This is a genomic window from Granulicoccus phenolivorans DSM 17626 = NBRC 107789 = JCM 15570 (genome assembly GCF_000423085.1).
Taxonomy (GTDB): Bacteria; Actinomycetota; Actinomycetes; order Propionibacteriales; family Propionibacteriaceae; genus Granulicoccus; species Granulicoccus phenolivorans.
Genome location: NZ_AUHH01000002.1, coordinates 1 through 115,343, shown reverse-complemented (window position 1 = coordinate 115,343; position 115,343 = coordinate 1). Strand labels below are relative to the sequence as shown.

Below are 115,343 nucleotides of genomic sequence, written 5' to 3'. Positions count from 1 at the left end.
TCAAGACTAGCGTGTTTGACGCGATGAACGAACTCGACCGCCCCGTGCACATGCTGGTGCTCGACGATGAGGCTGACGATGGCTCGATCCTTGACGCCCGCGTCGAGGCTGGCCAGCACCCGGTCTTCGGTAACCTGAAGCAGGTCCCGCGTGCTATTGCTAACTTATGGGACCCTCCGCAGCCTGCGCCGTCCAACCTGTTCACGACCTACATCGGCTACACCGCCACGCCGCAGGCGAACCTGCTGCAGGAAGACCATAACCCGCTCGCTCCGCGCGACTTCATCATTTCCCTGCGCACGCCTCTCGACGTGGGCCACCCGGTCGATCCGACCAACCCCGGCGACCTCGATGCGCCGCGCTCCTCGACATACCCCGAGCCAGCGGGCTCCCACGCCTTCTACACCGGGGGCGAGGTGTTCTACCGCAGGGGAGCTCAAGCCGCGCTCTGCCAGCCGATCACAGGCATTCAGGATCAAGACCTTGCTGAAGCCGTGCGCGCGTTCCTCGTAGCCGGCGCTATCCGGCTGCACCGGTCAGGAAAATCCGGACCGTGCGCTGCGGCAGGTCTCTCCTTCGACAGTGAGCAGGAAGCGGTGAGCGGCGTCGCCCCCCCGCACTCAATGCTCTTCCACCCGTCGGCAACGATCACCGACCACTTCCAGGGAGCCGAGGATGTCCTACTCTGGGCCGGGGTTCCTGACCGGTCGACAGCCCGAGCCATGCTGGAGACTGGTGACGCGCGGCTCCCGGACTCGTTGATCGCGTCGCTGATCGCTGACCCCGGAAAGTGGGCACTGTGGTTGGATCACTATCGTCACTCGGCGCGGGAGATCGAGACCGAGTTCAACCTGTTGAACCCGACGCCATTCCCCGACTGGGCGACGATCGAGGCACTGCTTGTCGATGAGGTCATCCCCGGCACCCGAGTTTCGGTCGTCAACAGCGACCCTGCAGCCGACGACCGCCCGCTCTATAAGCCGACCCTGGACCCAGAGACTGGTAAGTGGCGTCCCGCCCGAGACCTGTCGACGATCTTCGTATCCGGCAACGTCATGGCGCGTGGCCTGACATTGGAGGGCATGACCACTGCATTGTTCCAGAGGTCCTCGGCCAACCCTCTCGCCGACACCCAGATGCAGATGCAGCGCTGGTTCGGCTACCGAGGTGCCTACATCGAACTGTGCCGGGTCTTCGCCGATCCCGACCAACTCGACCTCTTCCGTGCCTACCATGACATGGACGAGGCCGTCCGTGTCGCCATCACCGAGAAGATGGTTGGGGACGCCCCCGACCCGGTGGTGCTCCAAGGCATGAGCTTCCTGGCCACTGGCAAGATTGCCAACCTCGGTCAGCGGCCACTGAGCCCCGGATCCCGGCCGTTCGTTCGGCTGATCAACAACGGTGCTCAGCCCGACCCGAACGTGCAGAAGCTGGCCGAACTCTTCCACCAGCAGCCGTCGTCTGACCTCGTCGTCGGCCACACCCGAGGGCGCATTCGTAGCACCCCGTTGAACCTCGTCGAGGCAGCCCAACTCCTCGACTCGCTCGACTTCGCAGGCTACAGGCCTGGCCGCGACCACCAGCTCGCAGAGCAGTGGGCACAAGTGGAGGCGAGGTTGGCTGCGATCCAGCCGTTGGCTTCGCCTGGCCTCTATCGCGCGCCCCTCCCTCCAAGCACTCCGTCCGATGTTCGCCCGGTCTGCCCTTACTCGATCGCGGCGTACCTCCGCCTTTGGGATGCCTGTCTTACCAGGCCCGTTCGTGGCCTCTTCGTGACCGGTCGTCCGGCTGACTTGTGGTCCATGTCGGACCTCGCTCTGAAGCAGCAGGACCAGCCCCGTTTCTGGATTGGCATTCGGTACGGCGGCGGGGCAGCGGTGAGTACTGGAGTTCTGTCCGGACTTCCGTTCACTGTCCTGGCCACCACCAAGAGTGTGGAGGCTGGTGAAATCACCACTGCCTGGGGCTCCAATGACCCCAGTGCAGGTCCGGGCCAGTACCGTGGCGACGAGTTCTTCGACTACTACCACCGCGGCGCAACAGTGCCCACCCGGGCCGGCGACTCCGGATGGCGTCCCATCGGCTCCGATGGACTGATCCTATTCTACGTGAACCAGAGGCCTGGCCAGGTCCACCCGGCTGTCGCCGTAGGTGTCTCCCTGCCAGCCGGCGGCCCGGAGCAGTTCGCTGCAACCCGGGCCGGCGCCGTGAGGATATGAGGAAGGCGAACAAGTGCCGAGTTACGAGGACATCCTCAAAGACATCGCTATAGTTCCCAGTTCAGTTGCAGGCGGGGTCCGCGACATCAAGTGGACGACACTCGCCGAGGTGGTCGGCGTCGCCCGAGACCATGCTGGTCGCCTTGAAGTATTTCTCGCCGGTGTGGAGTTGGAAGCTGCCTCCGCCACGGTCCGTGAGTCGCTGGAGTATCACACGTGGCACCGCAAGGCCGGTGGCCCGCTCCTGGCGAACCGCTTGTTGATGCCAGCCCTGGGGCACTTCGACCCGGTCGCCGCATTCATCTGCACTGAACTGCTGCGCAACGGCGCTGACCAGGACCTTGAGGAGGCGTTCCGCGTTACCGAACCGATCGTAGAACTCGCTATCGAGCGACTCATCCTCTCCGAGTCGGCGTTGGTGGGGCTCGCGGGAGAACTCCTGCTGCTCAATTCCCTGTGTAGCCAGGCAGATACCAGTCAGGTCGGGCCGGTCGTCCAGTGTTGGGATGGCTGGCGCCGCTCAGCACGCGACTTCCACTGGGACGGGACTGGCGTCGAACTGAAGACCACCATGCGCTCTACGTCGAGCCACATGGTCCAGGGCGTCCACCAGATCGAGCCCTCAGAGGGCGAAAACGGCACCTTGACCGAGGATCGCCTCCTACTGGTCAGCGTCGGGCTCCAGCGCGCTGATGCCGGGGTGAACACAATCTCGATCCCGACCTTGGTGCAGCGAATCGTTGACAGGCTCGACGCCACGGGCAATGTTAGCCAGGTCCCAGAGTTCCTCACTCGCGTGGGGCGCTACGGGTCCGAGTCCGGGTTCGGCTACGACCACGCCTCAATGCGGCACGACGCCCCGTTCACGTTCAACTTGACGGTTGCGTTCTTCAGGGGGTACGACATGACCGATCCTGCGATCGAGGTGCTCCGACGCGACGACGTCGCCACCCACCACCATGTCGAGACGCAGTCGGTCACGTTCCGGATCAGCCTGCCCGCGAACATCAGCGCCACCAACCCGATCTCAGGAGCGAACCAGGTCGCTCGCTCCATTCTGGGAAGCTGACGTGGTCGGGGCGGTGGTCGAGGTGAGACTGCCTCCCCCCACTTTCAGGATGGTGCCATGGCCGCGATCGTCACCTCGATCAACGCTCTTCGGCGGCCGATCGCCACGATTCACGGCGTCGACCGGACGGGACGCCCAGTTCGCAGCCCACACGGCACCCCTACTACGTGCTGAACCGGCCTGGCGCTACCGACGGCCGTCCGCTGTACGGGCTGGCTCTCACGGGAGAAGTGTCAGTCACCCGGCGCCACGGGTCGAACTGGATGGGAGTGTTCCTAGCCCGCTGCTAGGCAAGGCCTTTACGTTTTCTGCGCGCCTCAGGTTTTGGGCCCTCACCCGGAGAAGTGCACCCCCTGGGCCAACTGCACCGCACCGGAGTGGTTGATGGTCGCCGTCGAGCGCCGCAGGTACGCCCGCCAGGCGTCCGAGCCGGCCTCCCGACCCCCGCCGGTGTCCTTCTCACCACCGAAGGCGCCGCCGATCTCCGCCCCGGAGGTCGCCACATTGACATTCGCGATCCCGGTATCGGCGCCGTCGGGGCCGAGGAAGCGTTCTGCCTCGGCCAGATCGCGGGTGAAAATCCCGGCCGACAGGCCCTGAGTGACCCCATTGTGCAGCGCCAGCGCCTGCTCGAAGTCGCGATAGCTGAGGACATAGAGGATCGGGGCGAACGTCTCCTCGAGCACGATCCCGGTCTGCTCGGGGACCCGGACCAGCGCGGGGCGTACCCACACCCCGGGCATCCCGGTCTCGATCCGGTCGCCGCCGCAGAGCACCTGCCCACCCTGCGCCCGGGCTGCGCTCAGCGCCGCCTGCATGGCGGTGTGCGCCCGCTCGTGGATCAGTGGGCCCAGCAGGGTTGCCCGGTCGAACGGGTCGCCGGCCGGCAGCCGGTCGAACGCCGCGGACACCCGGGCCACCACCTCCTCGACGATCGATTCGTGCACGATCAGCCGGCGCAGCGACGTGCACCGCTGGCCTGCGGTTCCGGCGGCGGCGAAGACGATCGCGTCGATCGCCTGCCCCAGATCGGCCGACGGGGTGAGGACCACCGCATTGTTCCCGCCGAGTTCCAGCAGCGAGCGGCCCAGCCGGGCGGCGACCCGGGGGCCGACGCGCCGGCCCATCCGGGTGGACCCGGTCGCGCTGATCAGCGGCACCATCGGCGAGTCGACCAGTTGCTCGCCGACCTCGGGGCCGCCGAGCAGGACCCGATGCACCCCGGCCGGCGCCCCGGTCTCGACCACGGCCCGCTCCAGCAGGGCAGTACAGCCCAGCGCGCACAGCGGCGTCAGCTCCGAGGGCTTCCACACCACGGCGTCCCCGCACACCAGCGCGATCGCGGTGTTCCAGGACCACACCGCCACCGGGAAGTTGAACGCCGAGATCACCCCCACCACCCCGAGCGGGTGCCACACCTCCTGCAGCCGGTGCCCCACCCGCTCCGAGGGCATGGTGCGGCCGAACAACTGCCGAGAGAGCCCAACGGCGAGATCGCAGACGTCGCTCATCTCCTGCACCTCCCCGAGCGCCTCGGAGGTGATCTTGCCGACCTCGATGGTGATCAGGTCGGCCAGGTGCTGCTTGTGTTCGGCGATCAGTTCGCCCAGACGTTTCACCAGCCGGCCGCGAACCGGGGCCGGCGTCATCCGCCACTGTCGGAAGGCCTCCTGCGCCTGCGCGATCTCCGCCTCCACCTGTTCGCGAGGGTGCCCGCGTACGCCGAACAGCGCGGCGCCGGTCAGCGGTGACCGGGCGTCCAGCGTGCCGGCACCGGGCGGGGTGAACCGATCCGGGGACACCCCCAGGGCCGCCAGCGCGCCCCGGGCCCGGGCAATCAGATCGGCCTGCGTCTTCATCATTGCCTCGCTTCCAGCCAGCTCAGCGCCCGGTCCAGGGCGTCCACCGCGGCGGCGATGTCGTCGCTGCCGACCGTCAGCGGCGGGCGCAGCCGCAGCGTGCGCCGCCCACACCCCAGCACGATGACACGCTCGGACTCGTACAGCCGCCGGATCAGGGCGTCCCGGGTGGCGCCGTCGGGCAGGGACACCGCGGCCAGCAGCCCGCGTCCGCGCGGATTGTCCACCAGCCGGTGCCGCTCCCGCAGTCGCCGCAGCCCGGTGAGCAGTTCCGCGCCACGGGCGGCGGCGTTGGCGAACAGGTCCTCGGCCTCGATCACTTCGAGGATGCGGCGGGCCCGGACCATGTCGGTGAGGTTGCCGCCCCAGGTGGAGTTGATCCGGGAGCCGACCCGAAAGACGTTGTCGGCGACCTCGTCCACCCGCCCGCCGGCCATCACCCCGCACACCTGTAGCTTCTTGCCGAAGGCCACCACGTCCGGCGTCACGCCCAGTTGCTGGTACGCCCAGGGCGTACCGGTGCTGCCGCCGCCGGTCTGCACCTCGTCCAGCACGAACAGAGCATCGTGGGCGTGACACAGGTCCCGCATCGCGGAGAGGAACCGGGGCCGGAAATGATGGTCGCCACCCTCGCCCTGGATCGGTTCCATCAGGAAGCAGGCGATGTCGTGCGGGTGGGCCGCGAACGCCGCCCGGGCCCGGTCGAGCGTGTCGCGTTCCAGCGCCGCGACGTCGCGGCCCTCGGCCAGATAGGGGGCGGGGATCCGGGGCCAGTCGAACTTCGGGAAGCGCGCCACCTTGATCGGGTCGGTGTTGGTCAGCGACAGGGTGTACCCGGAGCGCCCGTGGAAGGCATCGGTCAGGTGCAGCACCCGGGTCCCCAGGTCGGGGGGGATGCCGTGCGCCTGGTTCCAGCGGGATTTCCAGTCGAAGGCCACCTTGAGCGCGTTCTCCACCGCCAGGGCACCGCCCTCGATGAAGAAGTAGTGGGGGAGCGCGGGGTCACCCACCACCCGTTCGAAGGTCGCCACGAACCGGGCGTACGCCACGGTGGCGACATCGGGATTGCTCGGCTTGGTGCGGGCGGCGGCCAGCAGGTCGGCGGTGAACTCCGGCTCGGACAGGCCCGGATGATTCATCCCCAGGGCGTTCGAGGCGTAGAAGGTGAACATGTCCAGGTACCGGGTGCCGGTGACCTGGTCCACCAGGCAGGTGCCGCGGGACCGCTCGAGATCCAGCACCAGGGGGAGCCCATCGACGAGCACGTGCTCCCGCAGGGTGTCCAGCACCCGACCGGGCGGCACCGGCTGGTCGACCTCGGAATCGACGTCCGCCATCTGCTGAGTCTACCCCGAGCCCGCCCGGCGGTCCGCGGGCCCGGGGCCGGGCTCAGGCGAACTGCCAGGACCGCTTGCTCAGGCCGACCCAGAAGCCGTCGATCACCGAGGTGTTCGCCAGGGAGTCCTTCCCGGCGGCCGCACCCAGGGCCACGTACAGCGGGGCCCAGTGCTCGGTCCGCGGGTGGGCCAGCTTCGCCGCGGGCGCCACGGTGTCGAAGTTGAGCAGGGCATCGAGATCCTGGGCGGCCATCGCCTCCGCGGCCCACTGGTCGAACTCGGCCGACCAGGTCGGCGCCGGCGCGGTGAAGTCCCACATCGGGGCCATCCGCAGGTTGTGCGTGGTGAACCCCGATCCGATGATCAGCGTGCCCTCATCGCGCAGCGCACTCAGCTTCTTGCCGAGCTCGAACAGCGTCCGGGGATCCAGCGTCGGCATCGACAGTTGCAGTACCGGCACGTCGGCGTCGGGGTACATCTCCACCAGCGGGACGTACGCCCCGTGGTCCAGCCCGCGCTCCTCGTCCCGGCGTACGCCGTGGCCCGCCTCGGCGACCAGCGCGTCGACGGAGGCAGCCAGCTCCGGAGCCAGGGGCGCGTCGTAGGTCACGGTGTAGTACTTGTCCGGGAAGCCCCAGAAGTCGTAGGTCAGCGGAACCTTGTGCTGGCTGGGGGAGACGGTCAGCGGGCGGGCCTCCCAGTGGGCCGAGATCATCAGAATGTTCGTCGGTTTCGGCAGCGTGGCCGACCAATCCGCCAGTTGCCGGGTCCACAGGGCATCGTCGGCCAACGGCGGGGCGCCGTGGCTGAGGAACAGCACAGGTTGGGTGGTCATCGAGAGTCCTCCATCAGTCACATGTTGACGGTTCAACAAAGAGGGTAAATGGTTGAATGTTCAAAGACAAGTGTTGTGGCGTCGGACGATGCTCCACAGGTGCAAGACTGGGCGGGTACGCCAAGCCTAGGCGGCTGACCCCCGCCGGCGGAAGGAGGACGGCGTGGAGCGGCAAACGGGACACCTGACCCCCGCTGCGGGCCGCCTGCTGGTGGCCGCCACCTCCATCGCCGACGGAATCTTCGACCGCAGCGTGGTCTGGCTCCTCGAACACGATCCGGCCGGGACCGCCGGGGTGATCCTGAACAAGTACGCCGAGTACACCCTGGTCGAGGTGCTGCCGGAGTGGGCGGATCTGGTCTCGCAGCCGAATCGGGTTTTCAACGGCGGCCCAGTGTCCACCGATGGGGCGATCTGTCTGGCCGGGACGACCGCCGCCGAGGCCCCGCCCGGCTGGAACCGCGTGGTCGGGCCGATCGGACTGCTGCACCTGGACACGCCGACCGGACTGGTCGAGGGCGCCTTCGACGACATCCGGATCTTCGCCGGGTATGCCGGCTGGGCGCCGGGGCAGTTGGAGTCCGAGATCGCCCGCGGGGACTGGTTCGTCGTCGACGGGGAATATGCCGATGTGTTCGGGGAGCATCCGCTCGACCTGTGGCGTCGGGTGCTGCACCGGCTGGCGCCGCCGGCTGCCCACTACGCGACCTGGACGCCGACGCCGGAACAGAACTGAACCGGAGCGCTGCAAAACTGCCGCCGTTGAGGGGAGCAGTGCGATGAGCGACTACTGGAGCGAACTCGCCGCCGAGGACCCCGGCGACGAGCCGTTCGGCCGGCCCGCCCGAATCGGGGCCGGCTCCGTCGAGTCGGACGACGGCGCCGGCGCGGGCGAGCCGGAGGTGTCCGCCGAGGGCGGCACCAGCGATCCGACCGGGACGGTCGTGGTCTGGACCGATGCCGACCTGCGGGTGGTCCGGGTCCGCGTCCGGGGGGCCTGGCGCGACGCCGCGTTGCCACCGATCGGGGCGCGGGTGGCGTACGCCTGTCGGCAGGCCACCGCGACGCTGGCCTTCGCCGCCGGTGCGGGCGGGTCGTTCGCGTCGCCCGGGGCCCCCACCGCCCGGCGCGATCTGGCCGACCTGCTGGCCCACCCGATCCGTCCCGAGACCGTGGCCGAGCTGGCCGAGCGGACCGGGGAGATCCGGGAGGCCGCGCAGGCACTGAACCGGCGTACCGATGTCGTCGCCACCCGGATCGAGCATGAGCCGGCTCGCGGCCAGAGCTCGAACCGGAAGGTTTCGGTTTCTCTGAACGCCCGGATGCGGCCCGCACAGGTCAGCATTGATCCGGAGTGGGCACGCGGCGTCCAGGCCCAACGGCTGGTCTCCTCGATCGAGGAGGCGCTGGCCCGGGCGTACGCCGGGTGGCAGCCGCCGCGGGTGATCCCGGGGGAACGCGACCAACTGGCCGCCGAACTCGGTGACCTGCATCGGCAGACACTCGCGGTGGTCCTCGGTCCACCGGGTGAGATCGCGACCGACAGGTAGGACCCGCCGACCGGCGGGCACCGCCCCAGGCAGGACAAGGAGCAGGCATGAGCCCCGACAGCCCCACCCCGGGCCCCGACACCTTCAACGCCACGCGCGCGGGATTCACCTCCATCAGCGACCGGTTCTACGACCTGGACGAGGACCTCGACATCTACGAGGCGATGATCGACCCGAACGGGGCCGCCGGCTCGAAGAACAACAAGGGCGGCGGCAGCCCGATGATGATGCCGCCGATGATGGGCGGCATGGGCAGTGGCAACGGCGGCGCCGGGGCGGCCTCCGCCGGTGGGCTGGGGGCCGGTCGGGTGGCGCCCGGCGCGATCAACGGATCGGGTGTCGGGGCCGTGGGCACCGCCGGCGGTGGTCCCGGGACCGCACTGGGCACCAGCCCCAGCGGGGCCGGCCTCGGGAGCGGGCCGGGTGCCGCCGGAGCCGGACCGGGCAGCGGATTCGGGAACGGTCTGCGACCAGGCTCGGTCGGAGGGCCGGGCACCTCGGCCGCCGGAGTGGGCGACGGTCCCGGCTCCGGGCTCGGCCCGGGTGGCGCCGGACTCGAGGGCCTGTCCGGTTCGGGGTACGCCGGCCGGGGGCCGTCCGGACCGAACGGCGGCCGACCGGACTGGTCGGCCAGCTCCGCCAGCGGCCCCGGTGCGCCGAACCTCCCCGGTTCGAACCCGGGCCTGCACGGCGCTGACCCGTACGCGAGCGGGTCGAATCCGAACCTGAACGGCTCGAATCCGAACCTCAACGGCTCGAACCCGAACCTCAACGGCTCGAACCCGAACCTGAACGGGACGAACCCGAACCTCAACGGGACGGATCCGAACCTCAACGGCTCGAATCCGAACCTGAACGGCAGCGGACCGGCGCTGCCGTCGCCCGGCGGCGCACCCTCGATGCCTACCGGCACCGGGCCCGGGGGCATGCCCGGTGGGACCGGCCAGATCGACGCCAAAGTCAGCGTGGGGGCGCTGCGGGAGGATGCCCGCCGCTGGGACGAGTTGGCCGACGCGTACCGGCAGGCCGGCAGCGACCTGGCGGGGCTGAGGCTGACCCGGACCCAGTTCGGTAAGGCCGCCGGCATCCACGACGGCTACAGCAACCTCCAGACCCGGATCAGCACCTGGGTCGGCCAGGGGGAGACCGAGTTCCGCAGCATCGCCGACCGACTGCGCAAGACCGCCGCCAAGTACGCCGACACCGAATCCGACAACACCGCGATGGCCACGGGAACCGGCCCCGGCATTCAGGCCTGAGACGGCCGGAAGGAGAACCGCACGATGGCGCGCGACCTGCACACCCAGCTCACCACCGCGATCGGCAACGTCACCACCGCGTTGCAGAATGCCTACAACCTCGACCTGTCCGACTTCACCAACTCGAGCTGGAAGAAGGATCAGGAGGGATTCTGGGACGGGGTGTCCGACCAGATCAGTGGTGACTTCGGGCACACCGTCGAGGTGCCGGTGGTGATCGCCGACGAGCCCTGGTTCGCGATGATGGGCGGTGTCGACACCGACCAGCATGTGGCGGGCTACCAGGCGTACCTGGAGAACCTCAAGGTGCTGATGTACGCCAAGTGGGAGACCAATCCGGCCGCCGCGATCCAGATCGGCACCCAGTCGCTGGACGGTGGCGGGTTCGGCGACGGCGTCCGCGACCTCTTCCTCGGCAGCTACGGCACCGCCGATGTGGGCCGGGACCAACTGACGATCTCCGGGCCGGGGCTGAAGACCTGGGCGAGCACGGAGTACCTCGACGACGATCGCGCCCGGGCCCCGCAGACCCTTGGCGACGCCGCCGAGGACTGGGGCACGATCAACTCCGTCGAACTCCAGCCGCTGCACGATCATGTCAGCCAGATGCAGGTCCCCACGCTGTGGTCGGGGCCGGGGGCCGAGGCGTACAGCAAGGGGATCCAGCCCCAGGGGGAGGCGATCGGGCAGATCGTCACGCTGGTGGGCCAGGTGAACAGCATCCTGGCCACCGGCGGGAACGGGCTGGAGTCGCTGTATCTGGCGGTGATCCAGACCTTCGACAAGATCGAGCTGGACATCCAGAACTGCGCCGCCGGCCGGGAGGACATCGGTCCCCGGATGCGGACCGCGCTGACCTCGGTGAAGTACGCCCTGCGCTATCTGCAGCAGGACCTGTCCCAGAGCGTGGCCGAGTGGGGTGGCACCATCGAGGACGCCCAGGGGCAGGCCACCGACGCACTGGAGCAGGACACGCCGTTCCGCAGTCACGGCGGCGCCTGGCCCACGATCGCCGACATCTCCGACATGGAGCCCAGCGCCGCGATGCCGGGCGGGATGAACCCGACCCTGACCGCGCCGCAGAACCCCGCCACCACGACCCCGCCCGCGGCCACCCCGCCGCCCACGGCCCCCGGTACGACCTACTCCGCCCCGTCGATCGGCACGATCAAGGATTGACCCGCCCCGAGACCCGCGGCACCACGGTGCGACCCGGGATCCGGGTTAGACTGCGCGAAGTTCGTCCGGAGAGGTGTGAGGGTGTCCGAAGGCAAGCAACCGCGGGTCCTGGTTGTCGATGACGATTCAAGTTTGGCCGAGATGCTGCAGTTGGTGTTGCAGCAGGAGGGCTACGCGACCGACTGGTGCGGTCACGGGGATGAAGCCGTCGATGCCTTCCACCGGACCCGGCCGGATCTGGTCCTGCTGGACCTGATGCTCCCGGGCAAGGACGGCGTCCAGATCTGTCGGGAGATCCGGGCCGAGTCCGGCGTACCGATCGTCATGCTCACCGCGAAGTCGGACACCAGTGACGTGGTGGCCGGGCTGGAGGCCGGCGCCGACGACTACGTGGCCAAGCCGTTCAAGCCGAAGGAACTCGTCGCCCGGATCCGTACCCGGCTGCGCCGGCTGCCGGTCGAGGAGGATCAGGATGTGCTGCGGATCGGGGACCTGGAGATCTCGGTCTCCGGGCATTCGGTACGCCGCGGCAGCCAGCAGATCTCGCTCACTCCGCTCGAGTTCGATCTGCTGCTGGCCCTGGCCAAGCAGCCGAAGCAGGTCTTCAGCCGGGAGAAGCTGCTGCAGGAGGTCTGGGGCTACCGGCATGCGGCCGACACCCGGCTGGTCAATGTCCATGTGCAGCGCCTGCGGTCCAAGATCGAGGAGGACCCGGAGCATCCGCGGATCGTGGTGACCGTCCGCGGCATCGGCTACAAGGCCGGGGATATTGCCTAGGACGCTCAAGGATCTGGTCACCGCCCCGCTGCGGTTGTGGCGTCGTTCGCTGACCCTGCGGGTGGTCGGCAGCACCGTGCTGGGCTCGGCGCTGGTGATGCTGCTCAGCGGGGTGTTCCTGCTGCAACAGGCCAGCACCGGAATTCTCGACGGGAAACGACAGTCCGCCCTGGCCGAGGCCTCGGTCGCGCTCGATCTGGCCCAGCGCCGGCTGCACGCCGCCGACACGACCTCCAGTACCAACGATCTGCTCACCCAGCTGACCTTCGAGGTGGCCAACCGGGGCAATCTGGGCGGCTACCAGGTGATCATCCAGGGCCAGGTCGCCGATATCCGCTCCGGTGGAATCCTGCCGGAGTCGGTGCCGAGTTCCCTGCGGGATCGGGTCAGCCGGGCCACCGGCACGACGCTGTACATCACGCCGACCGAGATCCGCTACAGCGACGGGCGCGAGCCCGAGGCGGGCCTGGCGATCGGGGCGAGCCTGGCGGCGGCCGGATCGGCCCGGTATCCGATGTACCTGCTGTTCCCGTTGACGCAGGAGCAGGCGACGCTGGAAGTGATGAACCGGGCGACCCTGATCACCGGGCTGTTCCTGATCGTGCTGCTGGGCCTGATCTCCGCGATCGTCTCCCGACAGATCGTGGTTCCGATCAAACGGGCCAAACAACAGGCGGAGGCGATCGCCTCGGGCGAGTGGGACAACCGGATGCCGGTCCGCGGGGAGGACGATCTGGCCAGCCTGGTCGAGTCGATGAACAACATGGGTGCGGAGTTGGGCAATCAGATCACCCAGTTGGAGGAACTCTCCCGGGTGCAGCACCGGTTCGTCTCCGACGTGTCCCACGAGTTGCGTACGCCGCTGACCACGGTCCGGATGGCGTCGGAGATGCTCTACGACTCCCGGGAGGAGTTCGGGCCCACCGAGCGCCGGTCGGCGGAGTTGATGCACGACGAACTGGAACGGTTCGAGGCCCTGCTCAACGACCTGCTGGAGATCTCCCGCTTCGATGCCGGGGCGGCCCAGTTGTCGTTGGAACCGGCCGATCTGCGGACCGTGGTGCGCCGGGAGATGGCGGCCCAGGGACCGTTCGCCGAGCGCAACGGCGTCGAGTTGCGGCTGCACGGCGAGGATGACTGCACCGCGGAGATGGACGTACGCCGGGTCACCCGGATCATCCGCAATCTGTTGTCGAACGCGATCGAGCACGGCGAGGGAAAGCCCATCGACGTGATCCTGGCCGCCGACGAGAAGGCGGTGGCCGTGGCGGTCCGCGACCACGGCGTCGGCTTCGAGGCCGCCCAGGTCAAGCAGGTCTTTCTGCGCTTCTGGCGCGCCGATCCGGCCCGCAACCGGACCGTGGGCGGCACCGGCCTGGGCCTGTCCATCGCGATGGAGGATGCCCGGCTGCACGGCGGCTGGCTCAATGCCTGGGGCCGGCCGAACCAGGGGGCGCAGTTCCGGCTCACGCTGCCGCGCACGGCGGGGTCGGTGCTGGAGATGTCGCCGCTGCCGGTGGTCCCGCGGGACCTGACCGAGGAGGTGCCGTGCCCCAACGACGAGCAGCCCGGTGCCGCGGTGGCGCTGCCGGCGAACGGAGCCGAAGCATGAGGCCCGACCAGTCCCGCCGACGCGCCCGGGGGATCGGAGCCCTGCTGCTCGCCCTGGTGCTGGTGCTCAGCGGGTGTGCCACGATTCCGCGGACCGGGCCGGTGGAGGAGGTCGCGGTGCAGCCGGACAACACCGGCGTCTCGGTCGAGATCGCCCCGGATCCGCCCTCGCCGGGGGCATCCCCGCGCGAGGTGGTCGAGGGCTTCCTGCAGGCGATGGCGAACTACCAGTCCGGCTATCAGGTGGCCCGGCAGTATCTGATGCCCGAGGTGCGCGATTCCTGGCGTCCCGAGGACGGGGTGCAGGTGTACGCCGACGGGTACTCGGTGACCGCGACCCCGGAATCGGTGATGCTCAGCGCCCCCTCGGTGGGTCGGGTCGGCAGCGACCTGTCCTACCAGCAGACCGGTGACCAGATCCGGCACGACTTCCGGGTCACCACCGACGCGAACGGCGAATGGCGGATCTCCAATCCACCCAAGGGCCTGCTCATCTCGCAGTACCTGTTCAGCCAGTTCTACCAACAGGTCACCATCTACTTCTACGATCCCTCCTACACCACGCTGGTGCCCGATCCGATCTACCTGCCGCACGGCAATCAGGGCGCCACCACCCTGATCCAGGCGCTGCTGCGGGGCCCGAGTCAATGGCTGGGCCCGGGGGCGGTCTCGGCAATTCCGCCGCAGACCCGGCTCAGCGTGAACGCGGCCCCGGTCAGCGCCGATCAGGTCGTGGAGGTGTCCCTCAGTGAGCAGATCAGCGGCCTGGGGGAGGACCAACGCTCCCGGATGGCCGGCCAGATCATCTGGACGCTGTCCCAGGTGCCCGGCGTGAACGGGGTGCGGATCACCGTGAACGGGGCCCCGTACGCGGTGCGGGAACAGAATGCCCAGGGCGTCCTCCCGGTGCCGGGAATGCCCTGGTTGGACCCGATTCCCTGGCAGAAGTCGGATCAGACCTTCGGCCTGGTCGGCTCGGGTCTGGTGCGGCTGAACCGAACCGCCCGCGACACCGATCGGGTTCCGGTGAACGGCCCGCTGGGGACCCGGCAGGGGCTCACCGCCCTCGCGGTGAATCTGCAGGGGGACCAGATCGCGGTGGTGACCAACACCGACGACGTGCTGATCGGCGACCCCGACCAGCCGCCCACGCGGATCGTCCACGGTGCCCGGATGCTCCGCCCCCAGTTCGGACGCAGCACCGAGCAGGAGTTGTGGACGGTCTCCGATGACGGGATCCAACTGGTCCATCCGAACGGGGTCACTCCCGTGCAGGCGCAGTTGCCGGGCCGGATCACGGCCTTCCGGCTGTCCCCGGGCAGCGTCCGGATGGCGGTGGTGCTGGAGATCAATGGGCAGAGCGTGCTGGGCATGGTCCGGGTCAATCGCAGTGCCACCGTTCCGGTGCTGGAGGAGTTCCGGCCCCTGACTCTGAACGCCGCCGCCGGCGGCACGGTCCGGTTCGTCGACGTCGGCTGGCTGGATGCCAGCAACCTGATCGTCCTGGCGGCCATCGGCGACGGCCCGGTGAAGCCCTATCGGGTGAACCAATCGGGATCGGAATCGGCCGAGATCGGGCAACCGGACAACTGGCAGGCCGTCGCGGTGGCGAGTCAACCCGATCGGTTCGGCGGGCGGGCCTCGATCGTGGGCCGTACCGGGGCCTGGCGCTACGACGGGGACTATCGCTGGCAGGCGCTCGCGACCGACATCACCGCAGTGGGCTATCCCGGCGGCTGATCGGCACGTTGTCCACAGCTGGATCGGGTCGGAGCGCGGTCCACAGCCGGGTTCGCCACCCGGGTCGGGTCGGGCTCGGACGGCCATACTCCGGCCATGCCAGCCACCACAACTGCGCCAACCACGACAGCCACCGGTTCTGACCCGGGCGACCGCGCCCCCGGACTGATCGGTGCCGCGACCGATCTGCTGCTGGGCAGCCGCTGTGCCGGCTGTGCGGTGCCGCGCTGGGGTGTGTGTCCCGAGTGCCGCGCCGCCCTGTCCGGGCAACGGCCCCGGTCGGTGGTCCCCGATCCCAGCCCGTCCGGCTTTCCGCCGACCTTCGCCGCTGCCGACTATGCCGGGGTCTGCGCGCGGCTGGTCGCGGCGTACAAGGAGGAGCAGGTGCTGACCGCGCGTGGCCCGTTGGCTGCGGCGTTGAGCCGGGCGGTGGCGGCGTTGCTGACGGATCGGGCCGGGCCGGTTCTGCTGGTGCCGATGCCGTCGGCGCCGCAGGCGGTACGCCGGCGCGGGCTCGATGCCACCGGCGACCTGGCCCGCGGGTGTGCTCGGCTGCTGCGGCGCCAGGGGCGGCAGGTCGGGGTGCGCGCGGTCCTGCGCCAGCAGCGCCGGGTCGCCGATCAGGCCGGTCTGTCGGCACGGGAGCGGCAACGGAACCTGGCCGGAGCGCTGCGGGCGAGCGGGCGCTGGCCGGCCGGGGTGCCGGCGGTGATCGTCGACGACGTGACCACCACCGGGGCGAGTCTGGCCGAGGCGGCGCGGGCCCTGCGCGGGGTGGGGATCGAGGTGTGCGGCGCCGCGGTGGTAGCTGCGACCCGGCGTACCGGTGGCTCGCGGAGATGAGGGAGGGGAAGTGCGTCGGGGGAGCCGGGCCCATCCGCTACAGGAACCTGGGCCGGGGTGCAGCCTGCGACGGGAAACTGAGCCGGGGGCCTTTCCGCTACAGGAACCTGAGCCGGGGTGCGTCCCCGCGACGGCTCCGGTTGTCCCGCGAGTCGACCTGTTTCCCGCATCTGCTGCAACACCTGTCCGGAACCTGTTGTCGTCGCCAAGGGACTTCTCCCGTCGCAGGAAGGCGTTGCGGGATGATGCCGTCGCGGGAAGGGCCTGTTCGAACGGTGGCGTCGCGGGAAGGGCCTGGCCGAACGGTGCCGTCGCGGGAAGGGCCTGGTCGAACGGTGTCGTCGCGGGCGTACGCCGGGTCGGCCAACCTGTCCCGGTACCGGATCCGACGCCGGTTTGCGGGGGCGAGTGAGGGGTCGCGGTGCCTGTTCCCAGCCGCGGGCCCTGCAGGGACCGCGAACCGGATCCGGCCCCCGCAAACCGCATCCAGCCCCGCGAACAGGCGTCCCACGGGTACCGGATCCTGTCCCGCGAGCCCACGCTGCCCCGCGACTCGCACGCTGCCCCGTGACCCGCATCCCGCCCCGCGAGCCGCACGGGCTGCCCCGCGAACTGCCTGTCGCACGAGTCGCACGAGTCGCACGAGTCGCATGGGGCCCCGCGGGACCGGTTCACCCGGTGGCGACAGAGACCGTCGGCTGATGGGTGATCGGGAAGTTGACCGACGCCGCGATGAAACAGTTCTGCCCCGCCTCGGTGTGCAGGCGCAGCGCGGTATCCACCTGGTTGGCCGCGGCCACGACCACCTCCGGCCGCAGCACCGCCGAGATGAACCGGCCACCCTGGCCGACCTGCTCCAGGACCCCGACGGGAGAGTCCCGATACGCAGTGACCACCACCCCCGCACGGACCGCCGAGTACAGGTAGGAGAGCAGATGACACTGCGCCAGCGCGGCCAGCAGCAGTTCCTCCGGGTTCCACCGACTGGCATCGCCGCGAAAGGTGGGGTCGGCGGACCCGAGCAGATCCGGTTTACCGGCAGCCTGCACAAGCACATCGCGGTCGTAGGCACGATGGCCGGTGGTACCCGGGCCGCGGTTGCCCTGCCAGGTGACGCTGAGCTGATAGCGAAGCTCCATGGGCGTCATCCTTGCCCACCTCTGCTGCGGGGGCCCGACGACCCGCGGCGTACGGGTCGGCTACCCGGCTTCCTCCGCGTGATCCTCATCGCTGAGCCGGTGACCCGCGCCGTGCAATTGGGCCCGCGTCCGTTCGACCAACTCCCGCATCAGGGCGGCCCGGCCGGAGCTCCACGCCCGGGGGCCGGCAGCCCGGGCGTCGGCCTCGGTGAGCGCGGCGAGCAGGTCGAGATTCGACTCCCGGCGGCCCAGCCGCCGGGCCAACTCGTCGGTGGTCGCCGGGTCGGCGATGTCGCGCCCGGTGGCGAACTCCATCAGGGTCAGGTGTTCGCGCACGAGCAGCACGAGACGCTCGGTGTCCGCGTCGTCGAAACCCAGGTCGGGAGCGATGGTCGCGGTCAGCGCGGCGCCGATCGCGCTGTGTCCCCCGGCGGCCGGGTCGAGCTCGCTGCCGCGCCCCCGGGCCTTGCCGATGTCGTGCAGCAGGGCGGCGACCAGCAGCAGGTCCGGGCGGTCCACGGTGTCCAGCAGCCGATGGGTCTCCAGGACGGTCTGGATGCTGTGCCGATCGACGGTGTGCCGATGCAGCGCGTTGCGCTGGGGCCGGTCCCGGATGGCTTCCCACTGCGGGATCCAGCCGGTCACCACCCCGGTCAGGTCGAGGGCGTTCCAGACGACCTGGAGTCCGGTGCCGGCCAACATGTCCACGAACAGCGCCCGCGCCCGCGGCGTCCACGGCCGCTGCGGTGCGGGCAGTTCGCCGAGCTTGCGGGCGGTGGTCGGCGACAGCGGCAGATTCTGATCGGCCGCGGTCGCGGCGGCCCGCAGCGGGAGCAGGGGACCGGGTTCGGCACCCCGGCCGAGGACCAGTTCGCCGTCGTTGGCGTACAGCCCGGTGCGCAGCAGGCGCAGGTCGGGTCGGCGCGGACCGTTGCGGAAGCGGGCCCGTTGCGACTGTCGGGCGCGCCGCAGGGTGTCGTCCAGGGCGCTGGCGATGATCCGGGAGATGCGCGCCGTGCGGGCCAGCAGTTCATCGGCGTCGGCGACGTGGAAGCGTTCGGCGAGTCCGTCCTGGTCGGCCATGGTGAGCAGATTCCGCGGCCGATGGGATTCGATCTGCAGCCCGTCGCGCAGGTCCAGCAGCTGCTGGTAGGCCGCATCGACGGCCCCGTGCGGTCGGTCGGCGAGCCAGGAGGCGGTCAGGGTCCGCAGCACCGACATGTCGCGCAGGCCGCCCTTGGCCTCCTTCAGGTCGGGTTCGAGCAGTTGGGCCATGTCACCGAAGCGTTCATGGCGCTCGGCGACCGCTGCCTCGACCTCGGGCAGCCGGCGCCGGGTGTTGGCCCGCCAGTCCTCGGCGAGGACCTTGCCGGCCTGGGCGACCAGGGCCTCATCGCCGACGATCGCCGACAGGTCGAGCATGGCCCCGGCCACCGAGAGGTCGGCGTTGGCGACCTCCCGGCATTCGGCGACCGAGCGGACCGCGTGATCCAGGGCGACTCCGGAGTCCCAGATCGGGTACCACAGTTGTTCGGCGATGGCGTGCACCACGGCAGGGCGGAGCGACTTGTCGTGCAGTACCACCAGGTCCAGATCGGAGAGGGGACCGGGTTCCCGGCGGGCCAGCGACCCGGTGCAGGCCAGTGCCACGCCACGCTTGGGCACGTCGATGCTGCGCCAGTGCTCGGTGAGTCGGGCGAGGGTCTGCTGGGCAGCGGCCGCGCGAGCGGCCGGGCCGGCGGCCGGGTCGGTGAAGTCCCGGTCGCCGGCGGCGGCAAGTCGAACTGCAGGGGTGTCGAACATCGCAGGCAGACCTCACAGCGCCTCGGCGCCGGCCTCTCCGGTGCGGACCCGGATGACCTCGTCGACCGGGATCGACCAGACCTTCCCGTCCCCGATGCGCCCGGTGCGGGCCTGCTTCACGATCAGGTTCATCACCGCGGTCGCGTCGGTGTCCTCGATGAGGACCTCCAGACGTACCTTGGGGACGAAATCGACGGAGTACTCAGCGCCTCGGTAGACTTCGCTGTGGCCGCGCTGCCGGCCGTAGCCGGACGCCTCGGAGACCGTCATCCCGGTGATCCCGAAGGCCTCCAGGGCCTCCTTGACCTGATCGAGCTGGTGCGGCTTGATGATCGCGGTGATCAGCTTCATGGTTCAGACACCTTCCTTGGTGGGGGCGGTCGGGGTGATCGCGCCGGAATCGGGCGTGAAGGGGGTCAGCCCGGTCCGGCCGAGCCGACCACCGAACGGGTTCAGGTCGTACGCCGTCTCAGCGTGCTCGCGCTGGTCGATGCCCTCGGACTCGGCATCGGGGGTGATCCGCAGCCCGATCAGCAGGTCCAGCACCTTGGCGATGACAAAGCTCAGCACGAAGGAGTAGATCATCACCGAGAAGGCGCCCACGGCCTGGCGCCACAGCTGGTCGAAGCCGCCGCCGTAGAACAGCCCGTTGACCCCGGCGGGGGAGTTGCCATCGGCGAGCAGACCGATCAGCAGGGTGCCGACCAGACCACCGACCATGTGGACGCCGACGACGTCGAGGGCGTCGTCGTAGCCGAAGCGGTACTTCAGCGAGACCGCCAGGGCACAGACCGCGCCGACGATCAGGCCGAGGATCAACGCACCGATCGGGGAGACCGAGTTGGCGGCCGGGGTGATCCCGACCAGGCCGGCGACGATGCCCGAGGCGGCACCCAGCGAGGTGGCGTGGCCGTCGCGGACGCGTTCCACGATCGCCCAGCCGATCATCGCCGTAGCGGTGGCGGCCACGGTGTTGACGAAGGCGACCGCGGCGGTGTTGTTGGCCGACAGTGCGGAGCCGGCGTTGAAGCCGAACCAGCCGACGAACAGCAGCGCGGCCCCGGTCATCACCAGCGGCAGATTGTGCGGACGCATCGGCTCCTTGGCGAAGCCCTTGCGCTTGCCGAGGACCAGGATCAGGGCCAGCGCGGCGGCACCGGCATTGATGTGGATGGCGGTCCCACCGGCGAAGTCCAACGCCTTGAGTTGGTTGGCGATCCAGCCGCCGACGGTCGAGCCGTCCTCGGCGGAGAACGCGAAGACCCAGTGCGCGACGGGGAAGTAGACCACCAGCGACCACACCACCACGAACGCGATCCAGGCGGTGAACTTCATCCGGTCGGCGACCGCACCGGAGATCAGCGCCGCTGCGATGATCGCGAAGGCCGCCTGGAAGGCGACGAAGGCGAGGGTCGGAATCAGATGCCCTTCGGTCCCGGTGGTCTGGTCGGGACCCATCAGGCCGGACAGCCCGATCAGCTTGCCGCCGGACTCGAAGGCATTGCCGATGATCCCGGCGCCGCCGGCGGAGTTGCCGAAGGCCAGGCCGTAACCGATGACGACCCACAACGTGCCCACCACGGCCATCGTCATGAAGCTCATCATCATCATGTTGAGTACGCCTTTGGCGCGGGTCATGCCACCGTAGAACAGAGCCAGGGCGGGCACGGTCATCATCAGAACGAGTGCTGCACTGATCAGCACCCAGGCGGTATCGCCGGTATTGAGGTCAGTCGGAGTCATGGCCAGAACTCTCCCCGGCTTCGATTGCGGCCCGGTTGTTGCGCTGTTACGGCGGCGTTAGGGGATCGCCCGCAATATGTCGGGCAGGTTTCGTGCCTTGTCGCGCCGGGCGCCGATGGTGACGCGAATCGCGCCCCGACACTGCATGAATCGGTGGTAAACGTGCCCTGAACGGACTAGCGTTGTTGCATGGCGGCGACGAACACCACTTCGCACACCGACCGACCCCCAGGGTCCGGCCGGTTTCCACGAAGCAGTGTGGTCGGCGCCTTTTGCGTCCCCGGCCACACCGAACGTGCCCGGGGATCAGACCCACAGATCACCTGTGGGCAGCAACGAGGAGGTTGGTAATGGACGTCACGGTGACCGGTCGGCATCTCACCATCTCGGACGAGTTCCGCGACCACGTCGTGGATCGAATCACCAAGATCGAGAAGATCTCGGATCGGGTGATTCGCGTCGATGTGCAGGTTTCGGCCTACGGGAACAAGCGCGAACCCGACGAGTCGGCCCGGGTGGAGATCACCCTGCACAGCAAGGGCCCGGCGATTCGCGCGGAGGCCTCGGCCTCGGACAAGATGGTGGCCTTCGAGCACGCCCTCGAACGTCTGCGTTCCCAGTTGCGCAAGGTGGCCGATCGCAAGCGGGTGCACCGCGGGATGCACAATCCCCAGGCACTGCGTGAGGCGTTGGCTGCTCCGCCGACCACCGAGAAGGAATCCGAGGAGGCCGTTCCGACTGCCACGGTCGCCGGTATGGAAGTGACCGGTGATGGCCCCCTGGTGGTGCGGGAGAAGACCCACTCCGCACCGCCGCTGACCCTCGACCAGGCCCTCAACGCGATGGAACTGGTCGGTCATGACTTCTACCTGTTCGTCGACGCGAGCAGCGGCCGGCCCAGCGTGGTCTACCGCCGCAAGGCCTACAACTACGGCGTGATCCACCTGGATGTGGACGAGGCCGAGGTGCAGTCCGCCTGACCCGGACGCCCCACCCACAGCACTGCGGCCCGCCGAACGGCGGGCCGCAGTGCTGTTTCGATGTGAGGTGGCGGTTCCGACGCGAGCTGGCGATTCCGACGCCAGGTGGTTGCCTCGGGGACCGCCGGGTCAGGCGTCGGTGCGGGTCTCCGAGCGATCCCCGGACCACTCGATGTGATAGCTGCCCGCATCGTCGACCCGCCGGTAGGTGTGCGCCCCGAAGTAGTCCCGCAGCCCCTGCACCAGCGCGGCCGGCAGGCGCGGATCCCGCGCGGAGTCGTAGTACGCCAGCGCGGCGGAGAAGCCCGGCACCGGCACCCCGGCCGCGGTCGCCAGCCCGATCACCCGACGCCAGCCGGTCTGGGCACTGTCCAGATCGGCCGCCACCGAGGGCGCCTCCAACAGCGTGGCCAGGTTCTGCGCGGCATACTCGTTGGAGATGCGGTCCAACAGCTTGGCCCGAATGATGCACCCGGCCCGCCAGATCTTCACCACCGCGGAGATATCGATGTTCCAGTCGAACTCGTCGGATCCGGTGCGGATCTCATCGAGGCCCTGGGCGTACGCGACGACCTTGGCGGCCCACAGCGCATCCCGGACGTCACTGAGCAGCTGTTGCCGGTCCTCGACCGCGATGCTCCGGTCGGGACCCTGCAGCGCCGCCTGCCCGGCCTTGCGCAGCGCCTCGTGCCCGGAGGTGGAGCGAGCGAACACCGCTTCGGCAATGGTGTTCACCGGTACCCCGAGCTCGAGCGCGTTCTGCACCGTCCACCGGCCGGTGCCCTTCTGCTCGGCCTGGTCGACGATGATGTCGACCAGCGGCTGCCCGGTGCGCGGGTCGGTCTGATCCAGCACGATCGAGGTGATCTCGATCAGGAAGGAGTCCAGATCGCCGGTGTTCCACTGCCGGAACGCGTCGGAGATCTCCGCGGTGCTCAGCCCGGCCGCCTTGAGCACGTCGTACGCCTCGGCGATGAACTGCATGTCGGCGTACTCGATGCCGTTGTGCACCATCTTCACGAAGTGGCCGGCCCCGTCGGGACCGATATAGGTACAGCAGGGCTCGCCCTCGTAGTGGGCCGAGATCTTCTCCAGCATCGGGCCCAGCACCGGATAGAAGTCCTTCGGGCCGCCGGGCATGATGCTCGGTCCGTTCAGCGCCCCCTCCTCGCCGCCGGAGATCCCGGCGCCGACGAAGTGCAGCTTGTGCTCGGCCAACTCGTGCTCGCGCCGCCGGGTGTCGTGGAAGTCGGCGTTCCCGCCGTCGACGATGATGTCGCCCTCTTCCAACAGCGGGGTCAGCTGCTGGATCACCGCATCGGTGCCGGCGCCGGCCTTCACCATGATGATGATCCGGCGCGGCCGCTCCAGGCTGGCGACAAAATCCTCCAGCTTCTCCGAGGCCCGGAAGTCACCCTCGGAGCCGTGCTGATCGATCACCTCCTGCGTCCTGGCCCACGTGCGGTTGTAGAGCGCGACCCGAAAGCCCTTGGATGCGAAGTTGCGAGCCAGGTTCGAGCCCATCACGGCCATGCCGACGACGCCGACCTGTGCGAGATCTGCAGAGTTCATGGGGCCAGCGTCACCTATCCCGGCACCGGGCAGGACCGGTTGCCGAAACTTTCCGCACCCGCCACTCGGGTCCGCGAAGTTGCCGAAAGTTTCCATCGCTTCCGCTTATAGTCGACCTGTGCAGTCATCGGGCGGACCGACCATCTACGACGTGGCGAAGGCGGCAGAGGTTGCGCCCTCGACCGTCTCGCGAGCGCTGTCGAATCCGGGCCGGGTGAGCTTCGAAACTGCCGAGCGCATCCGCCGGGTGGCCGCCGAACTCGGCTACCGGTCCCGCCCGATGCAACGCGAACTCGACCGCCGCGACGGAATGCTCCTGCTGGTGGTTGCCGATATCACCAACCCGGCCTTCAACGGCCTGATCCGGGGCGCGCAGCAATCCGCCCAGGACGCCGGCTACGTGCTCAGCATCATGGACACCCAGGACTCCGGCCCCCAGGAGGAGCGCCTGCTGACCAAGATGACCGAGCGGGTCGACGGGATCGTGCTCGGCGGATCGCGGATGCCCGACAGTGCCATTCGACGCTTCGCCAAGCAGCGCCCGCTGATCGTGGTCAACCGGATCGTGAGTCAGGTGCGGTCGCTGGTCTCCGACGATGTTCGCGGGATGAAGCGCGCTGCGGAGCACCTGGGTCGCTTCGGCCATCGCGAGATCGCCTATCTGGGGGGCCCGGAAACCTCCTGGGCGGATTCGGTCCGCTGGCGCGGCCTGCTCGAGGCCGGGATGGAGTTGGACCTGCGGACCACCCGGATCGGTCCCTTCCCACCGACCCTGGCCGGCGGCGCCGAGGCCTTCGAACGCTGGCGGACCGCGCCGACCACGGCGGTGGTCGCCTACAACGACCTGATCGCCATGGGCTTCGTCGAATCGGCCCGCCGCCACGGGGTGGCGGTACCGGACTTCGTCTCGGTGATCGGTTTCGACAACACCCTGAACAGCCTGCAGATGGTGCCCGCACTGACCACGATCGCCGCCCCGGTGTTCAGCCTCGGGGTCGCCGCGATCAATCAGATCCTGGTGCACCGGGAGGGCAAGCGACAGGCCTCGGTGGTGCTGCCGACCCGGTTGGTCGTCCGCGAATCCACCGGCCCGGCCCGTCGCCCCTGACCGCCGGCCGTTCAGTCCCGGGGCCGCTGCGCCCGTTCAGTCCCGGGGCCGCTGCGCCCGTTCAGTCCCGGGGCCGCTGCGCGCCCGCTCAGTCCCGGGGCCGCTGCGCGCCCGCTCAATTCTGGGGCCGCTGCGCGGCAGGCCGGAACAACACCTCCCCGGCGTCATGGACCACGGTTACATTCGGCTTGCCGGCCTCCGCGGCCAGATCGATCGTGGCCGGATCGAGGTAGCCGACATTGATCTGATCGCAGATCTCCTTGGAGATCCCGGTGGCCAGGGTGACGTTGATCCGGTCCTCCTCGATCCCGGTCTGCGGATCGTAGGTGCCCAGCCCCCGCATATGGGTGGAGTGGGCGAGCACGCCCCAGGGCACCTCCTTGAACCGGTCCCACTGCTTCACGAAATAGTCCCGGCAGTGATAGCCGATGTCGTAGATCTCATGGTGCGCCTCGGAGACCTCGGTGATGTGCGGGGCGTAGATGATCACCTCGCCGCCGTCGCGTACCGCGGGCTCGGTCTTGTAGAAGCCCTTGGCCGCGGTCCAGATGTCGTGGTAACGCTCGGGGATCTCGGCGATCACCGTGTCGAACAGTTCATCGACGTACTCGACATGGGTCTGCGCGGTGACCTTGCCCTGTTCGGCCCAGGCGTCCTGCGGGTCCCCGAAGGACGCCGACTCCAGGTCGAGGGTGTGCGCCTTGACCACGAACGCGAGGCAGTAGTGCTCCCCGGGGATCATCGCCGCCCCCTCGTTGATCATCGCCCGCACCGGGGTGACCCCGGGGGCCCCGATGATCTCCGAGGCGGTGATCAGCGCGCCGACCCAGTGGGTGAGGTCGATCAGGTCCTCCTTGGCGCAGCCCGGAATGAAGTATTTGTTCCCCCCGGAGATGCCGACCACCTCGTGCGGCAGGATCGGGCCGATGATGATCTTCACATCGGCCTCGACGACATGCCGGTTGATCAACACGTCCGAGCCGACCGCCAGCCGGCCGCCGGACAGCTCGTTGATCCGCTCCGCGGCGATGTGACCGACGTTGACCAGCTTGTCCTCGTCGTGCCACTCATGGTTCAGGATCGTCATCCCCGGGTAGACCGCGGTCACGTCCGCCGCGGCGTCCCCGGTCGTCCACCGAGCGATCTCGTCAGGCTCCATGTACGCGTGCGTACCCAGCGCGATGATGCAGGTGAGGTTGGCCGCCCGGTCCACGGTGTTGCGATACACCTCGGTCAGCAGCTGCGGCAGCGGGCAACTACGGGTGTCGTCGGGGATGATCAGGCAGACGCTCTTGCCCTCCAGCTCCAACCGCGCCAGATTGTCCCGGACGAACCCGGCCAGTTCCTCGGGCTCGATGTGGTAGCCGGCCCCGCCGATCGACTGGCACTCCACCGTCATCGTGACTCCTCACCTTGGTGTTTTCCTCCATCTTCGGCCGCCCCGCGCACCGCCACAAGTGCCCCGCCCGCAGTCGCGGGCAACAAACGGCAACCCCACCCGCAATATGCGGCAACCGATGGCAGGTTGTGGGGGCCGATGTTGAGATGGGGATATGTCGCACTCCTTGCAGTTGAATCCCGATCGACTGTTCCCCGCCGAACCGTCTGTCCGTGCCATTGCCCGGCGTCTGTACGCCGAGGCCGCCGACCTGCCCATCATCTCCCCGCACGGTCACGTTCCGGCCCAGTGGCTCAGCGACAACATTCCGTTCGGGAACCCGACCCAGTTGCTGATCACCCCCGATCACTACGTGAACCGGCTGATGCACGCCCAGGGCGTCTCGCTGTCCGACCTGGGAGTGGGTCAGGCGGAGTTCTCCGAGGAGCAGTCCCGCAACGCGTTCCGCTTGCTCTGCAAGCACTGGCCGATCTACCGCGGTACCTCGGTGAAGTTCTGGTTCGAGTCGACCTTCGTGGACGTCTTCGGGATCGACGTGCGCCCCAGCGAGGAGACCGCCGACCAGATCTACGACCAGATCGCGGAGAAGCTCGCCTCGCCCGAGTACACCCCGCGGGCCCTGTTCGATCGCTTCGGGATCGAGTTCATCGCGACCACCGACGATCCGCTGGACGATCTCGCCGCCCATGAGAAGATCGCCGCCGACCCGACCTTCCCGAAGCGGGTCGCGCCCACCTTCCGGCCCGACAAGTACCTCGAACCGGCCCGCCCGGACTGGATCGAGCTGACCGACAAGCTGGCCGAGGTCAGCGGGGTCGAGACCGGCACGTACGCCGGCTGGGTCGAGGCGATGCGGCAGCGGCGCCGGTACTTCATCGAACGCGGCGGCGTCTCCACCGACCACTCCCATGCCGACCCACGCACCGACCGAGTCACCGAGAACGACGCCGAACGGCTGTTCGCCGCCGCCCGCGCCGGGCACATCAACGAGGTCGAGGCGGTCGCCCTGCGCCGGCACATGCTGGCCGAGATGGGTGAACTCGCCGCCGAGGACGGCCTGGTGATGACCCTGCACCCGGCGGTGGCCCGCAACCACCACGGCCCGACCTTCGAGAAGTACGGTGCCGACGTCGGCGCCGACATCCCGATCAGCGTCGAATACACCCGAGCCCTGCAGCCGATGCTGAACCGCGTCGGAACCGCCGAGGGCTTCCAGCTGGTGCTGTTCACCCTCGACGAGACCACGTTCTCCCGGGAGATCGCGCCGCTGGCCGGCTTCTACCAGGGCGTGTACGCCGGGGCCCCCTGGTGGTTCCTGGACGCCCCGGAGGCGATCCGGCGCTACCGCTCGGCGGTTACCGATACCTGCGGCTTCACCAAGACCTCCGGGTTCATCGACGACACCCGCGCCTTCTGCTCGATCCCGGCCCGCCACGACATGGCCCGCCGCCTGGACGCCGGCTTCTTGGCCGGGCTGGTGGCCGACCACCGGTTGGAGGAGGACGAGGCGGTCGAGACGATGGTGGACCTGACCTCGACCAACCCGCGAAAGGCGTTCAAGCTATGAGTTCCGCGAACAGCGAAGCCCCCCGATTGAGCCGCAGCCTGCCCGGGATGCCCCCGGCGGCACCGGTCCGGATCGTTCACGTGGGCCTGGGCAACTTCCACCGCGCCCACCAGGCGTACTACACCTGCCATGCCGCCGACGCCGCGCAGTGGGGGATCGCCTCCTTCTGCGGTCGGCATCGTGACCAGGCCGACGCGCTGGCCCCGCAGGACGGCCTCTACACCCTGATCGTGCAGGGGGCCGACGGCAACCGGCCGGAGGTGATCGGAGCCATTTCCGAGGCCCGCGGGGCCGAGGAGATCGACCGCTGGCTCGAACTGCTCAGCTCCCCGGAGGTGGTGATTCTCACCTCCACGGTGACCGAGAAGGGGTACGCCGTCGCCAAGGGCGCCCTGGACCTGAGCGACGAACTCGTCGTCCGGGATCTCGCCACCCTGCGCGCCGGGTCCACCGGGCCGTTGGAGACCTATGCCGGCAAGGTCGTTGCCGGCCTGCAGGCCCGCCGGGCCGCGGGCGTCGGCGGCCTGACCGTGCTGCCGTGCGACAACCTGAGCAACAACGGTGGCGTGGCCCGAGCCGCGATCCGCGGGTTCGCCGAGGCGTACGACCCCGACCTGTTGGCCTGGATCGACGAGGTCGTCGTGTTCGCCAGCTCGATGGTCGACCGGATCACCCCGGCCACCACCGACGAGAACCGGGCCCAGGTACTGGCCGAGAGCGGCTACGTCGATGCCTGGCCGGTGCCGACCGAGCCGTTCATCGAGTGGGTGATCGAGGGCGAGTTCCCGCACGGACGCCCCGACTGGGAGAGTTCCGGCGCGACGGTGATCACCGAAGGGTTGGAGGTCTTCGAGACCCGCAAGTTGTGGCTGCTCAACGGGTCGCACTCGATGATGGCCTACGCCGGGCCCATCCGGGGCCGGGAAACGGTCGCCGAAGCGATCGCCGACCCGGTGATCCGGGGCTGGGTGGAGACCTTCTGGGACGAGGCCGGCCGGCACCTGGCCCTGCCCCCGGCCGACATCGCCGCCTACCGGTCGGCGCTGCTGGAGCGCTTTGCCAACCCCAACATCCGGCACCTGTTGGCCCAGATCGCCCACGACGGCAGCATCAAGCTGGCCCAGCGCACCGTGCCGGTGGCCAAGGCCGAACGGGCCGAGGGGAAGCTGCCGCTGGGCTGCGCCACCACGTTGGCGGCCTGGGTGCTGCACCTGCGCGGCACCGGGGCACCGGTCGTCGACGCGCACGCCGAAGCGGCACTGCAGGCCGCCGCCACCACCGATGACACCGCGGCCGTACGCGGCGTCCTGGCCACCCTGGACGCGGACCTGGCCGCCGACGACGAGTTCGTCGCCGCCGTGGTCGGACGGTTGGCCGTCGTCGCGGGCTCCTGAGGCGGCCGACGTGTACGAGTCTGTGATCATCGGTCTCGATGTCGGCACCACCGCGGTCAAGGTGGCCGCCTTCGAGGTCGGCGGGTCCGGTGGCGCCAGCGCGATGGCGGTGAAGGAAGCCCGGATGGAGCAGCCGAGCGCCGGATGGCAGGTGGTCAACCCGGCCACCCTGCTGCGCGCGGTGGATGAGGCCATGCGGCTGTGCATCCAACAGCTGAACCACTCCCACATCGCCGCCATCTCGATCTCCACCGCCATGCACGGGTTGATCGGATTCGATGACCGGATGCGTGGGGTGACCCGACTCGCCACCTGGGCCGATTCCCGGGCCGCCGACATCGCCCGGGAACTGCGCGAACAGGGCCACGCCCCCCTCCTGCTGGAGCGCACCGGGACCCCGGTGCATTCGATGAGCCCACTGCTGAAACTCATGTGGTACCAGCGGCAGTTGCCGGAGGAGGCGGCCTCGGTCCGCTACTGGGGTGGGGTCAAGGAACTGGTCATGCACCACCTGACCGGGGAGTTCGTGCAGGAGATCTCCAACGGTTCGGGCACCGGGCTGATGAACATCCACAATCTCGCCTGGGACGAGGTGGCCCTGGAATTCGCCGGGGTCGATGCCGATCAGTTGGCGCCCCTGGTCAACACCACCGAACAGTACAAACTGCGCCCCGAGATGGCCCGGGCGTGGGGGATCGACGCTACGGTACCGATCGTGATAGGCGCCGCGGACGGACCGCTGGGCAACCTCGGGACCGGGGCGATCGTGTCCGGCGTGGCCGGGCTGTCCCTGGGCACCAGCGGTGCGGTCCGGCTCGCGGTACCGGAGCCGACCTATGACCCCAAGGGCCGGCTGTTCTGCTACGCGCTCACCCCGGAGCTGTGGATGCTGGGTGGTCCGAGCAGCAACGGTGGCTCGGCCTTCGACTGGGCGGCGCGGACCTTCGCTCCCGACGTGGTCGCCGAGGACCCGGGGCAGGCCCTGGAGATCGCGGCGACCGCGCCGGCCGGAGCCGGTGGACTGGTGATGGTGCCCTACCTGATGGCCGAGCGGGCGCCGCTGTGGGATCCCGATATCCCCGGGGCGTTCCTCGGCGTACGCCAGAAGCACCGGCGGCAGCACTTCCTGCGGGCCGCGCTGGAGGGGGTCTGCCTGCAACTGGGGACCATCGTCAATATCCTGGACGAGGTCGACCACGTCGAATCCGTCCGGGCGACCGGCGGACCGTTCCGGGCCCAGCTGTGGCGCAATGTGATGGCAGCGGTGATCGGCCGGCCGTTCTACGTCGCCTCCGATGCCGGCGGGACCGCGCTGGGGGCCGCCGGGCTGGCGGCGTACGCCCTGGGCCTGGCCGACTCCGTCGGGGCCGGGCTGACCCTGATGGGCGGGACCGTCGCCGGCGAGGGCACCGACGACGCGCCGCTGGTGGTGACCACGCGCGACGCCCAGGTGTACGCCGACCTGCGCCAGACCATGGTCGCGCTGGCCGACGATGCCGCCCGGGTGACCCGGGCCTGGAATCCGCGGTAGCAGCCGGCAGCCCGGCGCCACCGAAGGCTCAGCCGATCAGCCGGCGCCAGGTGAGCCGCAGCGGGCTGTCGGCCCCGGCGAGTTCCCGGTCCTCGGTGCGCAGTTCATGATGCAGCCCCCCGGTCGGGCCCTCGATCAGGTACCAGGCGTACTCCTGCTCGGCGGCGCGTGCCATCAGATCGGGATCCACCGGGCCGCGCTGCAGGTTCGACCGCAGGATCGCCGCGTGCAGGGCATCGTCGGACGAACGCGACACAGTCCACGCCTGCGCCATCAGCTGGGCCCAGGTCAACACGCCACCGCTGAAGTAGCCGACCAGGAGCAGTGCTGCAGCGATCCGCAGCGGGTCGGGCTGCCGCCGAAGCCGGCGCACGAAATCTGACAGCACCGGGGTGGCAAGCACCATCAGAGTGAAGATGGGCACAATGCTGGCGCGCAGCACGAAGTTGTTGTATCCGGGGCCACCGACCACGAACGGGACCAAGAAATAGCCACAGCTCAGCACCGTCAGCGGCAAAGAGAACCGGTGTCGGCCGAGGATCGCGGCCAGCAGCAGGGGCCCCAGTTCCAGGACGACCACCAGGACGTACACCAGCAGACCGAGCAGCCAACGATCGGCGAAGGGCCCGTCGGCGATCACCATCAGCGGGGTGAACCCACGTTCCCCGGGGACCAGGTACATCCACCCGATCGGCGCGCAGAGCAGGAGCCGACGCCGGCGGCCACCACCGCGGACACCCACAACCCCCGAGTCACCACCCACCAGCTCAGGAAGATCACTGCGCCCAGGCAGACCAGGGGCGAGGCGCCCACCGCCGAGGCCAACAACACGCCCGCGGTGACCCGGTCACTCCACCGGCGTGAATCGGCCCAGCGGGCGGCAGCCACCACGGCCAGGGCCCCTGCCACGTGGTGCGGCACCCACGACAGCAGGGTGATCGTGCTGGAGAACTGGAGCATGAGGCCCAGGTCCATCGCCCACCACTCGCTGGTCGCCTTCACGAAGGGCGCTGCGAAAGCATCAAATCCCCCGAACAGCAGGACCACCACGAACAACACCGACCGGTTCAGCCGAGTTCGGAACACCGCACGGGCGGTGTAGACCGTCGCGTACAAAAGCGCGGCCGCGTACAGCACATGGAGTACGAAGAATGCCTGCTTGATGGTGACCACCGCGCCGATCTGCCACACCACCGCGCCCGGGATCCACGGACCGTAGTAGTAGGGCAGCAGCAGGGACGGATCGAAAGTCGACACCGGTGGGAAGGCCGGTGAGTTCACCAACGACATCAGTTCCTGGAAGTGCCAGTGGTCATCGAATGCCACGGCCTCCACCGCGTACCCCAGGGCCGGCTCGAGCAGATAGGGCAGGCGCGGCGCACTCACCACCAGCGCGGCAAGCCAACACAGCAGATGGGTCCGCCACCTCAGCCGGGGCAGCCGGACCGACCCCAGCCGGAGCAACAGTCCCATCCCGGCCGCACCGGCCAGCCACACCCAGCTCATTGTCCAGGTCGGCACTCGAAGAAGTTGAGCACCGCCATGCTGAGCGCGTTGGCGCCCAGTATCGCCACGAAAACCATCCCCATGCGGCCTCCCCCTCCGACCTCCCCCTCCGACCTCGGCTCATGCTAGCGGCCCTTTCCGGACGGGCCGACTCCGACAATTGGGTCCGACCCCCTACGATGGGGCAGTGCCCGTCGCGCCCGATCGGTCGCGGCCCGGGGCCGGTACACATTGCAAGTCGTTTCGAGGAGTCCTCTCTAGTGGCCGTTTTCGACAAGTTGCTTCGCATGGGCGAGGGAAAGATCCTGCGTCGCCTGAAGGACGTCGCCAAGCAGGTCAACAGCATCGAAGAAGACTTCGAGGAGATGACCGATGAGGAACTGCGCGCCCAGACCGATGAGTTCAAGCAGCGCCTCGAGGACGGGGAAACCCTCGACGACCTGATGCCGGAGGCTTTCGCCACGGTACGCGAGGCCTCCCGGCGCGTTCTCGGCAAACGCCACTTCGACGTCCAGATCGAAGGCGGCGCCGCCCTGCACCTGGGCAACATCGCCGAGATGAAGACCGGTGAGGGCAAGACCCTGGTCGCCACGCTCCCGGCGTACCTCAATGCGCTGGGCGGCAAGGGCGTCCACATCGTCACCGTGAACGACTACCTGGCCAAGACCCAGTCCGAGCAGATGGGCCGGATCCATCGCTTCCTCGGGCTCGAGGTCGGGGTGATCCTGGCGCACATGACGCCCGAGCAGCGCCGCAAGGCGTACGCCGCCGACATCACCTACGGCACCAACAACGAGTTCGGCTTCGACTACCTGCGCGACAACATGGCGCTGAACATCGACGACTGCGTCCAGCGCGGGCACAGCTTCGCCATCGTCGACGAGGTCGACTCCATCCTGGTCGATGAGGCCCGCACCCCGCTGATCATCTCCGGTGTCGCCGAGGACACCCATGAGTGGTATCCCGAGTTCGCCAAGATCGTCCAGCGGATGCGCCGCGACAAGCACTACGAGGTCGACGAGAAGAAGAAGACGATCTCGGTGCTCGAGGACGGGATCACCCTGGTCGAGAACCGGCTGGGCATCGAGAACCTGTACGAGTCGGTGAACACCCCGCTGATCTCCTACCTGAACAACGCGATCCGGGCCAAGGAACTGTTCAAGGTCGACCGCGACTACGTCGTGCTCAAGGGCGATGTGATGATCGTCGACGAGCACACCGGCCGCGTGCTGGAGGGGCGTCGCTACAACGAGGGCCTGCACCAGGCGATCGAGGCCAAAGAGAACGTCGCGATCAAGGACGAGTACCAGACCCTCGCCACGGTCACCCTGCAGAACTTCTTCCGGATGTACGACAAGCTCTCGGGGATGACCGGCACCGCGAAGACCGAGGAGTCGGAGTTCCAGAAGATCTACGGCCTGGGCGTACTCCCGATCGAGACGAACAAGCCGATGATCCGGGTCGACCAGAAAGACCTGATCTACCGGACCGAGGAAGCCAAGTTCAATGCGATCGTCGAGGACGTCCTGGAGCGCTACGAGGAGGGCCAGCCGGTCCTGATCGGTACCGCCTCGGTGAACAAGTCGGAGATCCTGTCCCGGATGCTCACCGAGAAGGGCGTCAAGCACGAGGTTCTGAACGCGAAGAACCATGCGCGGGAGGCCTCGATCGTGGCCCAGGCCGGCCGCAAGAAGGCGGTCACCGTGGCCACCAACATGGCCGGTCGCGGTACCGACATCATCCTCGGTGGCAACGCCGAGCAGATGGCCGAGGAGGCCCTGGCCGCCAAGGGCCTGGATCCGGTCGCCGACGCCGAGGCGTACGAGGCCGCCTGGCCGGACGCCCTGGCCAAGTTCGAGAAGCAGGTCGAGGCCGAGCACGAGGAGGTCGTCGACCTCGGCGGGCTCTACGTGATCGGTTCGGAACGGCACGAGTCCCGACGCATCGACAACCAGTTGCGCGGTCGGGCCGGGCGTCAGGGCGACCCGGGGGAGAGCCGGTTCTACCTGTCGCTGGGCGATGACCTGATGCGCCTGTTCAAGGCCGACATCGTCAACTGGGTGCTCCAGGCGATGAACATCCCCGACGATCAGCCGATCGAGAACAAGCGGGTGTCCTCCTCGATCGCGCAGGCGCAGAAGCAGGTCGAGTCGCAGAACTTCGAGGTCCGCAAGAACGTGCTGCGCTACGACGATGTGATGAACCGGCAGCGGCACGTGATCTACGGCGACCGCCGCAAGGTGCTCGAGGGCGCCGACGTCTCCGGCCAGATGCGTGGCTACGTGTCCCGGATGGTCGAGTCCTACGTCCGCGGCGACACCGAAGGGTTCACCGAGGACTGGGATCTGGAGAAGGTCTGGGCCGACGTGTCGACTCTGTACCCGGTCCAGTTGGACGTCGAGGACTACGTCGAGACCGACCTCAGCCAGGACGAACTGGTCCAGGACTTCCTCGATGACGCCGAACACGAGTACGACCGGCGCGAGGAGGCCCTCGGCGAGGAGAACATGCGGGAGCTGGAGCGCCAGGTGATGCTGAGCGTGCTGGACCGCAAGTGGCGCGAACACCTCTACGAGATGGACTACCTGCGCGAGGGCATCGGCCTGCGCGCGATGGCGCAGCGCGATCCGCTGGTGGAGTACCAGCGCGAGGGCGGCGACATGTTCAACTCGATGATGGAGGCCTTCGAGGAGGAGTGCGTCGGGTACCTGTTCAAGGTCGAGGTGGACGCCCCGACCCCGGCGCCGTTGACCGACGCCTCCGGTGCCGCGATCACCGCCGACTCGATCCAGGCCCGACTCGACGCCGGGAAGGCCGCGTCGACCGCGCCGTCGACCGAGGCCGCGGAGTCCACCGAGAACGCGGAGCCGGTGGCGGAACCGAGCGAGGCCCCGGAGCCGGTCGCTGCGGGCACCTCGGGACGCTCCCGCAGTACCGCGCCGAACCGCCGGGACCGCCGCCGCGCCGCCCGGGCCGGCGACAACGGCGCGGCCGACACCGACACGGCTGCCGAGGAGTCGGCCGCTGCGGAGCAGGCCGTCGAGGAGCCGACCGAGGAACGCAGCAAGCTGCGGATTCGCGGGGATCGGGCCCAGAAGCGCCAGTACGCCTACACCGCCCCCGGTGAGGACGGCTCGGTGGAGCAGTCCACCGAGGAGGTCGTGGTCCCCGCCGACTACGCCGGTACGCCGCGGAACGCGCCGTGCCCCTGCGGCTCGGGCAAGAAGTACAAGATGTGCCACGGGGCCCGGGCCTGAACCGGCGGCTGAACTTTCGGTAACACCGCCCGGTTCGATTCCGGAATGCGCCGGGGGCCCGCGTAGGGTGTCGCGCATGCGTCCGATGCCTTCCCCCCGGCTGCTCGCGGTGCCCCTGGCACTGGCCGTGCTGGCCGTCCCGGCGTGCGCGAGTACCACCAGCGCGACCCCGGAAGTGACCCCCGCCCCGATCAGCACCCCGACGCCGACCCGTACGCCGGAACCCACCGCCGATCCGACCCCCGCCGCGTCCGCCACGGCGACCCCCGGCGCGAGCGGCACCCCGCAGGGCACCGCGACCCCCAGGGGCACCGCCACCCCGGGCGGCACCGCCACTCCCAAGGGCACCGCGACCCCGAGCGGCTCGGCGAGCCCCGCGGCGACGTCCGGCCCCGCCAAGCCGATGCCCGCCGGCCAGGTCGACTGCGGCCAGGTCAAGTGCGTGGCGCTCACCTTCGACGACGGCCCCGGCAAGGACACCGGCCGGCTGCTGGACATCCTGAACCGCAAGGGCGCCCGGGCGACCTTCTTCATGCAGGGGGTCAATGTGAAGGCCGACCCGGCGATGGCCAAACGGGTCGCCGACACCCCCGGCATGGAAGTCGCCAACCACAGCATCTCCCACCCCGATCTCACCAAGCTCGGAGCGGCCGGCGTCCGCAAGGAGATCAGCGGCAATCAGCAGCGCATCGCCGACACCACCGGGAAGACCACGAAGGTCTTCCGGCCGCCGTACGGCGCCACCAACTCCACCGTCCGGGAGATCGCCGGGGAGACCGGCGAAGCGGTCATCCTGTGGGATGTCGACACCCTGGACTGGCAGTCGCGCAATCCGACCGCGATCCGCAAGGTCGTCGCCCAGCAGACCCGCAACGGCTCGGTGATCCTGATGCACGACATCCACTCCACCACCGTGGACGCGGTGGAGAACGTGGTCACCGACCTGCAGAACGACGGCTACCAGGTGGTGACGGTCACCGAACTGTTCGGCTCCACCTCACCCGGCAAGACCTACACCAACCGGAGCTGACACCAGGGCGGGCGGGCCGAAACAGATCGTCTGCCCCAGCCACCGATCACCGACCCGGTCCAACCGCAACGCGAGCGCCGAGGAGCGCCCCGCGCGTTCCAGCCGGGCGGCCACCTCGGCGGCGTCGGCCCGGGGGAACTGCACGTGCACACTGCACAGCCGCGGGCGCTCGGGGGAGCGGGCGTACAGCCGGGCCAGCAGGTGCACATCACCCAACAGTTCGTCGCTGACCCAACGGGTGAGCTGGGCCGGCGGGCGCCGGGCGCCCAACACCTCGACGATCGCCCGGACCAGGGTGACCGCGAACGCCCGCGCCTGCGGATCCGCCGGGGCCTCGGCCACCTCGGGGGGATCCTCGGTCAACGGCAGCGTGGGCCAGGTCTCGGGCTCGGGGGCCAGCCGCAGCAGCGGGGGCGGGCGGTGATCGGGCAGCGGTTCGATCCGCAGGCAACTCATGGTTCGACTCTGCCGCCGCGGCCGGTCCGCGCGCCACATCCGGGGCGGCACCCTGTGGACAACTCGGGGCCGGGTAGCGTAGACGCCATGCCAGAACGCCTCACCGACCGCGAGACGTCGATGCTGGCCGTCGATACCCAGCACACCCCGGGGCACGTCGGCTCGATCGACATCTTTCGCATTCCTGACGGGTTCGACCCGCAGAGCCTCGTCGAACTCATTCGGTCCCGACTGGCGTTCGTGCCCCGCTACCGGATGCGGGTGCGCAACGTGCCCGGCGGCCTCGCGGCCCCGGTCTGGGTCGACGACGAGGACTTCGATCTGAACTATCACGTACGCCGGGCCGCGTTGCCCCGCCCGGGCAGCTGGCAGCAGCTGCGCGAGTTCGCCGGCCGGGTCGAATCCCGCCGGCTGGACCGCAGCCGCCCGCTGTGGGAGTGCTACCTGGTCGAGGGCCTGGCCGACAACCGGTTCGCGGTGGTCTCCAAGACCCATCCGGTGCTGATCGACGGCGTCGACGCGGTCGACCTGGCCCAGGTGCTGCTGGACACCGAGCCCGATCCCGATGAGGAGGACTTCGGAGCCGACTGGGAACCGGCCGCCGAACCGCGTCCGGTGGACCTGGTGCTCAGTGGGCTGCAGGAGGGGCTGGCCGATTCCGAGGCCCTGGTCCGGACGGCGCAGCGTACCGTCACCGGCGCCCTCGGCGCGATGGTCGCCGTCGGGGAGGCGGTCGGCGGCGTCGGCGGTGCCTTCGGGGATCTGGCCTCGCTGGCCCTGCGGCGCAGCCGACCCCGGCTTGACTCGCCGCTGGCCGGGCCGATCAGCCAGCACCGCCGGGTCGCGATGGAGGTCATCGAACTCGCCCGGCTCAAGGAGCTGAACGCGCTGGCGCCACACCGCACCATCAACGATCTGGTGCTCGCGGTGGTCACCGGGGCGCTGCGGCTGTGGCTGGCGGCCCGCTCCGAGGGCGTCGTCCAGCGCCCGGACCTGCTGGCCCTGGTGCCGATGAGTGTCACCGACGAATCCGAGGAGGTGCTGGCGCCGGGCACCAAGGTGGTCGGGCATCTGATGGCGTTGCCGATCGGAGAACCCAACCCGAAGATCCGGCTCGACCAGGTCGCCTTCGGCACCCATGCCCACACCGACCGCGGCCGGGCGGTCGATGCGCGCACCCTCTCCGATCTGGCCGGCTTCGCCCCGGGCACCCTGCACGCGCTCGGCGTACGGGTCGGTGGGGACCTGGTCCGTCGCCCGCACGACCTGCTGATCACCAACGTGCCCGGACCCCAGCACACCCTGTACGCCGGGACCGCGGAGCTGGTGGCGAGCTTCCCGGTGCTGCCGCTGGAGCCCGGACACCAGCTCGCGATCGGCATCACCTCCTATGCCGGCCGGGTCTGCTTCGGCCTGGTCGGGGACCGCACCGGGGTCGCCGACCTGGACCTGCTGGCCGAGTGCCTGCACAGTGCGCTGGCCGAACTCGAGGCCGCCCTGGGGAGCGCCGATGCCGAGCAGTGAGCGCCCCCTGGTCTTCGTCGCCTGCACGGTGGCGGACCTGCAGGCCCTGACCCAGGGGCCGGTGACCCCGGCCGGGCCCGCGTACGCCGCCACCCCCGCGCTGCTGGCGACCTTCGGGTACGCCCCGGACGGGGACCCGGAGGAACCCGACTATGCCGCCCAGGTGTTCGCCTCCCTGGCCGGGGTGCTGGCCGACCGGCCCCGGCTGGTCTGCGCCGTCGAGGTGGACCGGCTGCCCGGATCGGTGGCCCCGGTCGCGTACGGGACCGTCGCGGTGCCCGCGGTGGACCCGCGCCGGATCCGGGCCTGGTTCGCCGATGAGCCGGCCGCCGCCGCGGACCGCGCGGCGCTGAGTGCGGCCTGGGCCGGGCGTACGCTCGAAGCCGCCTGGGACGATCCGGCGGTGCAGCAGTTCGTCAGCGACCACGACCTGCTGTGGTACGCCCCCGGCGAGGCCGCCGACCTCGGCGCGCAGTTGACCGGGGTGCTGACCCCGGACCAAGGAGAATGACGACCATGCCACGTTCGATCTGGAAGGGCGCGATCTCCTTCGGGCTGGTCTCGATCCCGGTCAAGCTGTACTCCGCCACCGAGGAGAAGGACATCTCCTTCCGCCAGGTGCACCCCGCCGACGGTGGCCGGATCAAGTACAAACGGGTCTGCGAGATCTGCGAGCAGGAGATCCCGTACAACGAGATCGCCAAGGGCTACGAGACCCCCGATGGGCGGCTGGCCATCCTGGAGAAGTCCGACTTCGACAACCTGCCGCTGAGCACCACCAAGGCGGTGGAGGTGATGGAGTTCGTCGACGAGGCCGAGGTCGACCCGACCTACTTCAACAAGACCTACTTCCTGCAGGCCGACGGGCCCGGCGCCAAGCCGTACGTGCTGCTGCGCGACGCCCTGAAGGCCGCGGGCAAGGCAGCCGTGGTGAAGGTCGCGCTGCGCTCGCGGGAGAACCTGGCCCTGGTCCGGGTCAAGGACGACCTGCTGCTGATGCACACGATGCTGTGGCCCGATGAACTGCGCGACGGCTCCTTCGCCGCACCGCCGGCCGAGATCAGTGTTTCCGACGCGGAGGTCGCGATGGCGCAGACCTTCATCGAGGCCCTGGAAGGTGACTTCAACCCCGAGGACTACACCGACGACTACCGCGAGGCGCTCGAAGAGGTCGTGCAGGCCAAACTGGCCGGGACCGAAGTGCCCGAGGAGACCGCCGCGTCCCCCAAGGAGGCCGATGTGGTCGACCTGGTTGCCGCGCTGCGCGCCTCGGTCGAGGCGGCGAAGAAGCGCCGCGAGGGCGGTACGCCCGAACCGGCGGCCACCGAATCGGTCCCGAAGAAGTCCCGCAAAAAGGCCGGCTGAGCCCGGGTCACTGCGTGCGGATCAGCACCTCCCCGTGCGGGATCAGCAGCCACCCGCCGGGACTGGCGCCCCATTCCCGCCAGGCGGCCGCGATCGCGGCGAGTTCGGTGTCGGGGTGGCCGGCTTCCCGGGCCTGCTCGGCGAAGTCCGACTCGGTGGCCCGGGCGGCCCAGGACTCGCTCCACCAGCTCCGGTCGGCCTCGGTGGCGAAACACCAGGCCGATGCCGAGGGGATTACTTCCGCGGCCGACCCGGTGCTCGCGTCGCCGACCGCGGCCAGCGCCCAGGCGTACAGGTGCCGGCCGGCGTCCGGTTCGGCGTGATTGGCCCGGGCGACCTCCTGGTACAGCTCGAGCCACCGGTCCAGACCGGGGACGGCGGGATACCAGATGAACCCGTGGTAGTCCGCGTCCCGGACCGCGACCAGCCCGCCGGGCCGGGTGACCCGGATCATCTCGCGCAGCGCCGCGACCGGGTCGGCCAGATGCTGGAGCACTTGGTGGGCATGCACCACATCGAAGCAGGCGTCGGGCAGGTCCAGGTGCTGCGCGTCGCCGATGGCGAAGTCGATATTGGCCACGCCGGCCGCGGTGGCGGTCTCCCGGGCCAGCTGCAGGGCCGGTTCGGACACCTCCAGCGCGGTCACCCGGCGCACCCGGGCGGCCAGGTCGACCGTGATCGTGCCGGGGCCACAGCCCACGTCGAGCAAGTCCTGGTCGCCCGACAGGTGCGGCACCAGGTAGCCCGCGGAGTTCTCCGCGGTGCGCCGGCGGTGCGAGCGCAGCACCGACTCGTGGTGGCCGTGGGTGTAGCGGTTGCTCAACTCAGCGGCCCTCGGGATGCTCGGCCAGCCACTGGGTGCCGACACTCTGCTCGACCCCGATCGCGTCGCTGATCATCGGGGCGCACAGTTGCTCGACCTTGCGGCCGAACAGCGGCAGCTTCACCTCGAAGTCGCCGCGGATCCGGACAGTGGTCCCCGAGGGGGTCGGCACCAGATCCGCGGTGCCTTCCATCCGGGCCGGCTGGCCCTCCACGGTGATCCGGATCCGGCCCCGATGCGTCCCCGACTGGTCCGGGGCGCCCCAGTCGATCACCTGGGTCACCGTCACCGTGCGGCCGGTCACCGCGTGCAGCGGTTCGGGGGCGGGCAGGGCCCGGCGCGTCCGGGTGACCGCGCCGGACACGCTCTCCTCGGCCTCGGTCGCCTCGGCCGCGGCACTGACCCGCCGCAGATACTCCTCGGTGGTCAACATCGTGAACACGGCACCGGTCGGCGCGGCGAAGTCGGCGCGAGCATTGATCTCCATGGGGTCATCATGCCGAACCCGATCGGCGACCCGGTGCTGTTCCATGCCGTTTCGCCGCTCGATAGGGTGAGGGAACTCACCGGGAGGAAGACATGTCTGGACTGCCGTCAGCGTTGGTGGAGTCAGTGAGCCGCTCCGGGCTGCTGCCCGAGGGAACCGATGTCGAACGGGTGGTCCGCCGCTATCTGCGCCACGTGGACGATCAGGACCAGGACACCCGCAGCCCGGAGGCGCTGTGCGGGATCATGCTGCGCCACTTCAAACTGGCCGGCCGTGGCGGTGACGGGCCCCGGATCGAGGTGCACTGGCCCGATCCCGAGGGGGACGGGTGGGACGTCGGGGCGGCGGTCGTCCAGATCGTCAGCAAGGATCTGCCGTTCCTGGTCGACACGATGAGCATGGAGGCACTGCGGCAGCACTGGAACATCCAGGATCTGGTGCATCCGCAGTTCAGCGTACGCCGCACCGCCGACGGGGAACTGCAGGAGATCCTGTCCGAAGCCCCCGCGTTCAGCGACCCGGGGCTGCACCGGGAGTCGTGGATCCATCTGGAACTGCTGCCGCCGACCTGTGACAAGTCCCGCGACGAACTCGCCGCCGCACTGATCGAGGGGCTGGCGGCCGCGCTGGCCCGGATCGAACTGGTCACCTCCGACTGGCGCCCGATGGTCGAACGCGTCCACGAGACGATCGCGCTGCTGCAGCGCCAGGCCGGGGACGACGCCCAGTTGGCGCAGGCGATCGATCTGCTGGAATGGCTGGTTGCCGACAACTACACCTTCCTCGGCTACCACGAGTTCCGCCTGGTCGACGCGGCCGGGGGGCACGCCCGCTACGAACCGATCGCCGGGTCCGGGCTGGGCATCCTGCGCGAGGAGCACGAGGTCGACAACGCCTTCGGTGCGCTTCCGCTGCCGGGGGAGGCCTCGCAGATTCTGGTGATCACCAAGGACAACCGCCGGGCCCGGGTGCACCGGCCCAGCTTCCGGGACTACATCGGCGTCCGGTTGATGAACGATGCTGGTGAGGTGCTGGGCGAGCGCCGGTTCCTGGGCCTGTTCACCGTCTCCGCGTACGCCGAATCGGTCCACCGGATTCCGCTGCTGCGCTCCAAGGCCGATCAGATTCTGCGGCACTCCGGCTATGAACCCGACTCGCACGGGGCGAAGTCGGTGGTCGGGGTGATCGAGTCCTATCCGCGCGACGAACTCTTCCAGGGCACCGCCGAGGAGCTCGCCCCGACGATCGAACAGGTCTCCCGGCTCAAGGAGCGTCGCCAGGTCCGGCTGTTCTGGCGCGGGGACCGGTACGGCCGCTATGCCTCGGTGCTGGTGTTCCTGCCGCGGGACCGGTACACCACCCGGGTCCGGCTGAAGATGGAAGCGATCCTGCGCAAGCACTTCGACGGCGAATCGGTCGACTACCAGGCGCGGATGAGCGAATCCTTGCTGGCCCGGCTGCATTTCACCGTACGCGTGGCCCCCGGCGCGACGCTGCCCCCGGTCGACTCCGCCGCGGTGGAGGCCGAACTCCGCGCGGCGGCCCGGAACTGGGACGACGACTTCGCCGACGAAATCCGCGGCGTCGAGGAGGCCGGGGCACTCGGGTCGGTGGCCACCGCGCTCCCCCCGGGGTATCGGGAGGACTTCGACGCGCGGCACGCGGTGATGGACATTGCGGCGCTGCGGCAACTCGGGCCCGACAACCCGATGGACATGGTGCTGTATCGGCCCGAGGGGGACCACCCCGGCGTCGATCTGCGCCTCAAGGTCTTTCGGCAGGGGGCGGGCTTCTCGCTGTCGGAGGTCATGCCACACCTGAGCCTGCTCGGCGTCCGGGTGGTCGACGAGCGGCCCTACGAACTGGAACTCCCCGGTTCCGCGCGCGACCTGATCTTCGATTTCGGGCTGCAGGTGCCCGGTACGCCGGGCGACTGGGACCCGATCGCCCGCAAGCGCTTCACCGATGCTTTCGCGGCGTCCTACGAGGGCCGCTGCGGGGCCGACTCGTTGAACGAACTGGTGGTACGCGCCGGGCTGGAGTGGCAGGAGGTGTCCTGGCTGCGGGCCATCTCGCGCTACCTCGGACAGCTCGGCCTGCCCTTTTCGCAGAACTACATCGCCGAGGCGCTGCGTGCCAATCCGATCCTGGCGACCGGGCTGGTGGAACTGTTCCGGGCCAAGTTCGATCCGGCGGCGCACGACGCGGCACGGGTCACCGCGCTCACCGGGCAACTGACCGAGGAACTGGACCAGGTCGCCAGTCTGGACCAGGACCGGATCCTGCGCTCCATGCTGTCCGTGCTTGCCGCGACCGTGCGGACCAATGCGTTCCGTACCGACGACCTGCCCGGGCTGCCGGCGGTGGATCGGGCGATCGCGCTGAAGGTGCTGCCCGGTCAGCTCACCGACGCGCCCCATCCGCGGCCGGCGTACGAAGTCTTCGTGGATTCTCCGCGGGTGGGCGGGGTCCACCTGCGCTTCGGCAAGGTGGCCCGGGGCGGGTTGCGCTGGTCGGATCGCCGCGAGGATTTCCGCACCGAGATCCTCGGTCTGGTGAAGGCGCAGATGGTGAAGAACACCGTGATCGTCCCGGTCGGGGCCAAGGGCGGCTTCTATCCCAAACGATTGCCCGATCCCAGCGTCGATCGTGACGCGTGGCGGGCCGAGGGAGAGGCCTGCTACCGGATCTTCATCAACGCGCTGCTGGACGTGACCGACGACCTGGCCACCGGCACCGACGGGGCGACCGGGAGCGACAGCCCGATCATCCGGCCCACCGACGTGGTCTGCTACGACGACGCCGATCCCTATCTGGTGGTCGCCGCGGACAAGGGCACCGCCAGCTTCTCCGACATGGCCAACGAGATCGCGGTGCAGCGCGGCTACTGGCTCGGCGACGCGTTCGCCTCCGGCGGCGCCACCGGATACGACCACAAAGAGATGGGCATCACCGCCCGCGGCGCCTGGGAGTCGGTCAAGCGGCACTTCCGCGAGATCGGCACCGACCCGTTCAACGACGACTTCACCTGCGTGGGGATCGGCGACATGTCCGGCGACGTGTTCGGCAACGGGATGCTCTACACCCCGCACATCGGGCTGGTCGCCGCATTCAACCATCTGCACATCTTTGTCGATCCCGATCCGGACCCGGCCGCCGGCTTTGCCGAACGGACCCGGCTGTTCGACCTCCCGCGCTCCAGTTGGGCCGACTACAACACCGACCTGATCAGTCAGGGCGGGGGAGTGTGGCCGCGTACGGCCAAGTCGATCCCGGTCAGCCCGCAGATGCAGATCGCGCTCGGGCTGGACTCCGATGTCACCGCGCTGCCGCCGAACGACCTGATCCGGGCCATCCTGACCGCCCCGGTGGATCTGCTGTGGAACGGCGGGATCGGGACCTATGTGAAGGCCACCGGGGAAACGAACCGGGACGTCGGCGACCGGACCAATGACGCGCTGCGGATCAACGGGGCCGAGCTGCGCTGTCAGGTGGTCGGGGAGGGCGGCAACCTGGGCCTGACCCAGGCCGGCCGGGTCGAGTACGCCCGCGCCGGCGGCCGGCTCAACACCGACTTCATCGACAACTCCGCCGGCGTGGACACCTCCGACCACGAGGTGAACATCAAGATCCTGCTGGCCACCGAGGTCGAGGCGGGCCGGCTGGGCGTACCCGAACGCAACGAGTTGCTGGCCTCGATGACCGACACGGTGGCCGAGCACGTGCTCGCGCACAACTACGACCAGAATCTGGCACTGGCCAATGCGCTGGCGCACGCGGCGTCGACCTGCGCGGTGCACCAGCGGCTGATCGATGATCTGGTCCGGCGCGGGTACATCGACCGGAAGTTGGAGGGGCTGCCCACCGAGAGCCAGATGAAGGAACGGGTCGCGGCCGGCGAGGGCCTGTCCGGTCCCGAACTGTGCACCGTGCTGGCCTGGACGAAGATCGCGATCGCCGATGAGGTGTTGGCCTCCGATCTGCCGGAGGATCCCTACCTGGCCGATCGGCTGCTGAGTTACTTCCCGGAGCAGCTGCGGCAGGCGTACGCCGACCGGATGCCCAAGCATCAACTGCACCGCGAGATCATCACCACCGTGGCGGTGAACCGGTTCGTGAATGCCTCGGGGATCACCGTCGCGCACCGGCTGCACGATGAGACCGGCGCCGCGGTGCCGGACATCATCCGGGCCCAGCTGAGCGCGCGGGCGATCTTCGCGGTCGGGACCGATGAAACCCTGACCCGGCGGCTGGACCATCGCGTCAGCGCGGAGGTGCAGACGCGGATCCGGGTGGAACTGCGCCGGCTGGTCGAGCGCGGCACCCGCTGGATGTTGCAGAACCGGCGGGCCCCGATCGATATCCCGGAGGTGATCCAGCAGTTCGCCGGGCCGGTCGGCACGATCAAGGCGAACCTGTCCCAACTGCTGATCGGACGCGCCGGCGCGCAGGCCGAGGAACGTCGGGCCGAGCTGATGGCCGCCGATGTCCCCGAACGGCTGGCCTCGGTGGTGGCCGCGGCCCCGACCCTGTTCGAGGCGCTGATCATCGTCGAGCAGGCCCTGGAAATGGAACGCGACGTGCTCGAGGTGGCCCGGGTCTACCTGCAGGTGGCCGAGGTGCTGCGGCTGGATCAGCTCGGTGACCAGATCTCGGCGCTGCCCCGGCAGGACCGGTGGGACTCGCTGGCGCGCGGGTCGATGCGCGACGATCTGCAGCACCTGCACGCCGAACTCACCCTGGACGTGTTCTCCCGCAGCGGCGGACCCGAGGGCGAGGACGAGCACGAACGGCTCGATGCCGCCGAACGGGTGGAACGCTGGAAGGAGCGGGTGAGCGGCCTGGCCGGAGTGGAGAGCGTGGTGGCCGCCGCGACCGAGTTCGAACCCGATCTGGCGCGACTGTCGGTGGCGTTGCGGGCGATCCGGTCCCTGTGACCCCGGGACAGGGGGACCTGACCACCGGCGAGTGTCCGAAACTGACTGGGTGGTAAGGGGCTCCTATCGTGGGCAAGTAGCTTGTCCGGACAGGAGGCTGCCGTGCGCATTGATCTGCATACCCATACTTCGGTGTCCGACGGGACCGACACGCCCACCGAGTTGATCCACAACGCGGTGGCGGCCGGGCTGGACGTGATCGCGTTGTGCGACCACGACACCTTCGGCGGGATCCCCGAGGCGACCGCGGCGGCGGCCGCAGCCGGCATCGGGTTCGTGCCCGGGATCGAGATCTCCTGCGACTATCAGGGCAAGGGGGTGCACCTGCTCGGCTACGGCTGCGACATGGAGTACCAACCGCTCGCGGTGGAGCTGGCCAAGATTCGGGCCGGCCGCAAACAGCGCCTGCCGCGTACGCTCGGGTTGCTCGCCGAACTCGGCGTCCCGGTGACCACCGACGAGGTGATGGCCAAGGTCGGTGACGCGCCGTCGGTGGGCCGCCCGCACATCGCCGACGCCCTGGTGGCTCGCGGCCATGTCGCCGACCGCAAGGAGGCCTTCGATCGGTTCCTGGCCGATGACGGCCCGGCGTACGTGCCCCGGTACGCCACCGAACTGCTGATCGGGATCGACCTGATCCATGCCGCCGGGGGAGCCAGCATCATTGCGCACCCGTGGGGGCGGGGATCGAAGGAAGTGCTGCCGGAGTCGGTGCTGACCCAGCTGGTGCGCGAGATCGGCCTGGACGGCTTCGAGGTCGATCACAATGAGCACAACGCCGCCGCCCGCGCGGAGCTGCGGGCCCTGGCCCGCTCGCTCGGGGTGGTCGCGCTGGGCAGCAGCGACTATCACGGCACCGGGAAGAAGAATCACCCGCTGGGGGCCAACCTGACCACCGAGGCGGACTTCCATCGGCTGGAGAACGCGATGAGCCGGCGGCATCACCATCGGGGCTGACCCCGCCGGCCGCGCGGCTCAGATCAGGTGGCGGCTCGGGTGGGGATGCAGCCCGAGCCGGTCCAGCGCCTGCTCGACCAGTTCGATCTTGCGCACCTTGCCCGAGACGGTCATCGGGTACTCCTCCACGGTCAGCAGGTAGCGCGGAATCTTGAACCGGGCCAGCTGGTTCTCCGCGAAGCCGCGGAACTCCTCCAGCGTCGGGGCGGTGTGTCCGGGCGCCACCTGGATCAGCGCGACCAATTCCTCGCCGTAGGTGTCGTCGGGGACCCCGACCACCTGGATGTCGCGGATCTCGGGTCGCGTCAGGTAGAACTCCTCGATCTCGCGGGGGTAGATGTTCTCCCCGCCGCGGATCACCATGTCCTTCATCCGGCCGACGATCATCACATACCCGTCGGCGCGCATCTGGGCCAGGTCGCCGGTGTGCATCCAGCCGTCGGAGTCGATCGCCTCGGCGGTCAGCTCGGGCGCGGCCCAGTATTCGCGCATCACCGAATAGCCGCGGGTGCACAGCTCGCCGGTCTCGCCCCGGGGAACGGTGCGACCCGACTGCGGATCGACGATCTTGATCTCGATGTGCGGGTTCACCCGGCCCACGGTCACGGTGCGCTGCTCCATGTCGTCGTCCCCGCGGGTCTGGGTCGACACCGGCGAGGTCTCGGTCATCCCGTAACAGATGCTGACCTCGGACATGTGCATCAGCTCGATGCAGTTGCTCATCGTGTCGACCGGACAGTTGGAGCCGGCCATGATGCCGGTACGCAGCGTGGACAGGTCGTAGTCAGCGAAGTTCGGCAGATGCTGTTCGGCGATGAACATCGTCGGTACGCCGTGCAGCGCGGTGGCCTTCTCGTCCTGCACCGCCTGCAGCACACTGGCCGGCTCGAAGGTGGAGCGCGGCAGGATCATCGTCGAGCCATGGGTGACCGAGGCGATCGTCGACATCACCATGCCGAAGCAGTGGAAGTAGGGGACCGGGATGACCAGCCGATCCTGCTCGGTCAGGGCGATGCCCTCACCCACGAAGTAGCCGTTGTTGAGCAGGTTGCGATGGGTGAGGGTGGCACCCTTGGGGAAGCCGGTCGTCCCGGAGGTGTACTGCAGGTTGACCGCATCCTCGGCATGGACCTGGTCGGCGACCCGGTCCACCTCGCTCTGCGCGACCCGGTCCCCGCCGGCGAGGAACTGCTGCCAGGACGGATCGGTGGACACATCACCCTCCGGCGAGCCCCAGTGGACGACGAACTCCAGTGTGGGCACCTTGGTCCGGATCAGGTCGACCATGGTCGCGTAGTTCGACGACTTGTAATCCCGGGCGGCGAACAGTGCCCGGGCCCCGGAGTGATTGAGCACGAACTCGAGTTCGTGGGTGCGGTAGGCGGGGTTCAGGTTGACCAGGATGATGCCCAGCCTGGTCAGCGCGTACTGGGTGATCATCCACTCCGCGCAGTTGGTCGACCACACCGCGGCCCGATCGCCGGGGACCAGCCCGAGGGCCAGCACGGCGCGGGCGACCCGGTTGACCTCGGCATCGAGTTCGGCGTACGTCCAACGTCGCCCGGTCCAGACCTCGACCAGCGCCTCGCGGTCACCGAATCGGGTGGCCGCCTCGCTCAGGCTTTCCCCCAGGGTCTGGGTGAGCAGGGGGACATCGGTGGGCCCGGCGTCGTAGGAGAGGGCTGGCGCGTTGTTCATGAATGTTGACTCTAGTCCCGCGCCGCGGCCCCCTCCCAATCGACGAGCGCGGGTTATTCGGACGCGGTTTCGCCGGCCGGACGGGTCCGCCGGCGCCGACGGCGACGCGGCTTGTGCTCCCCGGCCTCGGCGGTCTCGGACGTGTCGGTCGTGGATTCGGGAGCGTCGTCGGTCGACTCACCCTCGCGGACGACCTCCCCGTTGCGGGTGCGGCGCCGGTTGCGGGTACGCCGCGGCCGCGCGGGACGCTCGGCGGCGGCGTCATCCTCGGGCTCGGGGGCGGGCTCGCTGATCCGACCCTTGGCGCCCTCGGGGATGTCGAGGTCCTCGAACAGGTGCGGCGAGGTGGAGTAGGTCTCCACCGGATCGGCGAAGTCCAGCCCGAGGGTCTTGTTGATGACCTTCCACCGGGTGACGTCGGCCCAGTCGACCAGGGTGACCGCGATCCCGGAGGCGCCGGCGCGACCGGTGCGGCCGATCCGGTGCACGTAGGTCTTGGAGTCCTCGGGGCACTCGTAGTTGATCACGTGGGTGACGCCGGTGACGTCGATGCCGCGGGCGGCGACGTCGGTGGCGACCAGAACACTGATCCTGCCCTCGCGGAACTTCTTCAGAGCGCGTTCGCGGGCATCCTGGCGCAGGTCGCCGTGGATCGGGGCGGCGTCGAAGCCACGCTCGACCAGATCATCGGCGAGCCGCTGGGCGGCACGCTTGGTGCGGCAGAAGATCATCACCTTGTCCCGGTCGCGCGCCTGGAGGATGCGGGCGACCAGTTCGGGCTTGTCGAGTTGGTGACACTGGTACACGAACTGCGTGGTCTGCGGGACCGTGGTCGCCTCGTCGTGATGCTCGGCGCGGATATTGACCGGGGAGTTCAGGTTCGCCCGGGCCAGCGCCATGATCGCCGACGGCATCGTGGCCGAGAACAGCAGGGTCTGGCGGGACTTGGGCGTCTTGGCCAGCAACTTCTCCACGTCGGGGAGGAAGCCGAGGTCGAGCATCTCGTCGGCCTCGTCGAGCACGGCGACCTTGACGTGGCGCAGATCCAGGGCGCGCCGGTTCACCAGGTCGAGCAGTCGGCCCGGCGTGCCGACGACGACATCGACCCCGGCCGCCAGGGCGTCCAACTGCGGTTCGTAGCCGACGCCGCCGTAGACGGTCAGAACGCGGGCGCCGAGCTTGGAACCGGCCAGCGCCAGATCCTTGGAGACCTGGGAGGCGAGCTCCCGGGTCGGGGCGATCACCAGGGCCTGGGGCGCGGTGCCGGGCTCGTTGTCGGTGACGATCTGCTGCAGCAGGCTGATCCCGAAGGCCAGCGTCTTGCCGGTGCCGGTGCGGGCCTGACCGATCATGTCGGTGCCCTGGACCGCGATCGGGATGGCCATCGACTGGATCGGGAACGGATGGTGGATGCCGGCCTCGGCCAGCGCGTCGACGATCGGTGCCACGACCCCGAGGTCGGCAAAGGTCTCCTGCTGCGGAGCGCGCTCGTCGGAGACCTCGATGTCCGGGGTGTCGGTGATGTCGGGGGTGTCGGTGACGTCGGTGTCGGTGACGTCGGGGGTGGTGCGGTCGAGCTCAGTCGGCTCGGTGGTCAACGTGTGTTCGGACAGGGTTCCAGCCTTTGCTTGGTCCCGGACCCGTCAGGACCCGGCAATGTGCGTCCGGCGCCAGCCTGCATCAAGCCTGCGGCGGTCACCTCATGGCGACACACCGGGCTCGGCGGCGGCCGCCGAGGGTACGCAGGTTGCGTACAACACCCCAGTGTAACCCCGCGTTCAGCAAACGCGTAATGGACGCGGGCCCCGAGCCCCGAGTGGGCGGATTCTGCCACCAGACCGCCGAACTATCGCGATTAGGGCCGTTGCGGGGCTTCTGGCGGCAGGATCGGGACACGATCCGAGGCTGATGCGGGTGATCGAGCGTCACCGAACCCACCCAACGTCGCCATCGGTAACCGAGCGTCACGGCGCACCGAAGCTGCCCACCCAACGGTGACGCTGCCTGACCGTGCCGAAGCTCGATCCTCCTGGACAGACAGGCGCCTCTCCAGCGGGCACACGAGGTGCGGCAACGAAGTACCCCCCGGGGCATCCTGGATGAGTCAACTCGGGGTTTCGCGATCTTGGTGGCACGCCGTCAAGGTGGCCACGCCTGAAAGATCGTGGCTGGTGTGGTTATTCCGGCCCTCTGCATTGCGAGATGTGCATGTCCCGCCTGCTGGGCATGATGGTCTCCGGAGGCCCCTCACTGCACTGGCTGGTGACGTGGCCGAAGGAGTTCATCATCGCCTGGCCATCGCTTTCGCGCTGGCGATGGTCGCTTGGCCCGCGTCGATGGCGCTCACCGGGAAGATCGTGGGCGCGGGCCGTCCCCAGCAGACCGCAGAAGCTGCCTGACCCGAGGCTGGATTCGCGCGGCTATTCGGAGTCCTTCGAGGAAGTCGACTCCGACCCGGGAGCCGGGGACTGGGTCAGCAACCGCTGGGCAACCCACTCGGTCTTCGGGAGCGCCTTGACCTCGCCCCGGTGCACCGCGGTCGGGGTGATGTCCATGTTCTGATGCTGCTCCCGCAGAAAGGCCTGCGCGGCCGGATCCTTCCAGACATCGACCCAGATGGCCCGTTTGGCGAGGTTCCGCAGCGTCAGTCGCAACCAGATCGCGAGCACCGAGGCCGGGTGGAAGTACACCGCCACCTGATCGGGGTGCTCGGTGGCGTACGCATGGGAGCGGGCGCGCGGAAAGAACGCCGGGGACAGCACCAGGGCCAACACCCCCAGGATCCCGGCGGAGACCATGGCCTGTCCCACCGGCGTCGCCCCGGGAGTGCCGCGGCCGGCCTGCCAGAAAACCACCACCACGTATCCGACGATCATGGCGAGGACGATCAGGCAGGCCGCCCAGCGACGCAACCAGCGCATCGGACGGATCAGACCGAGCCGAAGCCCACGCGCCGGCGGTGCTCCTGGCCGAGCTCGATGTAGGCGATCTTGTCGGCGCGGATCATGGTCCGGGCGCCCTGGGCATCGGTCAGCGTGAGCAGGCCGTCCTCGGCCATCGCCTTGGCCAGCTGGTCCTGGACCTCTTCGGCGCTGCTCTCGGTATCGATGCTGAGCTCGCGGGCGAGGTGCTGAATGCCGATCTTGACTTCCACTGTTCCTCCTGTGTGTGACGCCGTGAGCGACGCCGTTGCCGGGTCCAGCAAACCAGCGGCTCCGGGGTCGGTACGTCTGTGGCGCAACAGTGAGACTACCCAGACTCGCAAGGGTGCGCACTGGGACACTGGGACGGTGAGCACGTTGCAGACCGATGTCCTGGTGGTGGGAGCCGGCCCGGCCGGCTCGGCGGCGGCGGCCTGGGCCGCCCGACTGGGACTGGACACCCTCCTGATCGACGCGGCCCGATTCCCCCGGGACAAGACCTGCGGGGACGGCCTGACGCCCCGGGCGATCGCCGAACTGGACCGGCTCGGCCTGTCGGACTGGCTGCGGTCGCACACGGTGAACCAGGGCCTGCGCGCCCATGGGTTCGGTCAGGTGCTGGAACTGCGCTGGCCCGAGGGCGCGTTCCCGACCTGGGGGTCGGCCGTCCCGCGTACCGAGTTCGACGACCACCTGCGTACCCTCGCGGTCAGCAACGGCGCGACCGCGATCGACGGCGCCCGGGCGGTGGATGTGCGGATCGAGGCCGGCCGGGTGGCCGCGGTCAGCTTCGAGGGTCCGCAGGGCCGCTTCGAGGTCGCCTGTCAGCGGTTGGTGGTCGCCGATGGCGTACGCTCCCCGCTCGGCAAACTGCTCGGCCGGACCTGGCACCGCGAGACCGTGTACGCCGTTGCCGGGCGCAGCTACGTGACCTCCGAACGCAGCGACGACCCGTGGATCTCCTCCCATCTCGAACTCAACGACGAGGACGGGGAGAACCTGCCCGGCTACGGCTGGATCTTCCCCCTCGGCAACGGCCTGGTCAATCTGGGGGCGGGTAGCCTCGCGACGGCCCAGCGGCCCGCCGACGTGGCGATCAAGCCGCTGATGCACACCTACGCCGACCGGATCCGCGACGACTTCCGGCTCACCGGCGACCTGCAGCAGCCAGCCTCGGCGCTGTTGCCGATGGGCGGCGCGGTCAGCGGGGTCTCCGGCCCGAACTGGGCGCTGATCGGCGACGCCGCCGCCTGTGTGAACCCGCTCAACGGGGAGGGCATCGACTACGGCCTGGAGACCGGGCGCCTGGTGGCCGAACTGTTGGCCGCCTCCCATCCGCGGGCGCGGATCGGTGCCGCCTGGCAGGGGATCCTGTACGCCCACTACGGCGAGGCATTCTCGATCGCCCGCAGGCTGGCCGAGTTGGTCACCATTCCGGGACTGCTGCCGACGCTGGGGCCGCTGGGGATGCGGTCCCGCTTCCTGATGACCCTGGCGCTGCGCTGGATGGGAAACCTCGTCGACGACGCCGATCGGGACGCCGCGGCGCGGATCTGGAAACTGGCCGGCCGGGCCTCGGTCAAGCTGGACCAGCGGCGCCCCTTCCACTGAGCCGAGGGCCCCGGAAACGCCGAGCGGGGGCCACTGGCGAACAGTGGCCCCCGCTCGGCACAGCAGCGATCAGAACAGTTCCTGATCCTCCGGGGTGGCTCGCCGCAGCACGACGCGGGTCCAGGCCCCGACAAAGATCCGATCGTCGGGGTCCAGCTCGAACTTCCGGGCCGGCGGCAGCGGCTCGGTCGGCAGCGGCCCCGAGGCGTCGGCGACGTAGGTGCCGTTGGCCGAGTCGAGATCCTCGATGTACCACCGGGTCCCGTCGCTGGTCAGCTGGGCCTGCCGCCGGCTGATCCCTGAGTCGGTGCCGCAGTCGATATCGGGCGTGATGTTGCGGGAGCGGGAGTACCGACCGATCAGAATCGAGCGGCCGCGCAACGGCAGCACCTGCGGCAGCCCGGGTGACGGCAGCGGATCGGGGCTCTCCTGCTGGCGGTACCAGTCCGGATCGATCCAGACCTCGGCCACCCATTCCACGGTGTCGCTGCCGGGTCCGCTGTGCTCCACCGGAGCGGGCGTCGGGACCTGGGCGTACGCCGATGCGCCCGGGGTACCGGCGGCCTCGGCAGCGGGGGCCTGCGGTGCCGCCGGCTCGGGGGCAACCGGGGTGCTGGGTCCGGCCGGGGTGCTCGGTCCGGCCGGCGTGCTGGGACCGGCCGGGACGAACTCCGGGGCGCCATTGGTGACCGGCAGAGGTTCCGTCGGTGCCGGTGCGGGTCGGACCGGCTGCGGGGCCGCCTCGGTGGGTTGGGCGCCGTACGCGGTGGACCCCGAGCCGCCCGCAACACCGATACCCGCGCTGGGGCCGGCGTCTGCCACGGGCTGCGCGAGCGTCGCAGCAGGAGCCTCGTGGGGGCTGTCGACCTCGGAGGGGGCCGGTTCGACCGGCGTGCTGGGTGCCTGGGCCGGGGCCGCGAACGGATTCGCCGCGAACGGGTTGGGCTGCTCGGTGCCCCGGGGCTCGGGCCCGGGCTGCTGCGGGTGGGCCGCCCCCGGCTGCGGGTCAGCAACCTCGGCACGCTGCGGTACCGGCTCGTTCAGGTAACCCGACCGGGGACCCTCGGCAGCCGGTTCCTCGGCGGCCGGCTCCTCGACGGCGCGGGCCGGCGCCACGGGGTGGTCCGGCTGCGCGCTGTCGAGGTGCGCACCCGCGGGCTGCTGGGCAGTGGGCGAAGGCTGCGCCGGGGCAGCGGACGACGGCTGGGCCGCGCTGGTGGGAGACGGCTGGGCCGGGGGAGTCGTCGGGGCCGGGCTTCCGCTGGGCAGCGGGGTATCGATATCCAGGATCGACGGCTGCGTGGGCCGCGGCAGCGTACCGGTGGTGAAGTCGTAACCACAGGCCTCACAGAACAGCGCGTTCGGCTGGTTCGGGAACCGGCAGTTCGGGCACACCGCCTCGGCGGCCTCGGCCGACCCCCCGGGAGCCGACGACGGGGGCTGCGCGGCAGCGTCCGGGCGCGGCTCGGCAGCCCGGGCGGGCGGACGACCGTACGGATCGGCCGCCGGCGGCTGCTGCGGAGCACCGGGCTGCGGGCCGGGCTGACCGGGTACGCCCGGGCGGAGCTGCGGACCCTGCGGGCGAGGCTGGTACGCCCCGGCCGGCGGCATCTGCGGCCGCTGCGGGATGCCCTGGCCGGGCGGCGGGGGATAGCCACCGGGACGCCCCTGCTGCGGATAGCCCTGCTGCGGATAGCCCTGCTGCGGGTAGGGCTGGCCGCCGTACGGCCGCCCCTGCGGTCCCGGACCCTGCGGACCCGGACCCTGCGGACCCGCACCCTGCGGTCCCGGCCCCTGCGGACCCGGCCTCTGCGGACCCGGACCCTGCGGGAAGCCGGGGGCAGCGGGTCGCTGACCCTGCGGTGCCGGCGGCTGGGCCGGACCGCCCGGCGCCATCGGGGCGCCGCAGACGTCGCAGTAGTCGCTGGCCTCGCTCGCGTGTCCCTGGGGGCAGTGCACCCCGTATGCCGGTGTCATCTCAACCTCGAATCCGGGTGGTCTTCGTCGACGCAGTGTCCAGCGCCATCTCATCGGCCCTGTCGACCGACTTCTTCAATCGAACGGTACCGGCATCCTCGTCGGTGACGTCGACGACTTTCCGCAGTTTCGCGGTGGCTTCGTCGTTTCCGGTCTCCTTGGCCAGTTGCACCGCTCGGCCGAGCTTCACCGTGGCGGTCCGGTCGTCGCCGGAGGCCTTGGCCGCCAGGCCCTGCTGAATGGCATCGGCCAACTCGGTCTGTCCGGTGTAGTGCGCGACGGCGGGGTTGATCCGGGTGGTCAGGGTGTCATCGCTGGACCACTTGGCCTTCACCAGACCCTGGGTGACCACCTGGCCGGCGACGGCCAACTGGACCCGGGCAGCCAGCTGCTCCTGGCCCACCCCGCGGGCCGGCAGGCGCACCGACACGTGGTAGTCCCGCGACTCATCGGTCCACGCGCCGGTCGGATAGGCGGTGGTCAGCGCGTTCACCTGGGTGGAGCGCGCGGTGAGGTCCTCCACGGTCGGGGAGACCTGCCGGACGAACAGAATCTCCGCACCCTGGGGCACCCAGACCCGTAGTTCGGCCGCGGAGACCCCCCGCGACATCGAGCGCTGCATCAGCGTCGCGAACGCGGCAGGCAACTCCGAGGAGTGCGGAATGATGTCCACGGTGCCCAGCAGAGCCTGGGCGACCTTGCGGATCTCGTTGACCTTCCAGTCGATCCCGATGCCCCGGGTGTCGCACTGGAACTGGCCGATCGAGGCCCGGATCGCGGCATCGAGCTGCTGCGGGGTCTCGTTGTGGTTCTCCCCGTCGGTGAGCAGGATCGCGTGCTTCTGGGTGAGGCCGGGCACCGACTGGAACAACGCCCGGGTCAGATTCAGCCAGGAACCGATCGCGGTGCCGCCGTCGGCGTGGAAGTAGCGGATCGCCTGGGCGGCCTGGAACCGGGTATTTGCGTCCATCCGGACCATGCCCGCTCCGCCGCGGGCCATCGGATAGGCCAGGTAGGCCTGATGGTTGCCGGCCACCACGGCGAACCAGGTGCCGTCGACGATGTGATCCAGCGCGACGATGGCGGCGTTCTTCGCCGCTTCCATGTTGGTCTCGCCCATCGAGCCGGAGGTGTCGACGATGATGATCTCCCCGACATTCCCGCCGTTGGACCCGGCCATGCCCGCATTGGTGCAGGTCACCGTCACGATGGCATTGACGTCGGTGCCCCCATCCGGCAGAAACTCGTTCTGATACACCGCGGATGTGAACTCAGCCATCTGGCTACTCCTCCTACACTCACCGCCGCCGAGGGGCCGACGGCGCCCTCCAGTCAACCATGTACCGGGCCGACACCGTAGCCCTCCCCGAGTCAGCCGGCGAGGACGCTCAGGTCCAGCGGGTCTCCGAACCGGGCCAGTGCGACGGTGATGTTGTCCCGGCCGCCCTGCGTACAGGCCCAGCGCACCAGCGTATCCGCCAGGATCAGCGGGTCGGCCCCCGGCGTACGCCGCAGCAGCGATTCGGCGAACACCCGCTCCAGGTCCTCGGGCTCGGAGGCGTAGTTCCACAATCCGTCGGAGCAGACCACCAGCCACCCGGACTCGGTCACCTCCAGCGACCGCAGGGTGGGCGCCAGGTCCGGCGCGTCGCGGCCCAGCCACTTGGTGATCGCGTGCGCGTGCGGGCTCGACTCGGCCTCCTCGCGGGACAGGCCCAACTCGATGTGCATCTGCGCCACCGAATCGTCACGGCTGAGCAACTGCGAGGAGCCATGGTCACTGATCCAGTAGACCCGCGAGTCGCCCACATTCGCACAGATCACCCGACCCTCGTGCACCACCGCGGCAGCAAAGGTGCACGAGGCCGCATTCCGGGTCTCGGCCGCGGTCACCGCGATCACCGACTCGTTGGCGACCCGGACGGCCTCGGTCAGCGCCTCGCGCAGGGCCCGGTCGCGGCCGGCCGGATCGGCGATCCCCTGCGGCTGCCGTTCGGTGAGCAGGTCCCGGGCCGCGCGGGCGGCCGCCAGCGAGGCGACATCGGAGTCATCGGAGGTGGAGACCCCGTCACAGACCACCAGGACCGCCCGGGAGCCGGGGACGACCGCGGCCGACAGGGCCAGCGCATCCTCATTGCGCCGGTGCCGGATCCCGCGATCGCAGGAGCCGGCCACCCACGGCGCCGGGGCCTCTTCGTAGTGGTCCCGGTCGCTGGCCGCCTTGGTGCCGCACACCTCGCAGTAGCCGTCGTCATCGATGGCGCCACCACATTCCCGACAGCGGGGCCGGGTCGGGGCCGGCGTACTCACCGCGCGGGTGGGCTCCAGCGGGCTGTCGGCCTCCTCGTACTCCGGCGGCGCCAGCATGATCGGGGTCAACTCGGCGCCACACCCCTCGCAGTACGCCTCGAAGCCCGCCACATCCTCGCCGCAGGACTGGCACCGGATCATGGTCGGTCGACGGTGGGTCAGATCGTCGGTCATGTCAGGCTCCATTTCCGCATCCGGTTGGCCAGGTCCACCAGTTCGTCACGATGGGCGGGTTCATGATGGGCGAGCCCACGGTAGGCCTGCTCCAGGCCCCTGCGCAGGTGCTCCTCGGTCGCCGGCAGGTCGCCGATCAGCACCCGGCGCTGCGGGCCGTGCCGATAGACCTCGCGCAGGCTGCGCTCCAGAATCTCCACCGTGAACTGCAGCCGCACGTGGTCGTCCATCCGGACGCCGCGCACCGAATCCATCGCGGTGGCCAGTTCGGGCAGTCCCTTGCCCATCGCGACCAGATGCTGGGCCCGCAACCGCCGGGACTCGGCGTACCACCGGTTGGTCACCGGCACCATGTCGAGGCTCTCCACCGCGGCGGCCAGATCATTGCGGGCGGCCCGGATCCGGGCCAGCCCGAAGGCCGACGGGGTGACGTAGTTCGCATCGGTGGAGACACAGGTCAGATACAGCGCCTCGGCCACCTCCGGCTGGTCGCCCCGCTCGCAGGTGATCGCCAGCGCCAGCTTCGGGGCGAGTTCCCCGGGCACCTGCCCGTAGACGGCGTTGAACGCGGTCTGTGCCTCCTGCCAGCGTTCGGATTTCATCGAGCCGAGCCCCGACATCCACAGCGCCTGCCATTCCCAGGGGTCGTGGACCAGCATCGCGTTCACGATCGAGGTCAGCAGGTTCAGGTCGCCGATCTCCAGGGCGGCCCGTGCCCGGAACAACTGGACCTCCGGGGACCGTTCCGGGGCGGCATCCAGCGCGGCCAGCCGCTCGACCGGATCCTCGATGTCGATGTTGGACAGCCAGCCGTGCTGGGGGTCGGTGTTGTCGGGGCGCAACTGCGGGAGCTGGTGCCAGTCCAGCGAGTCCCCGAGCACCACCGGCGGCTGGAACAGCTCGCTGGCCGCCGAGGTCAGCGCGGTGCCCCGGGTGCGCTTGGCGACGGTCTCGCGGAGCACCCCGAGCATCTGGGAGCGCAACTCGTCGACCGAGGAGAATCGGTCGGCCGGCTCGGGCGCACAGCAGCGCAGCAGCAGCCGGTACAGCGAGTCGTTCTCCTGGAACAGGGGCGTGTCCTCGACGTCGGGGAAGGTGTACTGATACGTCCCCTGATACCCGCGGAACTCCGAGCACAGCACCATCAGGGTGCGCCCGATGGTGAAAATGTCCGACTCCACCGACGGCCCCACCCGGGCGACCTCGGGGGCCTGATAGCCGACGGTGCCGTAGATCGCCGACTCCTCGTCATCGATGCGGCGGACCCCACCCATGTCGATCAGCTTCACCGAGTCGCCGACCTGAATCAGGTTGTCGGGCTTGAAATCGCAGTAGATCAGACCCGAATCGTGCAGGTACTGGAAGGCCGGCAGGATCTCCAGGACGTACGCCAGGGCCTGGTCGACCGGGAGCGGATCGTACTCCCCGCCATTGGCGTTCATCCGCTCCTGCAACAACTGCTTCAGCGACCGGCCGCCGACGTACTCCATCACGATGTAGCCGGCACCCTCGTGGCTGACGAAGTTGTAGATCTCCACGATCAGCGGATGCTCGACCTGGGCCAGGAAGCGCTGCTCGGCGACCGCGGAGGCCACCGCGTCGGCGTCCCCGGCGTTCAGCAGGCCCTTGAGCACTACCCAACGATCGGAGACGTTCTTGTCCCGGGCGAGGTAGATCCAGCCCAGTCCGCCGTGGGCCAGGCAGCCGGCCACCTCGTACTGGTTGGCGATGATGTCGCCGGGATGCAGCTTCGGATCGAAGGAGAACGGGTTGCGACAGTTCGCGCAGAATCCGGACGTACGCCCGGGGCGCCCGTCCCGGGATCGGCCGACCGGGGCGCCGCAACTGGGGCAGGACCGCTTGTTCTCCGGGACGACCGGGTCGGTCATGATGGCCTTCTCCGGATCGACCGCCGGTGCCGGCGGGACCCGGGTGAGTCCGGCCCCGATCTGCGCGGTCCGCATCCGCTGCGAGCGCCCGGTGCGGCGGGTGATCCCGGTGCCCGCGGTACGCGCCGAGCCGAGCGCGGTCACGCCGAGTTCCAGCGAACCGCCGGCCAGGCCGGGAGTTGCCTGGGCCGCGTCGTCGCCGACCGGCGGGGGTGCGGCGTCGGGCGGGGAACCGCAGATGTCGCAGTACCCGTCGCGAATCTCTCCGCCACAGCCCGGCATCGGGCAGCGGCCGGTCGCCGCACCGGGCCGGCCGCCCTCGCGCTTGTTCAGCGAGGCCGGATCGACCCGGCGCTCGACCACCTGCGCCGTACCGGGCGCCGCGGATGACGAGGCAGCAGGAACCGTGGGCGCGGCGGGCGCGGTGGCGGCCGGGGGTGCCGAGGCCGAGACCGGTGAGGTCGATGCCCGGCCCGCCGGGACCGGATTGCTGGGCAGGTAGCCGGAGCGCGGGCCGGGCCCGGTGGCCGGAGACTGCGTCGGAGCCGGCGCCGGGGTGGCGCCGATGCTGGGCGGCATGCCGCAGACGTCGCAATAGCCGTCGACGATGGTGCCGGAGCAACCCGGCTGGGTGCAGCGGATCGGGTTCATGACTCGGTACTCCGTTGGGAGAATTGTTTCGCCGAGATGATCGGTTCAGCAGCCTCAGGGGTCTCGGCCGGCTCGGTCGCCTCGGCCGCCTCGGCCGCGTTGGCCGCGTTGGCCGCCGCGGCGGTGTCGGCGGCGGCACTCGCCCCGGGTGTGCTGTCAGCGGCGGTCGCCCCGGGTGTGCTGTCAGCGGCGGTCGGCGCGGGAGGCTGCGTACCGGTGCGGATCTGCAGCCAGTCGATGCAGACCTCGTGGGCCTCCAGCAGGCTCTTGACCAGCGGCAGCGGAGTCGGCCGGCGCTCCAGCACCCGCTGCGCCAAGGTGGTGATCGCCGTCAGGTCCGCGTCCTCGGCGACCCCGAGGGTGCGGGCGCGATCCTGTTGGCCGGTCAGCCGGGCGGTCACCCGTTCCCGTTCGTAGAGGGCCTGCGAGTAGGCGTCCTGGACCACCTGCATCGCCTGCGACACCTGCGCGAGCCGGTCCAGATAGGTGTCCAGGTCCGGTTTGGTGTCGGGCACCTCGCCGAGGGCGCTCACGTCGGGCACGGCGTACTTCGGGGCGGGCGCCACACTGTCCACGGTGCGCCGCACGAGTTGGCGCAGGGCCGCCTCGCGGGCTTCCAGGTCCGCGCGCTGCTCCCGGGCCCGGGCGGACAGGCCGATCGCCTCCCGACGCAGGACACCGCCCTTGATCAGGTCCCGCTCCATTGTCGCGGCCTCGATCTCGACCGGCCCGATCAGCCCGCCGACGTCGCCACCGCGGCTGTGCCGCTGGGTGATCGCCTCGGTCCGGGTGATCAACGAGTCCAACTGGGCCCGCGGTTCGGCCTGGCGGCTGGCCGGTTCCAGGGCCACCTGGTCGCGGAGCCGGTCGATCTGGGCCCGCAACGCCTTGATCCGACCGGCCATCCGATCCGCGTCGGGTTCCAGGGCCAGGCGGGTCCGCAACTGGCCGCACATCGCGTCGGAGAGTCGACATGCCTCCGGCAGCGAGACGGCGAACCCGGACCCGGCGGAGTCCGCGGCCTTCGGGTCGCGCTGACCGGCCGCCCGGGCCACCAGGGACGGATCCAGGGTGGCGTCCAGGCGTCCCCAGATCAGGGAGGACAACCGCTCCTGTTCGGCCGGCCCGACCCGGCCGGAATCGAAGGTCACCAGGAGCAGCTCGTACCGGTCCGAGCAGGCCTTCCACAGCGCCATCGACAGCATCATGTCCCGGGTCAGCTGGGCCCGGTGCGGGGACGCGACGATCGCGGCATCCAGCGCGTCCAGTTCCTTGCGCCGGGTCACCAGCCACTCCTTGAGGGCCTGCAGGTAGCGCAGCGCCTGGCTCGGATCGATCGGTACGCCGAGACGCCCGGGAGCCTGGGGTGCGACGGCGGTCATGGTTTTCTCCCGTAGTTCGGTTGCGGTGCCGAGCCGGAACCGGCGTACGGACGAACCCAGCGATTGTAGGAGTCGGCCCAGGTTCCCGAGTTGGACCGCTCCTGGAGCACCAGATTGGTCAGCCGGATCTGATTCACCCCACCCGACGCGGCGGCGACACCGAAATAGGTGGTCCCCAGCTTCTCCGAGCCGAGTCGGCTGCGGTGATCGAGTGCAGCGAAGGCCGCCAGCACCGCATGTTCCCCGACCACGGCGTCGACCGTACCCTGCTGCTGGCGCAGCAGACACGCCGACAGCGACTCGGCGGGGACGGCCCGGGCCCCGGCCCGGAGCACCTGCGTCATCGCGGTGCTGTGGTTGACCGCGCAGACCCGGCGGCCCGACAGATCGGCCGCGGTGCCCAGTTGCGCGTCCCGGCTGAGAATCGTGATCGGCGTCTGCAGGTACGGTGCGGAGAACTCCGGGGCGCCGCGGTCGGGGCGGCAGGTGATCGCCAGCTGACGGATCACCAGGTCGACCTTGCCGTCGGTGAGTTCGGCGATCGCGGTCTGTTCATCGCGGACCCGCAGGTCGGGCGCGGTGCCCGGGGTGAACTCCTCGGCCAGGGCCCGGGCCAGGTCGATCTCCAGTCCCTCCAGGCGACCGGACTTCAGATCGGCCGAGGCCAGTCCGGGGGCATCGTCGGAGACCGCAACCCGCAGCGGCGCCCGGAACGGACGCAGCCCGATGCGCTGGTCGGCCGGCGCCGGGGGATAGGTGGCCAGTTGGTCGGGGCAGGCCCGGTCCGGGGCACCGACCGCTGCCGGCTCGGTCACGGCCGGGGTCGCGGTCCCGGGCTCGCCGGGGCTCTGCGGCCGGGCACAGCCGTTCAGGGCGAGCAGGGCCGCCACGGCCAGCACGGTCGCGGTGCCGGCGCCGGTGGCAGTGGCGCAACTCATGCGTACTCCCGCAGCCGCGAGTTGATCCCGGAGGCGGCGAACACGATCGCGGTGAGGCTGAACGCCACCCCGAGGATGGCGCCGCCGTAGAGCCAGGGCTGCGCGCTGCCCAGAGCGTTGGTCGCTTCCTGGGCACGGGAGTTCATCGTCTCCGAGACTGCCTGGTCGAAGGCCCGGAACGTTTCCCCCGGCGCGTCGGCGGAGTTCGCGGTGGCGGCGGTCCGGGCCTCCTGGACCTTGCCCTGCTGGATCAACCGCCGGACCTGCTCGTGGCTGTTCTCATAGGCGCCCCAGCGGTTCAGCAGGTCCTGGCGCACCGTCGGGTCGGGGATCTGGCCGAGCGCATCCCGGGCGGCAGCCGATTCGGTGGACCAACGCTGCTCCAGGTCGGCGGCCCGACCCTCCTCGATCAGCGCCAGGTTCTGCGAGGCCTGGGCATCGTAGGCGTGGACCCGCGCGGCCGCGGTCCAGCGGGCGGTCGCCAGGCTGGTCTGGTTGACCTGGGTCAGGGTGCTGGAGAAGTTGTTGATCGCCGCCGCACCGGCGGAGAAGGCGAGCACCGAGCAGAGTGCGGCCAGGATCAGCCCGACGTTGACCACCCGACGGAAATGCCGGGCGATCCGGATCATCGCGAACGTGATCACCACCAGATTCGCGGCCACGGCCAGGCCGAGCACCAGCAGGGAGGGGCTGCGGGTCGCGTCGGTGACCCGTTGCTGGTTGGCATTCACCAGCTGGTCCAGGACCGGGATCGCCTGTTCCCGCAGGGTGCTGCTGGCCGCCGACATCTGTCCGCTGCCCAGGGCGTTGTTCCCGGCGGCGTACGCCTCGGCGGCCTGGACCTGACCGGCATAGTCCAGCATGATCCCGTTGAGCTGGGCCAGGGCGGCCTTGTCGTCGGGTTGGGCGACCGAGGCCTCCACGATCAGCGCGCTGGCCTCGCGGATCCGGTCCCGGAAAGCCTGTTGCTGGGAGTCCTGGCCGATCATCCCGGAGGTCGCCGCGGCATCGGCCGACAGCAGGCTGGTCTGGATCGCCTGGACCCGGCGCAACTGTTCGGAGTCGTGCACCGCCGCCCCGGTGCGGTTGCCCTCCGACCACAGGCCCACGCCGAACACGGTGCCGCTGAGCAGGGAAATGACCGCGATCAGCCCGAGCAGGGCGCGCAGCCACTGTGGCGTCGACATCCGGGATTTCTCCGCCGGAGCCGCCTTCGTGGGGCGGGGTGCCGGCGTACGCGCACCGGGGCGGGCCAGACCGCCGGCGCGCGGCGTACCGGTGCCGGCCGCCGGGTGCGGGGCCGGCGCGGCGGTACGGGTGGGGGCCGGCTGGGCAGCCGCGCCGCCGGTCGAGCTCACTGTTCCTCCTGGACCGTCCGGGCGGAGTCCGGTGCGGCGTCGGGACCGAAGTCGACCACGGTCTCCTCGGGCAGTTCCTCCGGGGCCTCGAGCGGACCCTGCTTGGGTTGCTGCTCGGACAGGTCGGGCAGTTCCTCGGCCTCCTCCTCGGCCGGCCGGAGGTCTTCCGGCAGCAGGGTGCGCAACTGTTCCAGGGTGGGCTCGGCCACCTCGCGCAGCCGCCAGGCATGGGCGCCGACGGCAGCCTCCATGCAGTTGCGGGCGAAGCGGCCGTTGCCGAAGGTCGAGTCCCGGACCTGCTCGGCGAGCAGGTCGCGGAAGGTCTGCACCGTCTCCTCGGGGGCGTCGTAGTCGGCGCCGGACACCATGCCGGTGAAGATCGAGACCAGTTCGTCGTCGGTGTAGTCGGCGAAGTCGATCGTGGTCCGGAAGCGACTGGTCAGGCCCGGGTTCTCGGCGATGAACACCGCCATCGGCACCGGATAGCCGGCCACGATCACGACCAGATCGTCGCGCTTGTCCTCCATCTCCTTGACCAGGGTGTTGATGGCCTCGGTGCCGTACTGGTCACCCGACAGGGCGTACGCCTCGTCGATGAACAGCACACCGCCCTCGGCGGACTTCACCACCTCCGCGGTTTTCAGCGCGGTCTGGCCGAGATAGCCGGCGACCAGTTCGGAGCGATCCACCTCGATCAACTGGCCCTTGGAGAGCAGGCCCAGGGCTCGGTAGATGCCGGCGACCAGACGGGCCACCGTGGTCTTGCCGGTCCCGGGATTGCCGACGAACACCAGGTGGCGGGTCACCGTGGGCGACTTCAGCCCGGCCTTGATCCGCATCGCCTCGACGCGGAGCAGGGCGGACTGGCGGTGGATCTCCTCCTTCACCGTGGCCAGGCCGGTCAGGCCGTCCAGTTCGGCCAGCAAATCCTCCAGGGAGCGTTCCTCCTCCGGTTCGGGTTCCGGCTCGGCCGCAGCCTGGTCGGCCGAGGCGGTCGCCGCGGGGGCGGGCTGGTCGGGGGCCGTCGGCTGCCCGGTGACGCCGGAGAAGTCGGGGAAGGGGTCCGGGGTCGGCGTCAGATTCGGTGTCGGGAAGGCCGAACCGGGAAGGCCGCCGAAGGCACCGGGACCCAGCGGCAGGCCGGGGTCCAGGTCCAGCGGGGAGCGCTGCTGCGCCAGGTCCTCGCGCTGACGCCGGATCGAGGAGTTCAGCTTGCCCAGCACCTGGTTGAGCACCGCGGGGGCAGTGCGGGCGAACTCCTGCGCCGAGGTGGTTCCGGGGTCGGACGGGGCGAACGGCGAGGGGGCGAAGTCCGACTGGGGCGGTTCGGCACCCGGCGCGGCCGGACCGGGAGGGACCTGCCCCGGCGTGACCGAACCGGGAGTGGGCTGCCCCGGCGCGATCGGCGGCGTTTGCTCGGCCGGACGCGGACGCGGACGGTGCGGCAGGGCCGACTGTTGGGCGGCGGCGGCGGCCTGCGCGTTGCCGGCGGCGCGGGGCCCGGGCTGCCCGAGCGTACAGGCGGCCATCGCGACGGTGCCCAGCATCTTCGCGTACGCCGGGGCCTGGTTCGGTTTGGTGGCGATGAGTTCGCTGAGCAGTGCGGTCGGGGCACTGCGCCACTTGCGGCCGTGCTGGGCGAGTTCCATGAACCGGACCGCGCTGGGCTGTTCGCCGAGCTCGTCGGCGAAATCGACGAAGGCCTGGTTGTTCGCCTCGGCCACAGCAGCGGCCAGGGCCATTCCCTCGGCACGAGCCGCGGTCCGGTCGATCCCGGCCGCCTCGCCGATGGCCGCCAGGCGGTCGAGCGCGTCGCTCAGATCGGGCCCACTGTTCGCCCCCGGCGGGTTGGTCGAATCCGGGGGGGTGGTCGAATCCGGCAGATTGGGCTGGTCGGTGGGGTTCGACATCATCACTCCAGGTCGAGGGGATTGCGCGGCGGGGCGGGGGATCCGGGGGCGGCCGGATCGGCGGACGGGGGCGCGGGGTCGTGCAGGGCGGTGGTGCCCAGCTCCAGTTCGCCGGCCGCGGCGCCGGAGCCGAACTTCTCCTGCAGGAAGCGGCCGTGGGCGACCAGTGCGTTGGCGTCCTGGCGGGCAACGGCGTCCAGAATCTTGTCCATCGTCGCCGCGAGCAGGTCCAACTGGTCGATCAGCAGCATCAGCGAGGTCTTGCCGTCGACCAGCGGACGGGAGTCGGCCCAGTCCCGCGGCAGTCGCAGGTAGGAACTGAGCGCCTCGGGCAGATAGTCGGTGGCGGTCGCCATCACCGAGTAGGAATCGACCGAGCCGCCCATCGCCCCGACCCGGGGCAGGGTCTCCCGGACCGCCCGGGTCACCCGCTTGACGCGGGCGATCACCACCGGGTGCAGCTTGGCCTCGGCGGCCATCTGCTCGGTGCGGTCCAGGGCACGCATGATGTCGGCCTCGTCGGGAACCTTCGGGGCCGGTCCGGCGAGCATCTGCGGTGGTTGCTGCGGTTCCAGCTTGTCGTCGAGGCCGCCCCGCAGCCAGCCGAGAAAGCCCATGTCAGCGCAGGTCGTTCGGGTTCAGGTAGCCGCTCTGGGGCCCGGGCCGGCCAGGGTTGCTGCCGTCGTCGAAGCCCAGCGCCCCGCTCTGGAGCCGCTGGTCCTGCTGGGACACCCGATTCAGGTAGCCCTTGGACTTGTCGACCTCGTGCTCGAGGACACCGATGGTCTGCGCCATGTTGTCCAGGGCCTGCAGCCGGAAGTTGTCGATCGAATCCATCGTGTCGTAGATGTTCTGGAACGCCGCCTGCAACTGCGGCAGCCCGATGGTGGCCGCGGCCGCACCTTGCTGGATCGCCGCGGAGTTCTGCTTCAGCATCGCCGAGGTCGACTCGATCAGGTTCGACGTGGTGGTGTTGAGCGCGGTGATCTGGTTCAGCACCAACTGCTGGTTGTTCAGCGCCTGGGACACGATCACGGCGGTTCGCAGCGCCGACAACGTGGTGGTGGAGGCCCGATCCACGCCCTTGATCAACTCGATGTTGTTCTTGATGATGATGTCGATCGCCAGGTAGCTCTGGATCGAGACCGCGAGCTGGGTGAGCAGGTCCTGGTGCTTCTGCCGGACGTAGAACAGCACGTCCTTCTGCAGCGAATCGGCCTTGTCCGGGTCGAGGATCTGCAGTTCCTGGATCTGGGCGGAAAGCTTGGCGTCGAGGTGTTCGGCGATGTAGATGTATTGGTTCAACCGGCCCATCGACGCCCACAGGTTCTGCTTCTCCATGTTGAGCGCGATGTTGTCCTTGGTCAGTTCGTCCTTGCCGTTCTGCAGACTGTGCAGCAGGCCGTTCAGGTGCGACTGGGCGGACTGGTACTTGCGGAAGTAGTCGGTGACCTTGTCCCCGAACGGGATCATGCCGAGGAACTTCTTCGACCCGCTGGCCTGGGAGGGATCGAGGTCCTCCACGGTGCGGCGCAGTTCCAGCAGTGTGTTGCCGACGTTGGACTTCTTGGAGATCCCGCCCTCATTCATTGCCTTGATCGGCATCTGGAGCAGCCGGTTCGAGGTTTCGGCGGACTTGCGGATATCGGCATCGCCCATGTTGCGGACGGCGGTGGCCTGGGCCTCCAGCTCGGGCGACTTGGCCTGCGCCGAGGTGAGCGCATTCATGAACAGGTCGACCTTCTGGTCGAGTACCGGCACCTGCTCCTGCTTCACCGGCGGGGCCATTTTCGGCGCCTGGGTGGCGGTCACCGGGGCCGGTGCGGCGGGGGCTTCCAGATTCAGCACACTCTCGGTGCCCTGGGGCGGAGCCAGGGGCGCAGGCTGCGCGGCAGCCGCGCCGAACTGCTGGGTCGGTTGGTTCTGCTGCGTCATGGTGATCCCCATCGGTGGAACTGCATGGTCCTCCGCGACTCTACCCGCCGATCAGTGCAGTCGACATGGACCTCAGGGCAGAGGCGGGGTCTCCTCGGCCTCGAGTCGGGGGAATCCCGAGATTCCGCGCCAGACCAGAGTGGCAACCAACTCGGCGGCATGCTGTTCGGTCATTTCGGTACGCGCCTCCGCGGCCCAGTGCCGGGCCGACACCTGGGCGACACCGACCAGGGACACACCCAGCAGTTGGGCCTCATCGCGGGACAGGCCGGTGTCCTCGGCGATCACCCGGCCGATGCTGGAGGCCATGTCGTTGTTGACCTGCCACAGCAGGTCATGGACCTGCGGTTCCCCGGTCAGATCGGACTGGAAGATGAACCGGAAGCCGTCCCGGTTGTGCTCCACGAAGTTGAACACTCCGGTGACCACCGCGACAACTCGGTCGTGGTTGTCGTGGGTGGAGCCCAGCGCGTTCTCGACCATCTGCAGCAGTTCGACGCAGGCGCGCTGAACCAGGGCCAGATACAGATCGAGCTTGCCGGGGAAGTGCTGATACAGCACCGGTTTGCTGACCCCCGCCGCCTCGGCGATCTCGTCCATCGCCGCGTTGTGGTAGCCCTTGTCCGCGAATACTCCCGAGGCGATGTCCAGCAACTGTGCACGGCGCTGGTCTCGGGGCATACGTTGGGTGCGCGTCACTGCGGCGGCGGGCTCGGTGGTCATCCCCCCATGCTAGGGGACAATCTCCGGGATTCCGGTGTTGAATCCGGAGTCGGCTACCGAGCGGAAACTTCGGCGGCGGGTCGATCCGGCCGGTCCCGGCGGTGCGGAATGCGCAGCGCCCCGGGTCGACGGTGCCGAATCCCGGGGCGTTGCGGGGTCCGTCGGACGGACCCGTGGTCAGTGGTGAATCAGATGGTGTGGACCTTGTCGGCCTGCGGGCCCTTGTGGCCTTGGACGGTCTCGAACTCGACCCGCTGGCCTTCTTCGAGCGTCTTGAATCCCGGCATGTCGATGGCCTTGTAATGGACGAACACGTCATCGTTCTGGCCACCCCCGTCGACGGCGATGAAGCCGAATCCCTTCTCGGGGCTGAACCATTTGACGGTTCCCTGAGGCATGTAACTCTCCTGATCTGGTGAAGCGATGCCGCATGACCTTCAGCCCCGCAGGTGCAGGGACTGCCCCCGGGTGCAGTGCGGCAGTCCAAGCGTCCCACACAATGGAGGGCGGCAGAAGACCGGGGGAGCCCGGTCCGGGAGACTCGGGGGGACCGGATTTTCGGCTGGATCCACCCGGGTCGGCCGGCCGCAGAGCTGCCCGGGAGCACTGCGGTGCCGATTCTTGTCGGTGCCATCTGGTTGCATGGGGGCCATGTCCAGCACCGACCTCACCGCGCCCCCGAGAACGGCGGGTCGCTATCAGCTCCTGGCCCGCTCGACCGCGGTGGCCGCGCCCCGGCTCGACGAGTTCCAGCAGCAGGTGGTCGACCATGCCGGTGGCCCGTTGTTGGTGCTGGCGGGTCCGGGCACGGGGAAGACGACGACCCTGGTGGAGTCGGTGGTGGCCCGGGTCCGGGCCGGCGCGGCTGGGCCCGACGGGCCGCTGCCGCTGGTGCTCACCTTTTCCCGACGGGCTGCCGCGGATCTGCGCCGCCGGATCGCCGCCCGGTTGGGCGCGGCGGTGCGTACGCCCCAGGCCATGACCTTCCACTCCTTCTGCTTCGCGTTGCTGCGCCGCTTCGTGCAACGTTCCCCGGAGGAGCCGATGCCCCGGCTGTTGACCGCCCCGGAGCAGGATTTCCGGGTACGGGAGGTGCTCAGCGGTGCCTTCGAGCGGGAGGGATCGGGGGGCTGGCCCCCCTCGGTCGAGCAGGCGTACCACACCCGCGCCTTCGCTCAGGAGGTCCGGGCGGTGTTCTCCCGGGCGCGGATGCTGGGGATGGATGCCGAGGACCTGATCGATGCCGGCCGGCGCGCCGGGCGTGGGGAGTGGGTCAGCGTCGGCACCTTCATGGATGAATACCTCGAGGTCCTCGACTTCGAGGGGGCCCTGGACTATGCCGAGCTGGTGCATCGCTGCCGGCTCCTGCTGGCCGATCCGGAGAATCTGGCGCAGGTGCGCGACGAGATCGACGGCATCTGGGTCGATGAGTACCAGGACACCGACCCCAGCCAGATCGGGTTGTTGCGGCAGTTGGTCGCTCCCGGGGATACCCTGGTCGCGTTCGGTGACCCGCATCAGTCCATCTACGCCTTCCGGGGCGCGCAGGGCGGCGCGATCGCGGACTTCGCGACCACGTTCGGGACGCCGCAGGCCCCGGCCCCGACGATCGCCCTCGGCCGCACTCGGCGGTTCGGTCGCCGTCTCGCCCACACCGCGGCCACGCTCGCCAACCGGCTGCCCCAGCCGTCCGGCCTGGCTCCCGACGTGCGCCGGGCCTTCGGGCAACCGATGCCCGAGCCGACCGCGCCGGCCGGGGAGGTCCGGGCGTACACCTATGACTCCGAGGGCGCCCAGGCCGAATACATTGCCGACCTGCTGCGCCGGGCCTACCTGCGCGAGGGCTTCGGCTGGGACGAGATGGCGGTGCTGGTCCGCTCCGGGCGGCGCAGCATCCCCGGCCTGAGCCGGGCCCTGAGTGCGGCCGGGGTGCCGATCGAGGTGGCCGGCGACGAGATCGCCCTGTCCGCCGAGCTCGCGGTCCGGCCGCTGCTGCTCGCGCTGGATGTGGTCCGCCGCTCCCGACGGGCCGAGAACGAGGAAGCGGCGCAACTGTTGCTGTCCCCGCTCGGCGGCCTGGACAGCCTCGGACTGCGCCGGCTGGGACGGTCACTGCGGGAGGCCGAGCGCCGGGAGCACGGCGCCCTCCCGCCACTGTCGGACGAGCTGATCCGGCTGGCCCTGCTGGAACCGGAGCGGTTCAGCCAGGCCGCCGAACTGGTGGGGGACAGCCGGGAACTGGTGGCCGGGCGACAACTCGCCGAGCTGCTGCAGCAGGTGGAGCAGGTGGTGACCCGGGGCGGGACCGCCGAGGAGGCCCTGTGGACGCTGTGGGCGGGCACCGAGTGGCCGCGTCGGCTGCGTACCGAGGCCGATGCCGGGGGCGACCTGACCCGGCGCGCCGATCGGGACCTCGATGCCATCTGCGCCCTGTTTGCGGTGGCCAGGCGCTCCGGCGAGGTGGTCGGCACCCGCGGGCTGGAGGCGTTCCTCGCCGTGGTCGCGGCGCAGCAGATTCCGGCCGACACCCAGCGGGAGGCCGATGTCCGGGGGCAGGGCGTCCGGGTGATGACCGCGCACCGGGCGAAGGGGCTGGAGTGGCGGCTGGTCGTGGTGGCCTCGGTCCAGGAGGGCAGTTGGCCCGATCTGCGCCGCCGGGGGTCCTTGCTGGAGGCCGATCGACTCGGTCCGCAGGGGCTCACCGAGGCCGAGCCACCCAGCGCGCTGTTGGCCGAGGAACGACGGCTGTTCTACGTGGCCTGCACCCGCGCCCGGGAGCGGCTGGTGGTGACCGCGGTCTCCGGCACCGAGGGCGAGGGCGATCAGCCGTCGCGGTTCCTGACGGAACTGGGCGCCAGACCGGTGCACGTGACCGGACGCCCGGCCCGCCCGCTGACCCTGACCGGGCTGGTCGGCGAGTTGCGCCGGGTCAGCGTCGATCCGCAGGCCGCGCCGGCCCTGCGGGATGCGGCCGCCGTCCGGTTGGCCATGCTCGCCGATGCCCACGATGACCAGCAGCGGCCGCTGGTCGGGGCGGCCGACCCGAAGCGGTGGTGGGGACTGGCACCGTTGACGCATTCGGCGCAGGCCGTGCAGCGCCACCAGGAGCCGGTGCGGATCACCGGCTCGTCGCTGGAGGCGCTGCTGGAGTGTCCCCGGCGGTGGTTCCTGCAGCGGCGGGCCCGGGGCGAGGCGGGGCAGCGCGGCGCGGCCAGCAAGGGCACGGTGCTGCACACTCTGATCGAGTACGCCAGCAACGAGCAGATCCCGGCCACCGAACTGGCCGACAACCTCGACCTGGTCTGGGACCAACTCGATTTCCCGGCGAACTACCTGTCGGCCACCGAACGGGTGGAGGCGGAGACCGCCCTGGAGCGGTTCACCGCGTGGGAGCAGGCCAATGACCAGCGCCGGACCCTGGGCAATGAGGTCGCCTTCACCGTGCGCACCACCATCGGCGGAGAATCGGTCGAGCTCGGTGGGACGGTGGACCGGCTTGCGCTGCGCCCCGACGGCAAGCTGGTCATCGTCGACTACAAGACCGGCCGGGTGCCGCGCGACCTGAAGAGCCGGGTTCCGCAGCATCCGCAGCTGGGGTTGTATCAACTGGCGGCCACCCACGGGGCCTTCGCCGACCTGATCGACACCCGCGAGGTCGGGGCCGCGGAGTTGGTGTATCTCAGCGCCGGTGACGGGTATCCGACCGTGGCCACCCAGGCCTCGCTGGCCGAGCAGCCGCATCTGGGCGAGGCCGACCAGGGCTACCCGAGCTGGGCCGACGAACAGGTTGCCCGGGCCGCGCGGATCGTCCGCAGCGAGAACTTCGTGGCGCGCCGGTGCACGTCGTGCTCCTACTGCCCGTTCCGCTCCTCGTGCCCGGTCCAGTCGAAGGAAGTGATCTCATGACGGTGCTGGACTTTCCCGGTGCCCGGCGGGCGCTGCGTACCCCCGACGAACTGTGCGAGGCCCTGGGGATCCCGTTCTCCGACCAGCAACTGGCTGCGATCACCGCCCCGCTGGAGCCCGCGGTGATCATCGCCGGCGCCGGGTCGGGCAAGACGACGGTGATGGCCGCACGGGTGGTCTGGCTGGTCGGGACCGGGCAGGTCCGCCCCGAGGAAGTGCTCGGGCTGACCTTCACCCGTAAGGCGGCCGCCGAACTGTCCGCCCGGGTGCGGGCCGCGCTGGTCCGGGCCGACGTGCTGAACAACGATGGCGTGGACGAGGCCGGCGAGCAGGTCGTGATGACCTATGACGCGTTCGCCGCGCGCCTGGTGTCGGAGCACGGGATGCGGATCGGGGTGGACACCGACCCGGTGATGATCACCGGCGCCACGCGCTACCGGCTGGCGGCGCGAGTGGTGAAGAATGCCGCCGGGCCGTTCGAGGCCCTGTCCCGGCTGCGTCCGAGCAGCATCACCGAGCGGGTGCTCGGCCTGGACAGCGACATGCAGTCGCACCTGGTCAGCGCGGCCGACCTGGACGCCGACGCCCGGGCGTACCGGATGGAACTGCTGTCGGCGCCGCCCAAACGCGGCGGGGGCCGGTACAAGCAGATCGACGATGCGCTGGCCACCCTGGACGAACGGTTGGAATTGGCCGGGCTGGTGACCCAGTACCAGCGACTGAAACGTGAGTTGGGCGTGGTGGAGTTCTCCGATCAGATGGCGGTGGCCGCCGACCTGGTCGGCCGGGTGCCGGTGGTCGGGGAACTGCTGCGCGAGCAGTTCCGGGTGGTGTTGCTCGACGAATATCAGGACACCTCCTCGGCCCAGGCCGAACTGCTGCACGGGTTGTTCTCCGGGGAGCGCACCGACGAGGGGCGCGGGCATCCGGTGACTGCTGTGGGCGACCCGTTCCAGGCGATCTACGGCTGGCGCGGCGCCGCCGCGAGCAACATTCTCGAGTTCAGCGACCACTTCCGGCGGGCCGATGGAGGGCCGGCCACGCCGTACGCCCTCACGGTGAACCGGCGCTCGGGGCACACCATCCTCGAGGTGGCGAACCAGCTGGCCGCACCCCTGCGCGCGGACCCGCTGCTGACCTCCGACCTGTCCGATCAGGCCCTGGTCGGTCCGCCCGAGGCGCCGGCCGGCGAGGTCGCTGCGGCCACCTTCATCAGCTGGCCCGAGGAGATCGCGTGGGTGGCCGACCAGATCGCGGCCGCCAAGGAGCACGGCGAGGTCGCGGCCTGGTCCGACATCGCGGTGCTGGCCCGGCGCAACAGCCAGATCGGCTCGCTGTTCGGGGAGTTGTCGGCCCGCTCGATCCCGGTGGAGATCGTCGGGCTGGGCGGTCTGCTGGAACTCCCGGAAATCCTGGACGTGGTCTGCACGCTGCGGCTGGTGAACGATGTGACCGCCAATCCGAGTCTGCTGCGACTGCTGTCCGGGGCGCGGTGGCGGATCGGGCCGCGGGATCTTGCCCTGTTGGGGCAGCGTGCGGCGTACCTGGCCGGCCAGCGCCGCGACGAGGCGGCGGAATCCGAGGAACTGGCCGCGGCACTGGCCGACGCGGTGGCCGACATCGACCCGACCGAGGTGATCAGCCTGGTCGATGCGCTCTCCGATCCCGGGGACCTGCCCTACTCGGAGGCGGCCCGACAGCGGTTCGCGATCTGCGCCGCCGAGCTCGCCACGCTGCGCTCCCATGCCGAGGAGCCGGTGCTGGATCTGGTTAGACGGGTGATCCAGGCGCTGGGGCTGGACGTGGAACTGGTTGCCACCCCCGAGTTCGACGCGTCCGGGCGGCGCACCCAGCTGGCCACCTTCCTCGACGCGGTGGCCGGCTATGTCGATGTGGACGGTGACGCCTCGCTCAGCGGTCTGCTGGCCTATCTGGATGCCGAGGTCGAGCATTCGGTCGGGCTGGAGCAGGCGGTCCCGACCGAGGCGAACTCGGTGAAGCTGCTCACCGTGCACAAGGCGAAGGGGCTGGAGTGGCAGCTGGTGTTCCTGCCCGGGGTGGTCGCCGAGGTGTTCCCGAGCACTCGGGTGACCGACAACTGGACCAAGAACGCGGCGGCGGTCCCCGCGGGGCTGCGCGGGGACCGGGACTCGATCCCGCAGCTGACCGAGGTGTCGAAGGTCGGGCTGGATGCGTACGCCACGGCGCTCAAGGAGCAGCAGACCCGCTCGGAGGATCGCCTGGCCTATGTCGCGGTCACCCGGGCCAAGCGGCGCCTGGTGGCCTCCGCGCATGTGTGGCAGCCGGGCCTGGTGAAACCGAAGGCGCCGTCGCCGTACTTCCGGGTGATCAGCGAGGTGGCCCGTCGGGACGGCCGCATGCTGGCCGAGGCGCCGGCGCCGGAAGCCGGGGCGCAGAACCCGTTGGACGCCACCATCGAGGCCGTGGTCTGGCCGCAGCCCCTGGACCCGGATGCCGAACGCCGCCGCCGGGACGCGGCCCTGGCTGTGGAGGCGGCTCGGGCCCGTTTCGCGCAGACCGGCTCCTATCAGCTGGACGATGAACCGCTGATGCTGGATATCGCCGAGCAGATCGCCGGCTGGGACGATGACATCGATCGGCTGACCGCCGAGCTGCGGGAGTCGCGCCGCGGCGTACGTGCGGTGCTGATGCCGGAGTCGCTGTCGGCGACGCGGTTGTTGCAGGTCCGCGCCGACCCCCAGGCCTTCGCCGCCGAACTGATCCGGCCGATGCCCCAGCCGCCGTCGGCAGCCGCCCGACGCGGGTCGCTGTTCCACGAGTGGGTCGAGCAGTACTACGCCCGCCTGCAGCACACCGTGCCCCTGTTCGACCCGGACACCCTGGCCGATCGGGCCGATGAGGACACCCCCGACCGGACCGAACTGACCGAGCTGATCGACGCGTTCCGGGCCGGGCCGTACGCCGAGCGAATCCCCGACGCCATCGAGCGCGCCTTCACGCTGCGGCTGGGCGCCCAGCTGATCCGGGGTCGGATCGATGCGGCGTACCGACTGGACGGGAGCGACGGTTACCACTGGCAGGTGGTGGACTGGAAGACCAATGCGGCCACCGAGGCCGATGTGGGGCAGTTGGCGATCTACCGGCTGGCGTGGGCCGAACTGCACGGCTTGACCCCCGATCAGGTCGATGCCGTTTTCTACTACGTCCGCGATGCCCGGCTGGTCCGCCCGACCGGTCTCGGGGGCAGGACTGAACTGGAGAGTTGGTTGAACGATACGGTGGGGTTGTGAACAACTGGTCGCTGCACAACTGGGGTCAAGAAGCCATTCTCGATCGGGCCGATGACGCCCGGACCGCCGAGCGTCTCGCCGAACTGTGGGCCGATCCACGGGCCCGGCTGGTCGAGGTCGATTGGGAGGGGCAGTTCCGCGGTGACCGCGAGGCCGGCCGGATCGAGCCGGTGGACACCACCGGTGAGTACGACGAGCAGCGCCATGTGTTCCTGGGCCTGCTCGAGGGGGTGCCGTATTTCGCGGTCACCACGATCCTGGACACACCCACGGTCGCCATCCGGAAGCTGCTCGGGCGCGCCGAGGGTGGCGAACTCGAGGTGATCACCTCGACCGCGGCGATCCTGAACTGGCATCGCTCCGGTGGCTACTGCGTGTCCTGCGGCAAGCTCACCCAGCGGATCCGGGGCGGGTACGCCCGGATCTGCCCGAACTGTGACTGGCTCGAGTTTCCGCGGACCGATCCGGCGGTCATCGTGTCGATCATCGATGACGACGACCGGATCCTGCTCGCCCATCAGGGGACCTGGGACGAGGGCCGCTACTCGGTGCTCGCCGGGTTCGTCGAGGCGGGGCAGTCCTTCGAACAGACCTGTTTCCGGGAGGTGCTCGAGGAGTCCGGGATCCACCTGCGTGAGGTGAAGTACATGGGCTCACAGCCCTGGCCGTTCCCGCGCTCGATCATGATCGGGTTCGAGGCCCGCGCCGCGACCACCGAGATCAAGGTGGACGGCGAGGAGATCGTGCACGCAGCGTGGTTCACGCGGGACGAGCTGGCCCGCGCGGTGGAAGCAGGGACGGTGAAGTTGCCGTTCCGCGGCTCGATCGCGGCGGCCCTGATCGATCGGTGGCGCTACCCGGCGGCCTCGGCCCGCTGAACGTGACTGCGGGCATGTGCCACCGCCGCATCGAGATCGTTGAACTGATGCCGGTGATGGCGCAGTGAGGCCAGCACACCCACCGATCGGAAGAGCCGATCGTGGTCGGAGCGTACGCCCTTGATCAGCACGGTGATCCCGCGTCGTTCCAGGGACTGAACGATTTCGGCGAGGACCCGGGCGCCGCTGGCATCGACCAGTTCGAGCTGGGAGAGCCGCAGGATCACCACCTGGGTGCCACGGATGCCGGTGACCAGCTCCAGGACCCGGTCGGCCGAGGTGAAGATGAGCGGTCCGTCCAGCCGCAGCACGGCGATCCGTTCGTCCCCGGGCTGCGGCTCCCCGGCCAACTCCTCGCGATGTACGCCGGCCGCCCGGGACATGTGGCGCAGCGCGACGATCCCGGCCAGCACCATCCCGACGATCACGGCGACGATCAGGTCGAAGGAGACCGTGACCAGGGCGGTGAGCAGGAACGCGGCGGCATCGGACCGGGTGGACCGGATGATCGAGCGCACGGTGGACAGTTGCACCATCCGGACGGCGGTCACCATCAGGATCCCGGCGAGTGCGGCCAGCGGGATCATTCCGACCGGCCCGGCCGCCACGAGCACGATCGTCAGCAGGACCAGCGAATGCACGATCGCTGCCAGGCGGGTTCGGCCGCCGGCGCGGACATTGACCGCGGTCCGGGCGATGGCGCCGGTGGCCGGCATGCCGCCGAAGACACCGGAACCGATGGAGGCCAGACCCTGGCCGACCAGTTCGCGGTCCGGGTCATAGGGTCCGGTGTCCTCCAGCGAGGCGGCGACCCGGGCCGAGAGCAGCGATTCGATCGCGGCCAGGGCTGCGACCGTGACCGCGGGCATCAGCAAGGACCCCACCACGGCCGGATTCAGGTTGGGCAGCGACGGTGCGGGCAGGGTATTGGGCAGGGTGCCGATCCGGGCCAGCGGGGTCGGCACGACCGCGCACAGCAGGGTGACCACCACGATGCCGATGATCGAGCCCGGGATCGCGCGATGCACCCGCGGGGCGAGCACCATGATGACCGCCACGATTGCCGCGGCCCCGACCGCCCAGGCGACGTACGCCGGGTCGGCAGCCGCGATCGCCTGGCCGGCGGCGATGACCGCATTCGAACTGTGCTCGCCGGCACCCGCTTGGTCGTGGGAGGTCAGCAGGGGAACCTGCTGCAGAAAGATGATGAGCGCGATACCGAGGGTGAATCCCTCGATCACCGGCCACGGGATGAACGAGACCGCGCGGCCCAGTCGCAGGACGCCGGCGACGATCACGATGAGACCGGCCAGTACGCTCACCGTGGCCACGGCACCGACCCCGTGCTGGGCGACGATCGGCAGCAGGACCACCACCATGGCGCCGGTCGGTCCGGAGATCTGAACGTTCGAACCGCCGAAGATCGCCGCCAGTATGCCGGCCACGATCGCGGTGATCAGTCCGGCTTCGGCGCTGACGCCGGAGCTGACCCCGAAGCCGAGCGCCAGTGGTAGGGCCACGATGCCGACGGTGAGACCGGCAACGAGGTCGCTGCGCCAGGTGTGGCGCAGGTTCCGGTAGTCATCCAGGGAAGGAAGCAGGGAACGGACCCGCTGAGCCACACTCATCGGGCCGGCAGATCCGGGAGCTCGGCCAGGGCCTCGACCGCTTCGGCGTCGGCGGTGGTCAGTTCGAACAGCAGCGAGCGGGCGACCGCCAGCAGCTCGGCCACCTTGGGGGACACCAGCCGGTAGTAGACGTGGCTGCCCCGGCGTTCGGAATCCACCAGGCGATGGCGTCGCAGCACTGCCAGGTGTTGCGACGCATGGGAGGGTTCCAGCTCGATGTTCTCCAGGAGCTCGGTGACGGTGTGTTCCTCGCCGTCGGCGAGCAGCTCCAGCAGGCGGATGCGATAGGGATGCGACAGGCCCCGGAACAGTCCGGCCTTGACCTCGTAGAGCGGACGCGCGGTCCATTGTTGCGACATGATGAAATGACAATATCGCAAGGTGGTGGGGTCGGCCACTCGCATCGAGGCGGCCGGCAACCGGCCGGACTCAGCTGAAAAGGGTGGGGTGGAAGTAGTCGAACAAGCCGGATCCGATCGGCTCGGCAAGGTGCAGTCGGATCCGGACCACCGGAGCTCTGGCCCCCTCGGGCATCGAATCCTCGCGGGCCTCGGCTGAGGTCGCCGAGCCGAGGTAGTAGTGCGCCGGACCCTCGGCGTCATCACGCCGGACGAAGACCTCGACCCGGACCTGATTGGCCACGATCGGAGCCACGTCCTTACTCGTCAGCGTCCGTCGGGACCGGGTGAACCACTCCACGGTCTGCGGATCGAGCAGCCGGTCCTGGTACTGAAGACTCTCCGGCACATTCGCGGGCTTGTGCAGCGTTATGAAGATCGGGCACACGCCACGATAAATCTTGTAACCGTAGATCGTGGACGCGAAGGAGCGAGGCCACCCGAGCAGCCGGGTGACTTCATTGCGTGAATACTGGTAGCCGGGAGCGAAAGGATGCGCGGCGGCGTACCGGCGGGCGACCAGCTGTCGGCCGGTCATCACAATGTCGTCTACCGCGCGGCCAAAGGCCGGATTCTGCTGGTAGCCCGCCATGAAGGCGTGGGTCAGGCGCACCTGCCCGCCGACCTGCTCCGCGACTCGCTCCGGATAGCGATCCTGGACCGTCCGGCTGTGGGTGGCCAGCGTAAATGAGTCCGACACGGACGCCACAGTCTGGTCGTCCACGGGCAGGTCGGCGTCGATGAACAGCGCGGCCAGTTCCGACGCGGTCAGTCCGGGGCGTCGCAGCAGTCCGGCCAGGGCCTCGAACTCATGGCCCCGGGCGGCCGGCAGGACTTCATGGGACAACTGCTTGAGCCACCCGTGCTGCTGGTCGGTGAGGCCCATAGGCGTACGCAGGACCTGTTCGACGAGATCCGGATAGGACCGCCGCTTGGTGGCCAGCAGTACGGGATCGGCCGACTCGGCGGGCAGAAAGTCGGCCAGATCGGGAAGGCGACCCAGTCGACTGCGCAGGCGCATGATCGCCTGCTTCAGATTCGGGACGGAATCCAGGCGGGCGTCGGCGATCGAACGAAGCACCCGACGCTGCGAGACCCGGTCGAACCGGATGCTGGCCAGCCCGGGCAGCACGCCGGACTCTTCGGCCGCGGCCAGCCGCTGATTGAGTGACTCCTTGTGCAGGGATTCATCACCGAACAAGGCGACCGGGATCAGATAGTTGTTCTGATAATTCCCGATGAAGTCCAGGACGACCACATAGTCCTTCGCTGGATGTTTTCGTAGCCCCCGGCCGAGTTGTTGGACAAAGACGGTGGCGGATTGCGTCTGGCGCAGCATGATGATCTGGTTTATCGACGGAATGTCCACTCCCTCGTTGAACACGTCCACGGTCAGCAGATAGTCCACGTCGCCCGCCTCCAGACGCGCCACTGCTTCCTTCCGGAACTCGATCGAATCGCTCCCGGCCAGGGCCACCGTCCGCAGGGGCTGTCCGCGGAGGGTGCGCTCGTTGAGCGCCTCAGAGAGGGCCCGCGCCTCCTCGATCCGGCTGCAGAAGATCAGGCCCCGCGGGGCGACCCCCGCCTGCCCGTAGATCTCGATTGCCCGGATCAGATGTGCCACCCGCTCGGCACTGATCAGCACCGACAGCTCGGGTGGGGCAGCGGCATCGCCGGCGCCGTCGAGCACCGAGTCGAAGGCCACGTCCGCGACACCGTAATAGTGGAAGGGGCAGAGCAGATCGTCCTCGAGCGCTCGGTGCAGGCGGATCTCATAGGGGACGTTGTGGTCGAACAGCGGATAGATATCTTCGCCGTCCATCCGTTCCGGAGTCGCGGTCATCCCCAACAGGAACCGTGGAGTGAAGTGCGCCAGGACGCGCCGATAGCTGTCGGCGGACGCCCGGTGCGCTTCGTCGATCACGATGTAATCGAAGCGGCCCGGGGAGAACTGCGCGAGGATCTCCGGCTTCGAGAGCGTCTGGATGGTTGCGAACAGGTGCTGGGCGTCGGTCTGGCGGACCGAGCCACTGAGTTTGCCGAAGTCGTCGGCGCTGCCGCCCAGTGCCTTGCGGTACTCGGTGATGGTCCGGTCGAGGATCTGCTCACGGTGGGCCAGAAACAGCGTCGAACCGGCCGCGGCGGTGCGCGCGTCGAGGGCGGAGAGCATGGTCTTGCCGGTGCCGGTCGCCGAAATGATCAGGGCTCGGCGTTCCCCGGCGGCGCGCAGTTCGGCCAACGCGGCCAGGGCTTCGCGTTGCATCGGCGTCGGCACAATCACCGCACCCTTGCTGCTTCGTCGGTACGCCCCGGCGGCCGGGCCCGCGTCGACGCCGCGAGGCGGCGTCCACCCGGCGGCGTAATCGTCCACCCACTGCTGGGTCAGCGGCTCGGATTCGCTGATCTGACGCCGCAGCAGGGCTGCCAGTTGTTCCCCCAGGTCACTGCCGGGGGCTGCGCTGATCTTCAGGTTCCATTCGTAGTTACGAACCAGGGCGTTCTCGGTGAGATTCGAACTGCCGATCATGGCCGTATGGAGTCCGGATTCGGTGAACAGATACCCCTTGGGGTGAAAGGCCGGAGCTGAGTGGACCCGGACATCCAGGCCGATCCGGCGCAGATTGAGCAACTCCGCGAATGCCTGGGGACTGTTGAAGCGCAGATAGGTGGAGGTGACGACGGTACCTGTGCCCCCATTGTCGGCGAAGTCGATCAACTCCTGCTTGAGCAGCGCGATCGCCCGCGGGGTCACAAAAGCGGTGGAGAACAAGAACGTGTGGCTGTGCAACAACTCCTCGCGAAGGATCCGGAGCACGGTCTGATTTGCCTGCTCGGCATTGAGGACGACCTGAGGATTCATCCTGCGTGGCGCACGATCGTTGCGCTGCAGCAGCCCATGGCTGATGTCGACGGCAAGATCGGTGCGCGGGAAACTGGCCTCGGTCATCGAGTTGCCTGCTGCAGGGCACGGACCGTCGGCAGGTCGGCCGGCGCCCAGTCGAGCTCGGTCAGATCGCCGGCGGCGAGCCACCGGGCCGCAGTGTGTTCGGTCAGCCGCGGTGGCTCGGCGACCAACCGGCAGCGATAGCTGGCCAGGGTGATCACCGCGAAGTCGTAGGCGTGCGTGGTGGTGGTGATCGGCTCTTCGACCCGGATCCGACAGCCGAGTTCCTCGGCGATCTCGCGGGTCAGGGCCTGCTCGGGCGCTTCACCCGGCTCGATCTTGCCGCCGGGGAACTCCCACAGTCCGGCCAGCGGGCCGGTGCCCCGCCGGGTACACAACGTGCGGTCAGCGTCGACGATCACGGCCGCGACGACGTCGAACACCGGCCGTTCCCCGGGGACGGAGTGGGTCTCGGACATCGGTACTCCTCGCCTGATCAGCGCAGCCGCCGGGCCAGGCCGGAAGCTCGGTTTGCGGGACGTTCGACGGCGCGGCGGACGGCAGCGGCGGAGCCGATCAGGCGTACCGCACTCTTCGCGCGGGTCACCGCGGTGTACAGCAACTCGCGCGTGAGCAGGGGCGAGTCCAGCGGCGGCAGCACGAAGGTGAGCCGGTCGAACTGGCTGCCCTGGGACTTGTGCACCGTCATCGCATGCACCGGTTCGGCCTTGTCGAGCTGGATCAGGGAATACAGCCGGGGACCGCTGCCGCGGTCGAAAGCGGCCCGCAGCCCTTCGGCGGTCCGGATGATCACCCCGGTGTCGCCGTTGGCCAGGTCCACACTCGCATCGTTCTCGGTGATCAGCAGGGGCATGCCGAGGTAGAAGTCGCCCTCGGCGCCGTAGCCGGGCAGGTCCGCCCGCAGCCAGGCCTCGACCTGGGCGGCCCAGCGGGTCACCCCGTAGGGACCGCTGCGATGCGCGCAGAGCACGCGGTGCTGCTCCAGGGCGCGCGTGGCGGTCTCGGCGTCCCCGGCCTGCGCCGCGGCGTACATCTCCCGGACCGCCGACACCGCATCGCGCCGGACGGCGTCGGCCACCGACCCGGGCAGGCCCTGCGGTCCGGGCTCGATCCCGGCGGGCAGGTCGACGAAGTGGATCGACCCGTCGGCCCCCGCGGCGGGCGAGCGGGACAGGACCTCGAGGGTACGCTCCGGGTCGCCGGTCCGGATGGCAGCGGCCAGTTCGGCGATCTGGCCGCCATAGCGCCAGGTGTGGTCCAGGGTGACCACGTTCGCGGAGGTCAGCGGGGCATTCGGCCGGGCCGGATCGGCGACCTCGGCCAGCCGCGCGGTGAGCGTGGAATCGGGCTGGAACGGCAACCGGGTGATGTCACCCATCACGGCGCCCGCCTCGACCGAACTCAGCTGATCCGGATCGCCGACCAGAATGAGGCGAGCATCCGGACGGACCGCCGGGAGCAGGCGCGCCATCATCGTCAGCGAGACCATCGACATCTCATCGATCACGATCACTTCGTGGGGCAGCGGATTGTCCCGGTCGTGCTGGAACCGGGTATTGGACCCGGGGCGCGGGCCCAGCAGTCGATGCATAGTCGTCGCGGTCAGCCCGGACAGATCGGTGGCGAACCGGCCCCCGACCCGGGCGGCCTGCCCCCGGACGGACTCGGTCAGCCGGGTGGCAGCCTTCCCGGTGGGCGCCGCGAGCGCAATGGTCGGAACCCGGCCGGCCAACTCCGACAGGATCCGCAGGATTCGGGCGATCGTGCTGGTCTTCCCGGTGCCGGGACCGCCGGCGATCACGGTGACCGCGTTCAGGGCCGCCAGCGCGGCCGCGGCCCGCTGGGCGTCGGGCACTCCGGGCTCCAGATCGGTGCCGGGGAACAGCTCGTTCAGTTGCCAACGCAGGTCGGCCAGGTCGACCGGAGGATGCAGTCGGGTCAGCAGGGTGAGATTGCTGCGCACCTGCTCCTCCTGCTCCCAATAGCGCTCCAGGTAGACCAGGCCCTCGACCACCCGCAACGGTCGCCCACCGAGCCCACCGGGGCCGCGGGAGACCATCGGGGACCCTTCGAGGGCGCTCTGCCACGCCGCGGGCTCGGGCCAGGGGAGCGCGGCGAGGTCTTCGGTGCTCTCGCGTTCCTGGTCCAGGACCAGATCCGACACGGTCGCCAGATCCACGCACACCGATCCGGCGCGCAACGCCCGGACGGTCAGCGCGGCGGCCAGGCGTACCTGCTCGTCCGGTTCGGCGTACAGGTCGGCGACCCGACGGGCGGTGTACAGGTCGGCCGGGCCCAGTACGCCGGACTCGGCGAAGGTGTCCAGCAGCGTCATCGGCGGGCCTCCGGATCCGGGTCGGTCTGATCGATCGCAGCGGAGAGATCCAGCACCAGGGCGGCACTGGGCCGCCAGGTGAACACGCCGCACGGCATCCCGTCCAGCACGGGGGTATCGGGGCCGGCCATCCCGCGGACGAACAGATATCCGGCGCCGCCCAGGTGCCGGGCCGGGTCGTAGCCGGGCAGGCGCCAGGAGAGGAAGCGGTGCAGGGCAACCGAGTAGAGCAGGGCCTGCAACGGATAGTGCGCCTGCATCATGGCCTGCGCCATTGCCTCGGGGCGGTAGTGCCCGACCACCAGGTCGGCGCTGTCCGGCGGACCCAGCCAGTTGGTCTTGTAGTCGACCACGACGAAGCGGGGACCGTCGGCACCCGGCACCCGGAGTACGGCATCGATCGATCCGGTCAGGAAGCCGCGCAGCACCTGGGATCCCAGGCCGGGATCCCGCAGCCGATCCGGGTAGGACCGCAGCGGGTCGTCGGCCGCCAGATGCCGATCCAGCAGGTCGGCGATCCCACTCAGCCGCAGGCCGGTCCCGGGCGCGGCGTCGGGGCCACCGGCCAGCGGGAACTCGAAGTCCAGTTCGGCGAGCCGGTCGGCCGGGGAGAAGTCGCACAGCCGGAGCCCGCCGGTCAGGTCGCCCAGGGCTGTCCGCACCCCGGGCTCCAGCCCCGCAGCCAGCGCCTCGGCGGCGATGTCCATCGGGGTGCGGGCCAGTTCCGCGGTGACCGCCCGGAGCAGTTCCGCGGCGAGATCCGGGGCGGTCGGGTCGAAATGTTCATACACCGCGTGCACCAGGGTGCCGAACTCCGTGCCTCGCGGCAGTTCGGCCATCGGCGAGACCCGGGCGAGGGCGCCGGTCAGCGGGACGGGCTTGGTCCGGTCGGTCTCCGGCTCGTCCTCGAGTGCGTTGATCGTGTCCGGGGCTGCCGCGTGTGCCTGGACGGTCAGCCCCGAGTATGACGTCCGGCGCCACACCTGGTCGATCGTCCGGTCGAAGGTACGCAACTGCGGTGCCAACGCCTGCGCCGGGGCGACCGGTTCGGGGGCGGTCGGAGTGATCCGTTCGACCGAAATCTGGGGGTGCTGCAGCCCCCAGGACTCCGGTCCGGAGCGGGGATCGGCGTACCTGGGCACCTGACCCCGGCCCTGCCGATTGAGCACCCGGTGCAGCGAGGAGTCCTTGGTGGAACGCGACGGGGCCCAGTAGGTGATCAGTTGGCTCTGGGCCCGGGTCATCGCCACGTACAGCCGGCGCAGTTGATCGGCCGCGTCCTCCTCGGCGTGCGAACCGAGCGCCGCGTCGCGGTCGGGGCGGGGGTGGGGGCCGAGAAACAGCCGGTGCGCGCCGTCGGCGTAGTACTCCACCGGCCCGCTGTCGTCGCGTCGCTGTCGGGAGCGCCACAGATCGGGCAGGAAGACGATCGGGAACTCCAGTCCCTTGGCTCGATGCACCGTCATGATCTGCACGGCGTCGGCGTCGGTCTCCAACCGACGGGTCCGGTCCGCCCCGCTGGTGTCCTCGGTCGCATCGGCGATCTGCTCGGTCAACCACTCGATCAGGGTGGTCAGGCCGAGACTCTGCGTGACCTGCGCCTCGTGCAACAACTGGCCCACGTGGCGCAGATCGGTCAGGTGGCGTTCCCCGCCGGGACGCGCGATCAGCCGTGCGCCCACGCCGTCGGCGAGAATCTGATCGGCCAGGATGGCGGGGCCGCCCTCGGCGTACGCGACGGCCCACTCCTTGATCCGGGCGGCCAGCCGGTTCTGCTCGGCGTCGGTGGCCAGGGCCAGCCGTTCGTAGGTCCAGCCACCGAACCCGGTCAGCGCGGCAGCGCGGATGTCGCGGGCCTCGCGGGTCCGGATGGCTCGCAGCAGGGTGAGCCATTCCTTGGCTTCGGTGCTACCGAAAACCGCTTGGGCGCCCGGGTAGACGACGGGGATGCCGGCATCGGCGAGTGCCTGGCGGTACGCCTCGGCCCGGGAGTTTGCCTGGACCAGGATGGCGAGGTCACCGGGTCGGACCGGCCGGGCCGCGGCGCCGGTGCCCAGCCGGGTCGCGGAATCCAGCAGGCTCCGGATCTCGGCGAGCACATCATTGCGGATGTGCGTATCGGCGAAATCCGGGCGCGGCAGCTGGGGGGAGTCGGGCACCGGCAGGTACCGCAGGCGCAGTGGAGTGACCCGGCCGGGGTCGGGGTCGCTCAGCCGGGAGTGCGGCCAGTGGGCCCGGACCGGGCGGACCACGATCCGGGGATCGCCGAGTTCGGCACCGCCCAACAGGGCGTCCAGTGCCTCCAGCAGCGGCTGGTCGGTCCGGAAGTTCTTGTCCAGGGTGAGCCGGTGGGCGCCGGGCTGTTCGGTCGCCTGCAGGTAGGAATGGACGTCGGCCCCCCGGAACCCGTAGATGGCCTGCTTGGGATCGCCGATCAGGATGACCGTCGCGTGCCCGGCGAAGGCGGTTCGCACGATGTCCCACTGGATCGGGTCGGTGTCCTGGAATTCATCGATCAGCACCACGTCATAGCGGGCCCGCAGGCGCTGCTTGACCGTCTCCCCGAGGGACTCGTCGTGCAACAGTTCCTGCAGGTCGGTCAACAGGTCGTGGTAGGTGTGCCAGCCCCGCTCCCGTTTGCGGCGCTGGACCTCGGCCCGGACCGCGCGGGCGAACTGCACCCGTTCGGCGGCCCGCTCGTCGTCCGGACCGACCTCGCCGACGAACTCGACCACGGTCTCGGCAATGCTGATCGCCTCGGCGAACGGGAGTGCCGGGGCCGCGGCGTACGCATACTTGCGCAGCCAGAAGTCGGTGGCGACCTCGCGGGTGAGTTCGGCGATCCGCTCGGTGTGCTGCAGCGCCGGGTCACGTCCCGACAGCAGGCCGAGTCGGTCCAGCATCTGGCCGCAGAACTCGTGAGTGGTGGCGATGGTGGCCTGATCGAAGTCGGCCAGCGCGGCGGTGATCCGCTGCAGGCGCTGGTCGAGCACGGTGTCCGGTCCGGTCAGCAGCAGCTGGGTGACGTCATCGGTCCGATCGCTCGGCTCGATCGGGGCATCCGGGCCACGGCGGAGGCGGCGGGTCAGGGCCTGCTCGAGTCCGATCAGGCGACTCTGCACCCGGTCCCGCAACTCCTGGGTCGCGGCCCGGGAGAAGGTGACGGTGAGCAGGCGGGACAGCGGGATTCCCTCGGCCAGGTAGCGTGCGGCGAGCGCGGCGATGGTGTACGTCTTGCCGGTGCCGGCCGATGCTTCCAGCACGTAGGTGCCCCCGGCGGGGAGCTCTCCGGTGATGTCGAAGAAGTCGATCGAGGGGGCCGCGGGGTGGGCCTCGCTCGGCGCCGGCGGTGTCGTCCGGACCTCGGCGGAGATGTCCAGGTCGCTCATGCCGGCTTCTCCACCTGGTCGAGCAGGGGCTGCCACACGCGCCGGTTGAGGGCCTGGAAGCGATTGGTGCCGGGCCCGTCCTCGGGACCACACGGCTGCTGTTCCAGGGACCAGAGCCAGGGGCGGTAGAAGTGTTCCCACCCGCCGGAACATTCATCCTTCCAGGTCTTCACGGCGCTCTCCCGGTTTCCGCGGGCGAAGTCGTACCCCGTTTTCGGCGGCAGCGGCAGGGGTTCGGTGCAGCCACGCAGATAGAGGGTGATCAGGTCACTGAGGACCGCCCGGGCGTGAGCTTCCTCAACGCGGCGCAGTTGCAGGGGCGGCTGCCGGGCGCCGATCAGCACCGCTTGCCTGGAGTTGGGCTGGTGGCAGGTCAGCGCGAGCAGGTTCAGCCAGGATCTCAGCAGATGCCCGCCCTTGATCCGGCCGAATTCCACCGTCAGGATGGTGCGGTCGCGCAGGTCGGGAACCGACCCGGTGATCACGTAGTTGCCGATTTCGGCGCGGACGAACCGGGTGTCGGCGGGCACCTGGGCCCACCGGTCCGCCGACTGTTTCGCGCGACTGACGGTGTCGGTGATGTCGCGGAGCACGCGGTCACCCAGTTGCCCGGGGGGCAGCTCGCCGCGGCGCAATTCCACCGCGGCCAGTTGGGTCAGGTCGGCGCCGGCGAGGTGGGCGCGCAGCATCCGATTGCCGATGTGCCATCGTTGCAGGCCGTCGAGTTCGGTGGGGATCTCGTCGGCGGGCTCCTCGGTGCGCCACGGATCGATCTCGGCCCGTTTCCGCAGCAGGGTCCGGATCGGGTGGGCGTAGAACTGCTGCAACTGCTGCAGGGTGATGCTGACCCGGTCGGTGCTGTGCTCGGGCAGCGGCGGCAGGCGCATCGCCGTGGTGAACCTCGGCTCGGGCTCGTCCGACCTGCGTGGCGTCGAGGCAATGGCGTACCCGAGCGGATCGAAGCCGGATCCGTCGCGGAAGTTGTCCATAGTGAACGGCTGCGCCGGATGCCGACGCTCGATCACCGGGAAGGGGTCTTCGGTGCACAGGTCCGTCACCGCGGCGCGGAGTTCGGCGATCGGGGCGCTGGGTGGACGCGTACGCCCGGTCCGGGCATCGAAGGCGCCGTGGATGACCACCAGAGTCTGCTCGGCGGCGAGCACCGCCTCCAGCAGCGCCTGCCGGTCGGCCGACGCGGCGTCCGGGTCACCCACCCACGGATCCGGTCGCATCAGGCTGTCGCCCTGCTCGGGCTGGTGATGCGGAAACACCCCGGCATCGGGGCCCAGCAGGCACACCACCCGGTGCGGCACCCCGCGCAGGGCGTGCAGCGAGGACACCGTTAGAGCCCCGGTGCCGAAACTGGCCCGGGGACTGCGCCCGGACACGCTGTCCAGCAGCAGTGAGCGCAGTTCGGCCGGGGTCAGCCGAACCGGGTCGGCGGTGTCGGCGCCGGCCGAATCGGCCAGATCGGCCAGCACCGACCAGGCATGCGCCTTCTGCCAGCGGTCGGCCGGGGCGGGCTCGGTCACCGCGGACAGCGCATCACGGCAGTACTCCGCCCACTCGGTGACGCTATGCGCCCGGCCGAAAAGGTCGGCGATCCGAGTGAGGTGCTCGACCAACTCGGCGAAGTTGCCGATCAGCTGGACATCCTCGGAGGCAACGTCGTCATAGGGCAGCACCAGGCCCTGGAAGTGATGGCCCTGCTCACTCATGGTCACCCCGAGCAGCAGCCGGTCCAGCCCGGCGCGCCAGGTGTTCTGCCCGAATCTGCCCATCGCATGGTTGCGCCGATGATCGGCGTCGATGCCCCAGCGCAAGCCGGCGTCGGACAGCAGCTTCTGCAGCCGCTCCAACCGCTTCTCGGTGAACCCGAAGCGCCGCGCGACGGCCGGCTCGGCACAGAAGTCGAGCAGCCCGGACAACCGGGCGCGGGAGCGATTGAGATCCATCAGCCGGGTCAGCGTCGCCAGCAGGGGATTGAGCTCGCGCAACGAGCGGTCGGTGATGCGCATCCGGATCGCCTGCGCCGGATGCTGCTGCGCGACCTCACCGGCATCGGTGTGCCAGGCCGCCTGCAGCAGCGGAAGGTAGCTGCCCAACTGCGGGCACAGCACCACGATGTCGCGTGGCTCCAGGGTGGGATCCTCGGCCAACAACTCCAGCACCACCTCGCGCAGCACCTCGACCTGCCGGTCGGGGCCGTGGCTGGCATGGAACCGAACACTGCGGTCCTGTGGGTCGAGCGGCTGCGCCGCGGGGTGCTCGAGGTCGGCGTGGATCGCCGCCTGCAGCCGGCCCAGCAGCGTTCCCACGCCCGGGGCGTCGGGCTCCGGGAGCGGTGCGCCGGGGACCTCCACCAGCTGCCGCAGCAGCACCTGCTGCTCCCGGGCATCGCGGCCCAGGCGACGGTTCAGCCGATGCCGGGCAGTCAGTGAGGTGGGATCCTCCGATCGAGGGCCCGGGGACCACCCCGCCGCGTCGGCGCGCACCCGGTCCCACCAGACCGGCGACGGGTGGGTGAGCCACAGATCGACCCGGCGGTGCTCGGCCAGGGCGCCCAGCAGCGGCACCAGATCGGGGGAGAGCCGGGGCGTTCCGAACACCGACACCCGGGGCGGCAGTGAGGACAGTTCGGGGTGCTCGCGCAGGGCGGCGGCCGCCGAGCCGATCCGCTCGACCGGATCCGGCCCGCCGAGGCGGGCGCGCAGTCGGGACCACAGCCGGGCCTGCCAGGCGGCGTCGGGACCGAGCTCGGTGCCGTCGGGATCGACCCAGCGGCCCTGCCGCCACTGCTCCAACATGGCCGGACGATACGCGGCGTAGTCGGCGTACAGGTCACGCAACTGCACCGCCGCGGTATAGGTGTGGGCCCGCGGGCCGGTGGCCACCCGGTCCCGGATCAGCCGGAACCAGGGTTCGTCGGCGACCTCGGCGATCACCTGCAGCAATCCCCACACCTGCGCCTCGGGAAGCCAGGGATCGGTCACCGGGTCCAGGTCCAGCGCCTGCTGCACCAGGTCGCGGCGCAGCCGCTGCGGCGACAGGAAGTCGATCCCCGCGCTGATCCCCAACCGCAGGGACAGCGACTGGGACAGCCAGCGCTCCACCCCGGCTCCGGGCACCACGATCGCCTCGGCGGCGAACGGGTCGGCCAGCGGCGTCCGCAGCAGATCGGCGACGCCGGCGCCGAGCGGCCCGAGGCCCGGCGCGAGGTGCAGCTGCACCCCGGCGGCGAGGGCAGCGGCGGGCGAACCGGAGCGGGAACTGAGCGCGAGATTCATGATGGGCCCACCCTAGAACCGTCCTCCGACACTTTTCGGCCACTTGGCAATCTCCGGCGCACCCGGTGGGCTCGGGTAGGTTGATCCCGCAGAGGCCGGACCCCAGCGCGGAGGAACACCATGATCGCAACCGCAGACCTGTTCGACGAGCGCGGCGAGCAGCTGCAGTCCTGCCAGACGCAGTTCCGCCAGTTCGGCGCCCGGCGTGAGTTCAGCGGGCCGATCCGGACGATCATCTGCCACAACGACAACGGCCTGGTCAAGCAATTGGCCAACACCCCCGGGGCGGGTGCGGTGCTGGTGGTCGACGGAGGCGCGTCGATGGCCTCGGCGCTGATGGGAGATCAGATCGCCGCGGCCGCGGCCCGCAACGGCTGGGCCGGCGCGGTCATCCTGGGGCCGGTCCGCGATTCGCAGGTGCTGGCGACCACCGATCTGGGCATCAAGGCGTTGGGGACCAACCCGCGCAAGTCGGCGAAGGACGGGGTCGGGCAGGTCGACGTCCCGGTCAGTTTCGGTGAGGTGACCTTCGTTCCCGGCCGGATGCTGTGGAGCGACGACGACGGCATTCTGCTGGAACGCTGATCCCGTGCCGGTCATTGACCGGTGGGGTCGGTGCGGGCGCCTAAGGTGGGCTGCACTGTGAACTCGCTCAATATGTCCGCCCCGATTCTGCCCGCCCCCGAACAGCTGCTCGATGCGCTGGATCCCGAGCAGCGGGAGGTTGCGCTCGCACTGTCCGGGCCGGTCGCGGTGATCGCCGGCGCCGGCACCGGCAAGACCCGGGCCATCACCCACCGGATCGCCTACGGCGCCCGGGTCGGGGCCTATGTGCCCAACCAGGTGCTCGCGGTGACGTTCACCACGCGGGCGGCCGGCGAGATGCGGGGGCGGCTGCAGCAGCTGGGCGTACGCGGGGTCCAGGCGCGCACCTTCCACTCCGCGGCACTGCGCCAGGCCCAGTACTTCTGGCCGCGGGTCTACCGGGGCGACCTGCCGCAGATCCTGGACAACCGCTTCGGGGTCCTCGCCGAGGCGGCCCGCCGGCTCCGGGTCGGCGTCGACACGGCCAAGCTGCGCGACCTGTCCGGGGAGATCTCCTGGTCCAAGGTCTCCAACGTCACCGCGGCCGACTATCCCGGGATCGCCCGGGCCACCCGCCGCGAGGTCAGCGGCCTGGATCCGGACACCATCGGGCGGGTGTTCGCCGGCTACGAGCAGCTCAAGAACGACCGGGGACGCATCGATTTCGAGGACATCCTGCTGTGCACCGTGGCGCTGCTGTCGGATCATCCGGAGATCCTGGAGGAGGTGCGGCGGACCTATCGGCACCTGGTCGTCGACGAGTACCAGGACGTCAGCCCGTTGCAGGAAACGCTGCTCGATCTGTGGGTGGGGGAGCGCGGCGACCTGTGCGTGGTCGGTGATCCGGCCCAGACGATCCACTCCTTCGCCGGGGCGCGCTCGGACTATCTCACCGGTTTCGCCCGCAAACACCGTCGGGCCACGGTGGTCCGGCTGGTCCGGGACTACCGCTCGACCCACGAGGTGGTCGAGGTGGCCAACCGGTTGATGCGGCCGAGCAGCAATCGCGGCGAACTCACCGGGGTGACGCTGCAGGCCCAGGCCGGTCACGGTCCCGAGCCGGTCTACGTCGACTCCGGGGACGAACCGACCGAGGCGGCCGGGATCGCCCAGTGGCTGCGCCGCCAGCACGAGGACGGCATCGCCTACCGGGAGATGGCGGTGCTGTTCCGGATCAATGCCCAGTCCCCGGCGCTGGAACAGGCCCTGTCCACCGCCGGGGTGCCCTACCTGGTCCGCAGCGGGGAACGCTTCTACGAACGCCCCGAAGTACGCCAGGCCCTGGGCCAGTTGCGTACGCAGGCCCGCGCCACCGCCGATCCGGACGTGCCCACCGGCGACCAGGTCCGGGCGGTGCTCAGCGAACTGGGCTGGACCCCGCAGGCGCCCACCGGCGCCGGGGCCACCCGGGAACGCTGGGAGTCCCTGGCAGCGCTGGTCCAGGTCGCCGACGACGTGCTCGCCGCGTTGCCCCGGGCGACCCTGGCCGATGTCGTCGAGGCGCTGACCGAACGCGCCAACGCCCAGCACGTGCCCCAGGCCGAAGGGGTCACCCTGTCCACCATCCATGCCGCGAAGGGCCTGGAGTGGGACGCGGTCGCGGTCAGTGGCGTCCATGAGGGAACCCTGCCGTTCGTGCTGGCCACCTCCGCCGAGGAGATCGCCGAGGAACGCCGGCTGCTCTACGTCGCCATCACCCGGGCCCGGCAGCGGCTGCGGATCTCCTGGTCGCGCAAGCCGTCCCGGTTCCTCGACGGGCTGCGCCCGGGCGATGTCGAGTCGGCCCGGGCGGGTCGTCGCGTACGCCCGAAGGCCGCGCGGACCCCGTCGTGCCGGGTCTGCGGTGAACCGCTCACCCAGGGCGCGGACCGGAAATTGGGCCGACACCTGGACTGTCCCTCCAGCTACGACGAGTCGATGCTGGAACTGCTCAAGGAATGGCGCAAGCAAACCGCGGAGGCCGACAAGGTGCCGGCCTACGTGGTGTTCACCGACGCGACGCTGATCGCCATCGCCGAAGCCGTTCCGCAGGACCATGGTGACCTGCTCCGGCTGCGGGGGATCGGTCAGGCCAAGCTGACCAAGTACGGTGAGGAAGTCCTGGCGGTCGTCCGGCTGGCCGGTGACCGCAACGCCGAGGGCACGGACTGATTCGCCCCGGCGAAAGCTCTCGGAATTAAATCGATTGCAGCCCTCGGAACGAGCGCGTAATCTGGTTCAGGCTTGTGCAGGGCAGTGAAATCTGTGCAGGTGGAACGCAACGACCAGGTCCCGGTGCACCCGGGGCCGCAACCGACGGGGGAGGTGGCCCACATGCTGGAAGTGGCAGCGACGTTCGGCGGCTTGTCCGCGTCCTCGAACCACGCGTATTCCGGGTGCCGGCTCACCCGAACCTGGCGTGGCGGCGAGGAACGAGACAAGCGCCGCGAGCACCTCGAGCCGCGACATTGGCGCTCCGGTCAGCTCGCCCGTCCGACCGTCCGCACCCACCCGTTCCACCCGGATCGACCCCTGCCACCTCGATCGCACATCGTGCACTGATCGCAGCGTTCTTCAGGGCCGTGGATCCGACCGGGATTCACGGCCTTCGTGTTTCCCGGGACCAGAGCCCCGAGGAGAACCCATGATCGTCACCGTTTCGTCCCTTGATCGACTACCCTGCGTGGTCGCCGGTCCCCTGGCATTCTTCGCCGAGGACCCCGAGGTGATCGAGTTCGCCAAGCAGCTGTGCGCCGAGTGCCCCGTCCGGGAGGCCTGCCTGGCCGCCGCGCTGGAGCGCGCGGAGGCCTGCGGCGTGTGGGGTGGCGAGTTGATCGTCAACGGCGCCGTGGTCGCCCGCAAGCGTGGTCGCGGCCGTCCGCCGAAGACCGCTGTCGTAGTGCGGGCCCGGGCGCCCGAGGACGGCGACCGGGAGGTCGCCGCCTGAGGGCCCCGGCCACTGGCTGGGTCAGCGCCGCCACAGCGGCAGGAACTCATCCAGCACCGCGCCGAAGCCGGCCCGGACGTCGATCTGCGACAGCACCGCGATGCCGCCGATCCAGACCTTCCAGACCATGCCGTACTCGGGAGGCAGGTTGAGGTGGCGGACCACCGGCGTCGCGGCCGCGGCGTTCACCCGCTGGAACTGATCGCGCATCCAGGCGCGATGGAAATGGAAGGTCTCCACCAGGGCCGGCTCGACGAACGGCTCCAGGTAGTCGAGCAGGTCCTGGGGATCGATCTTCTCCGCGGTCAGGAATCCCTCACTGCGCAGCCCCGCGGTCATTGCCGCGGCATTGCCGTCGGCCGCATGCCGCATCAGCCGGCCCATTGCCGGGGGGAGCCCGTCGGGCATCCGGGAGGCCAGTCCCCAGTCCAGCGCGGCCAGCCGGCCATCGGGGAGCACCTTGAAGTTGCCCGGGTGCGGATCGCCGTGCAGCAGCCCCGCCAGGGACGGCATCGCGAACAGGAACCGGACATAGCGCAGGCCGAGTTGGTTGCGGCGCTCCTCGGTCCAGGTCGGAGCATCGGAGAAGCGTTCCCCGTCCACCCATTCGCTGACCATCACCTTCCCGGTGTGGGTCAGCACGCGCGGCACGGTGAACTCCGGATGCCCCTCGAGGGCCTCGGCCGCCTGCTGCTGGGCCGCGGCCTCCAGGGTGTAGTCGGATTCCTCGTTGATCCGGGCGGCCATCTCATCGATCAGCGGCCGGACCTCGATCCCGCCGGCCAGCGGCTGGAGGACCGACCCGAGCCGCTTCATCATCTTCAGATCCGACTCCAGCGCCTTGTCCGCGCCCGGGTACTGGATCTTGATCGCGACCTTGCGGCCGTCGGCGGCCCACACACCCTTGTGGACCTGACCGATCGAGGCCGCCGCGGTGGGACGGGAGCGGAACTCCGAGAACAGCGAGCGCCACTGCGGGCCCAGCTCCGTGGTCAACACCGCATCGACCCGGGTGGCCGGCATCGGCGGCGCAGAGTCCTGCAGCTTGCGCAACTGCAGCCGGTACGGCTCGGCCATGTCCTCCGGCAGCGCGACCTCGAACAGGCTGAGCATCTGCCCGACCTTCATCGCGCCGCCCTTGAGGTCACCCAGCACCCGGAAGAGTTGTTCGGCGGCTTCGTGGCGGGCCTGGGCGGTGACCGCGTCCGCGCTCTGCCCCCCGAGCCGACGACCGACCCCCCGGGTGGCCCGGCCGGCGGCACCGAACGGGAGCGACATCAGCCGCGCGCCGCGGCCCAAGGACGACCGACGCAGTTCGGCCGAGTCACCGTCTTCCGGTTGCACGCGAAACCCCTTCCACCGGCACACCCCGCGGGCGTGCATGGGCCAAGATTACGTGAGAAGACCGGCCCGGGAGCACAGTGCGTCGCGGGTGGAGCCGATCAGGTCAGGCTGCGACACCCGCAGTCCGGATGAGGGGGCCAGTGCCGGGCCCGGCTCACCCAACCGCGATCCAGCTCGATGGTGGCGTTGGCGGCCTCCACCGGCTGCCCGGACTGCCAGGCGCGGATCTGGATCACCGCGGACGCGGCGGCCCAGGCGGCCGCTTCCACCGGTGGCTGTGCCGTCAGGCGGCACAGCTGGGCGAGCACGGTCGGCCAGGCCGGGTCCGCACACCGAATCAGATCCACACACCGGGTGCAGGCGCTGTGCCCCGGACTCACCCACGGTCCGAGGACCACCCCGTCGGGCAGCGGGCGCAGCAACAGGTGCGGCTGGTCCAACCGCAGCAGCTGGTCGGTCAGGGCCCGGTCGGGTTCGAGACGGTCGGTGGCCACCACCGTCAGGTCGCCAACGGCACCCGCGATGGACCAATGATCGCTCACCGTGACCCGCCGGGGATCGAGCGCCGGGCCGATCCCCGGGGGAGCGGTCAACAGGTGCGACCGCAACGTGGCGGCGCCGGTTGCCTGCGGATAGCGATACATCCCGTCGTCGGGTCGACCGGCATCGGCCAGCAGCAGATTGCCCAGGTCGGCAGCGAGATAGCTCTCGGCGAAACACCGGGCAAGCAGCCCGGCACCGATCAGCCGAACCGTGAGCGGAGGGAGGGCGGCCGGTCTGCCGCCGAGGATGTCCGCCCTGGTCAGCGCGCGAATGATCGGTTCGGTGACGGTCGGTTCCAGGTCGTGCTGCCGGGCCAGCAGGGTGGGGTCCCGGGTGCCGTCGAGGCCATGGAGGAAGGCGACGATCCGCTCGTCGGTGCCGTGCAGCACCAGGGCGTACGCCGGGTCGACGCCGACCTGGACCGAGGTCGCGGTGCGCTGCAGAATCGGGAATTCGGGGCGGAGACGGGGGTGCGCCGAGGGGCTCATGACGCCAGTATCGGCCCCGGCCACCGCGGCGCGCTCGGCCCGGACGGGGTTGTCCACAGGGCAGTTTTCGCGGCGTCGGGCGGCCGGGCCGTCGCGCCGCGGAGCCCGGACAGGTGCGAGGCCCCCGGGTGCCGGCCGCTTGCCTTCCCCTGCGAGCGACGGCCCTCCGGGGGCCTCATGGAGGCCAAACTATGCCCGCGGCCGAGCCCCGTCAAGCGTCCTCGCCGCGTCCGGTTGCCCTTGTTATCCACGGCCTGTGGATAAGTGTGTGGACAATCTGTGTATGACACTGGATGAGCTGTGGACATGTGATTGTTTCATGCCGTTCACCTGGCGGAAATCTGGAAACGTGGTAGAAACCGCTGACCGGGGGCAGAAGATGAGAGACTCCTGCGGTGCCCCCCAACACCCGGACCACGCAGCTGCGCGACGTATTGATCGACGGTGAACTGCATGCGGTGGAGTTCCGACGCAGTACCCGCCGCCGGCGTACCATCTCGGCGTCGTTGGAGGAGGGCCGGCTGGTCCTCGCGGTTCCGGCCGGCCTCGGGGTGGCAGCGGAGGACGAATACGCCCAGCAGGTGGTGCCGCGGTTGCTGAAACGGTTGGGGCGTACGCGGGCGGCCGCCGACGACGGGGCGCTGCGGGAGCGGGCGGAGTACCTGGTCGCCACGATCCTGGAACCGGCGACCGGGGAGCGACGCCTACCGGCCGGCATCCGCTGGGTCGGCAACCAGCGGCGGCGTTGGGGATCGTGCAGCATCCACAGCCGGGAGATCCGGATCAGCGACCGCGTCCGGCCGATGCCGGACTGGGTGCTGGACTACGTCCTGGTCCACGAGTTGGCCCACCTGTACGAGTCCGGGCACACCCGGCGGTTCTGGAATCTGGTCGGCCGCTATCCCGAGACCGAGCGCGCCAAGGCGTTCCTGGAGGGCTGGGCCGCCGCGGTGGCCGCCGGCGAAGCCTCCGCGGAGCAGACCTCCGGGGAGCCGGCCGGGGCGGCCCCGCCGGCGCCGTCGGAGTGTCAGTTCTGAGGCGGATCCTCCTCGGTGGGGTTGCCCTCGGTGGGGCCACCCTCGGAGTTCAACAGTTTCTCCAACTCGGCGTCGAGATCGTGCGATTCGCCGGATCCGCTCAGCTCCGCGGCAAACCCGACGGGGTCATCGAGAGCGGCCTCATCGGGCACCAGGTCGGGGTGCTTCCACAGCCCGTCGCGCTGCTGGTTCCCGACCGCCGTGCGGATGGCAGCCCACAGGTTCGCCGCATCGCGCATCCGGCGGGGCCGTAGCTCGAGCCCGACCAGGGCCTGGAACACCGCTTCGGCCGGCCCGTCGGTGGCCCGCCGGCGGCGCAGCGTCTCCGCCAGCGGCACGGCATTGGGCATCCACTTGGCCGTGGCCTCGGCGACCACGTCGTCGACCCAGCCCTCGACCAGGGCGAGCAGGGTCTCCAGCCGGGCCAGCACCGCCGCCTGGTTGGGGGAGGGGACCGGGGAGAACAGTCGGCCCTCCATCTGCTGCTGCAGTTCGGCCATGGTTTCGGGACTGAACCCGTTCTCCTCGACCTGGCGGGCGGCGTCCTCCATCCAGGAGGTGTCGATCTTGATGCCGCGGGCGTACTGCTCGATCAGATTCAGCATCTGCGGACCGAGCCAGGCCGCGGTGCGGAACAGCCGGAGCCGGGCCGCCTCGCGCAGCGCGAGATAGAGCAGGATGTCGCTCTTGGACTGGGTCAGTCCCTCGGCGAAGGCCGCCACGTTGTGCGGCAGCAGGGCCAGGGTGTCGGCGTGCTCACCGTCCAGCGGGAGGCCGGCCTCGGTCGCCGAGAGCACCTGGACGGCCAGCTTCCCGATCGCCTGACCGGCCTGCAGGCCGAACATGTTCGCTCCGCTGGATTTCACCAGCGGGCGCAGCATGGCCTCCAGCCCGGCGGCCTGCTCGTCGGCGAGCCCCTCGGCGGTCACCGAGTCCGCCATCGCCTCGGCCATCGACTCCATCACCGGGTCGATCATCCGGCGCCAGGTGCCCATGGTGTTCTCGACCCATTCCGCGCGGCTCCAGACCTCCACCTTGGGGGATCCGCCGGGCAGTTCGGTGACCTCGTCCAGCCACATCTCGGCCAGGCGTACGGCATCGCGCAACTCGGTCAGGTCGGCAGCGGAGGTCGTGGGGTCGCTGCCCTCCCCGGACACGGTGCGGCGGGCGATGTCGCGAATGGTCTCCCAGCTCATCCCGCCGGACTGGTTGGGGCCGGTGGCGAACATGCCGCCCATGCCCATCTGACTGAGTGCCGCCTGCAGTTGCTGCAGCATCGCGTTCAGGTCGGCCGGCTGCGATCCGCCGAACCCGAACTGCTTGAAGAACTCCGAGAAGGGGTCTTCGCGGCCAGGGTCGTCTGCCATGTGTCTCCAGTCGTCGCGATGGTCTGCATCGTCCATTCTTCCCCACCGGACCAACCCGCGCACGCGGGGATCACGCGCGCGCCGCCACGGGGGTTCGACCTGCAGTGCTGGTCAACGCTACCCTCCTCCAAGCGTTGTTCCCAGGGGCCGGACCCGCTTGAAGGGTTCCTGAAATGTGCCTCAGGGTGTCCCCCCTTGCCGGGACAGGTGGGTAGTGTCGCGACGGCGCACCGGTAGGCTCGGCAGAAGCGCGCCGCGTTCGGGGTGAGGGCCCGGACAGCACCGCAGGCAACCGACAACGAGGGTGAATGTGACACGACAGACCTGGACCGCAGTGGTGTCCGCGCTGTTCTTCGTCATCCTGGCCGCGGCGCTGGCGTTCGTTCCGGTGCCCTACGTCATCTACAGTCCCGGGCGGGCGTACAACGTGCTGGGCGACAACGCCGCCAATCAGCCCATCATTCAGATCTCGGGCATCCAGTCGCACCAGACCTCCGGGCAGTTGTTCATGACCACGGTCGCGGTGACCCGGTCCAGCGGCCGGGTCGGACTGGGGGAGGCCCTGGTTGCGTACTGGGGGCCGGCCCGGGATGCCCTGCCGCGGGACGCGGTCTACACCCAGGGCAAGAGCGATGAGCAGGTGCGCACCGAGGAACAGCTGCTGATGGACACCTCCAAGCAGGATGCCGTGGTGGCCGCGCTGCGGCAGGCCGATGTTCCGGTGCACCCGATGCCCGTGGTCGCGTCGGTCTCGGTCGCCGGGCCGGCCCATGAGAAGTTGCAGCCGGGGGACCTGATCGAGTCGGTGAACCGGCAGCCGGTCGCCACCCCCGACGATGTCCGCCGGATCATCAGGGCCGCCGCCCCCGGCGACGAGGTCTCCCTCGACATCGTGCGGGACCGGCAGCCGCTGAACGTACGCCTGAGCAGCGACCTGTCGGGGCAGTCCCGGTCGGCCGTCATCGGGATCACCGTCGACACCGGGTACAGCTACGAGCCCCGGATCGACTTCGGTGTCGGCCGCGATATCGGGGGACCGAGCGCGGGCCTGGTGTTCGCCCTGGCGGTGTATGACCGGATCACCCCGAAGGATCTGCTGAACCAGCGCTCGGTCGCCGGCACCGGCACCATCAACTCCGACGGGAAGGTCGGTCCGATCGGCGGCATTCAGGAGAAGGTCGACGGGGCCCAGGCCGCCGGCGCCCAGGTCTTTCTGGTGCCCGCGGCCAACTGCCGCGACCTGGCCGGGGTCAAGACCACGATGACGCTGATCCGGGTCGACACCCTGGACTCGGCGATCCGCAGCCTGGACGCCCTGGCCGATCCCGCCCAGCAGGGGCAACTGCCGCACTGCTGACCAGGTGCAGCCCGATCCACCATCCGCCCAACCCCGAGGAGAACGGCCCCGCATGTCGAGCGAGTTTCCCGCACCCGATCCGAACACCGACCCCAGCCGCACCGTCCCGACCCCGGACGAGGCTGCTGAGGCGCTCCTGGCGGCGCTGATCGAACTGGAGCACTATGTGGGGGCGTCGGGTTGGGACCAGCCGGCCCGGCTGTTCGCGCTGGTGGAGACCGACGATCTGATCGCGGCCGAACCCGCCCTGGCCGCACAACTGCAACTGCGTTCCAGCGCCGACTCGGGGCTGCCCGGAGCACTGACCGCGATCGAGCAGGAGGAGTTCCACACCGGAGCCGACCTGCCCGACGTCCTGGCCCGGATCGCCTGGCCGGACACCGTCCGCGGGTGTGCGCTGAGCCTGGAGCGGGTCTTCCTGCCCGCCGAGTTCGAGGCCGATCTGCCGGAGGATCCGGTCGCCGCCGAGCGGTTCGTGGCCGAGCATCCGCAGCGCCAGGAACTCCGCCTGATCGTGGGAGCCGTACGCCGCGCGCCCGGCGCCGACGCCGACCCGATCACCCACAGCCTGGCCCGACTGCGCGGCACCCCGGAGGAACTGCTGTCCGGGACCGAGCTGGCCCCGGGGGTCAGTGCCGCAATCGCGGCTACCCTGGGGTGACCGCATAGGGTAGCTACCGCCGGCGGCTGCCTGCAGGTGCAGACGCACGCCCGACGAACCAGGAGAACAGAGATGAGTACGGCCAACCCGTTCCGAACCGGAAACAGACGGGCCGGTGCACTGCTACCCACCCTGATCATCCTCGTCGTCGCGATTGTGGCGCTGCTGCTGTTCACCAATGTCTGGACCGACCGGCTGTGGTTCAACAATCTGAACTTCCCCACGGTCTGGTCCACCCAGTTCTGGACCCGGGTCGGGCTGTTCCTGGCCTTCGGGGTGGTCGGCGCACTGATCGTGGTCGGGAACATCTGGATCGCGTTCCGGGTCCGGCCGAAGATTCGCGCGCAGGGACCCAACAGTGAACTGGTGCAGCGCTACCGGGAACTGCTGGAGTCCCGCCTGGTGCTGGTCCTGGTGATCGTGGGCATCCTCGTCGGGCTGTTCGCGGGGACCTCCGCGCTGGCCCAGGTGCAGACCTTCCTGGCCTGGCGCAGCAAGGTGCCGTTCGGGGTGAAGGACTCCACCTTCGGGCTGGACGCCTCCTTCTTCGTCTTCGACTATCCCTGGTGGCGCTACCTCGTGTCCTCCCTGGGCGCCCTGCTGTTCACCGCGGTGGTGGCCACGGTCATCTCGCACTTCATTCTGGGTGCGCTCAAGCTGAATCTGCGCCGGGTCGACGGCTCGACCCCGGCGGCCCAGGCCCACGTCTCGGTACTGGTCGGCCTGCTCGTGCTGACCGGGGCGGTGAGCGCCTGGCTGGATCGCTACGGCTTCCAACTCGACAGCTCCGGGTTGTTCACCGGCGTCACCTACACCGATGCCCAGGCCTCGATCACCGCGAGTCTGGTGCTGTCCATCATCGGTGCGCTGTGTGCGGTCTTCTTCTTCGCCAATGCCTTCCTGCGGCGCTGGATCGTCCCGATCACCGCGTTGGTGCTGATGCTGGTCTCCGCGATCATCCTGAGCGGGATCTACCCGGCGATCGTGCAGCAGTTCACCGTGCGTCCGAACGAGCCGGACAAGGAGGGTCCCTACATCACCAAGCACATCGAGGCGACCCGCGCGGCGTACGGCATCGACAAGGTGGAGATCACCGACTACTCCGCCCGGACCGAGGCAACCGCGGGACAGTTGCGTTCCGACGCCGAGGCCCTGCCCGGGATCCGGCTGATCGATCCGGCCGTGGTCAGCCCGACCTTCGACCAGTTGCAGCAGGTGCGCGGCTACTACTCCTTCCCCAAGCAGTTGGATGTCGACCGGTACGTGCTCGACAACACCGAGAACGACTCGGTGGTCGCCGTCCGCGAACTGGACGTCACCAACATCCCCGACCGCTCCTGGAACAACCTGCACACCGCGTACACCCACGGCTACGGCATGGTGATCGCGCACGGCAATCAGCGCGGCCCCAACGGTGAGCCGGTGTGGATGTCCTACAACATGCCGGTCGACGGGCAGATCAAGGACTACGAACCGCGGATCTACTTCGGTGAATCGCACCGGGAATACTCGATCGTCGGGGGCCCTCAGGGTGGGGTCAACTACGAGATCGACGCGGCGAACTCCTCCTACACCTACGAGGGCGTCGGCGGCGTACCCATCGGCAACTGGTTCAACCGGCTGCTGTACGCCATCAAGTACGGCGACATCAACATTCTGCTGTCGGAGCGGGTGAACCAGGACTCGCGGATCATCTACGATCGCACTCCGCGGGAGCGGGTCCAGGCTGCGGCACCGTGGCTGACGCTGGATTCCAACAGCTACCCGGCGGTGGTGGAGGGCCGCGTGGTCTGGGTCGTGGACGGCTACACCACCTCCGACTCCTACCCGAACTCCCAGCGGGTGTCCTTGGCCCAGGCCATCGACGACTCGCAGACCGATCCCTCGCTGGTGCCGACCGACACGGTCAACTACATGCGCAACTCGGTGAAGGCGGTCGTGGATGCCTACGACGGCACCGTGACCCTGTACGAGTGGGACGCCCAGGATCCGGTGCTGAAGACGTGGGAGAAGGCCTACCCCGGCACCGTGCAGCCGCGGGACCGGATTCCGGCGGCCCTGATGAGCCACCTGCGGTACCCGGAGGACCTGTTCAAGGTGCAGCGGGAGATGCTCGCCCGCTACCACGTCTCCGATCCCAACGTGTGGTTCCAGAACAACGACCTGTGGGAGATTCCGCGGGACCCGGTGGCCCAGAACAATCAGAAGGAAACCCCGTACTACCTGTCGATCCGGTGGCCGAGCGTGCAGGGCCAGCCGGCGATCCCCGCGGCCTTCTCCCAGACCTCGGTGTTCGTCCCGCGGGGCCGGCAGAACCTGGCGGCGTACATGGCGGTCAATGCCGAGGCGACCAGCCCCGACTACGGCAAGATCCGGATTCTGCGGATGGCCGACAACCGCCAGATCGACGGGCCGGGGCAGACGTTCAACGCGATGAAGACCAATGAGGCGGTGGCCACCCGACTGCGGCAGTACCTCAACCAGGGCGCGGCCGCGGTGACCTACGGCAATCTGCTCACCCTGCCGGTCGGCGGCGGCCTGCTGTACGTCCAGCCGGTCTACACCCAGGCCCAGGGGTCGACCGGTGCCTATCCGGTGCTGACCTTCGTGATGGTCCGCTTCGGTGAGCATGTCGGCATCGGTGAGACCCTGCAGGAGGCGCTGGACCAGGTGTTCGCCGGAGATGCGGGCGCGCAGACGGGGGAGCAGAAGACCACCTCCGGAAACACCCAGACCGGGCAGACCCCCGGAACCCAGCTGGGGCAGCTCTCCCCGGAGGCGTCGGCCAAGCTGCGGGAATCGCAGACGCTGTTCACCGAGGCCGATCAGGCGCTCAAGAACGGCGATCTGGGTACCTATCAGACCAAGACGAACCAGGCCCGGGACGCCCTCAACGAGGCGATCAAGCTGATGGGCGGCTAGTCCGGGGCGCTCGTTCGCGGGCGCGCCAGGTCACGAATTCCGCGCTCGAGGAACGGTCGGGCGTCGAGGTTCGGGTCCACGGTAAGGCGGTGCAACATCAGGCCGTCGCCCAGGGCCATCAGGGTCCGGGTGGCGCTCGCCGGGTCGGGGATCCCGGCCCGGCGCACCAGGACCTCGGCCCATTGTTCGACTTCCAGTCGCTGACGCCGCAGTGGCTCGAACAGCTCGGGATCGTGGGAGACATCCAGGAACAGGGCGTACCGGGCACGGGTGCGGGTGGCAAAGGGACCTGCTTGGACCTCGAACATCGCGCACATCCCCGCGATCAGCGAGTCGGGATCCGAGATCGGCGGCAGGGCGCCGGGATCGAGGTCGGCGCGTTCCCGCTCAGCGATCCAGTCGACCAGTGCTGCCAGCAGGGCCCGGCGGGTCCGGAACCAGTTCGATGCCGATCCCGGAGGGAGTCCGGCGCGCTGGTCGACCCGGCCGTGGGTCAGGGCGCGTACGCCGTCGGTGCCGACCAATTCGACTGCCGCCTCGAGGCTGCGCTCTCGGGTTCTCGGGCCCATGGACATCCTCTTCCCCTCGATCTACTATAAATATAGTAGATCGCGATGGAGGTCGTCATGACCGCTGCAGCAGCACCCCATTCAACGTGGTCGCCGCCTCTGCCGGAGGCGCCCGGTTTCGAGCACGTCATGGTGGACACACCCGGCTTGCGGACCCATGTTGCGACGATCGGTACCGGGGACCCCGTGGTGTTCCTGCACGGGTTTCCGGAGCACTGGTGGCAGTGGCGGGAGGTCGCCGCGCGCGTCGCCGGGGGATATCGCGCGCTGTGTCCCGATCTGCGCGGCGCGGGATGGACGCAGGCGACGAGTGCCCGGGTGGAACGACTGACCCGACTGCGAGACCTGCTCGCGCTGTTCGACGCGCTCGAGATCGATCGCGCCCATCTGGTCTCCCACGACATGGGTGCCATCACCGCGATGCAGATGAGTTATGAGCATCCCGAGCGGGTACGCCGGCATGTGCAACTCTCGGTGCCGCCGGCCTTCCTGGCCATGCGCCCGCGGCTCGCCCCCGGGTTCCGGCACCTGCCTCGGTTCATCTGGCACCGACCCGGACGGTCGTTGCGCGGCATCTTCGCGGCGCCGTACCTGGCCCATCCGCTGACGGCCGAGGAGATCGATGCCCATCTCGCGGCAATGGCGCGCCCGGAGATCGATGCCGCGGTACAGCCCCTCACCAGAAGAATGATCCTGCCGGAGGCGATGCGCCTGGCCCGGGGCCACTACCGGCGTCGTCGGCTCACGGTGCCGACGCGGACCGTCTTCGGGCGCCGCGATTGGCCCTGGAGCGAGGAAGCGATGCGGGTGTGCTGCCCGCATCCGGAGAAGTATGCCGACGAATACGACTTTGCCTATATCGAGGACGCGGCGCACTTCATCACCGACGACCAACCGGCCGAGGTTGCCGATGTGGTGCTCGACTGGCTCGACCGGCCCGATGCGGGAACGACGCGCTGACGCGGTGGGTCAGGCGTCCTGCCCCGGGTGCGCCCGATCACTGATCGGGGCACCCGGCCGGCGTCCGTCCGGGATCAGGACAGGCGTTCGATCACCATCGCCATGCCCTGGCCGCCACCGACACACCGGGCCAGGCCGGCCCGGAAGATGGTGTGGTCATCGACGATCAGTGGGTCGATCATGTCGGCACCGGCTCCACCTGCAGCGGGCCGCCAGCCCGCAACTCCTCGGTGAGGGCGTCGCCGTCACCGACCACGACGAGGGTCGCGGCGTCCACATCCACCAGCGAGTTGTACGCCTCGGTGGCCTGCGCTGGGGTGACCTCGCGCAGCGCGGCCAGGAAGCCGGTCAAATAGTCCGGGCCGAGGCCGGCCAGCGCCTGATCGGTCGCCTGATCGGCCACCGCCCCGGCGGTCGCGTAGCGCAGCGGGGAGATTCCCGCGTGGTAGTTGACCGCGGTGGCGACCTCCTCGGCGGTGATCGGTTGATCGCCCAGGACGAGCAGCTCCCGCGCCTCGGCGATCGCGGCCGCGGTCACCTCGGTCCGGAACGAACCGCTGAACGTGTACTGGCCCCCGTGGGGGTACGCCGTGCGGGCCAGGTGCACGCCATAGGTGTAGCCGCGTTCCTCGCGCAGGACCCGATTCAGCCGGGACCAGAAGGCGCCACCCACGGCATGGACGGCGACGGTGAACGGGACCCAGCGCGGATCCGCCCGGTCGATCGCCGGCGCCCCGAGCCGCACATCGGCCTGGACCGCCCCGGGACGATCGATCAGGATCCGCGCCGGATCGGCCGCCCGGGCCGCCGCCGGCAGTGGTACGCGGGTAGCGGGGCCGGACCAATCGGCGAACCCGGCCGAGGCGATCAGTCCGGGCAGATCCGCGATCGAGGAGAAGTCCCCGGCCAGGATCAGCGTGGCCCCCTCGGGTCCGTAGTACGCGGCGTGGAAGTCCCGCGCAGCCGCCCCGGTGAGTCCGGCGACGGTGGCCGGTTCCCCGCCGTTCATCCGGGCGAGCCGTTCGGAGTCGGCGTACAGGGCGGAGCGGAAGCGGGTGCTGGCCAGTTGGGCCCCGTTGGCGCGGATCTGCTCGATCTCCGAGAGGCGCAGTTGGGCGTGCCGGGCGATGTCCTGGTCGCTGATCTGCGGACTGATCAGCGATTCGGCGAGCAGCCCGAGCGCGATCGGGAACCGGCTGGCGGGGACGTCGATGGCCACCGCCAGACCGGAGTACCCGTGATGCAGGGTCAACTCCGCGCCCTCGGTCTCCAGGGTCTCGGCGAAGCTGATCCCGGGGTGCTCCCGGCTGCCCTCGTCGATGGTGCGCGAGGCAATCACCGCGACTCCCTCGAGGTCGCGGGGTTCGGCGGTCAGCGGGATCGGTTGGGCGACCGAGGCGGTGATCACCTGCTGGCCGGGCAGGTGGTAGGTCCACACCCGCAGGCCGTTCGGCAGGACCTGCTCGGTCGCGGCGGGGAAGCTCCAGGGGGCGGCCGGGGCCACCGGCGGGGGAGTCGTACGCATGCTCAGTTCTCCTCGGGGGACGCGGTCGGCAGGTAGACGACGCCGGCCGCCCGGTCGGGGTTCAGCCAGGTGCTGGTTGCTTCGCGGACCTGGTCGGCGGTCACCGCATTGACCTCGGCGAGCCGGGCGTTGACCCGTTCGGGATCGCCCACCAGCGTGGCGTACGCGGACAACTGATCGGCGCGGGTCGCGATCTCGGCCAAGGATTCCAGCCAGGCTCGCTCGAACTGCGCCTTGGCACGCCGCATCTCCTCGGCGGTGGGTCCCTCCTCGGCCAGCCGGGTGATCTCCGCGCCGATCTCGGCGGTCAGGTCGTCGATCGGGACGCCGTCGCGGGCGCGGGCATTCACCACCGCCAAGGAGTTGCCGCCGATCAGCCCCAGGGCGGACGCGCTGACCGACTCCGCCCGCTCGGTGTCACGCACCAGCAGCCGGTAGAGCCGGGCGCTCTGCGTACCGCCGCCGAGGATGTCCAGGGCCAGGGAGACCGCGTCCAGGGCCGGGTCCCCGAACTGCGGGACCCGCCAGCCGAGGGCGACCAGGGCGGCGGGGACCTCGCGCGTCAGGCGTACCCGGGTCGGCTCGGCCAGCGGCTCCAGCGGGGGCATCTGCGGCGCCGGCGGGACCGGGCCGGCGGGGATCTCCCCGAAGTACTCCGCGGCCTTGGCGAAGCCCTGCTCCGGGGTCAGGTCACCCACCAGCGACAGCACCGCATTGTTCGGGCGGTAGTGGGTGGTGAAGAAGCGATGGACGTCCTCCACCGAGGCGGCGTTCAGATCCTCCATCGACCCGATCGTGGTGTGGGCGTACGGGTGCCCCTGCGGGAAGACCACTTCGCACAGGTGGATCATCAGGTCGCCGTAGGGGACGTTGTCGTAGCGCTGCCGCTTCTCCTCCTTGACCACCTCGCGCTGGTTGTCCAGATTCTCCTGGTTGACCGCGCTCAGCAGGGTGCCCATCCGATCCGCCTCCAGCCACAGGGCCAGGTCGAGCCCGCCCACCGGCAGCGCTTCGAAATAGTTGGTCCGGTCGAACCAGGTGGTCGCGTTGACCGAGGCGCCCTGGGCCTGCATCAGGGCCAGATGCTGGGCGCTGGCCACGTGTTCCGAACCCTGGAACATGAGGTGTTCGAACAGGTGCGCGAACCCGGTCCGACCCGCCTCCTCGTGGCGGGAGCCCACGTCGTACCACAGATTGACCGCGACGGCGGGCACGCTGTGATCGGGGCTCACCACCACCCGCAGGCCGTTGTCCAGGGTGGTCTGGCTGATCGGGTACTGGGTCATAGGGGACATCTCACCACATCGGGCCGCCGGAACCGGGCGCATCCGGGGTCCCGGCATCCCTGATCCCTTTCACAGTTTCTTCTCAGGTTCGACCCAGCAGAATTGACGGCTCCCGGAGGTAATGTCGGGACTGCGGCCGGACGCCGGGGAATCCCGGGATCCGGCCGTCCACACGTTCCGGCGGCTCGGGCCACGGGCGCTCTCACTCGGTGCGCTGGGCCTGCCTGGTGAGGTACGCCGAGACCGCGTCGGCGAAGTCGTAGTCCGGATCCGGCTCGAGGTAGGAGTCGATGACCGCCTTGAAGCCCAGCGCCGGCAGGGTCCATTCGGCCCCGTCCACGTCGACGGTGGAGGTCACCGGGTGGTCGGCCAGTGGGGCCCGCAGCCCCATTCCGTCGATCAGCGGGGCAGCGATCCGGACCAGTTCGAGGAAGGTCGCCGCGGGCCGACGCAGCCGCAGCCCGAGCACGATCGCCACATCCTCGATGGTGTCGGCCAGTGCCTTGTTGTGCGCGGCGATGGTGAGGCTGAGCTGCTGGAGGACCTGCTCCCGGTCGGCGTCGCCCGGCATGGTGGCGACGGTGGCCTGGATGGCGATCAGCGAGCGCCACCGCGGCGAACCCAGCACTTCATCGCAGTAGGCCCGGATCACGTCGCGGATCACGGTGTCCAGCAGGCGGGCGCGGGATTCGGGAGCGCGGAGCTGATCGAGGTTCTGCGCGACCTTGGTGCGGACCTCGACCAGGACCTGCCGACTGAACACGGTGCCCTGGACCTCCGGGCCGGCCAGATCGCAGAGCAGATCCTGATAGAAGGCCTCCTTGGACTCCCAGACCCGGTACAGCGAGGTCCGGGCCACCCCGGCCTCCTGCATGATCTCGTCGATGGTGAGGGTGTCCAGATTCAGGGTGAGCCCGCCGGCATCGTCCGACAGCCGTCGCGCGGCATCGAGGATGCGGCGACGCAGGGGAGCGGACTCGGCCGTGGCGTTGCGTGGGGGTGTCACAGGGGCCCTCCGACAGGAGTGCCCGACGGGCTGCCGGGCACGTGTCACACAAAGTGTACGCAAGGCTGACGAACTGTCGCAGAAACCGGATCAAGTGTCAATAACGATTCCCGCGGACACAGCGAAGCCGTGGCCCGCAAGTGCGGACCACGGCCTCGGTGTGCTGTGTTTCAGATGACGCGAACGTTCTCAGCCTGCAGGCCCTTGGGACCCTGGGCCAGGTCGTACTCGACCTTCTCGTTCTCTTCGAGCGACTTGTAGCCGGTCGACTGAATGGCGGAGAAATGGACGAAAACGTCCGCACCACCGTCGTCCTGTGCGATGAAGCCGAAACCCTTGTCGGCGTTGAACCACTTGACGGTTCCCTGAGCCATGTTCTTTTCCCTTTGTTCAGTGCTGAGCGCGCCATGCCCGGACAGGGCGCCCGGCGGCGCTGCGGTTCTGTGCCCTGGTACCAGGTGCGCAGGTGAGCGGCGTCGGGGTGGAAGCGTGCCATGTGCGGCCACCCGCGTACGCAGGCGACCCGTCACACCTGCAGGTTAGTGCATCAGCGGGCCCCGGACGCAAGTGGGGAGGAATCCTCAGGGGCGAACTTGGGTGCGGCGGATGAGGATGCGCCAGCGCTCGGGCCCCGAGGTGAGGTATTCGGTGCTGTAGTCCGAGCCGTGGCGGTCGGCCAACTGATTGAGCAGCGGTACCGGGTTGTGTGTTGCCGAGATCACCAGGCCGCCTCCCGGGTGCAGCGATTCCACGGCGCCGAAGATCGCGGCGTGCCGGATCGCGTGCGGGATGGTCTGGACATCCAACTCGGGAATGTCCTCGTCGTGTCCCCCGCAGGCGCAGCCGCCGGATGCTGCCGATGCGGAGGCGTGCTCCCGGGAACGGTGGATCTGAATGTCGGCCATGTCACTCCTTGGATTCGTACCTGGCCCGACCCACTTTAATACACTGATTCCGTGAAAAAGATTGCGGAGTGCGGCCGCGGACCCGGTGCCCGGTACGCGAGGGCGGCATGACGACCGCGACGCTCGCTGCGCACCGGAAGGCCGGACCCGGCCCACGGTTGGGGTGGCTGCTCCCGGCCGGCTTCGCGCTGCTCGCCGGGTTGGATGCCGGGCTGGTCCTGCTCGGCCTGCCGGCACCGGTCAACTCGGGGCGGCTGGCCGAGGTGCACGGAGTGCTGTTGGTGCTCGGGTTCGTCGGCACCGTGATCGCCCTCGAGCGGGCGACCGCGCTGGACCGCTGGTACGGCTACGCCGCGCCGCTGCTGCTGGGCGCCGGCGGGGTGCTGCTCGTCCTGGCGCCGGTGCCGCTGACCCTCGCCAAGGTGGTCGTGGCGAGCGGGATGGCGGCCTTCACCCTGCTGTACGTACCCCTGTGGCGACGCCAGCACGACCACGTGCAGTTGACCGAGTTGCTCGCCACGGCCTTCGGTCTGGCCGGGGCGATCCTGTGGATCGGACGGGTGGAGATGCTCCACGTGTTGCCCTGGCTGATCGGGTTCGTGGTGTTCACCATCGCTGCCGAGCGTGTCGAGCTGGCCCGGATCACGATGGGGGCCGGGGCCGGCGTACGCCTGCTGGCGCATGCGGTGGCCTTCGGACTCGCGCTGCTGATCGGGACCGGGCTGCCGGACCTGGGGGCCGTCCTGACCGGCCTGGTGCTGTGTTCGCTGGTGGCCTGGCTGGTCATTCACGACGTGGCTCGGCGCACGATCCGGCTGACCGGGGTCACCCGCTATGCCGCGGCCTGCATCCTCGCCGGCTACGTGTGGCTCAGCCTGGCTGCACTGTTGCTGCTGCTCGGCGCCCCGACCCGTCAGCCGGTCTACGACGCGATCGTGCACAGCGTCTTCCTCGGCTACACGATCTCGATGATCCTGGCGCACGCCCCGACGATCCTGCCGGCCGTCCTGCACGTCCGGATGAAGTACCGCCCGGTGTTCTGGGTACCGGCGATCACCCTGCAACTCGCCCTGATCGTCCGGATCTGGTTCGGCGACGGCCTGGGACACCCCCTGGCGTGGCAGATCGGCGGAGCCGGTGGGGTCCTGGCGATTCTGCTGTTCCTTCTCGTCGCGGTCGGCAGTTCGCTGCCGGGGCGATCCCGATCCCGGACCGGCGCCGCCGCCGCGACCGACCGGCGTACCGAGAGCTCGGTGTCATGAAGATCTCCACCACCGGTACCGCCGACCGACCCGCCACGGTGGGACGCGGGTTCTGGCCGATGCGCGACATCCCGACCGTGGCCTGGCTGCTGGCGGCAGTCCTGGCCGCGCTGGCGCACCGCTGGATCCCGGCCGCGCAGTGGCTGCTGATCCACCTGCTGCTGCTCGGCGCGGTGACCCACGCCATCCTGGTGTGGAGCCAGTACTTCTCCTACGCCCTGTTGCGCAGTCGGGCCGGCCTGGCCGAGCGCCGGGGGGAGAACATCCGATTGATCCTGGCCAATGCCGGGGCGCTGGGTGTCCTGATCGGCGTCCCGACCGGCGTCTGGGGCCTCACCGCGCTGGGGGCCGCGCTGTTGGTCGCGGCGGTCGGCTGGCACGGGGTGACGCTGTGGCTGCGCCTGCGGCGCAACCTGCCGGGCAAGTTCGGGCACATCGTGCGTTACTACATCGCCGCCGCGGGCTGCCTGGTGATCGGCGGGGTGCTGGGGGCGCTGATCGCCCGCGGTGGGATGCCGGCCGGACTCGTGCTGGCGCATCTGCTGGTCAACACCCTGGGCTGGATCGGACTGACCGTTGCCGGAACCCTGGTGACGTTCTGGCCCACGGTGCTGCGTACCCGCGCCGATCCGGCCGCCGACATCGGCGCGGCCCGGGCACTGCCGGTCCTGGTTGCGGCCAGCCTGGTCGCCGCCGCCGGTGCGGCGATCGGCGTACCCGTCGTCCTCGTCGTCGGCCTCGCCGGCTACCTGGTCGGGTTGGTCGTGATCGCCGTCTCCGGCGTACGCGCCGCGCGGTCGGCGCCCCCGACGAGTTTTGCGGCGCTGTCGATCGCTGCCGCTTTTGCGTGGTGGACGGGGTCGACGGTCTTCGTCATCGTCCGAACCCTGGTCGGGCTGGCGTCCGGACGGGCCGCCGGCGTCGCCACCGCCGCGGTGGGGGAGGTGGTGCCGTTCTTCGCGGCCGGCTTCGCCGCGCAGGTGCTGGTCGGGGCGTTGAGCTATCTGATCCCGGTGGTGCTGGGTGGCGGTCCCGCGGCGGTGCGCGCCGGTACGTGGGCGTTCGACCGGGCCGGGGTGCTGCGGGTGACCACGGCGAATGTGGCCCTGGTGGCGTGCGCGCTGCCCGTCTCCAGCGTGGTCCGGGTGGCGGCCTCGGTGCTGTACCTGGTGGCCATGGCCTCCTTCCTGGTCCTGCTGGTGGTCGCAATGCGGGCCCAGCGGCGGGCGAAACGGGAAGGCACCACGCCGGGCAGCAAGGTGCCCGAGCGACCGCCGGCACGCGGCGGCGCCCAGCTGGTCGCCGGATTGCTCGCGGTCCTGCTGGTGGTCGCTGGAGGTGCTGCCGCATCCCCGGCCTCGATGGGCTGGGGGAGCGGCCCGGCCGGAGCGGCCGATGCGCCGGTGACGACCGTGCGGGTCACCGCGGCCGACATGCGGTTCACCCCGAACCGGATCGAGGTTCCGGCCGGACATCGCCTGGTGATCGAGCTGACCAACACCGACCCGACCCAGACCCACGACCTGGTGCTCGCCAACGGTGTCGCGGGGTCGCGCCTGGCGCCGGGGGAGTCCGAACGGATCGACGCCGGGGTGATCACCGCCGATGTCGACGGCTGGTGCTCGATCGTGGGCCACCGGCAACTGGGGATGACCCTGACCGTGATTGCGAGCGGCGCCGGCGCGACCCCGGCCCCGACAACGTCAGCGAGCCCCACTCCCACCGCCGCCCCCTCCGGAATCGACCTGACCCGGGCGCCCGGGCCGGGCTTCACCCCGTACGACGCGACCCTGCCCGCCCTCCCGGCGGCGACCGGGCCGACGGTGCACCGCACCACCCTCTCGGTGACCGACACCGTGCGGGAAGTGGCCCCCGGGGTCACCCAGACCCTGTGGACCTACAACGGCACCGCTCCCGGGCCGGTGCTGCACGGACGGGTCGGGGACACCTTCGAGATCACCCTGCGCAACGACTCCACGATGGGCCATTCGATCGACTTCCATGCCGGGGCCCTGGCTCCGGACCAGCCGATGCGCACGATCCCACCCGGGGAGAGCCTCAGCTACACCTTCACCGCGACCCGGGCGGGAATCTGGATGTACCACTGCTCCACGATGCCGATGTCGGCCCACATCGCCAACGGCATGTACGGGGCAGTGGTGATCGAGCCGGACAATCTGGCTCCGGTGGACCAGAGCTTCGTGCTGATCCAGGGGGAGTACTACCTCGGCGATCACCACGCCGGCGAGGTAGACACCGCCAAGATTGCGCAGGCGGCCCCGGATCTGGTCACCTTCAACGGGTACGCCGCGCAGTACGATCACGCTCCGTTGCAGGTCGTGGCGGGCAAGCGCGTCCGGATCTGGGTGCTGGATGCCGGGATCGATCGACCGACCAGCTTCCACATCGTCGGGGGCCAGTTCGACACCACCTGGGCGGAGGGACGCTATCTGGTCGATCACGGCACCGATACCGGCGCGCAGGCGCTGGCGCTGGCCCCGGCCCAGGGCGGATTCGTCGAGTTGGCCTTCCCCGAGGCGGGGACCTATCCGTTCGTGTCGCACTACATGGTCGATGCGGAGCGAGGCGCCCACGGGCTGTTCCGGGTCAGCGCCGGTTGACGTTGCTCCGGGTCCGGGCCCGCCCGCCGATCAGCCGCTGCCCGGCGCTGACCAGCATGGCCCCTGCGGTCAGCGCCCACACCAGCAGCGACAGCCAGAACCACGCCGAGCCCACCGTCTCCACCAGAGGCAGGCGATCGGCCCGGCCGAGGTAGATCCCGGCGACCGCGTACATGCCCATCGGAAAGACGAAGCTCCACAGGGTCGGCTGGTAGCGCAGCGGCACGCGGTGGAACCAGTGCCGCCAGACGCCGGCGGCGAACAGCACCGGGATCAGCCACGTGGCGAAGGACCAGAAGACCACCGACAGCCCGGCGATCAGCTCGCGCGTCGCGTTCACCATCGGCGCATCGGGCATCTGCACGATCCGGGCGCCGGCGACGACCGTGATCGCCAGGGCGCCCATCGCTACCCAGTACGGCGGGTCGAGGTCCTCCGGGTCGAGACGGTAGAGCATGATCCGCAGGGTCACGAATATCGCGCATGCGCCATAGAGGATGACGCCGATCGACCAGGCCGTGACCGCGAGCACGGACAGCACATCGCGGAAGCGCTCGTCGAGGGGGTCCAGACCGGCGGCGACGACGGCGACGGACTGGCTCGCGACCACCCAGATGAACCACGTGCCGTTCGCGGAGTCGAGCATCGGACGGTGGCTGCTGCCCAGCACCGCCGTCCACGGGATCACGTATCCGAGGATCAGCCACGCCAGGACCGACACGATCAGCAGCGCCCGGGCGAAGTCGGAGCGCCCGGTGCCGAGGAACCCCGTCGCGATGACGTTCGTCGCGGCGATGAAGGTGAAGAAGACGAACGCGCGCGACGGCGACCTGAAGTCGGCGACGACCCGGTCGCGATGCGCGATCAGGCGCCATCCGGTGAGGACGATGAGCACGGCGTAGAGCACGATCGCGCACCAGAACAGGACTGCCGCGAGGATGCCGTGTCCGGTCAGCAGCGCGCCCACCGAAACGATCCCGGTGGCCATGACGGCTGGGAAGTAGCCCGGCGTCAGCTCTGCCGGACTCCACCGCGAGGTCGCGGGCGCATCGCTGTCGCTCACGCTGCAACCCTAGCCCCGCCGTTCGTTCCCGCTCGTGCTGTTCCGAGCTGGTCGCGTCCGCGAACGAGGATAGAAACAAGGCCTTCTGACCAGGTATTTCTCCTGGCCAGAAGGCCTTTCTCGTAGCGGGGACAGGATTTGAACCTGTGACCTCTGGGTTATGAGCCCAGCGAGCTACCGAGCTGCTCCACCCCGCGGCGACCTGTTCAACTATACACGACTGATCAGGGGGGTCAAATCGACGACGAGACTCACACAGAGTCCCCGCGTAGCAGGGTGCCGTGCCTCACATAGTTTTCCCCGGGAAGTGTGGGTGGCGGTCACGATGGGGTGTGAGTGTGAAGGATCTGTCGTTGGCTGCCAGGTACGAGGTGACCAAGAAGTACGCGCAGGCTTATGCGGCGGCGCCGAAGAAGGGCAAGAGCGAGATCTTGGATCAGGTGGTCGCGGTGACCGGCTGGAACCGTGACCATGCCCGCCAGCAGTTGACCGCCCGGCTGCGGCAGACCCCGGGTCGGGCCCGGGCCACCGTCGCGGTGATCGACCGACGCACGACCAAAGCACGCCGGTACTCCTATGACG

The 115,343-nt window shown here is 69.8% G+C and carries 84 protein-coding genes, 1 tRNA gene and 1 pseudogene (1 of these 86 running past the window's edge); 38 read left to right on the top strand and 48 right to left on the bottom strand.

Going from position 1 to position 115,343, the window contains the following annotated elements; all coding sequences use genetic code 11:
* On the top strand, nt 1-2,222 hold the 3' portion of the coding sequence (locus G531_RS0101870; protein ID WP_026925952.1) for a Z1 domain-containing protein. It extends 580 nt beyond the left edge of the window; the window shows 2,222 of its 2,802 coding nt (coding positions 581-2,802); the start codon falls outside the window, past its left edge; the stop codon is at nt 2,220-2,222.
* 13 nt (nt 2,223-2,235) lie between these two features.
* A complete protein-coding gene (locus tag G531_RS0101865; RefSeq protein WP_026925951.1) occupies nt 2,236-3,291 on the top strand; it encodes a PD-(D/E)XK motif protein in 1,056 nt (351 codons plus the stop codon).
* 332 nt (nt 3,292-3,623) lie between these two features.
* On the opposite strand, the gene amaB is transcribed toward G531_RS0101865, so the two are convergent.
* From amaB to G531_RS0101850, 3 genes are read right to left on the bottom strand one after another with little or no spacing between them, the layout of a single operon-like run.
* Nucleotides 3,624-5,153 (bottom strand): L-piperidine-6-carboxylate dehydrogenase, encoded by a 1,530-nt coding sequence (amaB, locus tag G531_RS0101860; protein ID WP_026925950.1) that lies wholly within the window; start codon nt 5,151-5,153, stop codon nt 3,624-3,626.
* Entirely contained in the window at nt 5,150-6,487 is a 1,338-nt protein-coding gene (gene lat, locus G531_RS0101855) for an L-lysine 6-transaminase (protein ID WP_035756826.1), read from the bottom strand. Before lat ends, amaB begins: the two co-directional genes overlap by 4 nt.
* A gap of 52 nt (nt 6,488-6,539) precedes the next feature.
* Nucleotides 6,540-7,322, bottom strand: coding sequence for a dioxygenase family protein (locus tag G531_RS0101850; protein ID WP_026925948.1), 783 nt, complete (start codon nt 7,320-7,322; stop codon nt 6,540-6,542).
* A gap of 163 nt (nt 7,323-7,485) precedes the next feature.
* Here G531_RS0101850 and G531_RS0101845 point away from each other — a divergent pair, with 163 nt between their 5' ends.
* From G531_RS0101845 to G531_RS19750, 8 genes are all read left to right on the top strand, one after another.
* Nucleotides 7,486-8,058, top strand: a complete 573-nt coding sequence (locus G531_RS0101845) for a YqgE/AlgH family protein (protein ID WP_051214907.1) — start codon at nt 7,486-7,488, stop codon at nt 8,056-8,058.
* Nucleotides 8,059-8,101: 43 nt separating this feature from the next.
* Nucleotides 8,102-8,872: a hypothetical protein gene (locus G531_RS19760; protein WP_026925946.1), complete on the top strand. Its 771-nt coding sequence runs from the start codon at nt 8,102-8,104 to the stop codon at nt 8,870-8,872.
* A gap of 47 nt (nt 8,873-8,919) precedes the next feature.
* Complete coding sequence (locus tag G531_RS25560) at nt 8,920-10,131, top strand: WXG100 family type VII secretion target (protein WP_026925945.1); 1,212 nt, start codon at nt 8,920-8,922, stop codon at nt 10,129-10,131.
* Nucleotides 10,132-10,155: 24 nt separating this feature from the next.
* On the top strand, nt 10,156-11,310 hold the full coding sequence (locus G531_RS0101830) for a hypothetical protein (protein WP_026925944.1): 1,155 nt from the start codon (nt 10,156-10,158) through the stop codon (nt 11,308-11,310).
* Between the two features lie 141 nt (nt 11,311-11,451).
* Nucleotides 11,452-12,087, top strand: coding sequence for an MtrAB system response regulator MtrA (gene mtrA / locus G531_RS0101825; protein WP_051214936.1), 636 nt, complete (start codon nt 11,452-11,454; stop codon nt 12,085-12,087).
* A complete protein-coding gene (gene mtrB / locus G531_RS19755; protein ID WP_081683735.1) occupies nt 12,080-13,699 on the top strand; it encodes an MtrAB system histidine kinase MtrB in 1,620 nt (539 codons plus the stop codon). The genes mtrA and mtrB overlap by 8 nt, the downstream gene beginning before the upstream one ends.
* The gene (locus G531_RS0101815) at nt 13,696-15,438 is read left to right on the top strand and encodes an LpqB family beta-propeller domain-containing protein (RefSeq protein ID WP_026925942.1); all 1,743 of its coding nucleotides are present in this window, start codon (nt 13,696-13,698) and stop codon (nt 15,436-15,438) included. Before mtrB ends, G531_RS0101815 begins: the two co-directional genes overlap by 4 nt.
* A gap of 96 nt (nt 15,439-15,534) precedes the next feature.
* Complete coding sequence (locus tag G531_RS19750) at nt 15,535-16,281, top strand: ComF family protein (protein WP_081683734.1); 747 nt, start codon at nt 15,535-15,537, stop codon at nt 16,279-16,281.
* 671 nt (nt 16,282-16,952) lie between these two features.
* On the opposite strand, the gene G531_RS0101805 is transcribed toward G531_RS19750, so the two are convergent.
* The 4 genes from G531_RS0101805 to G531_RS19740 are packed head-to-tail and all read right to left on the bottom strand — an operon-like array spanning nt 16,953 to nt 20,966.
* Nucleotides 16,953-17,420 (bottom strand): OsmC family protein, encoded by a 468-nt coding sequence (locus G531_RS0101805; RefSeq protein ID WP_145978561.1) that lies wholly within the window; start codon nt 17,418-17,420, stop codon nt 16,953-16,955.
* Between the two features lie 60 nt (nt 17,421-17,480).
* On the bottom strand, nt 17,481-19,223 hold the full coding sequence (locus G531_RS19745; protein WP_051214906.1) for a [protein-PII] uridylyltransferase family protein: 1,743 nt from the start codon (nt 19,221-19,223) through the stop codon (nt 17,481-17,483).
* 12 nt (nt 19,224-19,235) lie between these two features.
* Nucleotides 19,236-19,574, bottom strand: a complete 339-nt coding sequence (locus tag G531_RS0101795) for a P-II family nitrogen regulator (RefSeq protein ID WP_026925940.1) — start codon at nt 19,572-19,574, stop codon at nt 19,236-19,238.
* A gap of 3 nt (nt 19,575-19,577) precedes the next feature.
* Nucleotides 19,578-20,966 (bottom strand): ammonium transporter, encoded by a 1,389-nt coding sequence (locus G531_RS19740; protein ID WP_051214905.1) that lies wholly within the window; start codon nt 20,964-20,966, stop codon nt 19,578-19,580.
* Nucleotides 20,967-21,316: 350 nt separating this feature from the next.
* On the opposite strand from G531_RS19740, the gene hpf reads away from it, so the two are divergent.
* Nucleotides 21,317-21,946: a ribosome hibernation-promoting factor, HPF/YfiA family gene (gene hpf, locus G531_RS0101785; protein WP_026925939.1), complete on the top strand. Its 630-nt coding sequence runs from the start codon at nt 21,317-21,319 to the stop codon at nt 21,944-21,946.
* Between the two features lie 129 nt (nt 21,947-22,075).
* Here the strand turns inward: hpf and gndA are convergent, their stop codons facing one another.
* Nucleotides 22,076-23,536, bottom strand: a complete 1,461-nt coding sequence (gene gndA, locus G531_RS0101780) for an NADP-dependent phosphogluconate dehydrogenase (protein WP_373277277.1) — start codon at nt 23,534-23,536, stop codon at nt 22,076-22,078.
* A 100-nt stretch (nt 23,537-23,636) separates the two neighbouring features.
* Between gndA and G531_RS0101775 the strand changes: the two genes are divergently transcribed.
* Nucleotides 23,637-24,626, top strand: a complete 990-nt coding sequence (locus G531_RS0101775; protein WP_026925937.1) for a LacI family DNA-binding transcriptional regulator — start codon at nt 23,637-23,639, stop codon at nt 24,624-24,626.
* Between the two features lie 115 nt (nt 24,627-24,741).
* Here the strand turns inward: G531_RS0101775 and G531_RS0101770 are convergent, their stop codons facing one another.
* Nucleotides 24,742-26,025, bottom strand: coding sequence for a lactate racemase domain-containing protein (locus G531_RS0101770; RefSeq protein WP_026925936.1), 1,284 nt, complete (start codon nt 26,023-26,025; stop codon nt 24,742-24,744).
* 154 nt (nt 26,026-26,179) lie between these two features.
* Here G531_RS0101770 and uxaC point away from each other — a divergent pair, with 154 nt between their 5' ends.
* Genes uxaC through G531_RS0101755 form a run of 3 tightly spaced genes read left to right on the top strand, consistent with a single transcriptional unit; the run spans nt 26,180 to nt 30,517 of the window.
* Nucleotides 26,180-27,592 carry a glucuronate isomerase gene (uxaC, locus tag G531_RS0101765; RefSeq protein WP_026925935.1) on the top strand — a complete coding sequence of 471 codons (1,413 nt, stop codon included), beginning with the start codon at nt 26,180-26,182 and terminating at the stop codon, nt 27,590-27,592.
* On the top strand, nt 27,589-28,986 hold the full coding sequence (locus tag G531_RS0101760) for a mannitol dehydrogenase family protein (RefSeq protein WP_026925934.1): 1,398 nt from the start codon (nt 27,589-27,591) through the stop codon (nt 28,984-28,986). Before uxaC ends, G531_RS0101760 begins: the two co-directional genes overlap by 4 nt.
* Nucleotides 28,987-28,996: 10 nt before the next feature.
* Nucleotides 28,997-30,517 (top strand): gluconokinase, encoded by a 1,521-nt coding sequence (locus G531_RS0101755; RefSeq protein WP_035756816.1) that lies wholly within the window; start codon nt 28,997-28,999, stop codon nt 30,515-30,517.
* A 28-nt stretch (nt 30,518-30,545) separates the two neighbouring features.
* On the opposite strand, the gene G531_RS0101750 is transcribed toward G531_RS0101755, so the two are convergent.
* Both G531_RS0101750 and G531_RS0101745 read right to left on the bottom strand, forming a co-directional pair.
* On the bottom strand, nt 30,546-31,199 hold the full coding sequence (locus G531_RS0101750; protein WP_026925932.1) for a hypothetical protein: 654 nt from the start codon (nt 31,197-31,199) through the stop codon (nt 30,546-30,548).
* Nucleotides 31,160-32,038: a hypothetical protein gene (locus G531_RS0101745; protein ID WP_145978563.1), complete on the bottom strand. Its 879-nt coding sequence runs from the start codon at nt 32,036-32,038 to the stop codon at nt 31,160-31,162. Before G531_RS0101745 ends, G531_RS0101750 begins: the two co-directional genes overlap by 40 nt.
* Before the next feature lie 272 nt (nt 32,039-32,310).
* Between G531_RS0101745 and secA the strand changes: the two genes are divergently transcribed.
* Together secA and G531_RS24235 are read left to right on the top strand one after the other, a co-directional pair.
* Nucleotides 32,311-35,280: a preprotein translocase subunit SecA gene (secA, locus tag G531_RS0101735; RefSeq protein ID WP_035756930.1), complete on the top strand. Its 2,970-nt coding sequence runs from the start codon at nt 32,311-32,313 to the stop codon at nt 35,278-35,280.
* 76 nt (nt 35,281-35,356) lie between these two features.
* Nucleotides 35,357-36,310, top strand: a complete 954-nt coding sequence (locus tag G531_RS24235; protein ID WP_051214904.1) for a polysaccharide deacetylase family protein — start codon at nt 35,357-35,359, stop codon at nt 36,308-36,310.
* Here G531_RS24235 and G531_RS24230 read toward each other — a convergent pair.
* Nucleotides 36,278-36,766, bottom strand: coding sequence for an Rv3235 family protein (locus G531_RS24230; RefSeq protein ID WP_051214903.1), 489 nt, complete (start codon nt 36,764-36,766; stop codon nt 36,278-36,280). The genes G531_RS24235 and G531_RS24230 overlap by 33 nt on opposite strands.
* 87 nt (nt 36,767-36,853) lie before the next feature.
* Here G531_RS24230 and G531_RS19725 point away from each other — a divergent pair, with 87 nt between their 5' ends.
* Genes G531_RS19725 through ku form a run of 3 tightly spaced genes read left to right on the top strand, consistent with a single transcriptional unit; the run spans nt 36,854 to nt 39,655 of the window.
* Nucleotides 36,854-38,290 carry a wax ester/triacylglycerol synthase family O-acyltransferase gene (locus G531_RS19725; RefSeq protein ID WP_035756814.1) on the top strand — a complete coding sequence of 479 codons (1,437 nt, stop codon included), beginning with the start codon at nt 36,854-36,856 and terminating at the stop codon, nt 38,288-38,290.
* Nucleotides 38,277-38,801: a DUF6912 family protein gene (locus G531_RS0101715; protein ID WP_026925929.1), complete on the top strand. Its 525-nt coding sequence runs from the start codon at nt 38,277-38,279 to the stop codon at nt 38,799-38,801. The genes G531_RS19725 and G531_RS0101715 overlap by 14 nt, the downstream gene beginning before the upstream one ends.
* 5 nt (nt 38,802-38,806) lie before the next feature.
* The gene (ku, locus tag G531_RS19720; protein WP_035756921.1) at nt 38,807-39,655 is read left to right on the top strand and encodes a non-homologous end joining protein Ku; all 849 of its coding nucleotides are present in this window, start codon (nt 38,807-38,809) and stop codon (nt 39,653-39,655) included.
* Between the two features lie 7 nt (nt 39,656-39,662).
* On the opposite strand, the gene G531_RS0101705 is transcribed toward ku, so the two are convergent.
* Nucleotides 39,663-40,478, bottom strand: coding sequence for a class I SAM-dependent methyltransferase (locus G531_RS0101705; protein ID WP_026925928.1), 816 nt, complete (start codon nt 40,476-40,478; stop codon nt 39,663-39,665).
* Between the two features lies 1 nt (nt 40,479).
* The gene (locus G531_RS24225) at nt 40,480-40,965 is read right to left on the bottom strand and encodes a DUF2505 domain-containing protein (RefSeq protein ID WP_081683758.1); all 486 of its coding nucleotides are present in this window, start codon (nt 40,963-40,965) and stop codon (nt 40,480-40,482) included.
* A 92-nt stretch (nt 40,966-41,057) separates the two neighbouring features.
* On the opposite strand from G531_RS24225, the gene G531_RS0101695 reads away from it, so the two are divergent.
* The gene (locus G531_RS0101695; protein WP_026925926.1) at nt 41,058-45,902 is read left to right on the top strand and encodes an NAD-glutamate dehydrogenase; all 4,845 of its coding nucleotides are present in this window, start codon (nt 41,058-41,060) and stop codon (nt 45,900-45,902) included.
* Nucleotides 45,903-46,004: 102 nt separating this feature from the next.
* Entirely contained in the window at nt 46,005-46,859 is an 855-nt protein-coding gene (locus tag G531_RS0101690; RefSeq protein WP_026925925.1) for a PHP domain-containing protein, read from the top strand.
* 18 nt (nt 46,860-46,877) lie between these two features.
* On the opposite strand, the gene G531_RS0101685 is transcribed toward G531_RS0101690, so the two are convergent.
* Nucleotides 46,878-48,557 (bottom strand): AMP-binding protein, encoded by a 1,680-nt coding sequence (locus G531_RS0101685; protein WP_026925924.1) that lies wholly within the window; start codon nt 48,555-48,557, stop codon nt 46,878-46,880.
* Nucleotides 48,558-48,610: 53 nt separating this feature from the next.
* A complete protein-coding gene (locus G531_RS19710; RefSeq protein WP_373277273.1) occupies nt 48,611-50,155 on the bottom strand; it encodes a DEAD/DEAH box helicase in 1,545 nt (514 codons plus the stop codon).
* Nucleotides 50,156-50,824: 669 nt separating this feature from the next.
* Between G531_RS19710 and G531_RS26865 the strand changes: the two genes are divergently transcribed.
* Nucleotides 50,825-50,956 (top strand): hypothetical protein, encoded by a 132-nt coding sequence (locus G531_RS26865; RefSeq protein ID WP_281177484.1) that lies wholly within the window; start codon nt 50,825-50,827, stop codon nt 50,954-50,956.
* Nucleotides 50,957-50,977: 21 nt separating this feature from the next.
* Here the strand turns inward: G531_RS26865 and G531_RS24220 are convergent, their stop codons facing one another.
* Both G531_RS24220 and G531_RS0101670 read right to left on the bottom strand, forming a co-directional pair.
* Entirely contained in the window at nt 50,978-51,478 is a 501-nt protein-coding gene (locus tag G531_RS24220; RefSeq protein WP_051214902.1) for a hypothetical protein, read from the bottom strand.
* Nucleotides 51,479-51,486: 8 nt separating this feature from the next.
* On the bottom strand, nt 51,487-51,711 hold the full coding sequence (locus G531_RS0101670; protein ID WP_026925923.1) for a DUF3107 domain-containing protein: 225 nt from the start codon (nt 51,709-51,711) through the stop codon (nt 51,487-51,489).
* 136 nt (nt 51,712-51,847) lie between these two features.
* Here G531_RS0101670 and G531_RS0101665 point away from each other — a divergent pair, with 136 nt between their 5' ends.
* Nucleotides 51,848-53,089, top strand: coding sequence for a geranylgeranyl reductase family protein (locus G531_RS0101665; protein WP_217996372.1), 1,242 nt, complete (start codon nt 51,848-51,850; stop codon nt 53,087-53,089).
* Nucleotides 53,090-53,158: 69 nt separating this feature from the next.
* Here G531_RS0101665 and G531_RS26600 read toward each other — a convergent pair whose 3' ends face one another.
* The 12 genes from G531_RS26600 to G531_RS0101605 form a co-directional block, all read right to left on the bottom strand.
* The gene (locus G531_RS26600) at nt 53,159-55,066 is read right to left on the bottom strand and encodes an FHA domain-containing protein (RefSeq protein WP_051214901.1); all 1,908 of its coding nucleotides are present in this window, start codon (nt 55,064-55,066) and stop codon (nt 53,159-53,161) included.
* Nucleotide 55,067: 1 nt separating this feature from the next.
* A complete protein-coding gene (locus G531_RS0101655) occupies nt 55,068-56,345 on the bottom strand; it encodes a vWA domain-containing protein (protein ID WP_026925921.1) in 1,278 nt (425 codons plus the stop codon).
* A gap of 92 nt (nt 56,346-56,437) precedes the next feature.
* A complete protein-coding gene (locus G531_RS19695; protein WP_051214900.1) occupies nt 56,438-57,550 on the bottom strand; it encodes a PP2C family protein-serine/threonine phosphatase in 1,113 nt (370 codons plus the stop codon).
* Nucleotides 57,547-60,090, bottom strand: a complete 2,544-nt coding sequence (locus G531_RS0101645; protein WP_051214899.1) for a serine/threonine-protein kinase — start codon at nt 60,088-60,090, stop codon at nt 57,547-57,549. The genes G531_RS19695 and G531_RS0101645 overlap by 4 nt, the downstream gene beginning before the upstream one ends.
* Nucleotides 60,087-61,472, bottom strand: coding sequence for a hypothetical protein (locus tag G531_RS19690; RefSeq protein WP_051214898.1), 1,386 nt, complete (start codon nt 61,470-61,472; stop codon nt 60,087-60,089). The genes G531_RS0101645 and G531_RS19690 overlap by 4 nt, the downstream gene beginning before the upstream one ends.
* Nucleotides 61,469-62,410, bottom strand: a complete 942-nt coding sequence (locus G531_RS24210) for a transporter substrate-binding domain-containing protein (RefSeq protein WP_051214897.1) — start codon at nt 62,408-62,410, stop codon at nt 61,469-61,471. Before G531_RS24210 ends, G531_RS19690 begins: the two co-directional genes overlap by 4 nt.
* Complete coding sequence (locus G531_RS0101630) at nt 62,407-63,768, bottom strand: hypothetical protein (RefSeq protein ID WP_026925919.1); 1,362 nt, start codon at nt 63,766-63,768, stop codon at nt 62,407-62,409. Before G531_RS0101630 ends, G531_RS24210 begins: the two co-directional genes overlap by 4 nt.
* Nucleotides 63,765-65,678, bottom strand: a complete 1,914-nt coding sequence (locus G531_RS19680) for an AAA family ATPase (protein WP_051214896.1) — start codon at nt 65,676-65,678, stop codon at nt 63,765-63,767. The genes G531_RS0101630 and G531_RS19680 overlap by 4 nt, the downstream gene beginning before the upstream one ends.
* A gap of 2 nt (nt 65,679-65,680) precedes the next feature.
* Nucleotides 65,681-66,295, bottom strand: coding sequence for a hypothetical protein (locus G531_RS19675; RefSeq protein WP_211221745.1), 615 nt, complete (start codon nt 66,293-66,295; stop codon nt 65,681-65,683).
* 1 nt (nt 66,296) lies between these two features.
* Nucleotides 66,297-67,613, bottom strand: a complete 1,317-nt coding sequence (locus G531_RS19670; RefSeq protein ID WP_051214933.1) for a toxic anion resistance protein — start codon at nt 67,611-67,613, stop codon at nt 66,297-66,299.
* Between the two features lie 72 nt (nt 67,614-67,685).
* A complete protein-coding gene (locus G531_RS0101610; protein WP_026925918.1) occupies nt 67,686-68,336 on the bottom strand; it encodes a TetR/AcrR family transcriptional regulator in 651 nt (216 codons plus the stop codon).
* Nucleotides 68,337-68,524: 188 nt separating this feature from the next.
* Nucleotides 68,525-68,734 (bottom strand): cold-shock protein, encoded by a 210-nt coding sequence (locus G531_RS0101605; protein WP_026925917.1) that lies wholly within the window; start codon nt 68,732-68,734, stop codon nt 68,525-68,527.
* A 253-nt stretch (nt 68,735-68,987) separates the two neighbouring features.
* Between G531_RS0101605 and G531_RS0101600 the strand changes: the two genes are divergently transcribed.
* Genes G531_RS0101600 through nudC form a run of 3 tightly spaced genes read left to right on the top strand, consistent with a single transcriptional unit; the run spans nt 68,988 to nt 76,392 of the window.
* On the top strand, nt 68,988-72,242 hold the full coding sequence (locus G531_RS0101600; RefSeq protein ID WP_051214895.1) for an ATP-dependent helicase: 3,255 nt from the start codon (nt 68,988-68,990) through the stop codon (nt 72,240-72,242).
* On the top strand, nt 72,239-75,514 hold the full coding sequence (locus tag G531_RS0101595; protein WP_051214894.1) for an ATP-dependent helicase: 3,276 nt from the start codon (nt 72,239-72,241) through the stop codon (nt 75,512-75,514). The genes G531_RS0101600 and G531_RS0101595 overlap by 4 nt, the downstream gene beginning before the upstream one ends.
* A complete protein-coding gene (gene nudC / locus G531_RS19665) occupies nt 75,511-76,392 on the top strand; it encodes an NAD(+) diphosphatase (protein ID WP_051214893.1) in 882 nt (293 codons plus the stop codon). The genes G531_RS0101595 and nudC overlap by 4 nt, the downstream gene beginning before the upstream one ends.
* On the opposite strand, the gene G531_RS0101585 is transcribed toward nudC, so the two are convergent.
* The 7 genes from G531_RS0101585 to recC all read right to left on the bottom strand — a co-directional run bounded on the left by G531_RS0101585 (nt 76,368) and on the right by recC (nt 90,334).
* Nucleotides 76,368-78,020 carry a SulP family inorganic anion transporter gene (locus G531_RS0101585; RefSeq protein WP_026925914.1) on the bottom strand — a complete coding sequence of 551 codons (1,653 nt, stop codon included), beginning with the start codon at nt 78,018-78,020 and terminating at the stop codon, nt 76,368-76,370. The two genes, nudC and G531_RS0101585, sit on opposite strands and share 25 nt — an antisense overlap.
* On the bottom strand, nt 78,017-78,379 hold the full coding sequence (locus G531_RS0101580) for an ArsR/SmtB family transcription factor (protein WP_026925913.1): 363 nt from the start codon (nt 78,377-78,379) through the stop codon (nt 78,017-78,019). Before G531_RS0101580 ends, G531_RS0101585 begins: the two co-directional genes overlap by 4 nt.
* A gap of 70 nt (nt 78,380-78,449) precedes the next feature.
* On the bottom strand, nt 78,450-81,365 hold the full coding sequence (locus G531_RS0101575; protein WP_051214892.1) for a DUF3427 domain-containing protein: 2,916 nt from the start codon (nt 81,363-81,365) through the stop codon (nt 78,450-78,452).
* Nucleotides 81,362-81,781, bottom strand: a complete 420-nt coding sequence (locus tag G531_RS0101570; protein ID WP_051214891.1) for a (deoxy)nucleoside triphosphate pyrophosphohydrolase — start codon at nt 81,779-81,781, stop codon at nt 81,362-81,364. Before G531_RS0101570 ends, G531_RS0101575 begins: the two co-directional genes overlap by 4 nt.
* Nucleotides 81,782-81,798: 17 nt before the next feature.
* On the bottom strand, nt 81,799-83,658 hold the full coding sequence (gene recD, locus G531_RS0101565) for an exodeoxyribonuclease V subunit alpha (RefSeq protein WP_026925910.1): 1,860 nt from the start codon (nt 83,656-83,658) through the stop codon (nt 81,799-81,801).
* On the bottom strand, nt 83,655-87,047 hold the full coding sequence (locus tag G531_RS19660; RefSeq protein WP_051214890.1) for a UvrD-helicase domain-containing protein: 3,393 nt from the start codon (nt 87,045-87,047) through the stop codon (nt 83,655-83,657). Before G531_RS19660 ends, recD begins: the two co-directional genes overlap by 4 nt.
* A complete protein-coding gene (recC, locus tag G531_RS19655) occupies nt 87,044-90,334 on the bottom strand; it encodes an exodeoxyribonuclease V subunit gamma (protein WP_051214889.1) in 3,291 nt (1,096 codons plus the stop codon). Before recC ends, G531_RS19660 begins: the two co-directional genes overlap by 4 nt.
* Nucleotides 90,335-90,454: 120 nt before the next feature.
* On the opposite strand from recC, the gene rraA reads away from it, so the two are divergent.
* The 3 genes from rraA to G531_RS19650 all read left to right on the top strand — a co-directional run bounded on the left by rraA (nt 90,455) and on the right by G531_RS19650 (nt 93,845).
* Nucleotides 90,455-90,919 (top strand): ribonuclease E activity regulator RraA, encoded by a 465-nt coding sequence (rraA, locus tag G531_RS0101550; RefSeq protein WP_026925909.1) that lies wholly within the window; start codon nt 90,455-90,457, stop codon nt 90,917-90,919.
* Nucleotides 90,920-90,976: 57 nt separating this feature from the next.
* The gene (locus tag G531_RS0101545; protein WP_145978564.1) at nt 90,977-93,070 is read left to right on the top strand and encodes an ATP-dependent DNA helicase UvrD2; all 2,094 of its coding nucleotides are present in this window, start codon (nt 90,977-90,979) and stop codon (nt 93,068-93,070) included.
* A 472-nt stretch (nt 93,071-93,542) separates the two neighbouring features.
* Complete coding sequence (locus G531_RS19650) at nt 93,543-93,845, top strand: WhiB family transcriptional regulator (RefSeq protein ID WP_051214888.1); 303 nt, start codon at nt 93,543-93,545, stop codon at nt 93,843-93,845.
* A 21-nt stretch (nt 93,846-93,866) separates the two neighbouring features.
* Here the strand turns inward: G531_RS19650 and G531_RS0101530 are convergent, their stop codons facing one another.
* Both G531_RS0101530 and G531_RS0101525 read right to left on the bottom strand, forming a co-directional pair.
* The gene (locus tag G531_RS0101530; RefSeq protein ID WP_026925906.1) at nt 93,867-95,189 is read right to left on the bottom strand and encodes an ABC1 kinase family protein; all 1,323 of its coding nucleotides are present in this window, start codon (nt 95,187-95,189) and stop codon (nt 93,867-93,869) included.
* 98 nt (nt 95,190-95,287) lie between these two features.
* A complete protein-coding gene (locus G531_RS0101525) occupies nt 95,288-96,277 on the bottom strand; it encodes a hypothetical protein (protein ID WP_026925905.1) in 990 nt (329 codons plus the stop codon).
* Nucleotides 96,278-96,615: 338 nt separating this feature from the next.
* On the opposite strand from G531_RS0101525, the gene G531_RS19645 reads away from it, so the two are divergent.
* On the top strand, nt 96,616-97,257 hold the full coding sequence (locus G531_RS19645; protein ID WP_245630413.1) for a M48 metallopeptidase family protein: 642 nt from the start codon (nt 96,616-96,618) through the stop codon (nt 97,255-97,257).
* Here the strand turns inward: G531_RS19645 and G531_RS0101515 are convergent.
* Complete coding sequence (locus G531_RS0101515) at nt 97,248-98,624, bottom strand: zinc-dependent metalloprotease (protein WP_026925904.1); 1,377 nt, start codon at nt 98,622-98,624, stop codon at nt 97,248-97,250. The genes G531_RS19645 and G531_RS0101515 overlap by 10 nt on opposite strands.
* A 310-nt stretch (nt 98,625-98,934) precedes the next feature.
* Here G531_RS0101515 and G531_RS0101510 point away from each other — a divergent pair, with 310 nt between their 5' ends.
* The 3 genes from G531_RS0101510 (at nt 98,935) to G531_RS0101500 (ending at nt 103,564) form a co-directional block, all read left to right on the top strand.
* Nucleotides 98,935-99,981, top strand: coding sequence for a YlbL family protein (locus G531_RS0101510; protein ID WP_245630414.1), 1,047 nt, complete (start codon nt 98,935-98,937; stop codon nt 99,979-99,981).
* A 52-nt stretch (nt 99,982-100,033) separates the two neighbouring features.
* The gene (locus G531_RS0101505) at nt 100,034-100,642 is read left to right on the top strand and encodes a PPA1309 family protein (protein ID WP_245630415.1); all 609 of its coding nucleotides are present in this window, start codon (nt 100,034-100,036) and stop codon (nt 100,640-100,642) included.
* Between the two features lie 72 nt (nt 100,643-100,714).
* Nucleotides 100,715-103,564 carry a UPF0182 family membrane protein gene (locus G531_RS0101500; protein WP_026925901.1) on the top strand — a complete coding sequence of 950 codons (2,850 nt, stop codon included), beginning with the start codon at nt 100,715-100,717 and terminating at the stop codon, nt 103,562-103,564.
* Here G531_RS0101500 and G531_RS0101495 read toward each other — a convergent pair.
* Nucleotides 103,561-104,133, bottom strand: coding sequence for a TetR/AcrR family transcriptional regulator (locus G531_RS0101495; RefSeq protein WP_026925900.1), 573 nt, complete (start codon nt 104,131-104,133; stop codon nt 103,561-103,563). The genes G531_RS0101500 and G531_RS0101495 overlap by 4 nt on opposite strands.
* Before the next feature lie 129 nt (nt 104,134-104,262).
* Here G531_RS0101495 and G531_RS0101490 point away from each other — a divergent pair, with 129 nt between their 5' ends.
* Entirely contained in the window at nt 104,263-105,093 is an 831-nt protein-coding gene (locus G531_RS0101490) for an alpha/beta fold hydrolase (RefSeq protein ID WP_211221744.1), read from the top strand.
* Nucleotides 105,094-105,271: 178 nt separating this feature from the next.
* Here the strand turns inward: G531_RS0101490 and G531_RS19640 are convergent, their stop codons facing one another.
* The 5 genes from G531_RS19640 to G531_RS0101460 form a co-directional block, all read right to left on the bottom strand.
* Entirely contained in the window at nt 105,272-106,618 is a 1,347-nt protein-coding gene (locus G531_RS19640) for a M16 family metallopeptidase (RefSeq protein WP_051214887.1), read from the bottom strand.
* A gap of 2 nt (nt 106,619-106,620) precedes the next feature.
* Nucleotides 106,621-107,904 carry a M16 family metallopeptidase gene (locus G531_RS19635; RefSeq protein WP_035756808.1) on the bottom strand — a complete coding sequence of 428 codons (1,284 nt, stop codon included), beginning with the start codon at nt 107,902-107,904 and terminating at the stop codon, nt 106,621-106,623.
* A gap of 202 nt (nt 107,905-108,106) precedes the next feature.
* Nucleotides 108,107-108,910, bottom strand: a complete 804-nt coding sequence (locus tag G531_RS0101470) for a TetR/AcrR family transcriptional regulator (protein ID WP_026925898.1) — start codon at nt 108,908-108,910, stop codon at nt 108,107-108,109.
* A 170-nt stretch (nt 108,911-109,080) separates the two neighbouring features.
* The gene (locus G531_RS0101465; protein ID WP_026925897.1) at nt 109,081-109,284 is read right to left on the bottom strand and encodes a cold-shock protein; all 204 of its coding nucleotides are present in this window, start codon (nt 109,282-109,284) and stop codon (nt 109,081-109,083) included.
* A gap of 207 nt (nt 109,285-109,491) precedes the next feature.
* A complete protein-coding gene (locus G531_RS0101460) occupies nt 109,492-109,815 on the bottom strand; it encodes a DUF2249 domain-containing protein (RefSeq protein WP_026925896.1) in 324 nt (107 codons plus the stop codon).
* 107 nt (nt 109,816-109,922) lie between these two features.
* Here G531_RS0101460 and G531_RS19630 point away from each other — a divergent pair, with 107 nt between their 5' ends.
* On the top strand, nt 109,923-111,077 hold the full coding sequence (locus tag G531_RS19630) for a hypothetical protein (RefSeq protein WP_145978566.1): 1,155 nt from the start codon (nt 109,923-109,925) through the stop codon (nt 111,075-111,077).
* Entirely contained in the window at nt 111,074-113,698 is a 2,625-nt protein-coding gene (locus tag G531_RS0101450; protein WP_211221743.1) for a multicopper oxidase domain-containing protein, read from the top strand. The genes G531_RS19630 and G531_RS0101450 overlap by 4 nt, the downstream gene beginning before the upstream one ends.
* Here G531_RS0101450 and G531_RS19625 read toward each other — a convergent pair.
* Entirely contained in the window at nt 113,685-114,761 is a 1,077-nt protein-coding gene (locus G531_RS19625; protein WP_051214885.1) for a tellurite resistance/C4-dicarboxylate transporter family protein, read from the bottom strand. The genes G531_RS0101450 and G531_RS19625 overlap by 14 nt on opposite strands.
* 123 nt (nt 114,762-114,884) lie before the next feature.
* Nucleotides 114,885-114,958, bottom strand: a tRNA-Met gene (locus G531_RS0101440).
* A 135-nt stretch (nt 114,959-115,093) separates the two neighbouring features.
* Here G531_RS0101440 and G531_RS0101435 point away from each other — a divergent pair.
* Nucleotides 115,094-115,343: pseudogene (locus G531_RS0101435) on the top strand (hypothetical protein); the annotation flags it as partial.

What these genes read in the sequence shown, in the direction of transcription:
- amaB (WP_026925950.1), bottom strand. Translation starts at nt 5,153, where the DNA reads ATGATGAAGACGCAGGCCGATCTGATTGCCCGGGCCCGGGGCGCGCTG.
- lat (WP_035756826.1), bottom strand. Translation starts at nt 6,487, where the DNA reads ATGGCGGACGTCGATTCCGAGGTCGACCAGCCGGTGCCGCCCGGTCGG.
- G531_RS0101850 (WP_026925948.1), bottom strand. Translation starts at nt 7,322, where the DNA reads ATGACCACCCAACCTGTGCTGTTCCTCAGCCACGGCGCCCCGCCGTTG.
- G531_RS19760 (WP_026925946.1), top strand. Translation starts at nt 8,102, where the DNA reads ATGAGCGACTACTGGAGCGAACTCGCCGCCGAGGACCCCGGCGACGAG.
- G531_RS25560 (WP_026925945.1), top strand. Translation starts at nt 8,920, where the DNA reads ATGAGCCCCGACAGCCCCACCCCGGGCCCCGACACCTTCAACGCCACG.
- G531_RS0101830 (WP_026925944.1), top strand. Translation starts at nt 10,156, where the DNA reads ATGGCGCGCGACCTGCACACCCAGCTCACCACCGCGATCGGCAACGTC.
- mtrA (WP_051214936.1), top strand. Translation starts at nt 11,452, where the DNA reads ATGCTGCAGTTGGTGTTGCAGCAGGAGGGCTACGCGACCGACTGGTGC.
- G531_RS0101815 (WP_026925942.1), top strand. Translation starts at nt 13,696, where the DNA reads ATGAGGCCCGACCAGTCCCGCCGACGCGCCCGGGGGATCGGAGCCCTG.
- G531_RS19750 (WP_081683734.1), top strand. Translation starts at nt 15,535, where the DNA reads ATGCCAGCCACCACAACTGCGCCAACCACGACAGCCACCGGTTCTGAC.
- G531_RS0101805 (WP_145978561.1), bottom strand. Translation starts at nt 17,420, where the DNA reads ATGGAGCTTCGCTATCAGCTCAGCGTCACCTGGCAGGGCAACCGCGGC.
- G531_RS19745 (WP_051214906.1), bottom strand. Translation starts at nt 19,223, where the DNA reads ATGTTCGACACCCCTGCAGTTCGACTTGCCGCCGCCGGCGACCGGGAC.
- G531_RS0101795 (WP_026925940.1), bottom strand. Translation starts at nt 19,574, where the DNA reads ATGAAGCTGATCACCGCGATCATCAAGCCGCACCAGCTCGATCAGGTC.
- G531_RS19740 (WP_051214905.1), bottom strand. Translation starts at nt 20,966, where the DNA reads ATGACTCCGACTGACCTCAATACCGGCGATACCGCCTGGGTGCTGATC.
- hpf (WP_026925939.1), top strand. Translation starts at nt 21,317, where the DNA reads ATGGACGTCACGGTGACCGGTCGGCATCTCACCATCTCGGACGAGTTC.
- G531_RS0101770 (WP_026925936.1), bottom strand. Translation starts at nt 26,025, where the DNA reads ATGACGGTGGAGTGCCAGTCGATCGGCGGGGCCGGCTACCACATCGAG.
- uxaC (WP_026925935.1), top strand. Translation starts at nt 26,180, where the DNA reads ATGTCGCACTCCTTGCAGTTGAATCCCGATCGACTGTTCCCCGCCGAA.
- G531_RS0101760 (WP_026925934.1), top strand. Translation starts at nt 27,589, where the DNA reads ATGAGTTCCGCGAACAGCGAAGCCCCCCGATTGAGCCGCAGCCTGCCC.
- G531_RS0101750 (WP_026925932.1), bottom strand. Translation starts at nt 31,199, where the DNA reads ATGTACCTGGTCCCCGGGGAACGTGGGTTCACCCCGCTGATGGTGATC.
- secA (WP_035756930.1), top strand. Translation starts at nt 32,311, where the DNA reads ATGGGCGAGGGAAAGATCCTGCGTCGCCTGAAGGACGTCGCCAAGCAG.
- G531_RS24235 (WP_051214904.1), top strand. Translation starts at nt 35,357, where the DNA reads ATGCGTCCGATGCCTTCCCCCCGGCTGCTCGCGGTGCCCCTGGCACTG.
- G531_RS24230 (WP_051214903.1), bottom strand. Translation starts at nt 36,766, where the DNA reads ATGAGTTGCCTGCGGATCGAACCGCTGCCCGATCACCGCCCGCCCCCG.
- G531_RS19725 (WP_035756814.1), top strand. Translation starts at nt 36,854, where the DNA reads ATGCCAGAACGCCTCACCGACCGCGAGACGTCGATGCTGGCCGTCGAT.
- G531_RS0101715 (WP_026925929.1), top strand. Translation starts at nt 38,277, where the DNA reads ATGCCGAGCAGTGAGCGCCCCCTGGTCTTCGTCGCCTGCACGGTGGCG.
- ku (WP_035756921.1), top strand. Translation starts at nt 38,807, where the DNA reads ATGCCACGTTCGATCTGGAAGGGCGCGATCTCCTTCGGGCTGGTCTCG.
- G531_RS24225 (WP_081683758.1), bottom strand. Translation starts at nt 40,965, where the DNA reads ATGGAGATCAATGCTCGCGCCGACTTCGCCGCGCCGACCGGTGCCGTG.
- G531_RS0101695 (WP_026925926.1), top strand. Translation starts at nt 41,058, where the DNA reads ATGTCTGGACTGCCGTCAGCGTTGGTGGAGTCAGTGAGCCGCTCCGGG.
- G531_RS0101685 (WP_026925924.1), bottom strand. Translation starts at nt 48,557, where the DNA reads ATGAACAACGCGCCAGCCCTCTCCTACGACGCCGGGCCCACCGATGTC.
- G531_RS24220 (WP_051214902.1), bottom strand. Translation starts at nt 51,478, where the DNA reads ATGCGCTGGTTGCGTCGCTGGGCGGCCTGCCTGATCGTCCTCGCCATG.
- G531_RS26600 (WP_051214901.1), bottom strand. Translation starts at nt 55,066, where the DNA reads ATGACACCGGCATACGGGGTGCACTGCCCCCAGGGACACGCGAGCGAG.
- G531_RS0101655 (WP_026925921.1), bottom strand. Translation starts at nt 56,345, where the DNA reads ATGGCTGAGTTCACATCCGCGGTGTATCAGAACGAGTTTCTGCCGGAT.
- G531_RS19695 (WP_051214900.1), bottom strand. Translation starts at nt 57,550, where the DNA reads ATGACCGACGATCTGACCCACCGTCGACCGACCATGATCCGGTGCCAG.
- G531_RS0101645 (WP_051214899.1), bottom strand. Translation starts at nt 60,090, where the DNA reads ATGAACCCGATCCGCTGCACCCAGCCGGGTTGCTCCGGCACCATCGTC.
- G531_RS19690 (WP_051214898.1), bottom strand. Translation starts at nt 61,472, where the DNA reads ATGACCGCCGTCGCACCCCAGGCTCCCGGGCGTCTCGGCGTACCGATC.
- G531_RS24210 (WP_051214897.1), bottom strand. Translation starts at nt 62,410, where the DNA reads ATGAGTTGCGCCACTGCCACCGGCGCCGGCACCGCGACCGTGCTGGCC.
- G531_RS19680 (WP_051214896.1), bottom strand. Translation starts at nt 65,678, where the DNA reads ATGTCGAACCCCACCGACCAGCCCAATCTGCCGGATTCGACCACCCCC.
- G531_RS19675 (WP_211221745.1), bottom strand. Translation starts at nt 66,295, where the DNA reads ATGGGCTTTCTCGGCTGGCTGCGGGGCGGCCTCGACGACAAGCTGGAA.
- G531_RS19670 (WP_051214933.1), bottom strand. Translation starts at nt 67,613, where the DNA reads ATGACGCAGCAGAACCAACCGACCCAGCAGTTCGGCGCGGCTGCCGCG.
- G531_RS0101610 (WP_026925918.1), bottom strand. Translation starts at nt 68,336, where the DNA reads ATGACCACCGAGCCCGCCGCCGCAGTGACGCGCACCCAACGTATGCCC.
- G531_RS0101605 (WP_026925917.1), bottom strand. Translation starts at nt 68,734, where the DNA reads ATGCCTCAGGGAACCGTCAAATGGTTCAGCCCCGAGAAGGGATTCGGC.
- G531_RS0101600 (WP_051214895.1), top strand. Translation starts at nt 68,988, where the DNA reads ATGTCCAGCACCGACCTCACCGCGCCCCCGAGAACGGCGGGTCGCTAT.
- G531_RS0101595 (WP_051214894.1), top strand. Translation starts at nt 72,239, where the DNA reads ATGACGGTGCTGGACTTTCCCGGTGCCCGGCGGGCGCTGCGTACCCCC.
- G531_RS0101585 (WP_026925914.1), bottom strand. Translation starts at nt 78,020, where the DNA reads ATGAGTGTGGCTCAGCGGGTCCGTTCCCTGCTTCCTTCCCTGGATGAC.
- G531_RS0101580 (WP_026925913.1), bottom strand. Translation starts at nt 78,379, where the DNA reads ATGTCGCAACAATGGACCGCGCGTCCGCTCTACGAGGTCAAGGCCGGA.
- G531_RS0101575 (WP_051214892.1), bottom strand. Translation starts at nt 81,365, where the DNA reads ATGACCGAGGCCAGTTTCCCGCGCACCGATCTTGCCGTCGACATCAGC.
- G531_RS0101570 (WP_051214891.1), bottom strand. Translation starts at nt 81,781, where the DNA reads ATGTCCGAGACCCACTCCGTCCCCGGGGAACGGCCGGTGTTCGACGTC.
- recD (WP_026925910.1), bottom strand. Translation starts at nt 83,658, where the DNA reads ATGACGCTGCTGGACACCTTCGCCGAGTCCGGCGTACTGGGCCCGGCC.
- G531_RS19660 (WP_051214890.1), bottom strand. Translation starts at nt 87,047, where the DNA reads ATGAGCGACCTGGACATCTCCGCCGAGGTCCGGACGACACCGCCGGCG.
- recC (WP_051214889.1), bottom strand. Translation starts at nt 90,334, where the DNA reads ATGAATCTCGCGCTCAGTTCCCGCTCCGGTTCGCCCGCCGCTGCCCTC.
- rraA (WP_026925909.1), top strand. Translation starts at nt 90,455, where the DNA reads ATGATCGCAACCGCAGACCTGTTCGACGAGCGCGGCGAGCAGCTGCAG.
- G531_RS19650 (WP_051214888.1), top strand. Translation starts at nt 93,543, where the DNA reads ATGATCGTCACCGTTTCGTCCCTTGATCGACTACCCTGCGTGGTCGCC.
- G531_RS0101515 (WP_026925904.1), bottom strand. Translation starts at nt 98,624, where the DNA reads ATGGCAGACGACCCTGGCCGCGAAGACCCCTTCTCGGAGTTCTTCAAG.
- G531_RS0101505 (WP_245630415.1), top strand. Translation starts at nt 100,034, where the DNA reads ATGTCGAGCGAGTTTCCCGCACCCGATCCGAACACCGACCCCAGCCGC.
- G531_RS0101500 (WP_026925901.1), top strand. Translation starts at nt 100,715, where the DNA reads ATGAGTACGGCCAACCCGTTCCGAACCGGAAACAGACGGGCCGGTGCA.
- G531_RS0101495 (WP_026925900.1), bottom strand. Translation starts at nt 104,133, where the DNA reads ATGGGCCCGAGAACCCGAGAGCGCAGCCTCGAGGCGGCAGTCGAATTG.
- G531_RS0101490 (WP_211221744.1), top strand. Translation starts at nt 104,263, where the DNA reads ATGGTGGACACACCCGGCTTGCGGACCCATGTTGCGACGATCGGTACC.
- G531_RS19640 (WP_051214887.1), bottom strand. Translation starts at nt 106,618, where the DNA reads ATGCGTACGACTCCCCCGCCGGTGGCCCCGGCCGCCCCCTGGAGCTTC.
- G531_RS19635 (WP_035756808.1), bottom strand. Translation starts at nt 107,904, where the DNA reads ATGACCCAGTACCCGATCAGCCAGACCACCCTGGACAACGGCCTGCGG.
- G531_RS0101465 (WP_026925897.1), bottom strand. Translation starts at nt 109,284, where the DNA reads ATGGCTCAGGGAACCGTCAAGTGGTTCAACGCCGACAAGGGTTTCGGC.
- G531_RS0101460 (WP_026925896.1), bottom strand. Translation starts at nt 109,815, where the DNA reads ATGGCCGACATTCAGATCCACCGTTCCCGGGAGCACGCCTCCGCATCG.
- G531_RS19630 (WP_145978566.1), top strand. Translation starts at nt 109,923, where the DNA reads ATGACGACCGCGACGCTCGCTGCGCACCGGAAGGCCGGACCCGGCCCA.
- G531_RS0101450 (WP_211221743.1), top strand. Translation starts at nt 111,074, where the DNA reads ATGAAGATCTCCACCACCGGTACCGCCGACCGACCCGCCACGGTGGGA.